The organism is Klebsiella sp. X13 (assembly GCF_003323835.1).
Lineage (GTDB): Bacteria > Pseudomonadota > Gammaproteobacteria > Enterobacterales > Enterobacteriaceae > Klebsiella > Klebsiella ornithinolytica.
Window position 1 is genome coordinate 459,049 of record NZ_CP030874.1, and the last position, 110,647, is coordinate 569,695.

Here is a 110,647-nt window from a genome sequence, read left to right on the forward strand (position 1 = left end):
AAACCCGCGTAAAAACTGCTGCTCAGCAGAAAATGGAAAAAGACGCGACTGAAAACGATGCTAAAGGCAAAGCCTATCGCGATACCTTCGCAAAAGAGAAGGGCGTAAAAACCTCTAAATCTGGCCTGCTGTACAAAGTTGAGAAAGAAGGGACCGGCGACGCACCGAAAGACAGTGACACTGTTGTCGTGAACTACAAAGGTACGCTGATTGACGGTAAAGAGTTCGATAACTCCTACACCCGCGGTGAGCCGCTCTCCTTCCGTCTGGACGGCGTTATCCCGGGCTGGACCGAAGGCCTGAAAAATATCAAGAAAGGCGGCAAAATCAAGCTGGTCATCCCACCGGATCTGGCTTACGGCAAAACTGGCGTCCCGGGTATTCCGGCTAACTCCACGCTGGTCTTCGACGTAGAACTGCTGGATATCAAACCGGCACCGAAAGCCGATGCCAAGCCTGAAGCGGCGGCGGATGCCAAAGCTGACGCACAAAGCGCAGACGCGAAGAAGTAATCTGGTCTAAGCCGCCGCCGTTAAAGGCGGCGGCTTTTTTATTTGGGGCAGATATAATTAAAACTGGAAAGTGCCTCAAGCGCTGTATTACTTTAGTTAGCTTAATAATGATGATGAGCCTGCCCTGACAAGCTACACCTCATCTTTCAAGCTGCCTCTGCATTGGCTGCATCCGCTTATTCCGGTTACGCACTGGAGTCAGCCCTGAGACGTGATAAGAGACATGTTTGCCTCTTACCTCGCCAGCTTACGGCTGGTCAAATTCGTTGTGACGAATGTCTCGGACGTGCACCCCTCAGCGCACCTTGAACGGTTTTGTGTAAAAAATGACAGGCTCCTGAAAAGGAGTGCTTTTTTTCATGTCCAGGTCGCTTTTAACCAACGAAACCAGTGAGCTTGACCTGCTGGATCAACGTCCTTTCGACCAGACCGACTTCGATATCCTCAAATCCTATGAAGCGGTTGTGGACGGGTTAGCGATGCTCATTGGTTCCCATTGTGAGATCGTGCTGCATTCTTTACAGGATCTGAAATGCTCCGCCATCCGCATCGCCAACGGTGAGCATACCGGGCGCCAAATCGGCTCGCCGATAACCGATCTTGCGCTGCGCATGCTGCATGATATGACGGGGGCCGATAGCAGCGTATCCAAGTGCTACTTTACGCGGGCTAAGAGCGGAGTCCTGATGAAGTCCGTCACGATCGCCATTCGCAACCGTGAGCATCGGGTCATCGGTCTGCTGTGCATCAACATGAACCTTGATGTGCCGTTCTCACAGATAATGAGCACCTTTATTCCGCCGGAAACGCCGGAGGTGAACTCTCAGGTTAACTTTGCCTCGTCAGTCGATGATTTGGTCGCTCAAACTCTTGAGTTCACTATCGAAGAAGTGAATGCCGATCGTAATGTTTCCAACAATGCTAAAAATCGCCAGATTGTCCTGAATCTCTACGAGAAAGGGATCTTTGATATCAAAGATGCCATCAACCAGGTTGCCGATCGGCTGAATATTTCCAAACATACGGTCTATCTCTATATTCGTCAGTTCAAGAGCGGCGATTTCCAGGGGCTGGATAAGTAATGCGTTTTGCCATTACGGTAACGGGGCCAGCCTACGGTACTCAGCAGGCCAGCAGCGCCTGGCAGTTTGCCCAGGCCGTTTTGCAAGAGGGTCATGATCTGGTCTGTGTCTTCTTCTATCGTGAAGGTGTCTACAACGCAAACCAGCTGACGGCGCCCGCCAGCGATGAATTTGATCTGGTACGCGCGTGGCAGCGGCTGCATGACGATCATGCTGTCGCGCTGCACATCTGCGTGGCGGCAGCCCTGCGTCGCGGTGTCACCGATGAACAAGAAGCTCAGCAGCTGGGGTTACCGGGTCATAATCTGCAGCCCGGATTTACGCTGAGCGGCCTGGGCGCGCTGGCGGAAGCCTCATTAACCTGCGATCGGATGGTGCAGTTCTGATGAAACGCGTTGCTTTTGTTTTTTCTTCTGCCCCGCATGGTTCTGCTTCGGGTCGGGAAGGTCTGGATGCGCTGCTGGCGACCTCCGCGCTGAGCGATGAGATCGGCGTATTCTTTGTCGGCGACGGCGTCTTTCAGCTGCTGCCCGGGCAACAACCGTCGGCGATACTTGCCCGCGATTACATCGCGACCTTTAAACTCTTGCCGCTGTACGATATTGACGCGTGCTGGATATGTGCAGCGTCTGCCCGCGAACGCGGCCTGAATGCCGGGACGGCGTGGGTGGTGGATGCCGAGTGGCTTGAGCCCGAAGCGCTGCGCGCCCGACTCGATGATTTCAACGTGATTTTACGTTTCTGAGGCCCGAATGCTCCACACACTCAGCTCGTCCCCGTGGCACACCGATCTCCGCGCGATGCTACGCCTGGTAAAGGATGGCGACGATCTCCTGCTGCTTTCTGATGGCGTGATTGCGGCCATCGCCGGCGGACCTTTCCTTGAAATCCTGCGCTCTGCCCCCATAACCATTCATGCTCTGCAAGACGATATCGATGCCCGCGGGCTGGCTGGTCAAATTGCGGACAGTGTCGTCAGGGTTGGCTATACTGATTTCGTCAGAATGTCGGTCAAACATCCTGGACAGTTGTCCTGGTAATGGCGGGATCGTTGTATATTTCTTGACACCTTTTCGGCACCGCCCTAAAATTCTGCGTCCTCATATTATATGAGGCGATTTATTACGTGTTTACGAAGCAAAAGCTAAAACCAGGAGCTATTTAATGGCAACAATTAACCAGCTGGTACGCAAACCACGCGCACGCAAAGTTGCAAAGAGCAACGTGCCTGCACTGGAAGCCTGCCCGCAGAAACGTGGCGTATGTACTCGCGTATATACTACCACTCCTAAAAAACCGAACTCCGCACTGCGTAAAGTTTGCCGTGTTCGTCTGACTAACGGTTTCGAAGTCACCTCCTACATCGGCGGTGAAGGTCACAACCTGCAGGAACACTCCGTGATCCTGATCCGTGGCGGTCGTGTTAAAGACCTTCCGGGTGTTCGTTACCACACCGTTCGTGGTGCGCTTGACTGCTCCGGCGTTAAAGACCGTAAGCAAGCTCGCTCCAAGTATGGCGTGAAGCGTCCTAAGGCTTAATGGTTCTCCGTTAAGTAAGGCCAAACGTTTTATATTAATGTCAAACTAAACTCTTTGAGTTTTGGACAATCCTGAATTAACAACGGAGTATTTCCATGCCACGTCGTCGCGTCATTGGTCAGCGTAAAATCCTTCCAGATCCTAAGTTCGGATCAGAACTGCTGGCAAAATTTGTAAACATCCTGATGGTAGATGGTAAAAAATCTACTGCAGAAGCTATCGTATACAGCGCGCTGGAGACCCTGGCTCAGCGCTCTGGTAAAAATGAACTGGAAGCTTTCGAAGTCGCTCTGGACAACGTCCGTCCGACCGTCGAAGTTAAGTCCCGCCGCGTAGGTGGTTCTACTTACCAGGTTCCAGTTGAAGTCCGTCCGGTTCGTCGTAATGCCCTGGCAATGCGTTGGATCGTAGAAGCTGCTCGTAAACGTGGTGATAAATCCATGGCTCTGCGTCTGGCGAACGAACTTTCTGACGCTGCAGACAACAAAGGTACTGCAGTTAAGAAACGTGAAGACGTTCACCGCATGGCAGAAGCCAACAAGGCGTTCGCTCACTACCGTTGGTAATCCCTTCGGAGTCATAGTCACCAGGCGGGCGCTTCAGGTAAGTCGCCCGTGCTGGATAACTTAACTGAACGCCTAAAGAAATAAACGAGGAATCAAATGGCTCGTACAACACCCATCGCACGCTACCGTAACATCGGTATCAGTGCGCACATCGACGCCGGTAAAACCACTACTACCGAACGTATTCTGTTCTACACCGGTGTAAACCACAAAATCGGTGAAGTTCATGACGGCGCAGCAACCATGGACTGGATGGAGCAGGAGCAGGAGCGTGGTATCACTATCACCTCCGCAGCGACTACTGCATTCTGGTCTGGTATGGCTAAGCAGTATGAACCGCATCGCGTTAACATCATCGACACCCCGGGGCACGTTGACTTCACTATCGAAGTAGAACGTTCCATGCGTGTGCTTGATGGTGCGGTAATGGTTTACTGCGCAGTTGGTGGTGTTCAGCCGCAGTCTGAAACCGTATGGCGTCAGGCAAACAAATATAAAGTTCCGCGCATTGCGTTCGTTAACAAAATGGACCGCATGGGTGCGAACTTCCTGAAAGTTGTTGGTCAGATCAAAACCCGTCTGGGCGCGAACCCGGTTCCGCTGCAGCTGGCAATTGGTGCTGAAGAAGGTTTCACCGGTGTTGTTGACCTGGTGAAAATGAAAGCCATCAACTGGAACGAAGAAGACGCAGGCGTAACCTTCACCTATGAAGATATCCCGGCTGACATGCAGGATCTGGCTGAAGAATGGCACCAGAACCTGATCGAGTCCGCTGCAGAAGCTTCAGAAGAGCTGATGGAGAAATACCTGGGTGGTGAAGAACTGACTGAAGAAGAGATCAAAAAAGCTCTGCGTCAGCGTGTTCTGAACAACGAAATCATCCTGGTAACCTGTGGTTCTGCGTTCAAGAACAAAGGTGTTCAGGCGATGCTGGATGCGGTAATTGATTACCTGCCATCCCCGGTTGATGTACCTGCGATCAACGGTATTCTGGACGACGGTAAAGATACCCCGGCTGAGCGTCACGCTAGCGATGAAGAGCCGTTTGCTGCTCTGGCATTTAAAATCGCTACCGACCCGTTCGTGGGTAACCTGACCTTCTTCCGCGTTTACTCCGGTGTGGTTAACTCTGGTGATACCATCCTGAACTCCGTGAAATCTGCACGTGAGCGTTTCGGTCGTATCGTACAGATGCACGCTAACAAACGTGAAGAGATCAAAGAAGTTCGCGCGGGCGACATCGCTGCTGCTATCGGTCTGAAAGACGTGACTACTGGTGACACCCTGTGTAACCCGGATCACCCGATCATTCTGGAGCGTATGGAATTCCCTGAGCCGGTAATCTCCATCGCTGTTGAACCGAAAACCAAAGCTGACCAGGAAAAAATGGGTCTGGCTCTGGGTCGTCTGGCGAAAGAAGACCCGTCATTCCGCGTATGGACTGACGAAGAATCTAACCAGACCATTATCGCCGGTATGGGTGAGCTGCACCTCGACATCATCGTTGACCGTATGAAGCGTGAATTCAACGTTGAAGCGAACGTCGGTAAACCTCAGGTTGCTTACCGCGAAGCGATTCGTGCGAAAGTTACCGATATCGAAGGTAAACATGCCAAGCAGTCTGGTGGTCGCGGTCAGTATGGTCATGTTGTTATCGACATGTACCCGCTGGAGCCGGGCTCAAATCCGAAAGGATACGAGTTCATCAACGACATCAAAGGTGGTGTAATTCCTGGCGAATACATCCCGGCCGTTGATAAAGGCATCCAGGAACAGCTGAAAGCTGGTCCGCTGGCAGGTTACCCGGTAGTTGATCTCGGCGTGCGTCTGCACTTCGGTTCTTACCATGACGTTGACTCCTCTGAACTGGCGTTTAAACTGGCCGCTTCTATTGCCTTCAAAGATGGCTTTAAGAAAGCGAAACCAGTTCTGCTTGAGCCGATCATGAAGGTTGAAGTAGAAACTCCGGAAGAGAACACTGGTGACGTCATCGGTGACCTTAGCCGTCGTCGTGGTATGCTGCGTGGTCAAGAATCCAACGTTACTGGCGTTGTGATTCACGCTGAAGTTCCGCTGTCTGAAATGTTCGGATATGCAACTCAGCTGCGTTCTCTGACCAAAGGTCGTGCTTCTTACTCCATGGAGTTCCTGAAGTATGATGACGCGCCGAACAACGTTGCTCAGGCCGTAATTGAAGCCCGTGGTAAATAAGCCGTAGGGTTAAAACCAAAATCCCGTGCTCTCTCCTGAAGGGGAGAGCGCTATAGTAAGGAATATAGCCGTGTCTAAAGAAAAATTTGAACGTACAAAACCGCACGTCAACGTCGGTACTATCGGCCACGTTGACCATGGTAAAACTACTCTGACCGCTGCAATCACTACCGTTCTGGCTAAAACCTACGGTGGTTCTGCTCGTGCATTCGACCAGATCGATAACGCGCCGGAAGAAAAAGCTCGTGGTATCACCATCAACACTTCTCACGTTGAATATGACACCCCGACTCGCCACTACGCACACGTAGACTGCCCGGGCCACGCCGACTATGTTAAAAACATGATCACCGGTGCTGCTCAGATGGATGGCGCGATCCTGGTTGTTGCTGCGACTGACGGCCCGATGCCGCAGACTCGTGAGCACATCCTGCTGGGTCGTCAGGTAGGCGTTCCGTACATCATCGTGTTCCTGAACAAATGCGACATGGTTGATGACGAAGAGCTGCTGGAACTGGTTGAAATGGAAGTCCGTGAGCTGCTGTCTCAGTACGACTTCCCGGGAGACGACACGCCGATCGTTCGTGGTTCCGCTCTGAAAGCGCTGGAAGGCGAAGCAGACTGGGAAGCGAAAATCATCGAACTGGCTGGCTACCTGGATTCTTACATCCCGGAACCAGAGCGTGCGATTGACAAGCCGTTCCTGCTGCCGATCGAAGACGTATTCTCCATCTCCGGTCGTGGTACCGTTGTTACCGGTCGTGTAGAGCGCGGTATCATCAAAGTGGGCGAAGAAGTTGAAATCGTTGGTATCAAAGAGACTGCGAAGTCTACCTGTACTGGCGTTGAAATGTTCCGCAAACTGCTGGACGAAGGCCGTGCTGGTGAGAACGTTGGTGTTCTGCTGCGTGGTATCAAACGTGAAGAAATCGAACGTGGTCAGGTACTGGCTAAGCCGGGCTCTATCAAGCCGCACACCAAGTTCGAATCTGAAGTGTACATTCTGTCCAAAGACGAAGGCGGCCGTCATACTCCGTTCTTCAAAGGCTACCGTCCGCAGTTCTACTTCCGTACAACTGACGTGACTGGCACCATCGAACTGCCGGAAGGCGTAGAGATGGTCATGCCGGGCGACAACATCAAAATGGTTGTTACCCTGATTCACCCGATCGCGATGGACGACGGTCTGCGTTTCGCAATCCGTGAAGGCGGCCGTACCGTTGGCGCGGGCGTTGTAGCTAAAGTTCTGGGCTAATTATTAGTTCTGAATGAAAAAGGGCGCTTCGGCGCCCTTTTTGCTGCTCGTCATCTGGTGTCGAGCAAAATCATGTTTGTATGAAAAAAGAACATCTCTTTGAGTATTTAATCAACGCACTATTGTAATTATAACTATTCTCATTTACACTTTTGAGCATAAATTGAACGGGAGTCGGTATGTACGTTTGTTTGTGTAATGGTGTAAACGATAAAAAAATTCGTCAGGCCGTTCGTCAATTTCATCCACAGTCTTTTCAGCAATTGCGCAAATTCATTCCTGTTGGAAATCAATGCGGTAAATGTGTCCGTGCCGCCCGTGAGATTATGGAAGATGAATTAACCCGCATGCCGGAATACCAGGAGAGCGCTTAAGAGCTCAGGCTTTTCTTTGACATCTTTATAGCCCGAACTACGCTTCAATAAGTGGAAGCGGAGGGACTATATAATGAAAGGTGATGTCAAAATCATAAGTTATCTCAATAAATTGTTGGGAAATGAGCTTGTCGCAATAAATCAGTACTTTCTTCACGCCAGAATGTTCAAGAACTGGGGCCTGATGCGCCTCAATGATGTTGAATATCATGAATCCATCGATGAAATGAAACACGCCGATAAGTACATCGAGCGCATTCTCTTCCTTGAAGGTATCCCCAATCTGCAGGATCTTGGCAAGCTGGGCATCGGTGAAGATGTCGAAGAGATGCTGCAATCTGATTTACGACTGGAACTCGAAGGCGCAAAAGATCTACGTGAGGCGATCGCTTATGCCGACAGCGTCCATGACTATGTCAGTCGCGACATGCTTATTGAAATCCTGACAGACGAAGAAGGCCATATTGACTGGCTGGAAACGGAGCTGGATCTGATTGATAAATTAGGACTGCAAAACTATCTCCAGTCACAAATCAAAGTGGCTGACTGACTAGCGTTTGCCACCCGCACCAAAAACCCGCTGCAGCCAAAAAAGGGCCAAAAGGCAGCGGGTTGTTCAATGAGCGCTGTACTTTCCCGAGAATCATCAATAGCAGCATGACTCCACCGGCGAAGACCGTCGCCATAAAAACCAGCTGCGGCAGCATTTGCCAACCGTGCCACGCGCCAAGTGCGGCCAGAAATTTGACATCGCCATAGCCAAGCCCTTCATAACCGCGAATCCCCCGATAGAGCCAATAGAGGCACGTGAAAGCCAGATAGCCGCCGATGGCGCCGCCAACGGCATACTCCAGCTGTAGCGGAGCGTAGTAAAGATAATAGAACAGCCCGCTCCAGAGCAGGGGGCAGGTCAGGCGATCGGGAAGCAGGCCGTAGCGCAGATCGTACCAGCAGAGGGCGAGCGACAGACCGCTATAGAGAAGTAATAAGAGGGGCATCATCGATAAGGTTCCCTGGCGATGGGGATATGCGCGGAGTCTGGTCGAAAAAGAGAGGGATAGCAAAGGCCCGTATTCATTATCGCGAGGGGCCATCCGCGGTATTAACTCAGTTTTCACTACTTTCTATGCCCGCTCGTCGCGGCACGCAAAAATGATTGCTGATTTTGTATGCAGCACTTGCGTCGAGCCCGAATTTGCGTATAATGCGCGGGCCTGTCAAAATTGGCAGGCTGGTTCGATATGAACCCTGATAGAGCTTTTAGCTATCAAACAATGTTCCCAATTGGGGAACTATGTAAGAACGGTTACACTCTCCCATCAATCGTAATGGGTATGAGGAGTAACCATTTCGTCTATAAATAATTGGAGCTCTGGTCTCATGCAGAACCAAAGAATCCGTATCCGTCTTAAAGCGTTTGATCATCGTCTGATCGATCAATCAACCGCGGAAATCGTCGAGACTGCCAAGCGCACTGGTGCGCAGGTCCGTGGTCCGATCCCGCTGCCGACCCGCAAAGAGCGCTTTACCGTTCTGATTTCTCCGCACGTCAACAAAGATGCGCGCGATCAGTACGAAATCCGCACTCACAAGCGTCTGGTTGACATCGTTGAGCCAACTGAGAAAACCGTTGATGCTCTGATGCGTCTGGATCTGGCTGCCGGTGTAGACGTGCAGATCAGCCTGGGTTAATCAGGTCATCGAGCGATTGAGAGGTTGAAACAATGATTGGTTTAGTCGGTAAAAAAGTGGGCATGACCCGCATCTTCACTGAAGATGGCGTATCTATCCCAGTAACCGTAATCGAAGTTGAAGCAAACCGTGTTGCTCAGGTCAAAGACCTGGCTAACGATGGTTACCGCGCAATTCAGGTTACCACCGGTGCTAAAAAAGCTAACCGTGTAACCAAGCCGGAAGCTGGTCACTTCGCTAAAGCTGGCGTAGAAGCTGGCCGTGGTCTGTGGGAATTCCGTCTTGCTGACGGCGAAGAATTCACCGTAGGTCAGAGCATTAGCGTTGAACTGTTTGCTGACGTTAAAAAAGTTGACGTAACCGGTACCTCTAAAGGTAAAGGTTTTGCTGGTACCGTTAAGCGCTGGAACTTCCGTACCCAGGACGCTACTCACGGTAACTCCTTGTCCCACCGCGTTCCGGGTTCTATCGGTCAGAACCAGACTCCGGGCAAAGTGTTCAAAGGCAAGAAAATGGCAGGTCAGCTGGGTAATGAGCGTGTCACCGTTCAGAGCCTGGACGTAGTACGTGTTGACGCTGAGCGCAACCTGCTGCTGGTTAAAGGTGCGGTCCCGGGTGCAACCGGTAGCGACCTGATCGTTAAACCAGCTGTGAAGGCGTAAGGGGATAGCAATGGAATTAGTATTGAAAGACGCGCAGAGCGCGCTGACTGTTTCCGAAACTACCTTCGGTCGTGATTTCAACGAAGCGCTGGTTCACCAGGTTGTAGTTGCTTATGCAGCTGGTGCTCGTCAGGGTACTCGTGCTCAGAAGACTCGTGCTGAAGTAACTGGTTCAGGCAAAAAGCCGTGGCGCCAGAAAGGTACCGGCCGTGCGCGTTCAGGTTCTATCAAGAGCCCGATCTGGCGTTCCGGTGGCGTAACCTTCGCTGCTCGTCCGCAGGACCACAGTCAAAAAGTTAACAAAAAGATGTACCGCGGCGCGCTGAAAAGCATTCTGTCCGAACTGGTACGTCAGGATCGTCTGATCGTTGTCGAGAAGTTCTCTGTTGAAGCGCCTAAAACTAAGCTGCTGGCACAGAAACTGAAAGACATGGCTCTGGAAGATGTGCTGATCATCACCGGTGAGCTGGACGAGAACCTGTTCCTGGCTGCGCGCAACCTGCACAAGGTTGACGTACGCGATGCAACTGGTATCGACCCGGTTAGCCTGATCGCCTTCGACAAAGTCGTAATGACTGCTGATGCTGTTAAGCAAGTTGAGGAGATGCTGGCATGATTCGTGAAGAACGTCTGCTGAAGGTGCTGCGTGCACCGCACGTTTCTGAAAAAGCGTCTGCTGCGATGGAAAAAACAAACACCATCGTTCTCAAAGTTGCTAAAGACGCGACCAAAGCAGAAATCAAAGCTGCTGTGCAGAAACTGTTTGAAGTCGAAGTCGAAGTCGTTAACACCCTGGTAGTTAAAGGGAAAGTTAAACGTCACGGACAGCGTATCGGTCGTCGTAGCGACTGGAAAAAAGCTTACGTCACCCTGAAAGAAGGCCAGAATCTGGACTTCGTTGGCGGCGCTGAGTAAGTCGGAGGAGTAATACAATGGCAGTTGTTAAATGTAAACCGACATCTCCGGGTCGTCGCCACGTTGTTAAAGTGGTTAACCCTGAGCTGCACAAGGGCAAACCTTTTGCTCCGTTGCTGGAAAAAAACAGCAAATCCGGTGGTCGTAACAACAATGGCCGTATCACCACTCGTCATATCGGTGGTGGCCACAAGCAGGCTTACCGTATTGTTGACTTCAAACGCAACAAAGATGGTATCCCGGCAGTTGTTGAGCGTCTTGAGTACGATCCGAACCGTTCCGCGAACATCGCGCTGGTTCTGTACAAAGATGGCGAACGCCGTTACATCCTGGCCCCTAAAGGCCTGAAAGCTGGCGACCAGATTCAGTCTGGCGTTGATGCTGCAATCAAAGCAGGCAACACCCTGCCGATGCGCAATATCCCGGTTGGTTCTACCGTTCATAACGTAGAAATGAAACCAGGTAAAGGCGGTCAGCTGGCTCGTTCCGCTGGTACTTACGTTCAGATCGTTGCTCGCGACGGTGCTTATGTCACCCTGCGTCTGCGTTCTGGTGAAATGCGTAAAGTCGAAGCAGACTGCCGCGCTACTCTGGGCGAAGTTGGCAATGCTGAGCATATGCTGCGCGTACTGGGTAAAGCAGGTGCTGCACGCTGGCGTGGTGTTCGTCCTACCGTTCGCGGTACTGCGATGAACCCAGTCGACCACCCACATGGTGGTGGTGAAGGTCGTAACTTTGGTAAGCACCCGGTATCCCCGTGGGGCCTGCAGACCAAAGGTAAGAAGACCCGCAGCAACAAGCGTACTGATAAATTCATCGTACGTCGCCGTAGCAAATAATTTTAGAGGATAAGCCATGCCACGTTCTCTCAAGAAAGGTCCTTTTATTGACCTGCACTTGCTGAAGAAGGTAGAGAAAGCGGTGGAAAGCGGAGACAAGAAGCCCCTGCGCACTTGGTCCCGTCGTTCAACGATCTTTCCTAACATGATCGGTTTGACCATCGCTGTCCATAATGGTCGTCAGCACGTTCCAGTTTTTGTTTCCGACGAAATGGTTGGTCACAAACTGGGTGAATTCGCACCGACTCGTACTTATCGCGGCCACGCTGCTGATAAAAAAGCGAAGAAGAAATAAGGTAGGAGGAAGAGATGGAAACTTTAGCTCAACATCGCCATGCTCGTTCTTCTGCTCAGAAGGTTCGCCTTGTAGCTGACCTGATTCGCGGTAAGAAAGTGTCGCAGGCCCTGGATATTCTGACCTACACCAACAAGAAAGCTGCTGTACTGGTCAAGAAGGTACTGGAATCTGCCATTGCTAACGCTGAACACAACGATGGCGCTGACATTGACGATCTGAAAGTTGCGAAAATTTTCGTAGACGAAGGCCCGAGCATGAAGCGCATTATGCCGCGTGCGAAAGGTCGTGCAGATCGCATCCTGAAGCGCACCAGCCACATCACTGTGGTTGTGTCCGATCGCTGAGACTCTGGAGACTAGCAATGGGTCAGAAAGTACATCCTAATGGTATTCGCCTGGGTATTGTCAAACCATGGAACTCTACCTGGTTCGCGAACACCAAAGAATTCGCTGACAACCTGGACAGCGATTTTAAAGTACGTCAGTTCCTGACTAAAGAACTGGCTAAAGCGTCCGTATCTCGTATCGTTATCGAGCGTCCGGCTAAGAGCATCCGTGTGACTATTCACACTGCTCGCCCGGGCATCGTGATCGGTAAGAAAGGCGAAGACGTAGAAAAACTGCGCAAGGTCGTAGCGGATATCGCTGGCGTTCCTGCACAGATCAATATCGCCGAAGTTCGTAAGCCAGAACTGGACGCTAAATTGGTTGCTGACAGCATCACTTCTCAGCTGGAACGTCGCGTTATGTTCCGTCGTGCGATGAAGCGTGCTGTACAGAACGCAATGCGTCTGGGCGCTAAAGGTATCAAAGTTGAAGTTAGCGGCCGTCTGGGCGGCGCGGAAATCGCACGTACCGAATGGTACCGTGAAGGTCGCGTACCGCTGCACACTCTGCGTGCTGACATCGACTACAACACCTCTGAAGCGCACACCACTTACGGTGTAATCGGCGTTAAGGTATGGATCTTCAAAGGCGAGATCCTGGGTGGTATGGCTGCTGTTGAACAACCGGAACCGGCTGCTCAACCTAAAAAGCAGCAGCGTAAAGGCCGTAAATAAGGAGCGTCGCTGATGTTACAACCAAAGCGTACAAAATTCCGTAAAGTGCACAAAGGCCGCAACCGTGGTCTGGCGCAGGGTACGGATGTTAGCTTCGGCACTTTCGGTCTGAAAGCTGTTGGCCGTGGTCGTCTGACTGCACGTCAGATCGAAGCAGCACGTCGTGCTATGACCCGTGCAGTTAAGCGTCAAGGTAAGATCTGGATCCGTGTATTCCCGGACAAACCGATCACCGAGAAGCCGCTGGAAGTTCGTATGGGTAAAGGTAAAGGTAACGTGGAGTACTGGGTTGCCTTGATTCAGCCGGGTAAAGTCCTTTATGAAATGGACGGCGTACCGGAAGAGCTGGCCCGTGAAGCCTTCGGCCTGGCAGCAGCGAAACTGCCTATCAAAACCACCTTTGTAACTAAGACGGTGATGTAATGAAAGCAAAAGAGCTGCGTGAAAAAAGCGTTGAAGAGCTGAACGCTGAGCTGCTGAACCTGCTGCGTGAGCAGTTCAACCTGCGTATGCAGGCTGCAAGTGGCCAGCTGCAACAGACTCATCTGCTGAAGCAAGTGCGTCGTGATGTTGCACGCGTTAAGACTTTACTGACTGAGAAGGCGGGTGCGTAATGACCGATAAAATCCGTACTCTGCAAGGTCGCGTAGTTAGCAATAAAATGGAGAAATCCATCGTTGTTGCTATCGAACGTTTTGTGAAACACCCGATCTACGGTAAATTCATCAAGCGTACGACCAAACTGCACGTACATGACGAGAACAACGAATGCGGTATCGGCGACGTGGTCGAAATCCACGAATGCCGTCCGCTGTCCAAGACTAAGTCCTGGACGCTGGTTCGCGTTGTAGAGAAAGCAGTTCTGTAATAGAGCCTGCATTCTCAACGGATAAACGGCTCAGCGATGAGCCGTTTATTTTTTCTACCCATATCCGATTTCCGGTGTTATAATGCCGCGCCCTCGATATGGGGATTTTTAACGGCCCGACTTTGGGTCTCAGTAGTAGTTGACATTAGCGGAGCACTAAAATGATCCAAGAACAGACTATGCTGAACGTCGCCGACAACTCCGGTGCACGTCGCGTAATGTGTATCAAGGTTCTGGGTGGCTCGCACCGTCGCTACGCAGGCGTAGGCGACATCATCAAGATCACCATCAAGGAAGCAATTCCGCGTGGTAAGGTCAAGAAAGGTGATGTGCTGAAGGCGGTAGTGGTGCGCACCAAGAAGGGTGTTCGTCGCCCGGACGGTTCTGTCATTCGCTTCGATGGTAATGCATGCGTTATTCTGAACAATAACAGCGAGCAGCCCATCGGTACGCGTATTTTTGGGCCGGTAACTCGTGAGCTTCGTACCGAGAAGTTCATGAAAATTATCTCTCTGGCACCAGAAGTACTCTAAGGAGCGAATCATGGCAGCGAAAATCCGTCGTGATGACGAAGTTATCGTGTTAACCGGTAAAGATAAAGGTAAACGCGGTAAAGTTAAGAATGTCTTGTCTTCCGGCAAGCTCATTGTTGAAGGTATCAACCTGGTTAAGAAACACCAGAAGCCGGTTCCGGCTCTGAACCAACCAGGCGGCATCGTTGAAAAAGAAGCTGCTATTCAGGTTTCTAACGTTGCAATCTTCAATGCGGCAACCGGCAAGGCTGACCGTGTAGGCTTTAGATTCGAAGACGGCAAAAAAGTCCGTTTCTTCAAGTCTAACAGCGAAACTATCAAGTAATTTGGAGTAGTACGATGGCGAAACTGCATGATTACTACAAAGACGAAGTAGTTAATAAACTCATGACTGAGTTTAACTACAATTCTGTCATGCAAGTCCCTCGGGTCGAGAAGATCACCCTGAACATGGGTGTTGGTGAAGCGATCGCTGACAAGAAACTGCTGGATAACGCAGCAGCTGATCTGACAGCAATCTCCGGTCAAAAGCCGTTGATCACCAAAGCACGCAAATCAGTTGCAGGCTTCAAAATCCGTCAGGGCTATCCGATCGGCTGTAAAGTAACTCTGCGTGGCGAACGCATGTGGGAGTTCTTTGAGCGCCTGATCACTATTGCTGTACCGCGTATCCGTGACTTCCGTGGCTTGTCCGCTAAGTCTTTCGACGGTCGTGGTAACTACAGCATGGGTGTCCGTGAGCAGATCATCTTCCCAGAAATCGACTACGATAAAGTCGACCGCGTTCGTGGTTTGGATATTACCATTACCACTACTGCGAAATCTGATGAAGAAGGCCGCGCTCTGCTGGCTGCCTTTGACTTCCCGTTCCGCAAGTAAGGTAGGGTTACTTAATGGCTAAGCAATCAATGAAAGCACGCGAAGTAAAGCGCGTGGCTTTAGCTGATAAATTCTTCGCTAAACGCGCTGAACTGAAAGCTATCATCTCTGATGTGAACGCAACCGACGAAGATCGTTGGAATGCCGTTCTCAAGCTGCAGACTCTGCCGCGTGATTCCAGCCCGTCTCGTCAGCGTAACCGCTGCCGTCAAACAGGTCGTCCGCATGGTTTCCTGCGGAAGTTCGGGTTGAGCCGTATCAAGGTCCGTGAAGCCGCAATGCGCGGTGAAATCCCGGGTCTGAAAAAGGCTAGCTGGTAATTGTCACCAATTGAATCACGGGAGTAAAGACAGATGAGCATGCAAGATCCGATCGCGGATATGCTGACCCGTATCCGTAACGGTCAGGCCGCGAATAAAGCTGCGGTCACCATGCCTTCCTCCAAGCTGAAAGTGGCAATTGCCAACGTGCTGAAGGAAGAAGGCTTTATTGAAGATTTTAAAGTTGAAGGCGACATCAAGCCGGAACTGGAACTGACTCTTAAGTATTTCCAGGGTAAAGCTGTTGTAGAAAGCATTCAGCGTGTCAGCCGCCCAGGTCTGCGCATCTATAAGCGTAAAGATGAGCTGCCAAAAGTTATGGCGGGTCTGGGTATCGCAGTTATTTCTACCTCTAAAGGTGTTATGACTGATCGTGCAGCGCGCCAAGCTGGTCTTGGTGGCGAAATTATCTGCTACGTAGCCTAATCGGAGGAAAAAATGTCTCGTGTTGCTAAAGCACCGGTCGTTATTCCTGCCGGCGTTGACGTAAAAATCAACGGTCAGGTTATTACGATCAAAGGTAAGAATGGCGAGCTGACTCGTACTCTCAACGATGCTGTTGAAGTTAAACATGCAGATAATGCACTGACCTTCGGTCCGCGTGATGGTTTCGCAGACGGTTGGGCTCAGGCTGGTACCGCGCGTGCCCTGCTTAACTCAGTAGTTATCGGTGTTACCGAAGGCTTCACTAAAAAGCTTCAGCTGGTTGGTGTAGGTTATCGTGCAGCGGTTAAAGGGGATGTAGTAAACCTGGCTTTAGGTTTCTCTCATCCTGTTGAACACAAACTGCCGGCCGGTATCACTGCAGAATGCCCGACTCAAACTGAAATCGTGCTGAAAGGCGCTGATAAGCAGGTGATCGGTCAGGTTGCAGCAGATCTGCGCGCCTACCGTCGTCCTGAGCCTTATAAAGGCAAGGGTGTTCGTTACGCCGACGAAGTCGTGCGTACCAAAGAGGCTAAGAAGAAGTAAGGTAACACTATGGATAAGAAATCTGCTCGTATCCGTCGTGCGACCCGCGCACGCCGCAAGCTCCAGGAGCTGGGTGCAACTCGCCTGGTGGTACATCGTACCCCGCGTCATATTTACGCACAGGTAATTGCACCGAACGGTTCTGAAGTTCTGGTAGCTGCTTCTACTGTAGAAAAAGCTATCGCTGAACAACTGAAGTACACCGGTAACAAAGACGCGGCTGCAGCTGTGGGTAAAGCTGTTGCTGAACGCGCTCTGGAAAAAGGCATCAAAGATGTTTCCTTTGACCGTTCCGGGTTCCAATATCATGGTCGTGTCCAGGCACTGGCAGATGCTGCCCGTGAAGCTGGCCTTCAGTTCTAAGGTAGAGGTGTAAGATGGCTCACATCGAAAAACAAGCTGGCGAACTGCAGGAAAAGCTGATCGCGGTTAACCGCGTATCTAAAACCGTTAAAGGTGGTCGTATTTTCTCCTTCACAGCTCTGACTGTAGTTGGTGATGGTAATGGCCGCGTAGGTTTTGGTTACGGTAAAGCGCGTGAAGTTCCAGCAGCGATCCAGAAAGCGATGGAAAAAGCCCGTCGCAATATGATTAACGTCGCGCTGAACCACGGCACCCTGCAACACCCGGTTAAAGGTGTTCACACGGGTTCTCGTGTATTCATGCAGCCAGCTTCCGAAGGTACCGGTATCATCGCCGGTGGTGCAATGCGCGCCGTTCTGGAAGTTGCTGGAGTTCATAACGTTCTGGCTAAAGCATATGGTTCCACCAACCCGATCAACGTGGTTCGTGCAACTATTGATGGCCTGGAAAATATGAATTCTCCAGAAATGGTCGCTGCCAAGCGTGGTAAATCCGTTGAAGAAATTCTGGGGAAATAAACCATGGCAAAGACTATTAAAATTACTCAAACCCGCAGTGCAATCGGTCGTCTGCCGAAACACAAGGCAACGCTGCTTGGCCTGGGTCTGCGTCGTATTGGTCACACCGTAGAACGCGAGGATACTCCTGCTGTTCGTGGTATGGTCAACGCGGTTTCCTTTATGGTTAAAGTTGAGGAGTAAGAGATGCGTTTAAATACTCTGTCTCCGGCCGAAGGCTCCAAAAAGGCGGGTAAACGCCTTGGTCGTGGTATCGGTTCTGGCCTCGGTAAAACCGGTGGTCGTGGTCACAAAGGTCAGAACTCTCGTTCTGGCGGTGGCGTACGTCGCGGTTTCGAGGGTGGTCAGATGCCTCTGTACCGTCGTCTGCCGAAATTCGGCTTCACTTCTCGTAAAGCGATGATCACTGCAGAAGTTCGTCTGTCTGATCTGGCTCACGTAGAAGGCGATGTAGTCGACCTGAACACGCTGAAAGCAGCTAACATTATCGGTATTCAGATTGAGTTCGCGAAAGTGATCCTGTCTGGTGAGGTAGCTCGTCCGGTAACTGTTCGTGGCCTGCGTGTGACTAAAGGTGCTCGTGCTGCTATCGAAGCTGCTGGCGGTAAAATTGAGGAATAAGTAGCAGATGGCTAAGCAACCGGGATTAGATTTTCAAAGTGCCAAAGGTGGACTTGGCGAACTGAAACGCAGACTTTTGTTTGTTATCGGTGCGCTGATTGTGTTCCGTATTGGTTCTTTTATTCCGATCCCTGGTATTGATGCCGCTGTACTTGCCAAACTGCTTGAGCAACAGCGAGGCACCATCATTGAAATGTTCAACATGTTCTCTGGTGGTGCTCTCAGCCGTGCTTCTATCTTTGCTTTGGGTATCATGCCGTATATTTCGGCATCGATTATTGTCCAACTGTTGACGGTTGTTTATCAGCCGCTGGCAGAAATAAAGAAAGAAGGGGAGTCTGGTCGTCGTAAGATCAGCCAGTACACCCGCTACGGTACTCTGGTGCTGGCGATATTCCAGTCGATCGGTATTGCTACCGGTCTGCCGAATATGCCTGGTATGCAGGGCCTGGTGATGAATCCAGGCTTTGCATTCTATTTCACCGCTGTTGTAAGTCTGGTCACAGGGACGATGTTCCTGATGTGGCTCGGCGAACAGATTACTGAACGTGGTATCGGTAACGGTATTTCGATCATTATCTTCGCTGGTATTGTTGCGGGTCTCCCGCCAGCCATCGCCCATACTATCGAGCAAGCGCGTCAAGGCGACCTGCACTTCCTCCTGTTGCTGTTGGTTGCAGTATTAGTATTTGCCGTGACCTTCTTTGTTGTATTCGTAGAACGTGGTCAACGCCGCATTGTGGTGAACTACGCGAAGCGTCAACAAGGTCGTCGTGTCTATGCTGCACAGAGCACACATTTACCGCTGAAAGTGAATATGGCAGGGGTTATCCCGGCAATCTTCGCTTCCAGTATTATTCTGTTCCCTGCGACCATCGCGTCATGGTTCGGGGGCGGAACCGGTTGGAACTGGCTGACAACAATTTCGCTGTATTTGCAGCCTGGGCAACCGCTTTATGTGTTACTCTATGCGTCTGCAATCATATTCTTCTGTTTCTTCTACACGGCGTTGGTTTTCAACCCGCGTGAAACAGCAGATAACCTGAAGAAGTCCGGTGCATTTGTACCAGGAATTCGTCCGGGAGAGCAAACGGCGAAGTATATTGATAAAGTGATGACTCGCCTGACCCTAGTTGGTGCGTTATACATTACCTTTATCTGCCTGATCCCGGAGTTCATGCGTGATGCAATGAAAGTGCCGTTCTACTTCGGTGGAACCTCGCTGCTTATTGTTGTCGTTGTGATTATGGACTTTATGGCTCAAGTGCAAACTCTGATGATGTCAAGTCAGTACGAGTCTGCATTGAAGAAGGCGAACCTGAAAGGCTACGGCCGCTAACAGGGCGCCCGAGAAGTTACGGAGAGTAAAAATGAAAGTTCGTGCTTCCGTCAAGAAATTATGCCGTAACTGCAAAATCGTTAAGCGTGATGGCGTCATCCGCGTGATTTGCAGTGCCGAGCCAAAGCATAAACAGCGCCAAGGCTGATTTTTTCGCATATTTTTCTTGCAAAGTTGGATTGAGCTGGCTAGATTAGCCAGCCAATCTTTTGTATGTCTGTGCGTTTCCATTTGAGTATCCTGAAAACGGGCTTTTCAGCATGGTGCGTACATATTAAATAGTAGGAGTGCATAGTGGCCCGTATAGCAGGCATTAACATTCCTGATCAGAAACATACCGTAATCGCATTAACTGCTATTTTCGGTATCGGCAAGACCCGCTCTAAAGCCATCTGTGCTGACACGGGTATCGCTGAAAATGTTAAGATCAGTGAGCTGTCTGAAGAACAAATTGAATCCCTGCGTGAAGCAGTAGGTAAATTTGTCGTTGAAGGTGATCTGCGCCGTGAAATCACCCTGAGCATCAAGCGTCTGATGGACCTTGGTTGCTATCGTGGTTTACGCCATCGTCGTGGTCTTCCGGTTCGCGGTCAGCGTACTAAGACCAACGCACGTACCCGTAAGGGTCCGCGTAAACCGATCAAGAAATAATCGGGGTGATTGAATAATGGCAAAGGCACCAGTTCGTGCACGTAAGCGTGTAAGAAAACAAGTCTCTGATGGCGTGGCTCATGTCCATGCTTCTTTTAACAACACCATCGTTACCATTACCGATCGTCAGGGTAACGCACTGGGTTGGGCAACAGCCGGTGGTTCCGGTTTCCGTGGTTCTCGCAAATCCACTCCGTTTGCAGCTCAGGTTGCAGCAGAGCGTTGCGCTGAAGCCGTAAAAGAATACGGCATCAAGAATCTGGAAGTTATGGTCAAAGGTCCGGGTCCGGGTCGCGAATCTACCATTCGTGCACTGAACGCCGCTGGTTTCCGCATCACTAATATTACTGATGTGACTCCGATCCCTCATAACGGTTGTCGTCCGCCGAAAAAACGTCGCGTATAACGCGCTCGTTTCTAGGATTGTTGGAGAAAGAAAATGGCAAGATATTTGGGTCCTAAGCTCAAGCTGAGCCGTCGTGAGGGCACCGACTTATTCCTTAAGTCTGGCGTTCGCGCGATCGATACCAAGTGTAAAATTGAACAAGCTCCTGGCCAGCACGGTGCGCGTAAGCCGCGTCTGTCTGACTATGGTGTGCAGTTGCGTGAAAAGCAAAAAGTTCGCCGTATGTACGGTGTGCTGGAGCGTCAGTTCCGTAACTACTATAAAGAAGCAGCACGTCTGAAAGGCAACACCGGTGAAAACCTGTTAGCTCTGCTGGAAGGTCGTCTGGACAACGTTGTATACCGTATGGGCTTCGGCGCGACTCGTGCTGAATCACGTCAGCTGGTTAGCCACAAAGCTATCATGGTAAACGGTCGTGTTGTTAACATTGCTTCTTATCAGGTTAAAGCGAACGACGTTGTTAGCATTCGTGAGAAAGCGAAAAAGCAATCTCGCGTGAAAGCCGCTCTGGAGCTGGCTGAGCAGCGTGAAAAGCCAACCTGGCTGGAAGTTGATGCTGGCAAGATGGAAGGTACGTTCAAGCGTCAGCCGGAACGTTCTGATCTGTCTGCGGACATTAACGAACACCTGATCGTCGAGCTTTACTCCAAGTAAAGCTTAGTACCAAAGAGAGGACACAATGCAGGGTTCTGTGACAGAGTTTCTAAAACCGCGCCTGGTCGATATCGAGCAAGTGAGTTCGACGCACGCCAAGGTGACCCTTGAGCCTTTAGAGCGTGGCTTTGGCCATACTCTGGGTAACGCACTGCGCCGTATTCTGCTCTCATCGATGCCGGGTTGCGCGGTGACCGAGGTTGAGATTGATGGTGTACTGCACGAGTACAGCACCAAAGAAGGCGTTCAGGAAGATATCCTTGAAATCCTGCTCAACCTGAAAGGGCTTGCGGTGAGAGTTCAGGGTAAAGATGAAGTCATCCTTACTTTGAATAAATCTGGCATTGGCCCTGTGACCGCAGCCGACATTACCCATGACGGTGATGTCGAAATCGTCAAGCCGCAACATGTGATCTGCCACCTGACCGATGAGAACGCTGCTATTAGCATGCGTATCAAAGTTCAGCGCGGTCGCGGTTATGTGCCGGCTTCTGCCCGAATTCATTCGGAAGAAGATGAGCGCCCAATCGGCCGTCTGCTGGTCGACGCATGCTACAGCCCGGTAGAGCGTATTGCCTACAATGTTGAAGCAGCGCGTGTAGAACAGCGTACCGACCTGGACAAGCTGGTCATCGAAATGGAAACCAACGGCACAATCGATCCTGAAGAGGCGATTCGTCGTGCGGCAACCATCCTGGCAGAACAACTGGAAGCTTTCGTTGACTTACGTGATGTACGTCAGCCGGAAGTGAAAGAAGAGAAACCAGAATTCGATCCGATCCTGCTGCGCCCTGTTGACGATCTCGAATTGACTGTCCGCTCTGCTAACTGCCTCAAGGCAGAAGCTATCCACTATATCGGTGATCTGGTACAGCGTACCGAGGTTGAGTTGCTGAAAACGCCGAACCTGGGTAAAAAATCTCTTACCGAGATTAAAGACGTGCTGGCTTCACGTGGTCTGTCTCTGGGCATGCGCCTGGAAAACTGGCCACCGGCAAGCATTGCTGACGAGTAACCGGATCACAGGTTAAGGTTTTACTGAGAAGGATAAGGTCATGCGCCATCGTAAGAGTGGTCGTCAACTGAACCGCAACAGCAGCCATCGCCAGGCTATGTTCCGTAACATGGCTGGTTCGCTGGTTCGTCATGAAATCATCAAGACGACCCTGCCGAAAGCGAAAGAACTGCGTCGCGTAGTTGAGCCGCTGATTACTCTTGCCAAGACTGATAGCGTTGCTAATCGTCGTCTGGCATTCGCCCGTACTCGTGATAACGAGATCGTGGCAAAACTGTTTAACGAGCTGGGCCCGCGTTTCGCGAGCCGCGCCGGTGGTTACACTCGCATTCTGAAGTGTGGCTTCCGTGCAGGCGACAACGCGCCGATGGCATACATCGAGCTGGTTGATCGTGCTGAGCTGAAAGCAGAAGCTGCTGCAGAGTAATCTGTAGTAACGTAAAAAAACCCGCCTCGGCGGGTTTTTTTATATCCTCGCTACGGCTGCTTCACTACAATATCTGTATTCTTTTTGTTCATCCCCGGAGCCGAATGATGTGGTTGCTGGATCAGTGGGCAGAACGCCATATCCTTGACGCACAAACCAAAGGCGAGTTTGATGATCTTCCTGGTCGTGGAGAGCCACTGACTTTGGACGATGACCTGCATGTGCCACCTGAACTACGCGCGGGCTACCGCTTACTCAAAAATGCCGGCTGTCTGCCTCCTGAACTTGAGCAACGACGAGAAGCCGTTGCGCTGGTCGATTTATTAAAAGCGGCCCGTCCGGACGATCCGCACTATGCAGAGCTCAGCCGCCGACTTGCGTTACTGGAACTGAAGTTACGCCAGGCAGGATTGAATACTGATTTTTTACGCGGTGAATATGCTGACAGGCTTCAGAATAAAATTGATGAGGAGTAGGTATGTACCGTATTGGTGAACTCGCAAAGCTGGCTGATGTCACACCCGATACCATTCGCTACTATGAAAAACAGCAGATGATGGCTCACGATGTACGTACAGAAGGTGGATTTCGCCTCTATACCGAGAACGACCTTCAGCGCCTGCGTTTCATCCGCTATGCCCGTCAGCTCGGGTTTACCCTTGAAGCGATCCGCGAATTATTGTCGATCCGTGTCGATCCGGAGCATCATACCTGTCAGGAGTCAAAAGGCATTGTTCAGGCACGCCTGAGCGAAGTCGACGCACGAATTAAAGAGCTACAAACAATGCGCCGTTCATTGCAACGACTCAATGAGGCCTGCTGCGGCACAGCTCATAGCAGCGTGTATTGTTCTATTCTCGAGGCCCTTGAGCAAGGAGCCAGTAGTGCTACGGTGGAACGTTGATTTTTTCATCGCGCGGATCTACACTCGCGCCGATCTCATTCACATTCAGGAGCTATTATGAGCCGCTATCAACATACGAAAGGGCAAATAAAAGACAATGCCATTGAGGCGTTGCTACATGACCCGTTATTCAGACAGAGAGTAGAGAAAAACCGGAAGGGGAAAGGTAGCTACCAACGTAAAGATAAACATGTGGGGCGGAATGACCGGGAGGCCAGTGGCAAAAGAGTGAATCACTTTTTTACCACTGGCCTTCTGCTTTCTGTTGCCTGATTACGAACGGTTATTCTGTTCTTTCAGCAGATCGCGAATCTCACTCAACAAGACTTCTTCTTTCGTTGGTGCCGGTGGCGCAGCAGGAGCTTCTGCCTTTTTGCGATTCAGGTTATTCATCAGCTTGATTGCCATAAAAATGGCAAAGGCCACGATCACGAAATCAAACACGTTCTGGATAAACACCCCATAATGCATTACAACAGCCGGGACATCGCCCTGTGCATCGCGTAACGTGACGGCGAACGATTTAAAATCAATTCCACCAATCAGCAGGCCAAGTGGCGGCATAATAATATCGGCAACCAGTGACGATACAATTTTACCAAATGCCGCACCAATGATGACACCCACTGCTAAATCAACAACATTCCCGCGCATCGCGAAGTCGCGAAACTCTTTTAAAATACTCATTTTATTCTCCATAAACCCGCTAACAGAAGTAAGTTTATCAAATGTATTTCCATTTGCCATTGCTGTTGAATAATTGCTAAAAAATATTATCCCCTGATATATAAAGGATAATCAAAAAGGGCGCCATACAGGCGCCCGTGCAATTAGAGGAAGAAAGGACTGGGTTGGAAAAGACGCTCGACGTCGGATATAAATTTTTTGTCGGTCAGAAACATAATGACGTGATCGCCCTGTTCAATACGCAGGTTATTATTCGCGATCATTACGTCATTGCCACGGACGACAGCACCGATGATCGTGCCCGGCGGTAGCTTGATCTCATCGATCGCGCGACCTACTACACGGGAGGTACTTTCATCGCCGTGAGCCACAGCTTCAATGGCCTCCGCGACACCGCGGCGCAGGGAGGAGACGCCAACAATATCAGCCTTACGGACATGGCTCAGCAGGGCGGAGATCGTGGCTTGCTGCGGCGATATAGCAATATCGATCACGCTACCCTGCACCAGATCGACGTAGGCTTTCCGCTGGATCAACACCATGACTTTTTTAGCGCCCATCCGTTTGGCCAGCATTGCGGACATGATATTAGCTTCATCGTCGTTGGTGACGGCAATAAAGAGATCCACTTGATCGATGTGTTCTTCCGCCAGCAGCTCCTGATCCGAGGCATCGCCATAGAAGACGATCGTATTCTGTAGTTTCTCCGCAAGCTCGGCGGCGCGTTGCTGATCGCGTTCGATCAGCTTAACGCTGTAATCTTTCTCAAGACGACGAGCAAGACCTGCGCCGATATTCCCCCCGCCAACCAGCATGATGCGCTTATAGGGTTTTTCCAGGCGCTGTAGCTCACTCATGACGGCACGAATATGCTGCGATGCGGCAATGAAGAATACTTCATCGCCGGCTTCAACGATTGTCGAACCCTGCGGGCGAATGGGCCTGTCGTGGCGGAAAATGGCCGCTACGCGAGTATCGATATGCGGCATATGTTCGCGCATTGTCGAGAGCGCATTCCCCACCAGTGGACCGCCGTAGTAGGCTTTTACCACCGCGAGGCTGACTTTACCTTCGGCAAAGTTTACGACCTGCAGTGCTCCCGGGTATTCAATAAGTCGGTAGATGTTGTCGATAACTAACTGTTCAGGGGCGATCAGATGATCGATAGGCACCGCTTCCGAGTGGAACAGTTTTTCGGCATCCCGTACATAATCCGGAGAACGGATACGCGCAATACGATTAGGCGTATTGAACAGTGAATAGGCAACCTGGCAGGCGACCATATTGGTTTCATCTGAACTGGTTACGGCAACCAGCATGTCGGCATCATCGGCGCCTGCTTCACGCAGCACGCGTGGATGGGAACCGTGCCCCTGAACAACGCGAAGGTCGAATTTATCCTGCAGGCTGCGCAGGCGGTCACCATTGGTGTCGACCAGGGTGATATCGTTGTTCTCTCCCACGAGGTTTTCCGCGAGAGTTCCGCCTACCTGACCGGCGCCCAGAATAATAATCTTCATCAGCAGTGATCCATTATTTCCGATGTTTGATCAGCTTAGCGTAAAAGAACCCGTCACCCTCTTCTGCGCCGGGCAAATTTTGCACGCCCGGCTGCTCAGGCGTGCCGGTGAGGCTGAGCTCTGCATCTGGCGTACGCTTCAGGAATGCAGCAATTTGCTGGCTATTCTCTTCCGGAAGAATTGAGCAGGTCGCGTAGACCAGTGTTCCGCCAGGTTTCAGGTGAGGCCAGATGGCGTCAAGAATCTCCGCCTGCAGCTGGGCCAGCTCGGCAATGTCGCGATCGCGGCGTAGCCATTTAATATCCGGATGACGACGAATGACGCCGGTTGCTGAACAGGGGGCATCGAGCAGAATGCGATCGAACTGTTCGTCTTCGCACCACTGAGCGGGATAGCGGCCATCACCCTGCTTCACCTGCGCTTTCATGCCGAGTCGCTTCAGGTTGTCATAGACACGCGACAGGCGCTGCTCATCAATATCAACCGCCAGGACGCTGGCCTGCGGCGCAACTTCCAGAATATGCGTCGTTTTACCGCCGGGTGCAGCACACAGGTCGAGGATTCTCTCGCCGTTTTCCGGGGTCAGGTAGCGCATACAGCCCTGGGCTGAAGCATCCTGGACGGTAACCCAGCCCTGGTCGAATCCTGGTAATGCCTGAACGGGGGCCGGCGTGGCCAGACGCACCGCATCCGGATAATCAGGGTGGGTAAACCCGTGCAGTCCGGCCTCTTCCAGCAGCGCAAGCCACTCATCGCGTGAATGATGACTGCGGTTTACGCGCAGCCACATGGGCGGGCGTTGGTTATTTGCATCGACAATAGCCTGCCATTGCTGCGGCCATGATTTTTGCAGACGCTTGAGCAGCCATGCCGGATGAAGAAAACGACTCTCACTTTGGGCAAATTCGGCCAACAAAGCTTCCTGCTGGCGCTGAAACTGGCGTAAAACGCCGTTGATAAGTCCCTTCAACTGCGGGCGTTTGATGGCTACCGCGCCTTCCACCGTTTCTGCCAGCGCAGCATGGGCTGGAATGCGGGTATAGAGCAGCTGATAAAACCCCACCATAATTAAATAGTGAACGGTTCGCTGTTTGCCCGTCATCGGGCGAGCCATCAGTTTGTTAACCAGCCAGTCCAGCTGGCTGAGGGTACGCAGGACACCAAAGCACAGCTCTTGCAGCAGCGCTTTGTCCTTTTCCCCGACCTTTTGCTGTAATGGCGGCAGAACGTTACTTAATGACTGACCTTGCTCAACAACCTGCTCAACGGCTTTCGCCGCCAGACTGCGTAAATTTAGATTTTTTTTCATAACCGCAAAATAAAAATGCCCGGTAAACCCGGGCCTTAGAAATGACTACCGTCAGGAGAGACGGTTACCGGGGATAAACCATTCCCGGCGAGAATTTAGCAAGTCCTGGGCGCTCATTGCTTTTTTACCTGCCGGCTGCAATGACTCGAGGTTCAGGATGCCATTGCCGGTTGCCACCTGAATGCCTTGCTTGCCAGCGGCCACGATCGTACCAGGTTCAGCACCGCTGGTTTCAGCAATGACGGATGCCTGCCACACTTTCACCGGTTGCTCATCAATTTCCAGCCAGCTCATGGGCCACGGGTTGAAGGCGCGAATACAACGTTCGAGCTGCGCAGCGGAAAGAGACCAGTCAATGCGCGCTTCTTCTTTACTGAGCTTCTCAGCGTAGGTCATCAATGCCTCATCCTGGACTTCCGGCTGAGTTGAGCCGTCTGCGAGCTGAGTTAACGTTTCCAGTAACCCTTGTGGGCCGAGCTCTGCCAGCTTGTCATACAGACTGGCGCTGGTATCTTGCGCAGCGATCGGGCAGGAGAGTTTATGCAGCATGTCTCCTGTATCCAGACCGACATCCATCTGCATGATGGTCACACCGGTTTCGGCATCACCCGCCCAGAGTGAGCGCTGTATAGGCGCCGCTCCGCGCCAGCGCGGCAGAAGAGAACCGTGGACGTTAATACAGCCAAGGCGCGGCATATCCAGAACCGCTTTTGGCAGAATCAGTCCATACGCGACGACGACCATGACATCGGCATTAAGCGAGGAGACCAGCTGCTGGTTTTCCTGTGGACGCAGGGATGCCGGCTGGAATACCGGCAAATTGTTAGCTTCAGCCAGCACTTTTACCGGGCTCGGCATGAGCTTTTTACCGCGGCCAGCGGGGCGATCGGGCTGGGTAAATACGCCAACGATCTGGTGCCCAGACGACAGCAGCGCATCGAGATGACGCGCTGCAAAATCGGGGGTTCCCGCAAAGATAATACGTAGTGATTGTGACACGTTAGTCCTTGTCCTCAGGCACGCGTACGCAAACGGTCCAGTTTTTCAACTTTCTGGCGAATACGCTGTTGTTTTAGCGGCGACAGATAATCGATAAACAGTTTGCCTACCAGGTGATCCATTTCATGCTGGATACAGATAGCCAGCAGGCCGTCAGCATTCAGTTCAAACGACTTGCCTTCGCGATCCAATGCACGAATCTTCACGGTTTCGGCACGTGGCACCAGTGCACGCTGTTCCGGGATAGACAAGCAACCTTCTTCGATGCCCGTTTCACCGTCTTTTTCCAACAGCTCCGGGTTGATTAACACCAGCTGCTCTTCACGGTTTTCTGAGACATCGATAACGATAATGCGCTGATGAATATCCACCTGGGTAGCGGCCAGACCAATACCTTCTTCCGCGTACATCGTCTCGAACATATCATCGACGATACGTTGAATTTCCGCATTAACTTCTTTTACCGGTTCAGCGACTTTGCGAAGGCGCTCGTCCGGGATATGTAACACTTGCAAAACTGCCATAAAGATCCAGAGTCGTATTCAGGAGTTGATAAGATTATTAGCTCTATTCTAGACAAAACCCCCTGTAATTGACAGTCTCGCTGTCCAATCGCAAAGATTGTTAAAGCCACTTATGGCAGGGGACAGGGATGGTACCTACGGAGATCTGGCTGCGTCTGATGAAGGTGAACGGCCTTTATGGTGACGGGATGGTGATGGCTGCCAGAATACTGCATGCAGCCCCGGTGCCAGATAGCGAAGTATTGTACGTCTGCGGGCTTAGCGCAGCGCAAGCGAAGCAATTTCTATCCGTTAGCCAACGAGAGCTTGAGTCTACCCTATTGTGGCTGGAGCAACCCGGGCGCCACCTGCTGCTGGCCGATAGTCCTTATTATCCACCCCGACTGCGCGCCATCGCTGACTATCCCGGCGCGCTTTTCGTTTGTGGGGATTTAGCTGTGTTAAGCAGTTTACAGCTGGCCGTTGTCGGCAGCCGCTCCCACTCCTGGTACGGTGCCCGGTGGGGGAAACAGTTCAGTGAAGACCTGGCGCATCTTGGTATCACCATTACCAGCGGCCTGGCGATCGGCATTGACGGCGTCGCTCACCGCGGCGCACTTGAGGCGCGCGGGAAGACAATCGGCGTACTTGGCAATGGGTTAGGCGCAATCTACCCACGTCGTCATCATGCATTAGCCGGAAAGATAGTGGAAAGCGGAGGAGCATTGCTGTCTGAGTTTCCCCTTTCAACCTCCCCGTGGCCGGGAAATTTCCCTCGTCGGAATCGAATTATCAGCGGACTCAGTATTGGCGTGCTGGTGATTGAGGCCGCTCTGAAAAGCGGCTCGCTGGTGACGGTTCGCTGTGCGCTGGAACAAGGAAGAGAGGTTTTTGCATTACCCGGGCCGGTAGGTAATCCGGGTTCCGAAGGCCCACACTGGCTGATTAAACAAGGCGCCATCCCCGTGACATCAGCGCAAGATATCATCGACCATTGCCAGCAGGAGCTGCGATGGCTCCAGGATGTGCCTGACAAGATAAATAATTGCATGGATCCGCCTCCCGTAGCATTGCCATTTCCAGAGCTCCTGGCTAACGTAGGAGATGAGGTAACACCTGTTGACGTTGTCGCTGAACGTGCCGGCCAATCTGTGCCAGTGACCGTAGCTCAGCTACTTGAACTGGAGTTAGCAGGCTGGATCGCAGCTGTACCCGGCGGCTATGTCCGATTAAGGAGGGCAAGCCATGTTCGACGTACTCATGTATTTGTTTGAGACTTACATCCAAAACGAAGCAGAAATGCGCGTGGACCAGGATAAACTGACCCGGGATCTCACCGATGCAGGATTCGATCGGGAAGATATCTACAACGCGTTGATGTGGCTCGAGAAACTGGCTGACTATCAGGAGGGGCTCGTTGCTCCCATGCAGCTTGCTTCTGACCCGCTCTCTTTGCGGATTTATACCGAAGAAGAGTGTCTGCGTCTGGATGCCAGTTGCCGGGGATTTTTATTATTCCTCGAGCAGATTCAGGTGTTGAACCTCGAAACGCGGGAAATGGTGATAGAGCGTGTGCTGGCTCTGGATACAGCAGAATTTGATCTGGAAGACCTGAAATGGGTGATCCTGATGGTACTGTTTAATATTCCGGGCTGCGAAAATGCCTATCAACAAATGGAAGAATTACTCTTCGAAGTAAATGAAGGTATGCTGCACTAATCTTATTGCGGCAACATCGAGTTGTTATGACCAAATCAGCACTGTTTTCGGTGCGTAAAAATGAGCCCTGCCCACAGTGCGGGGCTGAACTGGTAATCCGCTCCGGGAAACACGGGCCGTTTCTCGGCTGCTCGCACTATCCGGACTGTGACTATGTCCGTCCGCTGAAAAATCAGGCGGACGGACATATCGTAAAGGTACTGGAGGGGCAGGAGTGTCCGTCTTGCGGTGCCGTTATGGTGTTGCGCCAGGGGCGCTTCGGTATGTTTATTGGTTGCAGCCGTTATCCGGAATGTGAGCATACTGAAACTATTGATAAGCCTGACGAAACAGCAATTTCCTGCCCGCAGTGTGGGCAAGGGCAGCTGGTTCAGCGCCGTTCTCGTTTCGGCAAAACCTTTCATTCCTGCGATCGTTACCCCGATTGCCAGTTCGTTATCAACTTCAAACCGGTAGCGGGTGAATGCCCTGAATGCCACTATCCGCTATTAATCGAAAAGAAAACGGCGCAGGGCGTCAGACGCTTTTGTGCCAGTAAACAATGTGGAAAGCCGATCCCGGCGGAACAAATCAGTGAATAAGAACCTGCACTCAGAAACCGTCGCCCATGCCGTGACGGTACTGCATAACGAACATGTCATCGCCTATCCAACAGAAGCCGTTTTTGGCGTAGGTTGCGATCCTGACAGCGAAGCGGCGGTCATGCGCCTGCTGGCGCTTAAACAACGCCCCGTTGAGAAGGGGCTCATCCTGATCGCGGCCAGCTACGAACAGCTGATACCTTATATTGATGATTCGCAGCTTAATGATACACAGCGAGCGGCGATCTTCTCCTGCTGGCCGGGGCCGGTCACTTTTGTCTTTCCGGCTCGTGCCACAACGCCACGCTGGCTGACCGGGCGCTTCGATTCCCTGGCGGTACGCGTCAGCGATCATCCGCTGGTGGTCGAATTGTGTGAGGCCTATGGCAAACCGCTGGTTTCAACTAGCGCGAATTTATCCGGTCAGCCGCCTTGCCGCACCACGGCTGAAGTTCTGGCTCAGTTTGGCGCCAGTTTCCCGGTTGTCGATGGTGCAACGGGGGGGCGTCAGAATCCGTCTGAAATTCGCGATGCCCTGACGGGCGAACTCTTTCGCCAGGGGTAATTTATGCAAACCTACGCTGTCTTCGGAAATCCGATCGCCCACAGTAAGTCCCCCTCTATTCACCAGCGCTTTGCGCAACAGCTGCAGATTGCACATCCGTATGGGCGGGTTCTGGCGCCGCTGGACGATTTTATCCATACCCTGGATACCTTCTTCGCCGAAGGGGGAAAGGGCGCTAACGTTACCGTTCCATTCAAGGAAGAAGCGTTTGCCCGAGCGGATGAACTGACTGAGCGCGCGGCTCTGGCGGGGGCGGTGAATACCCTAAAGAGGCTGGATGATGGGCGTTTGTTGGGGGACAACACCGACGGGATTGGACTGCTGAGCGATCTGGAGCGGCTGGAGTTCATTAAACCGGGCTATCGGGTATTGCTTATTGGGGCCGGCGGCGCATCGCGGGGTGTCTTGTTACCCCTGCTATCACTGGATTGCGCTGTCACTATCGTCAACCGGACTTATTCCCGCGCGCAGGAGCTGGCGACGCTCTTTGCGCATACCGGTAGTGTATGCGCGCTTGAGATGGAATCGCTGGCTGGGCATGAGTTCGATCTCATTATTAATGCAACTTCCAGCGGTATCAGCGGTGATGTGCCGGCAGTTCCCGCGTCCTTAATCGATACGCACGTCTATTGTTATGACATGTTTTATCAGAAGGGCTGCACACCGTTTTTACACTGGTGCCAGAGTCATGGTGCGAAAATGTGTGCCGATGGGCTGGGTATGCTGGTGGCGCAGGCCGCCCACGCATTTCTGCTCTGGCATGGAGTCCTGCCAGAGATTACGCCGGTTATTCAGGCTTTGCATAAGGAACTGAATACGTGAATCAGGCGATTCAGTTTCCTGACAGAGAAGAGTGGGAGACCGACCGGCAGTGTGTCACCTTTCCCGCGCTGGTTAATGGTATGCAGCTCACCTGTGCAATCAGAGGCGCAACGTTACAGCAGCGCTTCGGCGGTGATACTCCTGAGCAGTGGCTGGCCGCGTTTTGTCTCCATCGCTGGGATCTGGAAGAAGAAGCTGAAGCATTGATCCGCGACCAGCAGGAAGATGATCAGGGCTGGGTGTGGGTCTCCTGATCCAGATAATCGTTTTTCCATTTCACATAGTTGTTTGCTGAATAGAGCAGACCTGCCCGCTCCGCCTCCGTCAGGGGGCGGATTTGTTTCACCGGGTTGCCAAAATAGAGATAGCCGCTTTCCAGCCGTTTGTTTTGCGGGACCAGGCTACCGGCGCCAATCATCACATCGTCTTCTACCACAACGCCATCCAGTAAAATCGAACCCATGCCAACCAGCACCCGATTGCCAATAGTACAACCGTGCAGCATGACCTTGTGACCGACGGTGACCTCTTCGCCAATGATCAGCGGATTCCCCTCAGGGTTAGAGGAGGATTTGTGGGTGACATGCAGCACGCTACCGTCCTGAATGTTAGTGCGGGCACCGATTGCCACGTAGTTAACATCTCCGCGAATAGCGACCAGCGGCCAGATGCTGACATCATCGGCCATTCGGACATCGCCGATCGCTACGCTGGTGGCATCGATCATCACTCGCTGGCCGGTTTGTGGGAATAAATCTTTATAAGGACGTAAATTAGCGGACATGGTTACCTCAATAAACCTGGGTTGTACGAAGACTTTGGTGGCTTTTGCTGCCACCTGCAACCCCTTATTGTGGTGAAAATTGAGCAATCTGAACAATAACGCCGCGAAAAGGGCGAAAAAACATCACTTGGAAAAAAAGATCGATAAAAGACTTGTGCAATAAAATGGGATCCCTATAATGCGCTCCCACTGACACGGCACATGTGAACGAGTTCACAGAGTAAGCCGGGTCGGCAGAGAAAAAATTCTGAAATTCAGGGTTGACTCTGAAAGAGGAAAGCGTAATATACGCCACCTCGCGACAGAGCGCTCAGCGCCGTCGCACTGCTCTTTAACAATTTATCAGACAATCTGTGTGGGCACTCAAAGTGACATGGATTCTTAACGTCCTCGGACGAAAAATGAATACCAAGTCTCTGAGTGAACACGTAATTCATTACGAAGTTTAATTCACGAGCATCAAACTTAAATTGAAGAGTTTGATCATGGCTCAGATTGAACGCTGGCGGCAGGCCTAACACATGCAAGTCGAGCGGTAGCACAGAGAGCTTGCTCTCGGGTGACGAGCGGCGGACGGGTGAGTAATGTCTGGGAAACTGCCTGATGGAGGGGGATAACTACTGGAAACGGTAGCTAATACCGCATAACGTCGCAAGACCAAAGTGGGGGACCTTCGGGCCTCATGCCATCAGATGTGCCCAGATGGGATTAGCTAGTAGGTGGGGTAATGGCTCACCTAGGCGACGATCCCTAGCTGGTCTGAGAGGATGACCAGCCACACTGGAACTGAGACACGGTCCAGACTCCTACGGGAGGCAGCAGTGGGGAATATTGCACAATGGGCGCAAGCCTGATGCAGCCATGCCGCGTGTATGAAGAAGGCCTTCGGGTTGTAAAGTACTTTCAGCGAGGAGGAAGGCATTAAGGTTAATAACCTTAGTGATTGACGTTACTCGCAGAAGAAGCACCGGCTAACTCCGTGCCAGCAGCCGCGGTAATACGGAGGGTGCAAGCGTTAATCGGAATTACTGGGCGTAAAGCGCACGCAGGCGGTCTGTTAAGTCAGATGTGAAATCCCCGGGCTCAACCTGGGAACTGCATTTGAAACTGGCAGGCTTGAGTCTTGTAGAGGGGGGTAGAATTCCAGGTGTAGCGGTGAAATGCGTAGAGATCTGGAGGAATACCGGTGGCGAAGGCGGCCCCCTGGACAAAGACTGACGCTCAGGTGCGAAAGCGTGGGGAGCAAACAGGATTAGATACCCTGGTAGTCCACGCTGTAAACGATGTCGACTTGGAGGTTGTTCCCTTGAGGAGTGGCTTCCGGAGCTAACGCGTTAAGTCGACCGCCTGGGGAGTACGGCCGCAAGGTTAAAACTCAAATGAATTGACGGGGGCCCGCACAAGCGGTGGAGCATGTGGTTTAATTCGATGCAACGCGAAGAACCTTACCTACTCTTGACATCCAGAGAACTTAGCAGAGATGCTTTGGTGCCTTCGGGAACTCTGAGACAGGTGCTGCATGGCTGTCGTCAGCTCGTGTTGTGAAATGTTGGGTTAAGTCCCGCAACGAGCGCAACCCTTATCCTTTGTTGCCAGCGATTCGGTCGGGAACTCAAAGGAGACTGCCAGTGATAAACTGGAGGAAGGTGGGGATGACGTCAAGTCATCATGGCCCTTACGAGTAGGGCTACACACGTGCTACAATGGCATATACAAAGAGAAGCGACCTCGCGAGAGCAAGCGGACCTCATAAAGTATGTCGTAGTCCGGATTGGAGTCTGCAACTCGACTCCATGAAGTCGGAATCGCTAGTAATCGTAGATCAGAATGCTACGGTGAATACGTTCCCGGGCCTTGTACACACCGCCCGTCACACCATGGGAGTGGGTTGCAAAAGAAGTAGGTAGCTTAACCTTCGGGAGGGCGCTTACCACTTTGTGATTCATGACTGGGGTGAAGTCGTAACAAGGTAACCGTAGGGGAACCTGCGGTTGGATCACCTCCTTACCTGAAAGAACCTGCCTTTGTAGTGTCCACACAGATTGTCTGATGAATGATAAATTTCAAAATGTACTGAGAAGTGCATTGTGAAATTTTGCTCTTTAAAAATCTGGATCAAGCTGAAAATTGAAACGACACACTGTTTCCTTTCTCCGTAATAAGAAAGGAAAAGCGGTGTGTTCGAGTCTCTCAAATTTTCGCAACGCGGACTGTTTTACGAAACAGCTTCGGGTTGTGAGGTTAAGCGACTAAGCGTACACGGTGGATGCCCTGGCAGTCAGAGGCGATGAAGGACGTGCTAATCTGCGATAAGCGTCGGTAAGGTGATATGAACCGTTATAACCGGCGATTTCCGAATGGGGAAACCCAGTGTGTTTCGACACACTATCGTTAAGTGAATACATAGCTTAACGAAGCGAACCGGGGGAACTGAAACATCTAAGTACCCCGAGGAAAAGAAATCAACCGAGATTCCCCCAGTAGCGGCGAGCGAACGGGGAGGAGCCCAGAGTCTGAATCAGCGCGTGTGTTAGTGGAACGGTCTGGAAAGTCCGGCGGTACAGGGTGATAGCCCCGTACACTAAAATGCACACGTTGTGAACTCGAAGAGTAGGGCGGGACACGTGGTATCCTGTCTGAATATGGGGGGACCATCCTCCAAGGCTAAATACTCCTGACTGACCGATAGTGAACCAGTACCGTGAGGGAAAGGCGAAAAGAACCCCGGCGAGGGGAGTGAAAAAGAACCTGAAACCGTGTACGTACAAGCAGTGGGAGCCTACTTGTTAGGTGACTGCGTACCTTTTGTATAATGGGTCAGCGACTTATATTCTGTAGCAAGGTTAACCGTATAGGGGAGCCGCAGGGAAACCGAGTCTTAACTGGGCGTTAAGTTGCAGGGTATAGACCCGAAACCCGGTGATCTAGCCATGGGCAGGTTGAAGGTTGGGTAACACTAACTGGAGGACCGAACCGACTAATGTTGAAAAATTAGCGGATGACTTGTGGCTGGGGGTGAAAGGCCAATCAAACCGGGAGATAGCTGGTTCTCCCCGAAAGCTATTTAGGTAGCGCCTCGTGAATTCATCTTCGGGGGTAGAGCACTGTTTCGGCTAGGGGGTCATCCCGACTTACCAACCCGATGCAAACTACGAATACCGAAGAATGTTATCACGGGAGACACACGGCGGGTGCTAACGTCCGTCGTGAAGAGGGAAACAACCCAGACCGCCAGCTAAGGTCCCAAAGTCATGGTTAAGTGGGAAACGATGTGGGAAGGCACAGACAGCCAGGATGTTGGCTTAGAAGCAGCCATCATTTAAAGAAAGCGTAATAGCTCACTGGTCGAGTCGGCCTGCGCGGAAGATGTAACGGGGCTAAACCATGCACCGAAGCTGCGGCAGCGACACTATGTGTTGTTGGGTAGGGGAGCGTTCTGTAAGCCGTTGAAGGTGGCCTGTGAGGGTTGCTGGAGGTATCAGAAGTGCGAATGCTGACATAAGTAACGATAAAGCGGGTGAAAAGCCCGCTCGCCGGAAGACCAAGGGTTCCTGTCCAACGTTAATCGGGGCAGGGTGAGTCGACCCCTAAGGCGAGGCCGAAAGGCGTAGTCGATGGGAAACAGGTTAATATTCCTGTACTCGGTGTTACTGCGAAGGGGGGACGGAGAAGGCTATGTTAGCCGGGCGACGGTTGTCCCGGTTTAAGCATGTAGGCGGGAAGTTTAGGTAAATCCGGACTTCTGTTAACGCTGAGGTGTGATGACGAGGCACTACGGTGCTGAAGTAACAAATGCCCTGCTTCCAGGAAAAGCCTCTAAGCATCAGGTAACAACGAATCGTACCCCAAACCGACACAGGTGGTCAGGTAGAGAATACCAAGGCGCTTGAGAGAACTCGGGTGAAGGAACTAGGCAAAATGGTGCCGTAACTTCGGGAGAAGGCACGCTGATGGTAGGTGAAGCGACTTGCTCGTGGAGCTGAAATCAGTCGAAGATACCAGCTGGCTGCAACTGTTTATTAAAAACACAGCACTGTGCAAACACGAAAGTGGACGTATACGGTGTGACGCCTGCCCGGTGCCGGAAGGTTAATTGATGGGGTTATCCGTAAGGAGAAGCTCTTGATCGAAGCCCCGGTAAACGGCGGCCGTAACTATAACGGTCCTAAGGTAGCGAAATTCCTTGTCGGGTAAGTTCCGACCTGCACGAATGGCGTAATGATGGCCAGGCTGTCTCCACCCGAGACTCAGTGAAATTGAACTCGCTGTGAAGATGCAGTGTACCCGCGGCAAGACGGAAAGACCCCGTGAACCTTTACTATAGCTTGACACTGAACATTGAGCCTTGATGTGTAGGATAGGTGGGAGGTTTTGAAGTGTGGACGCCAGTCTGCATGGAGCCAACCTTGAAATACCACCCTTTAATGTTTGATGTTCTAACGTAGACCCGTGATCCGGGTTGCGGACAGTGTCTGGTGGGTAGTTTGACTGGGGCGGTCTCCTCCCAAAGAGTAACGGAGGAGCACGAAGGTTAGCTAATCCTGGTCGGACATCAGGAGGTTAGTGCAATGGCATAAGCTAGCTTGACTGCGAGCGTGACGGCGCGAGCAGGTGCGAAAGCAGGTCATAGTGATCCGGTGGTTCTGAATGGAAGGGCCATCGCTCAACGGATAAAAGGTACTCCGGGGATAACAGGCTGATACCGCCCAAGAGTTCATATCGACGGCGGTGTTTGGCACCTCGATGTCGGCTCATCACATCCTGGGGCTGAAGTAGGTCCCAAGGGTATGGCTGTTCGCCATTTAAAGTGGTACGCGAGCTGGGTTTAGAACGTCGTGAGACAGTTCGGTCCCTATCTGCCGTGGGCGCTGGAGAATTGAGGGGGGCTGCTCCTAGTACGAGAGGACCGGAGTGGACGCATCACTGGTGTTCGGGTTGTCATGCCAATGGCATTGCCCGGTAGCTAAATGCGGAAAAGATAAGTGCTGAAAGCATCTAAGCACGAAACTTGCCCCGAGATGAGTTCTCCCTGACTCCTTGAGAGTCCTGAAGGAACGTTGAAGACGACGACGTTGATAGGTCGGGTGTGTAAGCGTAGCGATACGTTGAGCTAACCGATACTAATGAACCGTGAGGCTTAACCTTACAACGCCGAAGCTGTTTTGGCGAAGAGACGAAATGTTCAGCTTGATTACAGATTAAATCATCACGCAGAAATGCGGGGTGAAAACAGAATTTGCCTGGCGGCGATAGCGCGGTGGTCCCACCTGACCCCATGCCGAACTCAGAAGTGAAACGCCGTAGCGCCGATGGTAGTGTGGGGTCTCCCCATGTGAGAGTAGGGAACTGCCAGGCATCAAATTTAGCGTGCTGATATGGCTCAGTTGGTAGAGCGCACCCTTGGTAAGGGTGAGGTCCCCAGTTCGACTCTGGGTATCAGCACCAGTTATTAGGTTAAAGTTTGGCACTTAGAAAGAATTTGCCTGGCGACGAGAGCGCGGTGGTCCCACCTGACCCCATGCCGAACTCAGAAGTGAAACGCCGTAGCGCCGATGGTAGTGTGGGGTCTCCCCATGTGAGAGTAGGGAATTGCCAGGCATCAAATAAAGCAAAAGGCTCAGTCGAAAGACTGGGCCTTTTTGCTTTTCTGATTTTCAGCACCGTGCGTACACCCTGTAAAGCAGCCGGATATCTCCCGGCCAGGCCCGTATGGTCGCCACAAATATTCTGATAAACGAACGATTATTAAACTAAAAAGGGCCCAGTCTTCGACTGGGCCCTTTGTTTTAGCTGCCGTTTATTGTGCAGCATACTGCTAAGATGAAAATTTAGCGGGTCAGGGCCACAATACCCAGCGTCAGGCCTGCAACGGCTGCAGCACCGCCTGCAATGGCGCCTGCTGTCTCCCAGTTATCCTGAGTGGTCCCTTTCATACAGGTATTAGTATGGACTAATCGCCCCTGAGAATCATAGACCGGTACGCAGGGAGAGTCATGGGCACAGCCGGCGAGCAGTGTCGTCAGCAGCGTCACTAAAATAAATTTTTTCATGGTAGGCCTCTGAATAATCCGTCGGGTTGTACCGGTGTCGATATATGACGGAATAGCCTATTTTACCATCGGTAATATCAAGGCCAGCGGCCGAAATAATATCAATTTATGTTCAGCGTAAATATCGTGGAGATCGCGATGGAATGATGAGGAAAATATGCAGAATAAAATAACGAAAGAGAAGTGAGAGCCATATTATTCGTCGGCCGAGAATATAACAAATTGATTTTTAACATATCCATCTATTTGCCGCCTGGCGAAAAAAGTGTGAAGCGACCGCTGCGCGTGAACGGAGTGCTTACTTATGCTGGCAATATTTTCTACCCCGCTTGCTGGCCGTGACTTAACATCAGGGCCAAATGCCGCCCCCCTGGAATACAGCCACAGAAGCCACCACAACAGGATGCCAGAACCAACCTGAATCTCCTTTAACGGCAGGCCATCAGCGCGCTCCTGGTGCATCAGAGAGGGTTTTGTCGCAACCTGAGGAGCCAGTCTGTTCCAGGCGCGTATCGCACCGGAGATGCGACGTGCCCTCAAGCCCGTTTGGTGGTATGCGTACTGGCGGGTCCGGATATTGATACCGGGACGTGGATTGTCGGCACGGTGTCAGTGCGCGATGAGTCGGGTTACCCGATCGATAAGCGCAAAGTTAAAACTGGTAGCCCTGGCGGGTTCAATAATGATCAGCAGGCAGGAACAGGAGTCTTATTCCCCCGGCTGATATATTGAGTTGTGATAGCGCTTAATGCTCAACAGGCGAGAGATGTGCAGCGGCTTCTGCTTTCGCTTCATCGACTATTATGTTCGGGTATACGGTCTGGCAGGTGTGATTTGATAAAACGGCTGCCCGGATTTGATATCACGCTCTTCGACAAAGTGGCATTGCAGAGTCAGGCTGCTGATCAGTGGTCTGCACTTCAGCGATGCGAAATACCGATGTCCGCCTGGCAGCCGGAGAAATTCAATACGTCAGATAATAAAAAGGCGCTTCCCCATGCCGAAGAGCGCCTTTTATAACAAGCAATTAACTGATTAGTATCAGTTCATGCCGTATTTTTTCAGTTTCTTACGCAGAGTACCGCGGTTGATGCCCATCATCAGGGCCGCACGGGTCTGGTTACCACGGGTGTATTGCATCACCATGTCCAACAGGGGCTGTTCAACTTCAGCCAGTACTAGCTCATACAGGTCATTCACATCCTGACCATTCAGTTGAGCAAAATAGTTCTTCAGTGCCTGTTTAACCGAGTCACGCAGGGGTTTTTGAGTTACCTGATCCTGAGAGTTAACGGTAGAAACGGTCAGTACGTCAGAATTTACGCGTTGTTCGAACATAGTTCTGTCAGCTCTTTATTTCTGTTTACGCAAAATTTTCGAAGTATGCCTCCAACGCCTCCAGCTGATCGCTGGCATCCTCTATGGCGTTGAATGTGCGCCGAAACTGGTCATTTGGGGCGTGCTCCTGTAGATACCAGGAGACGTGTTTACGTGCAATTCGGTACCCTTTTGCCTGGCCATAAAAGTCATGCAATTCCCGAACATGCGCGCAAAGCAAACGCTTAACCTCTGCCAATGGCAGCGGGGGCAGCAGCTCCCCAGTGTCCAGATAATGCTGGATTTCCCGAAAGATCCAGGGTCTTCCCTGAGCTGCGCGGCCTATCATAAGGGCATCAGCCCCCGTATAGTCGAGCACAGCTCTGGCTTTAAGCGGGTCAGTAATGTCACCATTCGCGATAATCGGAATGGAAACTTTCTGCTTAACTGCCCGAATACTGTCGTATTCAGCGTCTCCGTTAAACAAACAGGCGCGGGTGCGTCCGTGAATAGTCAGAGCCTGAATGCCACACTCTTCAGCCAGTTGGGCAATTTCTACACAGTTACGGTGTTCCGGCTCCCAACCGGTGCGAATCTTGAGTGTCACGGGAACGTCCACTGCCTTGACGACCGCCGTCAGGATTAACTTCACCTGATCGGGATACTGCAAGAGGGCTGAACCTGCGAGCTTGCGATTCACCTTTTTCGCCGGGCACCCCATATTAATATCAATAATCTGGGCACCGCTTTCCACGTTAATACGGGCGGCTGCGGCCATCTCTTCCGGTACGCTACCGGCGATTTGCACGGTACGAATACCGGGCTCATCCACGTGCACCATCCGTAAACGGGATTTGTCGCTCTCCCAAACCTGCGGGTTGGAGGACATCATCTCGGAAACGGTTAAACCTGCTCCCATCTCGTAGCACAGCGTCCTGAATGGTCTGTCAGTAATGCCAGCCATAGGCGCTGCGATCAGGCGATTTCTGAGCTGATAGTGTCCGATGCGCATGAGTTAAGAAATGACCATACTGTGACTGCAAGGCGGCGTATATTACGCATTTTTTGCACGAGATGAAAGGCCAAACTTTGAGCAATCCTCTGTCACAGATCAATGAATCCCACATCGGGAGAAAAGGGATGGATAAATTATCCTATTAATCATCATCTTAATCGATGGTGGATAATTTGTGTCCATTTATAAAATCGCAAAACTTCTCGATTTTTCTTAGAAAAATGGGACTGTTAACGGCATAAAACGCTGTTTTTGTAGTCAAAAAAGCGCATCGTAATGCGATCTGGCTCCCATTTCTTGACGTCATTCAGCGGTTACTGGAAACAAAAAAGCGGCCCGCAGGCCGCTTTCCAGAGTTACTTTCTGCGGCCGGTGATCCGGCACCACTCTTCTTTCTCCACCACCGGGTCGAGGGCAAAGCGTTCGGTATAGGCTTCGCAGACGCTTTCCGCCTGGCTGGCGAGAATACCAGAAAGGCCCAGCAAACCGCCTGAAACGGGCAGCACGCTGATTAACGGGGCCAGCTCACGTAATGGCCCTGCCAGGATGTTGGCGACCACCACATCGGCGCTGAGCGCTTCTGGCTGGTCCTGCGGTAAATAGAGCTCCAGACGATCGGAGACACCGTTACGCTCGGCGTTATCACGGCTGGCCTGAATTGCCTGTGGGTCGATATCAATACCGATCGCTTTTGCGGCACCCAGCTTCAGCGCCGCAATCGCCAGAATGCCCGAACCACAGCCAAAATCGATAATCGTTTTGCCCGTCAGATCCAGTCCGTCCAGCCATTGCAGGCAGAGCGAGGTGGTCGGGTGCGTGCCGGTACCAAACGCCAGGCCCGGGTCGAGCATCACGTTGACCGCGTTTGCATCCGGTACTTCACGCCAGCTTGGGCAAATCCACAGCCGCTCGCCGAAACGCATTGGGTGGAAATTATCCATCCATTCACGTTCCCAGTCTTTATCTTCCAGCTGCTCGATTTTATGTGTGAAATCGGCGCCCAGCAGCGGATGCTGCTCGAGGATAGCCACCACGTCATGCATATCGCTTTCAGCGTCGAACAGGCCGATAACGTCGGTGTCTCCCCACAGGCGAGTTTCACCCGGCAGCGGCTCGAATACCGGCGTATCGTGTGTATCCTGGAAGGTGATGGAGACCGCACCGGCCTCCATTAGCGCGTCGCTGAGGTCTTCAGCATGTGCGCCGGTGGTATTCAGTTTCAGTTGGATCCATGGCATAGCAAAACTCTTTATTTGTCAGTAGTCATAACAGGGGCGGGTGGAACGGGCTGACCAAAACGGTTGCCCACCACAAAAGCCAGCAAACTTAGCAGTAGCGAGGGCACGATAGGATGAAAGCCCAGGTACTGAATTTTCAGGGTGGCGAGCACGGCATACAGCACGCCGCCGACGATCATCGCGCTCAGGGCTCCTGCCGCGTTGGCACGCTCCCAGTACAGGCCCAGAACCAGTGGCCACAGGAAGACCGCTTCCAGCCCGCCAAACGCGAGCAGGTTCAGCCAGATGATCATCTCAGGCGGACGCCATGCGGCCAGCAACAGCAGCGCGCCGAGGATCAGCGTGATCATCGCCGACATCCGCTTCAGGCGTTTCTCGTTATTCAGCTGTTCCGGGTGCAGGTTCAGGTATAAATCCTTAATGATCGTAGCGGAACTCTGCAATAACTGCGCGTTGATTGTCGACATGATCGCCGCCATTGGCGCGGCAAGGAAGATCCCGGCGGCAAACGGCGGCAGTACTTTCACCATCAACGTAGGGATGACCAGATCCGGGATGGTCAGATCCGGGATCACCGCGCGACCCAGCGCACCGGCGAGATGCATGCCAAACATCAGGATAGCGACCACGATGGTGCCGAGAATAATCCCGCGGTGCACCGCCTTGCTGTCTTTATAGGAGATACAGCGCACCGCCGTGTGCGGCAGGCCGATAACGCCAAAGCAGACCAGAACCCAGAAAGAGGTCATAAACGTCGGTGACAGAATATCGTCCGCTCCCTGGGGAGACACCAGCTTTGGATCGATATGTTCCAGGGTCTGCACTGCCATGCTCAGACCACCCGCAGCATGAACGATACCGACGAGCAGTACGATGGTGCCTATCAGCATCACCAGCCCCTGCATCGCATCATTCAATACGCTGGCGCGGAAGCCGCCGAAAGCGGTGTAGAGCGCGATACTGATACCGAAAATCAGCAAACCGGTTTCGTAAGGGATGCCTGCGGCGGTTTCCAGCAGCCGTGCGCCGCCGATAAACTGCACGGTCATCGCACCGATAAACGCAACCAGCAGACTGAGGCTCGCCAGCCATACCAGCAGACGGCTCTGATAGCGGGCGAACAGCATATCGTTGAGCGTTACCGCGTTATACCGGCGGGCCAGAATAGCGAATTTTTTCCCCAGTACCCCGAGCGACAGCCACACGGCAGGCAGCTGGATCATCGCCAGCAGCACCCATCCGAGCCCGTATTTATATGCCGCGCCCGGGCCGCCAATGAACGAACTGGCGCTGATATAGGTGGCCGTCAGGGTCATGGCCAGCACGAAGCCGCCCATCGAACGGCTGCCGAGAAAATACTCGTTGAGGAATGCCCCGGTCGAACGCTTGCGCATCGCATAAATCGACAGGCCAAACACCACCAGCAGGTAGGCAATAAGCGGCAGGATCACTTCAGGCTGCATCATCATCCTCCAGCGGAATATCGCGGTAGATAAACTTCACCATCGCCCAGCACAGCAGAATGAAAATCAGGGGGATCAGCAGACAAGCCATTTCAAACCAGCGCGGCAGGCCGGTAAAGCCCTGCTGAGAACCTGGAATGTAAGCACTTGCTAACCATGCTGCAAGATAGAGGAGGGTAAGCCACAACGCCCAGCGGGCTTCTTTGTGGGCCTGAACAAAACGCGCGTCCATAAGGCTCCCGGGGTCAATTTAAAGCGGGGATTGTACCTTAAGGGGCTGGCAAGAGGAGAGAAAAAGAAAAAAGGCCGGATAATCCGGCCTTTTGCTGCGAATACAGGATTATTTTTCCTGTAAGCCGAGTTTTTTCTCCAGATAGTGGATGTTGGTTCCACCATGCTGGAAATGCTCGTCATTCATAATGCGAATCTGCAGATCGACGTTGGTTTTGATGCCGTCGATGATCAGCTCCTGCAGCGCATTTTTCATGCGAGAAATCGCGACATCACGGTTTTCGCCGTAACAAATCAGCTTACCAATCATTGAGTCATAGTACGGAGGTACGGTGTAGCCTGCGTAGATATGAGACTCCCAACGTACGCCGAAACCGCCTGGCGCGTGGAAGCGGGTAATTTTACCCGGACTCGGCAGGAAGGTGTTCGGGTCTTCGGCGTTGATACGGCATTCCACCGCATGGCCACGAACCTGGACTTCTTCTTGCTTGATGGACAGCGGCTGGCCAGCCGCGATACGCAGCTGTTCCTTGATCAGGTCAACGCCGGTAATCATTTCGGTGACCGGATGTTCAACCTGAATACGGGTGTTCATTTCAATGAAGTAGAACTCACCGTTTTCAAACAGGAACTCAAAGGTGCCTGCGCCGCGATAGCCGATGTCGACACACGCTTTAGAGCAGCGTTCGCCGATGTAGCGACGCAGTTCCGGGGTAATGCCCGGCGCCGGCGCTTCTTCGACCACTTTCTGGTGACGACGCTGCATGGAGCAGTCGCGTTCCGCCAGATAGATAGCGTTGCCCTGGCCGTCAGCCAGTACCTGGATCTCGATGTGACGCGGATTTTCCAGGTATTTTTCCATATATACCATGTCGTTGCTGAATGCAGCTTTTGCTTCAGCTTTGGTCATGGAGATGGACTGGGCCAGTTCAGCATCGCTGCGTACAACGCGCATACCGCGTCCGCCGCCGCCGCCGGAGGCTTTGATGATAACCGGATAGCCGATGCGTTTTGCATGAGCGCGGTTCGCATCCATATCGTCGCCCAGCGGGCCGTCAGACCCCGGAACGGTCGGTACGCCCGCTTTCTTCATCGCGGTGATCGCAGACACTTTATCGCCCATCAGACGAATGGTGTCGGCTTTCGGGCCGATGAAGATGAAGCCTGAACGTTCAACCTGCTCAGCAAAGTTGGCGTTTTCGGACAGGAAGCCATAACCCGGATGGATGGCCACCGCGCCGGTAATTTCCGCTGCGCTGATGATTGCCGGGATATTCAGATAGCTTTTTACGGACGGAGCCGGGCCAATACAGACCGTCTCATCCGCTAACAGTACGTGTTTTAGATCGCGATCCGCAGTGGAGTGCACAGCGACGGTCTTGATGCCCAGTTCTTTACAGGCACGCAGGATACGCAGTGCAATCTCGCCTCGGTTAGCGATAACAATTTTATCCAGCATGTTCGCCTCGTTACTCGATGACTACCAGCGGCTCATCAAATTCTACCGGTTGGCCGCTTTCGATCAGAATGGCTTTCACCACGCCGGATTTATCGGCTTCGATCTGGTTCATCATTTTCATCGCTTCTACGATGCACAGGGTGTCGCCCACGTTAACTTTCTGACCGACTTCCACGAACGCTTTTGCGTCCGGGCTCGGGGTGCGGTAGAAAGTACCGACCATCGGGGAACGTACGATGTGACCGCTGATTTCTGCTTTCGCCGGCGCGTCTGCCTGAGCGGCAGCGGCCGGTGCTGCTGCAACCGGTGCCTGAGCCTGCATCATCGGCGCGGCATAAGCCTGCTGCATGACCGGGTAGCCCGCATTTGGCGCGGCACGGCTGATGCGTACAGACTCTTCGCCTTCAGAAATTTCCAGTTCGGAGATGCCTGATTCTTCAACCAGCTCGATCAGCTTTTTAATCTTACGAATATCCATGAGTGGGTTCCGTACTCTTTGTTTAGTGTGATTGTGACAGGCGTTTTACCGCCGTCTGTAAAGCGTATGAATAGCCGTCCGCACCGAGTCCGCAGATGACGCCCGAGGCGATATCCGACAGATAGGAGTGGTGACGGAACGGTTCGCGTGCATGTACGTTGCTCAGGTGAATCTCGATAAACGGGATACTGACCGCAAGCAATGCATCGCGGATAGCCACGCTGGTGTGCGTAAACGCGGCCGGATTAATCAGGATATAGTCCACAGTGTCTTTAGCCTGATGAATTCGGTCGATTAGCGCGAACTCCGCATTGGACTGCAGGTGATCCAGCGCCACGTTCAGAGCCGAAGCTTCTGATTCCAGACGGTTAACAATCTCAGAAAGCTTAAGGGTGCCATACTTCTCAGGCTCACGGGTGCCGAGCATGTTAAGGTTGGGTCCGTTTAAAAGCAAAATGCGAAACTTGTCAGCCATTGTGTGGCTATCTCCTGCCATTCTCGGGTAAAAAACAAAATATACCTTCGAAGCGCGCTTGTCACCTTTTCAGGGCTCGAAAACCCCGTCAGGAAAACCAAAGTCGCACATTATAACGATTTCGTAGCATTTGGCAGCTAAATACTGGTCTTATCAGGGAAGATTATCAACCGCTATCGTTCAAAGCATCGCGGTTGATAAAAGATCTGCGGGAAACTGCACATATCCGATGATTATCGCCACCACTGACGGAACTTCTTGTAACGCCATGCTAAAAGCAACGCGGCCAGCACGGCATAAATCACCGGCTGCGGGGATAAAATCTTCACCGACCACAGGTAGTGAATGGGAGCAAGGATTGCCACCAGATAGACGAAGTTGTGCAAAGTTTGCCATCGGCGACCCAGTTTTCTCTGCAGCGCTTGTGTTGAAGTGGCGGCCAGCGCCAGCAAAATCAACCAGCTGATAAAACCCAAAGTCAGGTAAGGTCTGCTGACTAACTCCGAACCCAGCAGCGCCAGATTGTTGATACCTAACTCCAGCAGCGTGTAGCTGGTGAGATGCAGCGTTGCCCAGGCAAAGCACCACAACCCGAGTAAACGCCGGGTACGAATCAACAAAGGTTGTTTAGCGTAGCGCGCGAGCGGTGAGACGAGCAAGGTCGCAAGCAAAAATTTAAGAGCCATCCTACCGGTAAAATGCTGGATATCTTTTGCCGGATCGGCGCTAAAGTAGCCCTGTTGTCCGGCCCAGAAGAGCCAGATAAAGGGCAAGAGGCCGGCCAGATGGAGGGCCACCTTCAGCCAGGTAATCTGTTTTACGCTCAGACGCACTAGTAATACTCCCGCAGATTCAGTCCCCGATAGAGCGATGCCACCTCGTCAGCATAGCCGTTAAATAACAGCGTCGGCTGGCGCTTAACATCAAGTACGCCGCCAGAGCCGATAACACGCTCTGTAGCCTGCGACCAGCGCGGATGATCGACGTGCGGATTGACGTTAGCGTAGAAGCCATATTCTTGCGGCCCGGCGAGATTCCAGGTGGTGGGGGGCTGCTCGCGCGTCAGCTCGATACTGACGATGGATTTAATACCTTTAAAACCGTATTTCCATGGGACGGTCAGCCGGACAGGGGCGCCATTTTGCGGCGGCAGCGCTTTACCGTAAACGCCGACACTCAGCAGCGTCAGAGGGTGCATGGCTTCATCCAGCCGCAGACCCTCTACATAAGGATAAGCCAGTCCCCCGCCGATAAAGCGATCTTTTTGCCCCGGCATTTGATCCGGTGCGTAGAGGGTTTTAAATGCGACAAAACGGGCGTTGCTGGTGGGTTCAACCAACGCCAGCAGTTTATGTAGCGGGAAGCCGACCCAGGGCACCACCATTGACCAGGCTTCCACGCAGCGCATCCGGTAAATACGCTCTTCTAGCGGAAAGCGCCGGGTCAGATCGTCATGATCAAGCGTCAGCGGTTTGGCCACCTCTCCGCCAATCGTGAGGGTCCAGGGATCGGTACGCAGGCTGCCGGCATTGGCCGCGGGGTCTGCTTTATCAAGACCAAATTCATAGAAGTTGTTATAGCCGGTGACTTTATCTTCCGGCGTCAGCGTGAGCGAGCTTTGCCACTCCGCGGGTTTATTGAACGTCAGGGCTTTACCTGCCGGGGCCGGCGGGCGGTCGTGACCTTTAAACCAGTCCAGGAGATCGGCCCGCGCCGTGGGGGAAAGAGAAAGGGCCGTTGCGGTGATCCCGAGTGACTTCAGCACCTGGCGGCGCTGCAGCATAAATACGGATTCTGCCGTGACATCGGCTTCCGTGAGTTTTTTAGGTTTCATGACATCCTCCGACATGCTTTTTTCTAAGCATGACGGAGGCGGCGATTTATCGCGAATATGTCACGAAAAATTGCAGATTAGGCGATCTTCACCAGCGTCCGCCCCTGGATCTGATTGTTCATGATCTTAGCGGCGAATGCCGGGGCCTCTGCGAGGGTAATTTCCGTGGCGCTCGCTGAATAGAAGGATTCCGGCAGGTCACGCACCAGACGTTGCCAGGCTTCAGCGCGACGCGCGGGCGGCGTCATGACGGAATCGACGCCCTGCAGGCGAACATTGCGCAGAATAAACGGCATTACCGTCGTCGGCAGCGCAAAGCCTCCGGCCAGACCACAGGCGGCGACGCAGCCGCCATAGTTCATCTGCGCCAGCACTTTCGCCAGCACCTTGTCCCCGACGGTATCGATCGCGCCAGCCCACAGCTGTTTTTCCAGCGGACGGGTTTCGGCAAACTCTTCGCGACCGAGAATGCGCTGCGCGCCGAGGCTTTTCAGATATTCATGGGTGCTTTCGCGGCCAGAGACTGCGACGACCGAATAGCCGAGCTGATGCAGCAGCGCAATGGCGGTACTGCCGACGCCGCCGCTGGCGCCGGTGACAATGATTTCACCATCCTGCGGACGGATACCGGCATCTTCCAACGCCATGACGCACAGCATTGCGGTGAAGCCGGCGGTACCGATCGCCATCGCTTTACGGCCATCAAGACCTTCCGGCATTGCGACCAGCCAGTCGCCTTTCACGCGCGCACGCTCGGCCAGACCACCCCAGTGGTTTTCACCGACGCCCCAGCCGGTCAGCAGCACTTTCTGGCCGCTGTGGAAGCGCGGATCTTCGCTTGAGTGAACGCTACCGGCGAAATCGATGCCAGGAATCATCGGAAAGTTGCGGATGATTTTTCCCTTGCCGGTGATCGCCAGCGCATCTTTATAGTTAAGGCTCGACCAGTGAATATCGACGGTGACATCGCCCGGCGGCAGCTGGTCGGCGTCGATGGTTTGCACCGAAGAGATTGTTTTACCATCCTGCTGTTCTAATATTAAAGCCTGCATATGCGGGTCCTTATTTGTACAAAGATTGGAAAAATTTTTCTGCAGACTATACTCGCTATCGACATTATTACGCCGATATAACGCAATAAATTGCCAGAAACGCCAGCTTTGATAGTATGCCTCGCGCTTTAGAAAGTTAGTGCTTACTTTAGGTAAAGCGCCAGTACACGAGCCTGAAAATCTATCGGGCGGTCATTCACTCGCGGAGTTAACACAGGGATGCGATTAACGACGAAGTTCTCAGCATTTGTCACGCTGCTTACCAGCCTGACCATCTTTGTCACGCTCATCGGTGCTTCGCTGAGTTTTTATAACGGTATCCAGCTGAAGATGGAGAATCGCGTCCAGGCCGTGGCGACGATGCTGGATAACCGCCTGATCTCATCCTCGTTCGATAAGCTCGAACCGCAAATGGATGAGCTGATGACGCCGGTGGAGATTGTGCAGGTCGATTTTCTGCTTAACGGCAAGCCGGTGTACGGTCACTCGCGTAGCGACAGCTATCGTCCGCCGGGGAGTAAGAATCAGTATCGTGAAATAACGGTACCGTCGTTAAAACATCCCGGTATGACGATTCACGTGGTCTACCTCGACCCGATGGTGAATTATTTCCGCTCGCTGCACATCACCGGGCCCTTATCGATAGCTATCGGTCTGATGGTTCTGGTTATCTTTTTCTCCGTACGCTGGATTCGCCGTCAGCTTGCAGGCCAGGAGCTGCTGGAGGTGCGCGCTGCGCGAATCCTCAGTGGCGAACGCGGGCCGCAGGTTCGAGGGTCGGTACATGAGTGGCCGGCCAGCACCAGCAGCGCGCTGGATATGCTGCTTTCCGAACTGCAGTTTGCCAGCGATCAGCGTAGTCGTATGGATACGCTGATTCGTTCTTATGCTGCACAAGACTCGAAAACCGGGCTGAATAATCGTCTGTTCTTTGATAATCAGCTGGCAACTCTGCTGGAAGATCAGGAAAAAGTGGGTTCGCACGGTATCGTGATGATGATTCGCCTGCCGGAGTTCGATCTGCTACGTGATAACTGGGGACGAGCCGCTGCCGAAGAACACTACTTCACGCTCATCAACCTGCTGTCGACTTTTATTATGCGCTATCCCGGGGCGCTGCTGGCGCGCTACCACCGCAGTGATTTTGCCGTACTCCTTCCTCACCGTACCTTAAAAGAGGCCGATAGCATCGCCGGGTTGCTGTTAAAAGCGGTGGATGCGCTGCCGCCGACGCGGATTCTTGACCGCGATGACATGATGCACATCGGTCTTTGCGCTTTCCGCAGCGGGCAGACAACGGCCCAGGTGATGGAACGCGCCGAGGCTGCGACGCGCAATGCGGTGCTACAGGGCAGCAATAGCTGGGCCGTCTACGATGACTCGTTACCGGAGAAAGGACGCGGTAACGTCCGCTGGCGTACGCTGATTGAACAAATGCTCAGCCGCGGCGGGCCGCGACTGTACCAGAAGCCGGCCGTTACCCGCGATGGACGCGTCCATCATCGTGAACTGATGTCGCGGTTGTATGACGGAAAGGAAGAGGTGATCGCGGCAGAATATATGCCAATGGTGCAACAATTTGGTCTGGCGGAAGAGTACGACCGCCTGCAGATCACGCGGTTACTGCCATTTTTAAGTTTTTGGCCGGAGGAAAACCTCGCGCTGCAGGTGACGGTGGAGTCATTGATCCGGCCGAGATTTCAGCGCTGGCTGCGTGATACCTTGATGCAGAGTGAAAAATCGCAACGTCGACGGATTATTTTTGAACTTGCAGAGGCAGATGTTTGTCAATATATCGGCCGCTTACAACCGGTAATGCGCCTGGTCAATGCTCTGGGTATTCGTGTCGCCGTCGTGCAGGCCGGATTAACGCTGGTTGGAACCAGTTGGATCAAGCAGTTGGATGTCGAAGTGATTAAGCTGCACCAGGGGCTGTCGCGCAATATCGAAAAGCGCAGTGAGAACCAGCTGCTGGTTCAGAGCCTGGTGGAGGCCTGTAAGGGCATGCCGGTCCAGGTTTTTGCAACCGGCGTTCGCAGTCGCAGTGAGTGGCAGGTGCTGTCTCAGTGCGGTGTCACGGGTGGTCAGGGGGAATTTTTTGCCGCCTCACAGCCACTTGACACAAATGTGAAAAAATATTCGCAAAGATACTCGGTTTGATCTGCCGTTTAGCGTGATTTCACGTAGAATAACGCGCGCCATAGTGAAGGGGGTGTGCTTGTCTACCTGCCGGATTATCGCAATGTAAATGCCAGTAAATGACCTTTGACGGGTTACAGATTCAGGCGCGGAGCGCTGTTGATGATTTCGCCACTGAATGGACCCGGTAAATTTGTAACGAAGGAAATGCGCTGCACTAATTTTCACCGTAGCAGATGATTTTTGCGCCTTGTCGCTGCTGCGTGTGGTTGGTAAAGTAAGCGGATTTTGTTTTCCGCCCCAGCTTTCAGGATTATCCCTTAGTATGTTAAAAAAATTTCGTGGCATGTTTTCCAATGACCTGTCCATTGACCTGGGTACTGCGAATACCCTGATTTATGTAAAAGGACAAGGCATCGTATTGAATGAGCCTTCCGTTGTGGCCATTCGTCAGGATCGTGCCGGCTCGCCGAAAAGCGTCGCTGCAGTTGGTCATGAAGCGAAGCAGATGCTCGGGCGTACACCGGGCAACATCGCGGCGATTCGCCCGATGAAAGACGGCGTTATCGCCGACTTCTTCGTCACCGAAAAAATGCTCCAACACTTTATCAAACAGGTGCATAGCAATAGCTTCATGCGTCCAAGCCCGCGTGTTCTGGTGTGCGTACCGGTCGGTGCAACCCAGGTTGAGCGTCGTGCGATTCGTGAATCTGCTCAGGGCGCTGGCGCTCGTGAAGTCTTCCTGATTGAAGAGCCGATGGCGGCTGCGATTGGCGCGGGCTTACCGGTTTCTGAAGCGACCGGTTCTATGGTGGTGGATATTGGTGGCGGTACCACAGAAGTGGCGGTTATCTCCCTGAACGGCGTGGTTTACTCCTCTTCCGTTCGTATTGGTGGTGACCGTTTCGATGAAGCCGTGATTAATTATGTGCGTCGTAACTACGGATCTCTGATCGGTGAAGCGACGGCTGAACGTATCAAGCATGAAATCGGTTCGGCGTATCCGGGCGATGAAGTGCGTGAAATCGAAGTTCGCGGCCGTAACCTGGCAGAAGGCGTGCCGCGCGGCTTTACCCTGAACTCGAACGAAATTCTCGAAGCGCTGCAGGAACCGCTGACCGGTATTGTCAGCGCGGTCATGGTCGCGCTGGAACAGTGTCCGCCGGAGCTGGCTTCCGATATCTCCGAGCGTGGTATGGTTCTGACTGGCGGTGGCGCCCTGCTGCGCAACCTCGACCGTCTGTTGATGGAAGAGACAGGTATTCCTGTCGTAGTTGCAGAAGATCCACTGACTTGCGTCGCACGTGGCGGCGGTAAAGCGCTGGAAATGATCGACATGCACGGCGGCGACTTGTTCAGCGAAGAGTAGTCAGCCGAAGGTCCAGGGTAGCCTCAAAAGCTACCCTTGGTCTTAACTGACACGAGAATACGCATAGCCTATGAAGCCAATTTTTAGCCGTGGCCCGTCGCTACAGATTCGCCTTATCCTGGCGGTTTTGGTGGCGCTTGGCGTGATTATCGCCGACAGCCGCCTGGGTACGTTCAGTCAGATTAGAACGTACATGGACACTGCCGTCAGCCCTTTCTACTTTATCTCAAATGGTCCCCGGGAATTGCTGGATAGCGTATCGCAAACGCTGGCAACCCGCGATCAGCTCGAACTGGAAAACCGCGCGCTGCGTCAGGAACTGCTGCTGAAGAACAGCGATTTGCTGATGCTGGGTCAGTACAAACAGGAGAACGCGCGTCTGCGCGAGCTGCTGGGCTCGCCGCTGCGCCAGGATGAGCAAAAAATGGTGACTCAGGTCATCTCTACGGTTAACGATCCTTATAGCGATCAGGTTGTCATCGATAAGGGCAGCGTTAACGGCGTTTACGAAGGCCAGCCGGTGATCAGCGACAAAGGCGTTGTGGGTCAGGTCGTCGCGGTGGCGAAGTTAACCAGCCGCGTGCTGCTCATCTGCGACGCGACGCATGCGTTGCCGATTCAGGTTCTGCGCAATGATATTCGCGTGATTGCGGCAGGTAACGGATGCACTGACGATTTGCAGCTGGAGCACCTGCCGGCGAACACCGATATTCGCGTCGGCGATGTGCTGGTGACCTCCGGTCTCGGTGGCCGCTTCCCTGAGGGCTATCCGGTTGGCGTGGTCTCCTCGGTGAAGCTCGACACGCAGCGTGCGTATACGGTCATTCAGGCGCGCCCAACGGCGGGTCTGCAGCGTCTGCGCTATCTCCTGCTGCTGTGGGGAGCCGATCGTAACGGGGCCAACCCGATGACGCCGGAAGAGGTGCACCGCGTCGCCAATGAGCGTCTGATGCAGATGATGCCGCAGGTTCTGCCGGCACCGGATGCCATGGGGCCGCAAATGCCTGCGCCGGCAACCGGCATAACGCCGCCTTCGCAACCTCTGCCTGCAGGGGGGCAATAGTGGCAAGTTATCGAAGCCAGGGACGCTGGGTTATCTGGCTCTCGTTTCTTATCGCACTATTGCTGCAGGTCATGCCCTGGCCGGCGGATCTGACCGTCTTCCGGCCAAACTGGGTGTTCCTGATCCTGCTTTACTGGATCCTCGCCTTACCGCATCGGGTTAACGTAGGCACCGGTTTCGTCATGGGGGCTATCCTCGATCTTATCAGTGGGTCGACACTGGGCGTTCGCGCGCTATCGTTAAGTATCATCGCTTATCTGGTGGCGCTGAAATATCAGCTGTTTCGCAACCTGGCGCTCTGGCAGCAGGCGCTGGTGGTGATGATGCTATCCCTTGCTGTGGATATCGTTGTTTTCTGGGCAGAGTTTTTAGTGATCAACGTCTCTTTCCGTCCGGAAGTGTTCTGGAGTAGTGTAGTAAACGGCGTGCTCTGGCCATGGTTATTCCTGCTGATGCGGAAAGTCCGTCAGCAATTTGCGGTGCAATAAGGTTGATATGACGACTCTGTATCTCGCTTCAGGCTCTCCGCGTCGGCAGGAACTGCTGACGCAGCTGGGGCTATCTTTTGAACGTCTGGTTCCCGGTATTGAAGAACGACGCTTGCCGCAGGAGAGCGCCGGGCACTATGTTGCGCGTCTGGCGCGTGAAAAAGCGCAGGCGGGGGTCGCACTGGCGTCGCGCGATCTGCCGGTGCTGGGGGCGGATACCATTGTTATCCTGAACGGCGAAGTGCTGGAAAAACCGCGCGATGCCGCTCACGCCGCCGAGATGCTGCGCATGCTCTCCGGTAAGACGCATCAGGTCATGACGGCCGTGGCGCTGGCGGATAAGCAGCTGACGCTGGATTGCCTGGTGGTGACGGAAGTCACCTTCCGCCTGCTTTCAGAACAGGATATTGCCAGCTATGTGGCCAGCGGAGAACCTCTGGACAAAGCAGGTGCATACGGTATTCAAGGGTTGGGTGGCTGTTTCGTCAGGAAGATTAATGGCAGCTATCACGCCGTGGTCGGCTTACCGCTGGTAGAAACGTATGAGTTGCTGAGTAACTTTAACTCACTGCGTGAAGAAAAGGGATAAAGATGACGGCAGAACTATTAGTTAACGTAACGCCATCGGAGACGCGCGTTGCGTACATTGATGGCGGTATTCTTCAGGAAATTCATATTGAGCGTGAAGCGCGGCGCGGAATCGTAGGCAATATCTACAAAGGTCGTGTCAGTCGTGTACTGCCGGGGATGCAGGCGGCTTTTGTAGATATTGGTCTGGACAAGGCCGCATTTCTGCATGCGTCAGATATTATGCCGCATACCGAATGCGTCGCCGGGGAAGAACAAAAGCAGTTTACGGTGCGCGATATTTCCGAACTGGTTCGTCAGGGCCAGGACCTGATGGTTCAGGTGGTGAAAGATCCGCTCGGCACGAAAGGCGCCCGCCTGACGACGGACATTACGCTGCCTTCCCGCTATCTGGTCTTTATGCCGGGAGCTTCTCACGTCGGCGTGTCACAGCGTATCGAGAGTGAAGCTGAACGCGAGCGGTTAAAGAAGGTGGTGGCCGAGTACTGCGATGAGCAGGGCGGTTTTATCATCCGTACCGCCGCGGAAGGGGTGCATGAACAGGAGTTAGCAGCCGATGCGGCTTACCTCAAGCGCGTATGGACTAAGGTCATGGAGCGCAAAAAACGGCAGCAGACCCGTTATCAGCTGTACGGTGAACTGGCGCTGGCTCAGCGCGTGCTGCGCGATTTTGCCGATGAGCATCTGGACCGTATTCGCGTCGACTCCCGCCTGACGTATGAATCGCTGGTGGAGTTTACCGCCGAATATATGCCGGAAATGACCAGCAAGCTGGAGCATTACAGCGGCCGTCAGCCGATTTTCGATCTCTTTGACGTGGAGAACGAAATTCAGCGCGCGCTGGAGCGTAAGGTGGAGCTGAAATCCGGCGGCTATCTGGTTATCGATCAAACCGAAGCGATGACCACCGTGGATATCAATACCGGGGCATTTGTCGGTCATCGCAATCTCGACGATACCATTTTTAATACCAATATTGAGGCGACTCAGGCGATTGCCCGCCAGCTGCGTCTGCGCAATTTGGGGGGGATTATCATTATTGATTTCATTGATATGAATAATGAAGATCACCGCCGCCGGGTGTTGCATTCACTGGAACAGGCGTTGAGTAAAGACCGGGTCAAAACCAGTATTAACGGCTTCTCCCAGCTTGGTCTGGTAGAAATGACCCGTAAGCGGACTCGTGAAAGCGTTGAGCACGTGCTGTGTAAGGATTGCCCTACCTGCCACGGACGCGGTACGGTGAAATCGGTGGAAACGGTGTGCTATGAAATCATGCGTGAGATTGTACGTGTGCATCATGCCTACGATTCCGATCGTTTCTTGGTCTATGCTTCTCCTGCGGTTGCGGAAACCCTGAAAGGGGAAGAGTCGCACGCGCTGGCGGAAGTCGAAATCTTTGTCGGCAAACAGGTCAAAGTACAAATTGAACCGCTCTATAATCAAGAGCAGTTCGATGTCGTTATGATGTAATCATCTGGTTTGCCTCTGTTCTGGCGCCCGGGAGCATGGCTAAACGACGCCTTATCCCGGAAGTCAACGCCGCCGACGCGGAGGCAAAGAGACAGATGACGTGTAAAAGTCTGACAAGGAGAGAGGCGTGAGGCGACTGCCCGGGATATTATTGCTCACCGCGGCAACATTGACAGTTGTCGTCGCACTGCTGGTGAGCGGCCTGCGTCTCGTTCTGCCGCAGCTGGACGCATGGCGCCCGCAGCTGCTGGAGAAAATCTCTGCGATTTCAGGCTCGCCGGTCAATGCTTCACAGCTCACGGCCCGCTGGGAAAATTTTGGTCCGACGCTTGACGTGCGCGATGTCTCCGCGGGTCTGAAAGACGGCGGTCAGCTCTCTGTTAAACGGGTCACTCTGGCGCTGGATGTCTGGCAAAGTCTGCTGCACATGCGCTGGCAGTTCCGCGACCTCACCTTTTGGCAGTTGAAAATCCATACCAATTCGCCCATCCAGACCAATGATGGCGGCGATAGCCTGAAAACCGACCATATCGGCGATCTTTTCCTGCGCCAGTTCGACCACTTTATTCTCCGCGATAGCCATTTGAGTTTCGTGACCATTTCCGGACAACGCGCGGAATTAGCTGTTCCGCAGCTCACCTGGCTGAACACCAATAACCGCCATCGTGCAGAAGGGCAACTGAGTCTCTCCAGTCTGAACGGCCAGCATGGGGTGATGCAGGTACGCATGGATCTGCGTGATGAAAATGGCCTGCTGAATAAAGGGCGCGTATGGCTGCAGGCGGACGATATTGACGTGAAGCCGTGGCTGGGGCGCTGGATGCAGGACAATATTGCATTGCAAAATGCGCGCTTTAGCCTCGAAGGCTGGATGACCATCGACAAAGGCGATATCGCCAGCGGCGACGTCTGGTTGAAGAAGGGCGGCGCCAGCTGGCAGGGGGACGGTCAGCCTCATCGATTGACGGTGGATAATCTGACGGCCCATATCTTCCGCGAGAAGCAGGGCTGGGGCTTCGACATCCCGGATACCCGTATCTCGATCGATGGCAAAGCCTGGCCGCGCGGCGCGCTGGCGATGGCGTGGATCCCGGCCCAGGATGTTGGCGGCGATAACCACGCGCGCAGCGATGAGCTGCGTGTCCGCGCCAGTAATCTCGATCTCACTGGCCTGACCGGGCTGCAACCGATCGCCGATAAGCTGGCTCCTGAGCTGGGCGAGGTCTGGCGCACCACGCAACCTGCCGGCAAAATCGATCTGCTGGCGCTGGATATCCCGCTGCAGGCGGCGGAGAAGTCCCGTTTTCAGGCAAGCTGGAGCGACCTCTCCTGGAAGCAGTGGAAGCTGCTGCCAGGGGCTGAGCATTTCTCCGGTAGCGTTGCCGGAAGCGTGGAAAACGGCTCGCTGCAGGCCAGTATGAGCGAGGCTAAAATGCCTTATGCCACGGTCTTCCGCGCCCCGCTGGAAATCGCCAAAGGCGATGCCACCCTTAGCTGGGTGAAGAATGACAAAGGATTTATGCTCGACGGGCGCAACATTGACGTGCAGGCGACCGGTGTACGTGCGCGGGGAGGATTCCGCTATTTACAGCCGCAGGATGATGAGCCGTGGCTGGGAATTCTGGCGGGGATCAGCACCAATGACGGCGGTCAGGCATGGCGCTATTTCCCGGAAAACCTGATGGGCAAAGAGCTGGTGGATTATCTCAGCGGCGCGATAAAAGGCGGGCAGTCAACCAACGCGACCCTGGTTTACGGCGGTAATCCGCACCTGTTCCCCTATCTGCATAACGAAGGCCAGTTCCAGGTTTCTGTGCCATTAACCAACGCCACTTTTGCCTTTCAACCGGACTGGCCGGCATTAACCGGGCTGGATATCAACCTCGACTTTATCAATAACGGTTTGTGGATGAAGGCTGATAAGGTCATGCTGGGTAACGTCACCGCCAGCAACCTTGATGCGGTTATCCCTGATTATTCGCGGGAAAAACTGCTTATTGATGCCGATATCAACGGTCCGGGGAAAGATGTCGGCCCCTATTTTAAAGAGACGCCGCTGAAAGAGACGCTGGGTTCGGCACTGGATGAGCTCCAGCTGGATGGGAATGTGAGCGCTCGCTTACATCTTGATATTCCGCTGGATGGCGAGCTGACCACCGCCAAAGGCGATGTCAATCTGGTGAATAACAGCCTGTTTATCAAACCGATTGATACGACGCTGAAGGATCTGACCGGTAAGTTCAGCTTTACAAATGGCGATCTGAAAAGCGAGACCCTGAAAGCCAGCTGGTTTAATCAGCCGCTGAATCTCGATTTTTCCACCACCGAGGGAGCTAAGGCCTTCCTGGTCAACGTTGGAATGAACGCCAGCTGGCAGCCGTCGCATACCGGTCTGCTGCCAAAAGCGGTCAATGATGCCGTGAGCGGTAGCGTGCCGTGGGACGGTAAGGTGGCCATTGAGCTGCCGTACCATGGGAATGCGAGCTATAAGGTTGATATCAACGGCGATCTGAAAAACGTAAGCAGCGACTTACCTTCTCCGGTCGATAAAAAAGCGGGGGAGCCGCTGCCGGTGAAAATTAATGTTGCTGGCGGGTTAAACAGCTTCGAGCTGACCGGCGCGATTGGTGCGAAAAATCATTTCAACAGCCGCTGGTTGCTGAGCCGTAAGCTGACGCTGGATCGGGCGATTTTAACCTCTGATAGCAAAGCCATTTCTCCACTGCCGGATCAGGCCGGCGTTGAGCTGAATATGCCGCCGATGGATGGCGCGGAGTGGCTGGCGCTTTTCCAGGGCGGCGCAGTCAATGAGGTCAGCAGCAATGTTCTCTTCCCGGAACGTATAACGTTGCGTACGCCGTCGCTGACATTTGCTGGCCAAAGCTGGAACAACGTGAGCCTGGTGAGCCAACCGGATGCCGGTGGCTCGAAGGTTGAAGCCCAGGGGCGCGAAATTAACGCCTCTTTGACAATGCGGCAAAATGCTCCCTGGCAGGCCGCTATTCGCTACCTGTATTACAACCCGGCCGCCGCTCAGAAGAGCGGTGAGACGTCCGGCGGGGCGAGCCCGCTTGCCAGTAAGCGCCTTGATTTTCGCGGTTGGCCGGATCTTCAGCTGCGCTGCGCAGAGTGCTGGCTATGGGGGCAAAAATACGGGCGCATCGACGGTGATTTCTCAATTAAAGGCGATACCCTGACGCTGGCTAACGGGCTGGTGGATACCGGTTTTGGCCGTCTGACTTCCGACGGCGTATGGGTCAACGCCCCGGGCGGCGTGCGGACGTCGCTGAAAGGCAAACTCCATGGGAATAAAACGGATGCCTTTGCCAGCTTCTTCGGTATTTCAACGCCGGTGAAAGGGTCGTCGTTCGATGTCGATTACGATTTGCACTGGCGCGCACCGCCGTGGCAGCCGGATGTGGCATCGCTCAATGGGGTGCTGAAAAGCCATCTCGGGAAAGGCGAATTTACCGACATCAGCACCGGTCATGCCGGGCAGCTGTTGCGTCTGCTGAGCGTCGATGCGCTGTTGCGGAAGCTGCGTTTCGACTTTAGCGATACCTTCAGCGAAGGCTTCTATTTTGATTCGATCAACAGCACGGCATGGATTAAAGATGGTGTGCTGAATACGGATGATACGCTGGTGGATGGCCTCGAGGCGGATATCGCTATGAAAGGCTCGGTCGATCTGGTACGCCGCCGACTGGATATGCAGGCCGTCGTGGCCCCGGAAATTTCGGCCACCGTCGGTGTTGCGACAGCGTTTGTGATTAACCCGATAGTCGGCGCCGCGGTATTTGCCGCCAGTAAAGTGCTGGGGCCGCTGTGGAACAAAGTATCTATCCTGCGCTATCGCATCACTGGCCCTATCGATCAGCCGCAGATCAATGAAGTTCTGCGCCAGGCGCGCAGCGACAAAAAGCAATGATTTGACGATTGCGGGGAATTACCGCACTCTCAATGGATAGCGTTTTTTATTTCCGCCTGACCGGCGGCAACAAACGAGTAGCATAACGATGAGTCTGAACCTGGTAAGTGAACAATTACTGTCAGCAAATGGCCTGAATCATCAGGATCTTTTTGCCATTCTTGGCCAGTTGGCCGAGCGCCGTCTGGATTACGGCGATCTCTATTTTCAGTCGAGCTATCACGAATCCTGGGTTCTGGAAGACAGCATCATTAAAGATGGTTCGTACAACATTGACCAGGGCGTCGGCGTTCGTGCGGTCAGCGGCGAGAAAACGGGTTTTGCTTATGCCGATCAAATCAGCCGGCTGGCGCTGGAACAGAGCGCGCAGGCGGCGCGTACCATTGTGCGCGACAGCGGCGACGGCAAAGTGCGTACCCTGGGGGCGGTAGAATACAGCGCGCTGTATACCAGTATCGATCCGCTGCAAAGTATGAGCCGCGAAGAGAAACTGGATATCCTGCGCCGCGTCGATAAAGCGGCTCGCGCCGCTGATAAACGCGTGCAGGAAGTGTCCGCCAGCCTGAGCGGCGTATATGAATTGATTCTGGTCGCGGCGACCGATGGGACCTTAGCGGCGGACGTTCGTCCGCTGGTGCGTCTGTCGGTCAGCGTATTGGTGGAAGACGACGGTAAACGTGAACGCGGCTCCAGCGGCGGCGGCGGTCGTTTTGGCTATGACTATTTCCTGGCTGCCGAAGACGGTGAAGTTCGTGCCGATGCCTGGGCGAAAGAAGCGGTGCGGATGGCGCTGGTGAATTTATCTGCCGTTGCCGCCCCGGCGGGCATGCTGCCGGTGGTGCTGGGTGCCGGCTGGCCTGGCGTGTTGCTGCATGAAGCGGTAGGACACGGTCTGGAAGGCGATTTCAATCGTCGCGGTACTTCGGTGTTCAGCGGCCATATGGGTGAACTGGTGGCTTCCGAACTGTGCACCGTGGTGGATGATGGTACCATTGCCAATCGCCGCGGCTCGTTGGCCGTTGATGACGAAGGGACGCCGGGCCAATACAACGTGCTGATTGAGAACGGTATCCTGAAAGGCTATATGCAGGACAAACTCAACGCGCGTTTGATGGGCGTTGCGCCGACCGGTAACGGCCGCCGCGAGTCATACGCCCATCTGCCCATGCCGCGGATGACCAACACCTACATGCTGGCAGGTAAATCGACGCCGCAGGAAATTATTGAATCGGTTGATTACGGTATCTATGCCCCGAACTTTGGCGGCGGTCAGGTCGATATCACCTCAGGTAAGTTTGTGTTCTCCACTTCAGAAGCCTACCTGATCGAAAAAGGGAAGGTCACGAAAGCAGTGAAGGGGGCGACCCTGATTGGTTCCGGGATTGAAGCGATGCAGCAGATTTCCATGGTCGGTAACGATCTGAAGCTGGATAGCGGTGTCGGCGTGTGCGGTAAAGAGGGCCAGAGCGTGCCGGTAGGCGTGGGTCAACCGACGCTGAAAGTCGATAATCTTACCGTTGGCGGAACCGCCTGAGTATTCTGAATGCGCTTCCGCATCTTGCGGAGGCGCAGCTTGCACCGGCCATCGTTGCTGTGTGTGTCGTGTCGCTAGCGAGCAATTCCCCGGCCGTGCATCCCCTGGTAAATTTTTGCCACCTCGACGAAATACTCCGTCAGTGAATTAATACAGACCTGAACCTTCAGCGGTAGCTTGTCTTTCTCGGTATACACCGCATACACCGGACGAGGATCGGACTGGTAGCTTGGCAGCAGGATCTCCAGCTCTCCGTGGTTGATCTCTTCGATCGCCCACATCAGCGGAACGTAAGCCACGCCGACGCCTGCGGTCAACCAGCGTACCAGCGTCATGGGGTCGTTGGTGACAAAGCGGCCCTGCGGAATCAGTTTGGTTGAGATCCCTTCCGGGGCGATAATTTCAAATTCATTATCAGGGCGCACGCTGTACTCAAGCCACGAATGGCTGGCGAGATCGGCGGGTTTTTCCGGGATCCCCGCCTGCTGCAGGTAGCTTTTCGCTGCGCAGAGCACCATCGGCATCGAGCCAAGCCGGCGGGAGAAGAGACTGGAATCCTGCAATGCCCCGACACGGATCACCACATCGAGCCCGTCAGCAATCAGGTCCGGCGCCGGAATTCCGGTAACCAGGTTGACGGATAAACCCGGGTACTCTTTCAGCATTCCAGCGGTAATGTGGGCCAGGACATTCTGTGCCATAGTTGAAGAGCAGCCGACGCGCAGCGTACCGATGGGCGTATTGTTAAACGCGTACAGTTGCTCATGGACGTCCTGCGCTTCGAACAGCATTCGTCGGCAGCCCTGGTAATAGATCTTGCCGGCTTCTGTTAAGCCAAGGCTGCGGGTGCTGCGGTTGAGCAGCTTCACCTGGAGTTCATCTTCCAGTCTGGAGACAGTCTGGCTGATGGATGAAACGCTCATCTGGAGCTGGTGTGCCGTGGCGGTAAATGAACCAAGTTCAACCACTTTGGCAAAAACGGACATGCGTTTTAATCGTTCCATTGTTCACTCTGACTTAAAAGTGATTTAGATCACATAATATAGATCATGCTGCAATTGTTACGTTACTATATTGTTAGCTACATAATAAACGCTTCACGCATATCACCTGTACGCTTCTTATCAAGGTCATCATGAGTCTGTTTCCTGTCATCGTGATTTTCGGCTTGTCGTTTCCGCCGATCTTCTTTGAGCTGCTAATATCGCTGGCCATTTTCTGGCTGGTACACCGGCTGCTGGTTCCCACCGGCATCTATGATTTTGTCTGGCACCCTGCACTGTTTAATACCGCGTTATATTGCTGCCTTTTTTATCTGATATCGCGTTTGTTCGTTTGAGGTCGATGTGAAAACACTAACAAGAAATATCTTCCGTACCGCAATCACTGTGATACTGGTTATCCTGGCATTTGTCGCGATTTTTCGCGCCTGGGTCTATTACACCGCGTCTCCCTGGACGCGCGACGCGCGATTCAGCGCCGACATCGTGGCTATCGCACCCGATGTATCCGGGCTGATTTCCCAGGTAAATATCAAGGATAACCAGCTGGTTAAGAAAGACCAGGTTTTGTTTGTGATTGACCAGCCGCGTTATCAGAAAGCCCTCGAAGAAGCTCAGGCCGACGTTTCCTATTACCAGACTCTGGCGCAGGAAAAACGTGTTGAAGCCGGCCGCCGTAACAGGCTGGGCGTACAGGCGATGTCTCGTGAAGAGATAGACCAGGCCAATAACGTCTTACAAACGGTAGAGCATCAGCTGGCGAAAGCCGTGGCCAGCCGGGATCTGGCAAAGCTCGATCTTGAACGCACGGTTGTCCGCGCGCCGGCCGATGGTTGGGTGACCAACCTCAACGTTTACAACGGTGAATTTATTACCCGTGGCTCGACAGCCGTGGCGCTGGTTAAGCAAAACACCTTTTACGTGGTGGCCTACCTTGAAGAGACCAAACTGGAAGGGGTACGTCAGGGATACCGTGCGGAAATTACCCCGCTGGGAAGCAGCCGCTCGATTAAAGGTACGGTGGATAGCATCGCCGCCGGGGTGACCAACGCCAGCAGCAGCAGCGACGCCAAAGGGATGGCTTCCGTGGATTCTAACCTTGAATGGGTTCGTCTGGCGCAGCGCGTGCCGGTCCGCATTCGACTCGACAAGCAGCAGGGCAATCTGTGGCCAGCGGGGACAACCGCGACGGTGGTGATTACCGGTAAAGAAGACCGCGATACAACCCAGGTGAACTTCTTCCAGAAACTGGCGATGCGCCTGCGTGAGTTTGGTTAATCGCCATGGGGATCTTCACCATTTCTCCCCGGCACCTGCGCTTCGCGATTAAATTAGCGTGTGCGGTGGTGCTGGCACTCTTTGTCGGCTTCCATTTTCAACTGGAAACGCCGCGCTGGGCGGTACTCACGGCGGCCATTGTCACCGCGGGTCCCGCGTTTGCCGCCGGCGGAGAACCTTATTCTGGCGCGATCCGCTATCGCGGGATGCTGCGTATTGTCGGGACGTTTATCGGCTGTATTGCCGCGCTGGCGATAATCATTCTGATGATTCGCGCGCCGCTGCTGATGATGCTGGTGTGCTGTCTGTGGGCGGGTTTCTGCACCTGGATCTCCTCGCTGGTTCGCGTCGAAAACTCCTATGCTTGGGGGCTGGCAGGCTATACCGCGCTGATCATTATTATCACCATTCATACCGATCCGATGCTGGCGCCGCAGTTTGCCGTTGAGCGTTGCAGCGAGATTGTGGTGGGGATTGTCAGCGCCATTATGGCGGACCTGTTATTTTCCCCGCGCTCGATTAAGAAAGAGATCGATCTTGAGCTGGATAACCTGCTGATCGAACAGTACCGCCTGATGCAACTTTGTGTGGCGCATGGCGACAGCGAAGTGGTTGATAAAGCATGGGGTTCGCTGGTGCGTCGGACCAGTGCGCTGGAAGGAATGCGCAGCAACCTGATTATGGAGTCCTCGCGCTGGGCCAGGGTCAATCAGCGCCTGAAGGCCATTAATACTCTTTCTTTAACGCTGATTACTCAGGCCTGCGAAACGTACCTGATCCAGAATTCGCGCCCGGAAATCGTGACCAATGATTACCGCGAGCTGTTTGCCGAGCCGGTTGAAACCGTGCAGGACGTCCATCGACAGTTGAAAAGAATGCGCCGTTTTCTGACCTGGAAGGGGGAGCACAATACGCCGGTCACTATTTACAGCTGGGTTGGCGCCGCGACACGCTATCTGCTGTTGAAGCGCGGCGTGGTCGGCAATACCAGGATCAGCCGGGTTGAAGATGAAGTGCTGCAGGGTGAGGTGGTGATAAAGGCAGGGTCCGCCGAGCGTCATCATGCGATGGTCAACTTCTGGCGCACCTCCATTTCCTGCATTCTTGGGACGCTGTTCTGGCTGTGGACCGGCTGGACGTCCGGTAGCGGGGCGATGGTGATGATTGCGGTGGTGACGTCGCTCGCCATGCGCCTGCCCAACCCACGAATGGTGGCAATAGATTTTCTCTACGGTACGCTGGCGGCCTTACCGCTGGGGGCGTTGTTCTTCCTGGTGATTATGCCCGCCACGCAGCAGAGTATGCTGCTGCTGTGTATCAGCCTGGCGGCGATGGCGTTCTTTATTGGTATTGAGGTACAAAAACGGCGGCTGGGATCGCTGGGGGCGCTGGCGAGTACCATCAACATTCTGGTACTGGATAACCCTATGCAGTTTCAGTTCAGCCAGTTTCTTGATAGCGCGCTGGGCCAGATCGTCGGCTGTTTTCTGGCGCTGATGGTGATTCTGCTGGTGCGGGATAATTCACAAGCGCGTACCGGACGTGTGCTGCTGAATCAGTTTGTTTCGGCCGCGGTGTCATCCCTGACGACCAATACCTCTCGCCGTAAAGAGAACCATTTGCCGGCGCTTTATCAGCAGCTGTTCCTCTTGCTGAATAAGTTCCCCGGCGATATCGCCCGTTTCCGCCTGGCGCTGACCCTGATTATTGCCCATCAGCGTCTGCGGGATGCGCCTGTGCCGGTGAACGACGATCTGTCGGCATTTCACCGCCAGCTGCGCCGCACTGCGGACCATGTGATTTCCGCAGGCAGCGATGATAAACGACGTCGCTATTTTGCTCGTTTGTTAGAAGAGCTGGACGTTTATCAGGAAAAACTGCAGGTCTGGGAGGCGCCACCGCAGGTGACGGAACCGGTCCGACGGCTGGTGGATATGTTGCGTAAGTACCAGCATGTATTGACCAATAGCTAACTACCTGAACCGACGCTGAAGCGTCGGTTTTTTTATCACTATACTTAATCGTCGGGGATATTCGCGTTTCGTTCAGGGAAGCAGGGAGAGAAAACCCGGCGCGTGGAGGCATAGGCAGTATTGGCAGGTGGCAATAGCGCGATGTTGACAGGGTGTGGGCGATGACTATCTATACATTTGATTTTGATGATATAGCCGATCAGCAGGATTTCTATCGTGAATTTTCTCGGAGCTTCTCGCTCAACCGCGAGCAGGTGAACAATCTGGACTCATTGTGGGAAGCCGTTACCAGCGGTCTGCTGCCGCTGCCGCTGGAGATTGAGTTTATTCACTTAAGCGATAAGCAGCGTCGGCGCTTTGGCGCCTTGATATTGCTGTTTGATGAAGCGGAAGAAGAGCTGGAAGGGGAGCTTCGGTTTAACGCCAGGCAGGCATAAAAAAGCCCCCGACAAGCGGGGGCAAGTCGTCGGATAAGACGACGAGGGTTTATTTGTACAACTCAGCTGTAGCGTGCCAGCTATCGCCGGTACGGGCTTCAATAATACGGTAGCTGCTTGCACCTTCTTTTTCGGCTTTAGCCGCCAGTTCATGGCGCATATCCATCGGGGCGCTGCCTACCTGAGAAACAGAGATGGTGCCCATCGACTGCAGGTTTTGAGCTTGTTCCGCGTTGACCTGATGTACGGCGGCGCTAGCGCCGAAGGAGAGAACGGAAGCCAGGCCCAGGGATGCGATGATCATTGAACGTTTCATAATCTTTACTCCAACCATTTGTTGCAGCGGCGGGAGGCTTTATATGGGCCTGGGCCGCTGTGAATTATTCGTATTTAGTTCGTAACCGACAATCATTACGTCTTATTTATAAAGCTCTGCCGTAGCGTGCCAGTGGTCACCGGTACGGGCTTCGATGATGCGATAAGAAGACGCACCTTCTTCCTGAGCTTTTTTGTTCAGCATCTCATGCATATCCATCGGGGAAGAACTCACCGCGCCGACGGAAATGGTACCGATTGACTGACGGCCTTGCGCCTGATCGCTGTTGATAGAGTCAGCGGCGAAAGCGCCAAAGGACAGAACAGACAGGATGCTTAGTGCAGCTACAGTTGTTTTGATTTTCATGATGTTCACCTCGTCGAATCTTATTATTGAGGGCTCTTCGTTTCGTGACCCTCATCACAAAATCAAGTATACACTAATCACCAAAAATATTAATACCACGCTAATGGTTGTATGAGTAAATAATTACAAAGAATTGTCGTTTTTATAACGTATAAGAATTAGAAATGTCATTTACTCGCCATAGAAGTCTGATATAGCGATTAAAATCATATAGATAGGGTATTTTGATATTTTGTGCGCTTCTGGCCCGTTCATTCGGTAAAAGTATGTATAGAGGCCGAAAACCACACTAAATGTTAAAGAAATGCAATATTTTTGAAAAGACCCTCTGGTGGGAACCAGAGGGGAGGCTCTCAGAGTTCCTGTTCAAACAGGACGAGAATGGCGTCGTACAGATCTTTGACGGTGAAGCCTCTGGCCGGGGTCGTAAAGATAGTGTCATCGCCGGCAATGCTGCCGAGAATCCCTTCCGCCTTCCCGAGAGAGTCCAGCAGGCGAGCAATCAGCTGCGCAGCGCCCGGGCTGGTATGGATAACCACGACCGCATCGTTATAGTCGATATCCAACACGAGGTTTTTCAGCGGGCTGGAGGTCGTAGGAACGCCAAGTTCGGCAGGCAGGCAATAGACCATCTCCATTTTGGCGTTACGGGTACGAACCGCGCCAAATTTTGTCAACATGCGGGAGACTTTCGATTGGTTGATATTATCGAAACCTTCTTCCTGCAGCGCCTGGACGATTTCACCTTGAGAGCTGAACTTTTCTTCTTTAAGCAGCAGTTTAAACGCTTTAACCAGTTCTTCTTGTTTTGCCGAACTTCGCATAAGTCACCCAAATTATGGTGGTAAAAACAACATCATTATGCATAGTAATGAATTTTTATGCAAATAATCCGCAGGGGGATAAAGTAAATAATGTTATGAAGGGGGCATATTTTAGCAAATAACCCTGCTAAGGAACATGCCTTCATCACAGCGCGTAAATCGCTGTAAAAGTAAACTAAATGTTATGAGAATGATGTTGTTTTGCCGAGTGAGCTGGGTGTATTGTAACCAATAGTCGATCCGGTACTACGTTTTGCTGGATGGTCAGTCTCAGGGATGAAAATGCGAAGCGGATGCATCGCTGCGCACCAGAACGCATTCTTCAACCATACTTATTGTAATTGTTCATCTTGTGAATTAAGGTCCAGGCGACGGAGTAACGAAAGACTATATTAACCATAATAAGGAGTTTAGGATGAAAGTTGCAGTCCTCGGCGCCGCTGGTGGAATCGGCCAGGCGCTTGCCCTACTACTTAAGACCCAACTGCCTTCAGGTTCAGAACTCTCGTTGTACGACATTGCTCCGGTCACGCCGGGCGTGGCGGTTGATCTTAGCCATATTCCTACCGATGTAAAAATCAAAGGTTTCTCCGGTGAAGACGCAACTCCGGCGCTTGTTGGGGCTGATGTGGTGCTGATTTCCGCCGGCGTAGCCCGTAAACCAGGCATGGATCGCTCCGATTTATTTAACGTTAACGCTGGTATCGTGAAGAACCTGGTACAGCAGATAGCGAAAACCTGCCCGCAGGCCTGCATCGGTATCATTACTAACCCGGTGAACACCACGGTGGCCATCGCGGCAGAGGTGCTGAAAAAAGCCGGCGTTTACGATAAGAACAAACTGTTTGGCGTGACCACGCTGGACATCATCCGTTCAAATACCTTTGTGGCTGAGCTGAAAGGTAAATCCGCATCCGACGTTGAAGTGCCGGTTATTGGCGGCCACTCCGGCGTGACCATCCTGCCGCTATTGTCACAGATTGCTGGCGTGAGCTTCAGCGAGCAAGAAGTTGCCGATCTGACAAAACGCATCCAGAACGCCGGCACCGAAGTTGTTGAAGCGAAAGCCGGTGGCGGTTCTGCCACGCTTTCTATGGGGCAGGCGGCCGCCCGCTTTGGTCTTTCCTTAGTGCGTGCGATGCAGGGCGAGAAAGGCGTGGTCGAATGCGCTTATGTTGAAGGTGATGGCCAGTACGCGCGTTTCTTCTCGCAACCGTTACTGCTGGGCAAAAACGGCATCGAAGAGCGTCAGTCGTTCGGTAAGCTGAGCGCATTTGAGCAACAGGCGCTGGAAGGCATGCTCGATACGCTGAAGAAAGATATCGCCCTGGGCGAAGATTTTGTTAACAAGTAATTGTTCTGATTTGCCAATGATATAAACGAGCGGGCAGCCTTGCCCGCTCGCTGTTTTTAACGCCCCTGCCGCTTCCCGCGCTGTTGATTGTTATCAAAATGTGATCGCCTCTGCAACTTCGGCAATCCCTTCCTGATTCTTGATTTTTTGGTCACGCTACGACCGAATTTCCACCCGGCTCTTAAGGCGGGGCTGGTTTTGACTGGCTTATATTGATTTCACCTTGCCGCCATCACCGGGAAAAAAATGACCTCCTTAATGCTTAAGCGCAGTGATTACTTCACGAGTGCCGCCCATCCGGTGGCGGTGGAGCACCGCTGCCCGCAGGATATCTTCCCCCTGCATCGCCATGATTTTGACGAAATCGTTATTGTCTGGCGCGGCAACGGATTACACATCTGGAACGGGCTGCCGTACCGCATTACCTACGGTGACGTGCTGTATGTGACCCAGCAGGATAGCCATTACTACCAGTCGGTCGATAACCTCGAGCTGGGCAACATCCTGTTTTGCCGCGACCGCCTGCGCCTGGGCACCGACTGGCACAATCTGCTGCCCGGCACGGAAACCCACCAGCAAAGCCGTAGCTGGCGATTAACCCGGGAGTCGCTGGCAGTGATCCGCCAGCACGTCGAGCGCCTGGCCAGCGAGTGCGGCAGGCGGGACCCCGTTTCTTTACGCCTGAGCGAGTCGATATTTCTCGAACTGGTACTTTTGCTGATGCGCCACCGCTACGCACCGGACAAGCTGACTTCTCATGCCCGTCAGGATATCGATCTGGTCATCGCCAGCCTCGGCTCGCGGCTGAATGAGAGATTTGAGCTGGAATCCCTCTGCGCGCAGCACCAGCTTTCTCCGCGTTCGGTACGCGACGCTTTCAAACAGATAACCGGTATGACCATCAGCCGCTACCAGATGCAGCGCCGCCTGTGCCGCGCCATCACGCTGCTCGGCACCAGCGACCTCTCCATTGCAGAAGTGGCGGAGGTAAGCGGTTTTAGCGACAGCAACTATTTCTCGGTCATCTTTCAGAAAAGCTTTAACCAGTCTCCCAGCCATTGTCGACGAGCGCTTCAGGCGCGGGGGCTGGGACGTGGACATTTTCCTTTCTCAGACGATTTATCCTCATCAGGAGACAACCTATGAATATACCCGCCACGCTTAATACCGCGCTATTTGGTATCGGGCTCAATACCTACTGGCCGCAGTTCAGCGGCCTCGAACAGCGCCTGCTGGGCTACCTGCAGGAGATTGAAGAGCAGCTCTCTACGCCGTCGCTGACTGTGCTGAACGGCGGGCTGGTGGATTCGCTGGAGAAAAGCGATGCGCTGGCCCTGCGCCTCAGGCAGTTTTCGCCGGACGTCATCGTGATCGCCATCAGCACCTATGCCCTGAGCTCCACCGTGCTGCCGCTGGTGCAGCAGTTCAGCGTGCCGGTGCTGATCCTGGCCCTCCAGCCGGAGCGGACGTTGCCGTACAGCGTGATTCGCGATCTGCCCGATCGCGGGGCGCGCACCGGCGAGTGGCTGGCGCATTGCCAGGCGTGCAGCGCGCCGGAACTGGCGAACGTCTTTAATCGCGCCGGGATCCACTGGGAAATGATCGTCGGAGCATTGCACAACGATCCCCACGTCTGGCGGGAAACCTGCGCCTGGCTGACGGCGCTGACGCTGAAAAAGCAGCTGGCGCAGACGCAGATTGGCGTGCTCGGCCACTACTACAACGGCATGTACGACGTCTATTCCAACATGACGAACCTCTCAGCGAAGCTGGGCGTTCGCTTCCAGCCGCTGGAGATGTGCGAGCTGCTGAGCTGGCGCGAGCAGGTTTCCGACAGGCAAATAGAAGAGAAACGGCGGGAAATAAGGGAAAAGCTGGTCATCGATGACAGCTGCGATGAGCGGGAGTTGCTGCGGGCAACGCATACCGCCGTCGCTCTCGACGACCTGGTCCGGGAAAACAAACTGCACGCGCTGGCGTACTACTACGAAGGCACGCCGGGCAGCGCCCATGAAAATATCGTCACCTCGCTGATTCTGGGCAACACGCTGCTTACCGGGCGGGATATTCCGGTTGCCGGGGAGTACGAAGTTAAAAACGTTATCGCGATGAAAATTCTCTCCTTACTCGGGGCCGGAGGCTCGTTTGCCGAACCTTACGGCATTGATTTCGATGATGATGTCGTGCTGTGGGGGCATGACGGCCCGGCTCATCCGGCGATGGCTGAAGGTGAAGTGCGCCTGGTGCCTTTGCCGGTTTATCACGGTAAGCCCGGCAAAGGGATCTCGATCCAGATGAGTGTACGCAACGGGCCGGTCACCTTCCTGTCGGTGGTGGAGGACGTCAACAACCGGGTGATTTTGCAGTACGCCGAAGGAGAATCGCTGGCGGGAGAAATACTGGATATCGGCAACACCAACAGCCGCTACCGCTTCGCCTGCGGCGCCCGGGCCTTCACCGAAAGCTGGTCGCGCGGCGGGGCGGCTCATCACTGCGCCATCGGTATCGGGCACCACGGTACGACGCTTGAAAAGCTCGCCAGTCTGCTCGGCGTGACGGCTACCCGCATTGTATAACCGCAAAGGAGAACCTTTATGAGTGCAAAAATTGGTATTTTCGCCATCGGTCTTGAAGCGTACTGGCCGCAGTTTTCGGGCATGAAAGAGCGGCTGATGGAGCATCATCAGCGGCTGCTGGAGAAATTCTCGCCGCGCGACGTCGTTGCCGCAGGCATGGTGGACAATCCGGCAAGAGCGCGGGAGGCGGGGCTGCGCTTTCAGGCGGAAGATGTGGATATTATTTTCTGCCACCTGACAACCTACGCCTCGTCCGAGGCCCTGCTGCCGGTAGTGCGCGCGCTGGGCAACGTGACGCTGGTGCTGCTGAACGTCCAGTCGGTTCCCGCGTTGGATCTGGATAGAACCTTGACTATCGACGACTGGCTGGGCAAAGGTTGTACCTGCGCCGGGCTGCCCGAAATGACCGCCGTGCTGCGCCGTTTCGAGCATCCTTTTGCGGTGGTTTCCGGCTACCTTGAAGGAGATACGATCCTTGATGAGAAGATTAGCCAGTGGTGCGACGCGGCCAACGCCTGCCGTCGCCTGAAGTCAGGGAACATCGGCATTCTTGGCCGTCCGTATCCGGGGATGATGGATCTCAACGTCGATGAGACGCAGATTTTCCGCACCTTCGGCAGCTACGTGAAGCATCTGAACTGGGAGGATATCGCGGCCAATATTGCCCACGGCTTTAACCAGGACGACATCGAGCGGGCGGATCGGGAGGTGAAAGAGGTTTTCCGCCTGCCGGAGGATCTGGATGAGCAGCATCTGACCTCAATGATTGAGGTCTATCTGGCCACCCGCAGGCTGGTGGATGAGCACCGGCTGATTGCGCTGTCGAACCACTTCGAGGTGCAGCCCAGCGGCTATATGCACCAGATTATCTCCGCATCGAATCCGGTCTTCTCCATGCTGACCCGGCAAGGGATCGCCTGCCCGGTTGAGGCCGACGTCAAAACGGCGATCGCGCTGACGCTGATGAAATCCCTGGCCGGCAGCGCAACGCTGACCGAGCTGTATTCGATGGATTTCAATCAGGATCTTTGCATCGTCGGGCACAGCGGGGCGGGCGATCCGGACATCGCCGATGAAAAATCCCTGCTCAAAATGAGCGCCGTCTTCCACGGTAAACCAGGCAGCGGTTTTCTGACCCAGTTCACTCCGGCCACCGGGCCGGTAACCCTGGCTTCCGTTACTCAGGGGGCCGACGGTCAGTACATGCTGGTGCTGGCCGAGGGCGAGCTGGTGGAAGGCAAAACGCTGCAGCTTGGGGATACGAACGCCCTGTTCCGCTTCCGCAAAGGGCTGCGCGCTTTTGTGGATGACTGGTCCGCCTGCGGCCCGACCCATCACTGCGCGATGGGACGGGGATACCACGCCCAGGCGTTTCATAAACTTGGGCAGCTGTTGAAGATCCCTGTCCACGAGGTGTGATCTTCAGGCGCACGATCGTCCTGATCCAATTGCTGTCGCGCGCCGTACGACCTGTGGGAAGCCCGCTTTCTCCCATTTAATCCTTACTTTTTTGTGATACCCGCTATCGCCTGGCCTCCCTTTGCCGAAATTTGGCCCGGGGAGCCTGACTATTCTCTTGTGAGGTTAATATGAACACGTTATCGACCCCTCCCACGGCCGTCGCCCACGGCAGACGCTACAGCTTTCTGGTCGCCATCGGGGCAAGCATCGGCGGCCTGCTGTATGGCTACGACACGGGCATTATTGCCAGCGCCTTGCTCTTTCTGCGCGAGGATTTCGCCATCGCGGACAACGCCTTTATGCAGTCGGTGGTCACCTCCGCCACGCTTCTCGGCGCGATATTTGGCGCGCTGCTGACCGGCCCGCTCTCGGATCGTCTGGGGCGGCGCAGAACCGTCATCGTCATCTCAATACTGTTTGCTTTATTCGCTCTCGGCTGCGCTTTAGCGACCTCCCTCAATATGCTGATTGTCATGCGTTTCCTGCTTGGCCTGGGCGTCGGAGGCTCCTCGCAAATTGTTCCGATGTATATCGCCGAGCTGGCGCCTGCCCATCGGCGCGGCGCTCAGGGCGTGCTGTTCCAGATGATGATCTGCGTCGGCACGCTGCTGGCCTACGCCGTGGGCTATCTGCTTGGGCCGTCCGGCGCCTGGGAGTGGATGCTCGGGCTGGCGGTTATCCCGGCGGTGATTTTTATCGTGATGATGCTGTATCTGCCGGAAAGCCCGCGCTGGCTGGTGGGCAAGCAGCAGCCTAAACGGGCGGAGGAAATCCTCGTCCGCGTAGGGCGCACCGGGCACGAAGCCGCTCAGGAAGTCAAGGAGATAGGGCGGCTGCATCAGGACCAGCAGTCGAGCTGGAGAGAGCTGTTCCAGCCCTGGGTGCGGCCCGCGCTGGTCGCCGGTCTGGGCATCGCTATTTTCTCTCAGGCTACCGGCATCAGCGCCATCATCTATTACGCCCCTTCCTTGCTGGTGATGGCGCAGTTTGGCAAGTCGGTGGCGATCCTCGGCTCAGTCGGGATCGGCGTGGTGCTCACGGTATTCACCCTGTTAGGCATTTGGCTGCTGGACGTGCTCGGGCGGCGGCGCCTGATGCTGATTGGCCTGCCCGGCGCGGTGGTGGTGCTGGCGGTGATGTCGATGCTGTTGCCATGGTCCGCCCACGCGCAGGAGCTGCTGAGTGACGGCCATAAAATTATCGTGCTGGCCTGCCTGCTGGGATATTTCGCCTTCAACGGCGGCAGCCTGTCGGTTGTGACCTGGCTGTACTGCGCCGAAATCTTCCCCCTTGGCGTGCGGGGCAAAGGCACGGCTTTGTGCTCGTTTGCGCTGTGGGTGGTCAACTTCCTCGTCACCCTGCTGCTCTATTTCACGGCCGATGCGCTTGGCATCGGCCTGGTGTTCGGCGCGCTGGCCGCGGTCAACGCGCTCGCCTGGGTCTTCGTGTGGCGCTACGCCCCGGAGACGCGGGGGAGAACGCTGGAGGATATCGAACAGAGCCTGCTTAACGGGCAGTTCAACGCGCGCAATGCCGTTTCTTCGGGCGTTTTGCTCAATAAAATCAACTCAGACTGAGAGGTCGTTATGGCATTTGAAACAGATATTCCGGACAGCCAGCGTGCGCTGTTCCTGATGGCGAAAGAAACCCTTGAGCTACAGACTACCGCCGTGCCGCAGCCGCAGGCCGGGGAAGTGCTGCTGAAAATCGGCTCGGTCGGCGTGTGCGGTTCGGATAAGCATTTTTACTTCGACGGCCGCTGCGGCAGCGAAATGATTACCGCGCCGATGATTATGGGACACGAGTTTGGCGGGGCGATTGTGGCGGTGGGGCAGGGAATTTCGCCGCACCGCGTCGGGCAGCGCGTATCGGTGGATCCGCTGGTACCCTGCGGCCGCTGCCGGCACTGTGTGCAGGGCAATTATAATATCTGTCCGACGCAGAAGTTTTTCGGCGTACCGGGTACCTATGGCGCCATGCAGCAGTATCTGTGCGTCCCGTCAGGCAACGCGCACGCTATCAGCGACGCCATTAGCGACGGCGCGGCGGCGATGGTTGAAACGATTTCAGTCGCTCTGGCAGGGGCGCAAAAAGGACGGATTGGTCTGGGGTCCCGCGTGTTAATCACCGGCGGCGGCCCGGTGGGGTTATTCGCCGTTCAGGTCGCTAAAACGCTGGGCGCCACGGAAGTGGTACTGGTTGAGCCTCAGGAGGGGCGGCGCAAAATTGCCCATGAGCTGGGGGCTGAAACGCTGAGTACTCTGGCCGATAACGACCGGCAGTATGACGTGCTGCTTGAATGCACGGGCGTACAGTCCGTGCGCCACGACGCCTGTCTGAGCGTACTTTCCGGCGGGCGGGCAATCATAATCGGCGTGGGTGAACAGGTGGGCGGCTTTCCCATGTCGGCAGTGATAGAACGTGAAGTCACCATTCACGGGGTGATGCGCTATAAGTTCACCTGGCCTGCGGTTATCGCGGCTCTGGAGGAGCAGAGGCTGAACGCCGATATTTTGATCAGCCGACGTTTGCCGCTGGCGCGCGCCCAGGAAGCATGGACGCTCCCGATGACGAATGAAATTAAGACGATGATCGACGTTAACGCCTGATTGACGTTAACGTCACTGTCAAAAGCTAAAGCCCGGTCTCGGGCTTTAGTTGGTTGCCGGATATTCCTGAACGGCGATATGCAGCGTGATTTTTTTGTCATCGCGCATGATAACCACCGGAATTTCTGAGCCTGGGCGGATTTCCGCGACCTGGTCCATGGTTTCGAGAGCAGAAACCGCCGGTTTGTCATTCACCGAAATGATCACGTCGTTGGCGCGGATACCGGCCTGGGCCGCCGGACCATCCGGAGCAACGTCATTAACCACAATCCCCTGCAGCTGATCGATGCCGCCGCCCTGAGCATGCAGCGGCGCAATCTCGCGGCCGCTGATACCGATATAACCGCGGATCACGCGGCCATCGCGGATCAGCTTATCCATAATCTTGGTTGCCAGCTGGAAGGGAATCGCAAAGCCGATCCCTTCCGGCGTTTCGCCATCGTTGCTTTTATCAAATGACAGCGTGTTGATGCCCATCAGTTCGCCCAGCGAGTTCACCAGCGCACCGCCGGAGTTGCCGTGGTTGATTGAGGCGTCGGTTTGCAGGAAATTTTGCCGTCCGGTCGGGTTCAGGCCGATACGACCGGTAGCGCTGATAATCCCTTGCGTAATCGTCTGACCGAGGTTGTAAGGGTTACCAATCGCGAGGACAACATCGCCGATATGCGGCACCCGTTTCGGGTTGATAGGAATGACCGGCAGGCCGGCATTGGCGTTAATTTTTAATACCGCCAGGTCAGTCAGGGTATCAGAACCAACCAACAACGCTTCAAAAACGCGACCATCCTGCAGGGCGACAATAATCTGATCCGCGTCATTGATGACGTGTTTGTTGGTCAGGATGTAGCCACGCTGGTCCATGATAACGCCGGAGCCCAGAGTCAGCTGATTATGGCTGGTACCGTTCAGCGCGCGGTTATAGACGTTGACCACCGCAGGGGCAGCGCGGCGAACGGCAGAATTATAGCTGGCGGGCGACTCGTCCGCGCTATCGTACTGGGTCGTCGTCGACAGTTGCCATTGACGCAGCGAAGGCATTACGGCCAACAGCAGGCCTCCGACGATCAAACCAATGAGTACAGAACGTAAAAACTTTCCAGGCATGATACCGGTATCGTTGATGGATGGACATGCGCAGCATAGCACGAGTTATCCGGACATCGTACTGCGGGCGATGTCCGGAAAGGCGTGTTATCGCAGCAGCAGATAGATGCTTTCGTTACCGCGAATGACGTTCAGGGCGATGACAGCCGGCTTGCTCTCCAGCACTTTACGTAGTTCGGCAATAGAGCGCACGCGCTCGCGGTTAAGGCCGATAATAATATCGTCCTTATGCAGGCCAACCTGCGCCGCCGGGCTTCCTTTATCGACGTTGTCGACGGCGACGCCTTTGGTGCCGTCTTTCAACTGACCGTCGCTCAGCGATGCCCCCTGAAGCGCAGGGATGATGAGATCGGCGCTGGCGGTAGACGAGGTGCTCTTATCCAGAGTGACTTCGACATCCAGCGGTTTCCCGTCGCGCAGCAGGCCCAGCTTCACTTTGGTGCCCGGCTCGGTCGTGGCAATTCGCGAACGCAGCTCGGCAAAGCTGCTCAGCGGTTTACCGTTCATGCTGACAATCACGTCGCCGGACTTAATCCCGGCTTTCGCTGAACCTGAATTTGGTAAGACTTCGCTGACGAAGGCCCCGCGCTGAGCGTCGATATTCATCGCTTTAGCAATATCCGCGCTCATTTCCATGCCTTTAATTCCCAGCAGGCCGCGTTTGATTTCACCAAACTGGATCAGCTGTTGAGCGAGGGTTTTCGCCATATTACTCGGAATGGCAAAGCCTATGCCGACGCTGCCACCGCCTGGCGCCAGAATCGCGGTGTTGATACCAATCAGCTCGCCGTTCAGGTTCAGCAGCGCGCCGCCGGAGTTACCCCGGTTGATAGAGGCATCGGTCTGGATAAAGTTCTCCAGTCCTTCAAGGTTGAGACCGCTGCGACCGAGTGCGGAAATAATGCCGGATGTGGCGGTCTGCCCGAGGCCAAACGGATTACCGACGGCCACGGCGAAATCGCCAACGCGAAGTTTATCGGAATCGGCGATCGCGATTTGCGTCAGATGGCTGGGGTTTTGTAATTGCAGCAGGGCGATATCGCTCTGATCGTCGCTGCCGACCAGCTTCGCATCAAATTCGCGGCCATCGTTAAGCTGAACGCTGATTTTCTGTGCCTGGCTGATCACGTGATTATTGGTTAAGACATAGCCTTTGGCGGCATCGATGATGACCCCGGAGCCCAGACCTTCAAAAGGCTGAGCCTGCTCCTGCGGCGCATTGTCGCCAAAGAACTTTTTCAACTCTTCCGGCATGTTTTGCGCCGGGGCGGCGGTCCCTTCAACCTGTACGCTCACGACCGCGGGCAGCACTTTTTCCAGCATCGGCGCAAGGCTTGGCAAAGCTCCCTGGCCGGGTACCTGCGTGGGTAACGATGCCGTCGCCGTAGGTAAAACCGACAACGATAACCCGATGCTTAACGCTAACGCACTCAACAGCAAAGTCTGTTTCTTCATTAGATGCTGGCTCTCGTAACCTGAGGTGTATGGAAAAACGTCCCGAATGGCCTGATGTTATTGAATTTTCAACCGGCTAACAATGCGGTCAATGATTAAATAATAGCTGGGATGTGGGGTTGAGGCGGGCGCAGAGAGTGCGCCCGGATAATATTTTTGCTGGCAGGGATAAATCAGTCGCGTTTTGCGCCACCGCGCAGCAGGCCGGATGCGCCTTCAGAATAATCGCGCGGCATCTGGACCGGTGCCTGATCGTTACCGGCTTCTGATTCTGCCAGACGATTGCGGAACGGGTTTGCATCCGCCATGGTATCCGGCAGCAGACTGCTGGAGCTTTTAGCCATGTGCTGATACAGCTGGCGGTAATCATCGGCCATGTTATCCAGCAGTTCAGCGCTGCGGGCAAAATGACTGACCAGCTCTTCACGATACTCTTCAAGCTCTGTTTTATTCTTTTCCAGTTCGAACTGCAGCGCCTGCTGTTGACGTAATTTGCGGTTGCCAAAACGCATGGCGACGGCACCGATGATGATACCGACAACTAGCCCAATTAGCGCATATTCCCAGGTCATGTACATCTCCCGTTGTTTTGTGGTTCCGTAGGGTGGCTGTAAGGCTCTCCGCCTGCGCCCGATAGTGCCACTATAACCGCTAATTCCACAGAAGTGGAATCCTGGCGTATCATCGCGTAGTGTAGAACGGCCTTTTTTTCGTCAATCGTGAGCTTCAGCATTACGGTTTTCAAGGAATAACAATTAGATCATGCAAAGCCTGTCCCCAACATCGCGTTACCTTTTAGCTCTCAAAGAGGGCAGCCATCAACCTGACGACGTCCAGCAGGAAGCGGTAAGCCGCCTCGATACTATCTATCATGAACTGCAGAATAAACCCGTTCCGGCGCCGCAAAGCAGCGGCCTGCGGGCAAAATTCGGCAAACTGCTGGGTAAGCGTGAACCTACCGTCGAGACGGCTGCCGTACGTGGCCTCTATATGTGGGGGGGCGTCGGGCGAGGGAAAACCTGGCTGATGGACCTGTTTTATCATAGCCTGCCCGGCGATCGTAAGCAGCGCCTGCACTTCCATCGCTTTATGCTGCGCGTCCATGAAGAGCTGGTGGCCCTGCAGGGACACAGCGACCCGCTGGAAATCCTCGCCGATCGCTTCAAGGCGGAAACCGACGTTCTCTGTTTTGATGAGTTTTTTGTCTCCGATATTACTGATGCCATGCTGCTGGGCGGTCTGATGAAAGCCCTGTTTGCGCGTGGCATCACGCTGGTGGCTACCTCGAACATTCCGCCAGATGAGCTCTATCGCAACGGCCTGCAGCGCGCCCGTTTCCTGCCCGCGATCGAGGCGATTAAACAGCATTGCGACATTATGAATGTGGACGCGGGCATTGATTACCGCCTGCGCACGCTGACGCAGGCCCATCTTTGGCTGTCGCCGCTCGATGCGCAGACGCAGCAGCAGATGGATAAACTGTGGCTGGCCTTAGCGGGGGCGAAACGCGAGCAGACGCCGACGCTGGAAATTAACCATCGACCGCTCCCGACATTAGGCGTCGAAAACCAGACGCTGGCGGCCTCGTTTGCTACCCTATGCGTGGACGCGCGCAGTCAGCACGATTACATCGCGCTTTCGCGCCTGTTCCATACCGTCATGTTGTTTGATGTACCGGTGATGACGACGCAGCTGGAGAGTGAAGCCCGGCGGTTTATCGCCCTGGTGGATGAGTTCTACGAGCGGCACGTTAAGCTGGTTGTCAGCGCCGCGGTGCCGCTGTATGACATTTATCAGGGAGAACGGCTGAAGTTTGAGTTTCAGCGCTGCTTATCGCGCCTGCAGGAAATGCAAAGCGAAGAGTATTTGAAACGCCCGCATATGCCTTAACTGGCGGGCGTTCCCCCGCGCATCGTGTTGCCATGACATAAGGATATCGCGCGGCAACGCGCCGCCGAAAAAAGCAGGTTCAAATCACATAAAGGGGTCGATCTTTGGCCCCGACTTCTCTATAATCTTGCGACCCCACGTTACAAGAAGGTTTTTTTCCCAAAACTTTCTATAGTGCCGGCATAGGCTATTCGAAGGGGTAGGTTTGCTGGACAATGTCGTGTGAACCTCAACTGACTAAACGTTTGGGTGTTCACCAACGTGTAACTTATTATTTGGGTAAGCTTTTAATGAAAACTTTTACAGCTAAACCAGAAACCGTAAAGCGCGACTGGTATGTTGTTGACGCGACCGGTAAAACTCTGGGCCGTCTGGCTTCTGAACTGGCTCGTCGCCTGCGCGGTAAGCATAAAGCGGAATACACTCCGCACGTCGATACTGGTGATTACATCATCGTTCTGAACGCAGAAAAAGTTGCTGTAACCGGCAACAAGCGTGAAGACAAAATGTACTACCATCACACCGGCCACATCGGTGGTATCAAAGAAGCGACCTTTGAAGAGATGATTGCTCGCCGTCCTGAGCGTGTGATTGAAATCGCGGTTAAAGGCATGTTGCCAAAAGGCCCGCTGGGTCGTGCTATGTACCGTAAACTGAAAGTTTACGCGGGTAACGAGCACAACCACGCGGCACAGCAACCGCAAGTTCTTGACATCTAATCGGGATTATAGGCAATGGCTGAAAATCAATATTACGGCACTGGTCGCCGCAAAAGTTCCGCAGCTCGCGTTTTCATCAAACCAGGCAGCGGCAAAATCGTTATCAACCAGCGTTCTCTGGAACAGTACTTCGGTCGTGAAACTGCCCGCATGGTAGTTCGTCAGCCGCTGGAACTGGTCGACATGGTTGAGAAACTGGATCTGTACATCACCGTTAAAGGTGGTGGTATCTCTGGTCAGGCTGGTGCGATCCGTCACGGTATCACCCGCGCTCTGATGGAGTATGATGAGTCCCTGCGTGGCGAACTGCGTAAAGCTGGCTTCGTTACCCGTGATGCTCGTCAGGTTGAACGTAAGAAAGTCGGTCTGCGTAAAGCACGTCGTCGTCCTCAGTTCTCCAAACGTTAATTGTTTTCTGCTTACGCAGAACAATTTGCGAAAAAACCCGCTTCGGCGGGTTTTTTTATGCATAAACCTGCGGTTATCCACAAGCAAATCGCCTGTTCTTACCACTTTTTCAGCATTTCCAGAATCCCCTCACCACAATGCCTTCAAGATCTGGTAAACTATCATCCAATTTTCTGCCCAAATGCTGGTGATTGTTCGTTTTTTGTTTTTTTCGCATAAACAATAATGACTTCACGCGAATGGGGTTTTTACATCTGGCTGGCCACGCGTGGCTGGTAGCAGTACAAAAATTCTGAATATACCTGGAGGTTTTCATGGCTGTCGCTGCCAACAAACGTTCGGTAATGACGCTGTTTTCTGGTCCTACTGACATCTATAGCCACCAAGTCCGCATCGTGCTGGCAGAAAAAGGTGTTAGTTTTGAGATAGAGCACGTGGAGAAGGACAACCCACCTCAGGATCTGATTGACCTCAACCCGAATCAAAGCGTACCTACGCTGGTGGATCGTGAGCTCACTCTGTGGGAATCCCGCATCATTATGGAATATCTGGATGAACGTTTCCCGCATCCACCGTTAATGCCGGTCTATCCGGTCGCGCGTGGAGAAAGTCGTCTGTACATGCAGCGTATCGAGAAAGACTGGTATTCGTTGATGAACACCATTCAGACCGGTACCGCAGCGCAAGCGGATACCGCACGTAAACAGCTGCGTGAAGAGCTGCAGGCGATTGCGCCTGTCTTCACTCAGAAACCTTACTTCCTGAGCGATGAGTTCAGCCTCGTTGATTGCTATCTGGCGCCGCTGCTGTGGCGTTTGCCGGTTCTCGGTGTTGAAGTTATTGGTGCCGGCGCGAAAGAGCTCAAGGGCTATATGACTCGCGTCTTTGAACGTGATTCCTTCCTCGCTTCTTTAACTGAAGCCGAGCGTGAAATGCGTCTCGGTCGGGGCTAACCGATGGATGTATCGCAGCTAACGCCGCGTCGCCCGTACCTGCTGCGGGCGTTTTATGAGTGGCTGCTGGATAACCAGCTGACTCCACACCTGGTTGTGGATGTGACACTGCCAAACGTACAGGTGCCGATGGAGTATGCGCGCGACGGACAAATCGTTCTGAATATTGCTCCCCGCGCCGTGGGTAATCTGGAACTGGCTAATGACGAAGTCCGCTTCAACGCGCGCTTCGGCGGTGTCCCGCGTAATGTTTCCGTGCCTATGGCTGCCGTTCTGGCTATCTATGCTCGTGAAAACGGTGCGGGTACCATGTTCGAACCTGAAGCGGCTTATGATGAAGACGTCACCACCCTGAATGATGACGATGCATCGGTAAGCAATGAAAGCGAGACGGTCATGTCGGTGATCGACGGCGATAAGCCGGATCACCATGATGATGACCCGGATGATACGCCTCCGCCGCCGCGCGGTGGGCGTCCGGCGCTGCGCGTCGTGAAGTAATCCAGCAGGTCGTGGATTTCAGATTGCAGGCCCTTCGGGGCCTGTTCTGTTATCTACGCCGCCAGCATGGCATTCTTGTGTTAAGATGGTCCGGTCGTCACTTGCTGTCACACATCACACATGGTCCCTATGAGCGCATTTGATCCCCAGACAGAAGAAGCATCCACCCCAATCGGTAACAGCCTGCACCGCCGTCCTCTGGCGCGCAAAAAGCTGTCGGAAATGGTGGAAGAAGAGCTTGAGAATATGATTCGCCGCCGTGAATTTGCCGAAGGCGAGCAGCTACCTTCTGAACGTGAGCTGATGACGTTTTTCAACGTCGGACGACCTTCTGTGCGCGAAGCTCTGGCCGCCTTAAAGCGTAAAGGACTGGTGCAGATTAACAACGGTGAACGCGCCCGCGTCTCACGGCCTTCTGCCGACACCATCATTGGCGAACTTTCGGGGATGGCGAAGGATTTTCTCTCTCACCCCGGCGGGATTGCGCATTTTGAACAGCTGCGTCTGTTTTTCGAGTCCAGCCTGGTTCGCTATGCTGCGGAACACGCCAGCGACGAGCAGGTTGCAAAGCTGGAGCAGGCGCTGAAGATCAACAGCCAGTCGCTTGATGATAACGCGCTGTTTATCCGTTCAGACGTTGAATTCCACCGCGTACTGGCGGAAATTCCCGGGAATCCTATCTTCCTGGCTATCCATGTCGCCCTGCTGGACTGGCTCATCGCCGCACGCCCTACCGTCCCGGAGCACGAGCTTCACGAACATAATAACGTGAGCTATCAACAACATATCGACATTGTTGATGCGATCCGCCGCCATGACCCTGACGAGGCCGATCGCGCCTTGCAGACCCACCTCAATAGCGTTTCCGCCACCTGGCACGCCTTCGGCCAGAAAAAACAATCACGTAAGTAACAAGAGCGATCGTCTGGATCCTCGTTTAGTGAAGCCGATCGCATAATAAGCGTTCCCTATGAGGCCGTCGCTTAATTCATCTGGTATAACAGGTATAAAGGTACATAGTTAATCATAACAAATAGCATACGAGGTGAGATATGGCGGTTAATTTACGTGGAGTCATGGCAGCGCTGCTTACGCCGTTTGACGGGCAACAAAAGCTGGATAAAGAGAGCCTGCGTCGGCTGGTGCGTTTCAATTTGAGCCAGGGAATCGACGGGTTGTACGTTGGCGGTTCGACCGGGGAAGCTTTTGTGCAAAGCAGCGCAGAACGCCAGCAAGTGCTGGAGATCGTCGCTGAAGAAGCGAAGGGAAAAATGACGCTGATTGCCCATGTTGGCTGCGTCAGTACGCTGGAGAGCCAGCAACTTGCCGAAGCTGCGCACAGCTATGGCTACGATGCGGTGTCCGCCGTCACGCCGTTCTACTATCCCTTCAGCTTTGAAGAGCACTGCGCTCACTACCAGGCCATTATTGATTCAGCTAATGGCTTACCGATGGTGGTCTACAACATCCCGGCGCTGAGCGGCGTGAAACTCTCCCTGGATCAGATCAATACGCTGGTGACGCTGCCGGGCGTGGGGGCATTGAAGCAGACATCAGGCGATCTTTTCCAGATGGAGCAGATCCGCCGGGCGCATCCGGATCTGGTGCTTTACAACGGCTATGACGAGATTTTTGCTTCTGGCTTGCTGGCCGGTGCCGATGGCGGGATCGGTAGTACCTATAACATTATGGGCTGGCGCTATCAGGGGATCGTGAAAGCGCTGCGGTCGGGCGATATAGCGGAAGCGCAGAGGCTGCAGTGTGAATGCAACAAGGCAATCGATCTGCTGATCAAAACCGGCGTATTCCGGGGGCTGAAAACCGTGCTGCACTACATGGACGTGGTTGCTGAGCCGCTATGTCGCAAACCGTTCGCTCCGGTTGCTGAGCAGTTCCTGCCGGAGCTGAAAGCGCTGGCGCAGCAGCTGCAGCAGGAGAAAGCGCAGCTGGGTTGAGGCTAACGGCTTCCCCGCCGCGTGTGCGAGCGGGGCATTCCCGGATGGAGGCGCTATGCGCCCGGTCCGGGTCATAACACGAGCTATATCGGATGCAGTGATAGCGACATCTGGTATGGCAAACCAAGCGTGGGTCTGACCCATCGCGGGAGAGTAAAATGATCGCAACGACCCAGAACATCCCGTGGTATCGCCATCTCAACCGGGCGCAGTGGCGGGCTTTCTCCGCCGCCTGGCTGGGATATTTGCTTGATGGTTTTGATTTTGTCCTGATTGCCCTGGTGTTGACAGAAATCCAGGCAGACTTTGGTTTGACGACCGTAGAGGCAGCGAGTCTGATCTCAGCCGCCTTCATTTCTCGCTGGTTTGGCGGCCTGATGTTGGGCGCAATGGGCGATCGTTACGGACGGCGGCTGGCGATGGTCACCAGTATTATTCTGTTTTCCCTCGGAACGCTGGCCTGCGGCTTTGCTCCCGGTTTTACCACCATGTTTATCGCGCGTCTGGTGATTGGCATGGGGATGGCGGGGGAGTATGGATCCAGTGCGACCTATGTTATTGAAAGCTGGCCAAAGCAGCTGCGCAACAAGGCCAGTGGTTTTCTGATTTCCGGCTTTTCCGTCGGGGCGGTGATTGCCGCGCAAATCTATAGTCTGGTGGTACCGGTCTGGGGATGGCGTGCGCTCTTTTTCATTGGCATCGTGCCGATTATTTTTGCGCTGTGGCTGCGGAAAAACATCCCGGAAGCCGAAGACTGGAAAGAGAAACATCAGGGTAAAGCGCCGGTGCGGACCATGGTGGATATCCTCTATTGTGGCAAACACCGGGCGATCAATATTTTCCTGACCATTGTGGCGGCGACGGCGCTGTGGTTCTGTTTCGCCGGCGAGCTCAACAATGCCGGAATCGTGGTCGCACTGGGGCTGCTTTGTGCCACGATCTTTATCAGCTTTATGGTGCAAAGCAGCGGTAAGCGCTGGCCAACCGGCGTGACGCTGATGGTTGTCGTCCTGTTCGCCTTTCTCTATTCATGGCCTATCCAGGCGCTTTTGCCCACCTATCTTAAAACGGAGCTCGCTTACGATCATACGACCGTGGCCAGGGTGCTGTTCTTCAGCGGTTTTGGTGCTGCGGTCGGCTGTTGCGTCGGCGGTTTTCTCGGCGACTGGCTGGGAACGCGCAAAGCCTATGTTTGTAGCCTGCTGGCCTCCCAGCTGTTGATTATTCCCGTCTTTGCTATCGGCGGCACCAACGTGTGGGTGCTGGGGCTGTTACTGTTCTTCCAGCAGATGCTGGGTCAGGGGATCTCCGGGATCTTACCTAAATTGATCGGCGGCTATTTCGATACCGATCAGCGTGCTGCGGGTCTGGGTTTTACCTATAACGTCGGTGCCTTAGGTGGGGCGATCGCGCCGGTGCTCGGTGCGCTGATCGCGCAGCGAATGGATCTGGGCACGACGCTGGGATCGCTCTCTTTCGGCCTGACCTTTGTGGTGATCCTGCTTATCGGACTGGATATGCCCTCGCGTGTTCAGCGCTGGATCCGCCCGGAAGCGGTGCGAACGCACGATGCGATTGATGGCAGGCCCCTGAGCGGGGCGGTGATGCCCGGCGCCAACAAACGTGGATTAGTGAAAACCAGGTAACCCGTGCCCGGCGCCAGCGCCGGGCAACGAGATAAATCAGGGAGTTATTATGTCTTTGCTTGAACAACTGGGTCGTCGCATCAGCGCCCACGGCGGATTAATTGTCTCATGTCAGCCGGTCCCCGGTAGCCCGCTGGATACGCCGGCGATTGTCGCAGCGATGGCGCTGGCAGCCGAACAGGCTGGCGCGGTGGCATTGCGTATCGAAGGTGTTGAGAATCTGCGGGCGACCCGCGCCCGGGTGACAGTACCCATTATCGGTATTCTCAAACGTGACCTCGATGATTCACCGGTACGCATTACCCCATTTTTAGAGGATGTTGATGCTCTGGCGCAGGCGGGGGCGGATATTATTGCTTTCGATGGTACCCGTCGGACGCGCCCGGTGGCGGTGGAAGCACTGCTGGCCCGTATCCATCAGCAGTACAAGCTGGCAATGGCCGACTGTTCATCCGTTGAAGATGGCATCTTCTGTCAGCAGCTCGGTACGGAAATTATCGGCACCACGCTGTCGGGTTATACCACGGCGCACACGCCGGAAGAGCCTGATTTGGCGCTGGTACAGGCGCTACACGCAGCGGGATGTCGGGTGATTGCCGAAGGGCGCTACAACACGCCAGCGCAGGCGGCAGAGGCCATGCGTCATGGCGCCTGGGCGGTGACCGTAGGCTCCGCCATTACGCGGCTGGAACACATTTGCGAGTGGTACAACACGGCGCTGAAAAAGGCGGTGCAATGACGACGCTGGCGATTGATATTGGCGGCACCAAGCTAGCCGCCGCACTGATAGACAGCCGATTGACCCTCCTGGAGCGGCGTGAAGTCCCCACGCCAGCCAGTCAGACGCCGGCGGCATTAGCTGCCGCGCTGGCGGCGCTGGTGGCCCCCCTCTCGGCGCGCGCGGATCGTTTTGCTATCGCCTCCACCGGCATCATTCAGGACGGCATTCTGACCGCCATCAATCCAGCGAACCTGGGCGGACTGGCACATTTTCCTCTGCAGGCGTGTTTATCCGACCTCACGGCGTTGCCCGGTATTGCCCTCAATGATGCTCAGGCAGCGGCGTGGGCGGAATATCATGCGCTGCCGGAGAAAGTCAGCGAGATGCTCTTTTTGACCGTTTCAACCGGCGTTGGCGGGGGGATCGTCAGCCAGGGCAGGCTGCAGACCGGTCGCGGAGGCCTGGCCGGCCATTGCGGTCATACGCTGGCGGATCCTGCCGGGCCGCTCTGCGGCTGCGGTCGGAAAGGCTGTGTCGAAGCTATCGCTTCCGGGCGCGGTATCGCGGCGGCGGCCGGCGGTGAGCTTTGCGGGCTGGATGCAAAAGCGATATTTGCTCTGGCGAGGGAGGGACACCCGCAGGCGCAGATATTAATTCAGCGCTCGGCACGCACGCTGGCGCGACTGATTGCCGACCTGAAGGCCGTGACGGACTGCGCCTGCGTTGTGATCGGCGGCAGTATCGGTCTTGCAGACGGCTACCTGAAGCTGGTTGAGACGTACTTGTCACAAGAACCCGCGCTTTATCATGTTCCGCTGCGGGAAGCTTACTATCGGCATGATGCGGGCCTGTCAGGAGCGGCATTATGGGCACAGGGAGGAAAGATATGATTCTGGGTCATCTACAGCAGCCTTCGCATGCCGGTCTTCCGGCGGTTCTGGTCCGGGCTATCGCCCTGGCGCAGGCCCACGATTTACACACTATCGCTCCCGGAAGCTATGAGCTTCAGGGCGACAATGTATTGATGAACGTCATGGCGTTTCATACCGGTGTGCCGGAAGAGAAAAAAGCCGAACTGCATAGCCAGTTTATTGATATCCAGATTTTACTGGCGGGGGAAGAGCGGATCTTTTATGGCGTCGCCGGGTCGGCCTGTGAGTGCGAAGAAGCGCATCCTGACGAGGATTATCAGCTTTGCCGTCGGATACGCGGGGAACAGGTACTGACATTGCATCCGGATATGTTTGCGGTTTTCATGCCCGATGAACCGCACAAACCCGGTTGCCAGGTCGGGGGCAGCGCCGGGATTAAAAAAGTGGTCATTAAGGTCCGCGCCGCCCTGCTGGCATGATAAAAAAAGCCCGCGGGCTTGCGCCAGCGGGCTCTGTCAGAGACCCGGACAGACAGTTTGTCCGGGTTTGTTGATTACACTTCCAGGTAGTTCAGGATCCCGTCAGCCGCTTTACGACCTTCGGCAATCGCCGTCACCACCAGATCGGAACCGCGCACGATATCGCCGCCGGCAAAGATTTTCGGGTTACTGGTCTGGAACGCGTTTTCATGGCCTTCCGGCGCAATAATACGGCCCTGAGAATCCAGCTCAACATCGTGCTTCGCCAGCCATTCCATGCTGTGTGGGCGGAAACCAAACGCCATCACCACCGCATCTGCCGGGACCACGTGCTCGGAGCCTGCGACGATCTCCGCACGACGACGCCCTTTGGCATCAGGCTGGCCCATCTCGGTACGCGCCATTTTCACGCCGCACACTTTGCCGTTAGCATTCACTTCTACGCCCAGAGGCTGAACGTTGAACTGGAACTCGACGCCCTCTTCACGCGCGTTTTTCACTTCGCGTTTGGAGCCCGGCATGTTTTCTTCGTCACGGCGGTAGGCGCAAATAACGTGAGTCGCGCCCTGACGTACGGAAGTACGCACGCAGTCCATCGCGGTGTCGCCACCGCCGAGAACCACCACCCGTTTGCCTTCCATATTGACGTAAGGCTCGCTGGCGGTTTCGCCAAAGCCCATGGTCTGTTTGGTGTTGGCAATCAGGAACGGCAGCGCATCAAAGACACCATTTGCGTCTTCGTTTTCCAGTCCGCCGCGCATGGACTGATAGGTCCCCACGCCGAGGAACACGGCATCATACTCTTTCAGTAACGCGTCGAGCTGAACATCACGACCCACTTCGGTATTGAGTTTGAACTCAATACCCATGCCGGTGAAAATTTCACGGCGACGGGTCATTACCTCTTTTTCCAGCTTAAAAGCGGGGATGCCGAAGGTCAGCAGGCCACCGATTTCCGGATGGCGATCGAATACTACCGCTTTGACGCCGTTGCGGGTCAGGACATCTGCGCAGGCCAGTCCTGCCGGACCGGCACCGACGATCGCCACCGTTTTACCGGTGGGCTTCACGCCGGAGAGATCCGGGCGCCAGCCCATCTCGAACGCTTTATCGTTGATGTAGCGTTCGATGTTACCGATAGTCACCGCGCCAAACTCGTCGTTCAGCGTACAGGAGCCTTCGCACAGACGGTCCTGCGGGCAGACGCGCCCGCAGACTTCCGGCAAGGTGTTGGTCTGATGCGACAGCTCTGCCGCTTCAAAAATACGCCCCTCATTGGCGAGCTTCAGCCAGTTCGGGATGTAGTTATGGACCGGACATTTCCATTCGCAGTACGGGTTGCCGCAGGACAGGCAGCGATCTGCCTGGGCTTTGGCCTGTCCTTCTGAAAACGGCTCATAAATTTCAACAAATTCAATTTTACGGATCTTCAGCGGTTTCTTTGGCGGATCAACGCGCTGTAAGTCGATAAACTGGTATACGTTCTGGCTCATCTGAATTCCTTACTGCGCCTGCACACGCAGCTCTGCTGCGCTACGACTACGGTGACCCAACAGTGCCTTAACATCGCTGGACTTTGGTTTAACCAGCGCGAATTTCGCGGCAAAAGCCGGCCAGTTGGCCAGGATCTCTTCGCCTCGAGACGAACCGGTAAGCTGCACGTGTTCGGTAATCAGACCACGCAGGTGCTCTTCATGGATAGCGAGAGAGTCAACGCCCAACACTTCCACCAGTTCCGGGTTCACACGTTTACGGAAATCACCGTCTTCATCCAGGACGTAAGCAAAGCCGCCGGTCATCCCTGCGCCAAAGTTGACGCCGGTTTTACCCAGTACGCAGACGATGCCGCCGGTCATGTATTCGCAGCCGTTATCGCCGATGCCTTCTACCACGGTGATGGCACCGGAGTTACGCACCGCAAAGCGTTCGCCTGCACGGCCCGCAGCGTACAGACGACCGCCGGTCGCGCCATACAGACAGGTATTACCGATGATGCTCGCTTCGTGACTGCGGAAGGCGGAGCCCACCGGAGGACGGATTGACAGCAGACCGCCTGCCATCCCTTTACCCACGTAGTCGTTCGCGTCACCGGTCAGATGCAGTTCCACGCCGCCGGCGTTCCACACGCCGAAGCTCTGGCCTGCGGTACCGCTGAAGTGCGCGGTAATCGGATCTGCTGCCAGCCCCTGATCGCCATGGGTCTGGGCGATATAGCCAGACAACGACGCGCCAACGGAGCGATCGGTATTACGGATATCGAACCAGAAGGTTTTGCTCTGCTTGCTGTCCACGAACGGTTTAGCCTGCTGTAGCAGCTGCGCGTTCAGCACGCCGTTATCAAACGGCGGGTTGCTTTCGGTGCAGTACAGCGCTTTACCCGGATGCGGCTCGGCGGTTTCCAGCAGTTTGCTGAGATCCAGCTTCTGCTGCTTCGCGGTAAAGCCATCCAGCACTTTCAGCAGGTCGGTACGGCCAATCAGGTCCACCAGACGCTTCACGCCAAGCTCAGCCATCAGCTCGCGGGTTTCGCGGGCGATGAATTCAAAGTAGTTGGTCACTTTGAACGGCAGGCCGTGATAGTGATTCTTACGCAGTTTGTCATCCTGAGTTGCTACGCCGGTTGCGCAGTTGTTCAGGTGGCAGATACGCAGATATTTACAGCCGAGCGCGACCATCGGGCCAGTGCCGAAGCCGAAGCTTTCTGCGCCAAGAATTGCCGCCTTGATGATATCGAGGCCGGTTTTCAGGCCGCCATCCACCTGCAGACGGATCTTGTGACGCAGACCGTTCGCCACCAGCGCCTGTTGGGTTTCCACCAGACCCAGCTCCCACGGACAACCCGCGTATTTCACGGAGGAGAGCGGGCTGGCACCCGTACCACCGTCGTAACCGGCGATGGTGATAAGATCGGCATAGGCTTTGGCCACGCCGGTGGCGATGGTGCCGACGCCCGGTTCGGAAACCAGCTTCACGGAAATCATCGCTTTCGGGTTGACCTGTTTCAGGTCGAAAATCAGCTGCGCCAGATCCTCGATAGAGTAAATATCGTGGTGCGGCGGCGGTGAAATCAGGGTTACACCCGGGACCGAATAGCGCAGTTTGGCAATGTACGGGGTGACTTTGTCCCCCGGCAGCTGCCCGCCTTCGCCCGGCTTCGCGCCCTGAGCGACTTTAATCTGAATAACGTCGGCGTTGACCAGGTAAGCCGGTGTGACGCCGAAGCGGCCAGAAGCGACCTGTTTAATACGCGACACTTTGTTGGTGCCATAGCGCGCCGGATCTTCGCCGCCTTCGCCGGAGTTAGAGAAGCCGCCGATGCTGTTCATGGCTTCCGCCAGCGACTCATGAGCTTCCGGGCTTAACGCACCGATAGACATGGCGGCGGTATCGAAGCGTTTGAACAGCTCTTTGGCCGATTCGACGTGGTCGATGCTGATGGCGTCATCGCCAGGGTTCAGCGCCAGCAGATCGCGCAGCGTGGCGGCCGGGCGTTCATTCACCAGGTTCGCATACTGCTGATAGTCGTGGTATTCACCGCTCTGAACCGCTTGTTGCAGCGTGCGGACGACGTCCGGGTTGTAGGCGTGATATTCACCGCCGTGAACGTATTTCAGCAGACCGCCCTGATCCAGCGGCTTACGGACCAGCCAGGCGCGTTTGGACAGATTCAGCAGATCCTGCTGGAAGTCATCGAAGCCCGCGCCGCCGATGCGGCTGACAACGCCGAGGAAGCACAGATCGGAAACCTCACGATGCAGGCCAACCGCTTCGAACAGCTTCGAGCAGCGGTAGGAGGCGATGGTCGAAATGCCCATCTTAGACATGATCTTGTACAGGCCTTTGTTGATGCCGTTACGGTAGTTCAGCATCACGGTACGATAATCTTTCTCAATGGCCTTGTTATCAACCAGTTTCGCCAGCGTCTCATAGGCCAGGTACGGATAGATAGCCGTGGCGCCGAAGCCCAGCAGCACCGCGAAATGGTGCGGGTCACGGGCGCTGGCGGTCTCAACGATAATGTTGGCATCGCAGCGCAGGCTCTTATCCACCAGGCGGGTTTGAATCGCGCCTACCGCCATCGGTGCCGGAACCGGCAGACGATCTTTGGCGATATTACGATCGGAGAGCACCAGCAGAACGGTACCGTTACGGACCATCTGTTCCGCTTTATCGCACAGCGCCTTCACCGTTTCGGCCAGCGAGGTTTCTGCGGCGTTAAAGGTGATATCCAGGGTATCGGCGCGATAGTGCTCCTCTTCCATGGTGGTGAGCTGTTTGAAATCGGAGTACAGCAGGATCGGTGATTTGAAGCTCAGGCGGTGAGCCTGGCCTTCCGCTTCGCAGAAGACGTTCATTTCACGGCCGATGCTGGTGGCCAGCGACATCACGTGAGCTTCACGCAGCGGGTCGATCGGCGGGTTAGTCACCTGCGCGAACTGCTGACGGAAGTAGTCGTAAATGATACGCGGCTGGCTGGAGAGCACGGCAAACGGGGTATCGTCGCCCATTGAACCGACCGCTTCCTGGCCGTTTTCACCCAGTACACGCAGGACGGAGTCCAGCTCTTCTGCGCTGTACTTAAACTGTTTCTGGAAGCTGGCGAGCGTGTCGTCATCCAGCTGGCGGCTGCCGACGTCTTCGTCCGGTAGATCTTCAAACGGCACCAGGCGGCGGACGTTTTTCTCCATCCACTCTTTGTAAGGGTGGCGACTTTTCAGGTCATCATCGGTTTCCGCGGAGTGCAGAATACGTCCGCCGCGGGTATCGATAACCATCAGTTCGCCCGGGCCTACGCGGCCTTTTTCGACCACTTCGTCAGGCTGGTAATCCCAAATCCCGACTTCTGAAGCGCAGGTAATCAGTTTGTCTTTGGTGATGACGTAGCGCGCCGGGCGCAGACCGTTACGATCGAGGTTACAGGCGGCGTAGCGACCGTCGGACATCACGATGCCCGCCGGGCCATCCCATGGCTCCATATGCATGGAGTTAAAATCAAAGAAGGCGCGCAGCTCCGGATCCATATCCGGGTTGTTCTGCCAGGCTGGCGGTACGAGCAGACGCATGGCGCGCACGATATCCATCCCGCCGGCCAGCAGCAGCTCAAGCATGTTATCCATCGAGCTGGAGTCGGAGCCGGTTTCGTTCACGAACGGCGCCGCATCGTGCAGGTCCGGAATTAACGGCGTCTGGAACTTGTAGGTACGCGCGCGCGCCCACTGGCGGTTGCCGGTGATGGTGTTGATTTCGCCGTTGTGCGCCAGGTAGCGGAACGGCTGTGCCAGCGGCCAGCGCGGCACGGTGTTGGTGGAGAAGCGCTGGTGGAACAGGCAGATTGCCGACTCCAGACGCAGGTCCGCGAGGTCCAGATAGAAGCGCGGCAGGTCAGCCGGCATACACAGACCTTTGTAAATGTTCACCAGATTCGACAGGCTGCAAACGTAGAAATCTTTATCTTCCTGCAGACGCTTTTCAATGCGGCGACGGGCGATGAACAAACGACGTTCCATATCGCGCGGGCGCCAGCCTGCCGGGGCGTTAACAAAAATTTGTTCAATACGAGGCAGCGAGGAGAGGGCGATTTCACCGAGAACCCCTTCGTTGGTCGGCACTTCGCGCCAGCCGACGATAGACAGGGTTTCACGTTGTAGTTCTTCTTCAACGATGCGGCGTGCCGTAGCCGCCAGTTCAGGATCTTTATTAAGGAATAACATCCCGACGGCGTAATTTTTGGCTAAACGCCAGCCGCGCTCTTCCGCAACGATACGGAAGAAACGGTCAGGTTTTTGCAGCAGCAAGCCACAACCGTCGCCGGTTTTACCATCGGCAAGAATCGCGCCGCGGTGCTGCATTCGGGCCAGTGCGTGTATAGCGGTACGCACTACCTTGTGGCTAGGTTCGCCTTCTATGTGGGCGATCAGGCCGAAACCACAGTTATCCCTCTCAAGGGATTTATCGTACAACATATCAGTGAACCTCCCCAGGCTCTACGGGACACCCTCCGATACCGATTGCGCACGGGCACAGAAAGAGCATGGCGACGGGGTTTGCACCTCGCATTCGCCCTCTTTAAATCCTTTTCGCATCGGTACGCAAGTTTGAGGACTTGCTGTAAGAGGGAATCTCAATTACTGCATAAATATGATGAGCAGAGTGCTCATCCAGAAAGCTTCCAGCGGATTCCCAACTTATCGGGAATCGACACTTACGTCAAATGGCAATCTTATTTATACAAAAATGTGCTATACATGGTTTAACATTATGATAAATAAGATAATAACTGTGTTTTAAGCGGCGCTGAAACGTAGCGGAAAGCATAATCTAGTGTGATCTGTCTCACTATATCGATAGCGTAACATTATCGATCTGTGCTGAACTGCCTATTTATCGCAGAGTATTTATCTGCCTGTTACCTCTAGAGCGGTAAATAACACTGTTTTTTGCCCTGATGAAGATAATGGCAAACCTGAGGTTAAGTATAAGGAAAAGTCATCACAGAGTGAGTGAATGAAATTGCAGTTATCTTGAGTGTTTATGCAATGAGATGAGCGGCCGCGCTGACGATTGATCCAGGTCATCGCCGTCGGTGGCTAAAAATGGCAGGCTTGGCCCCTTTCTTCAGGCCGGTCTATCAGATTATGCAGTTACAAAAATTAGTCAATATGTTTGGTGGGGATCTTTCGCGGCGCTATGGCGAAAAGGTTCATAAACTGACGCTGCATGGCGGGTTTAGCTGCCCGAATCGCGATGGCACTATCGGCCGCGGAGGCTGCACGTTCTGCAACGTCGCCTCTTTTGCTGACGAAGAGCAGCAGCACCACTCTATTGCTGAACAGCTGGCACATCAGGCGCAGCGGGTTAATCGCGCCAGGCGCTATCTCGCTTATTTTCAGGCTTACACCAGCACCTTTGCCGAAGTTCAGGTACTGCGCTCGATGTATCAGCAGGCGGTGAGTCAGGCCAATATCGTCGGGCTGTGCGTGGGTACTCGTCCTGACTGCGTCCCGGAGGCGGTGCTGGAACTGCTCGGCGGCTATCGGGAACAGGGCTACGAAGTATGGCTGGAACTCGGCTTACAGACGGCGCATGACAAAACGCTGCAGCGGATTAATCGTGGGCATGATTTTGCCTGTTATCAGCGTACGACCCGGCTGGCGCGCGAGCGCGGGCTGAAGGTCTGCGCGCATTTGATCGTCGGGCTACCGGGCGAGGCGCAGAGCCATTGCCTGCAAACGCTGGAGCAGGTTGTGAATACCGGTGTGGATGGCATCAAACTGCATCCGCTGCATATCGTCACCGGCAGTACGATGGCCAAAGCCTGGCAGGCGGGACGGTTGCAGGCGATTGCGCTGGATGAGTATACGGTCACTGCCGGGGAGATGATTCGCCACACGCCACCCGAGGTGATCTATCACCGCATTTCCGCCAGCGCCCGGCGGCCGACGCTGCTGGCGCCCCTGTGGTGTGAGAACCGCTGGACCGGGATGGTTGAACTTGACCGCTATCTCAACCAACACGGCGTGCAGGGCTCGGCGCTGGGACGAGCCTGGGTGCCGCGCGCAGCTTTAGAGTAAGGGCGCCCGCATTTTTTGCACAACTTACAGCGTATTGCTCAGAATTGGGTATTATTGTGCGGAGTTGTCGCGAAGGAATCCCTTATGAAGCAAATCCGTATGCTGGCGCAGTACTATGTCGACCTGATGATGAAGCTGGGTCTGGTGCGTTTTTCCATGCTGTTGGCCCTCGCCCTGGTGGTGCTGGCGATTGTGGTACAGATGGCCGTCACGATGGTTCTGCATGGCCAGGTTGAGAGCATCGACGTTATCCGCTCTATCTTCTTTGGTCTGCTGATCACCCCCTGGGCAGTTTATTTTTTGTCGGTGGTGGTGGAGCAACTGGAAGAGTCGCGGCAGCGTCTCTCCCGGCTGGTGGAAAAACTGGAGGAGATGCGCGAGCGCGACCTGCAGCTTAACGTGCAGCTCAAAGATAATATCGCGCAGCTCAATCAGGAGATTGGCGAGCGTGAAAAGGCGGAAGCCGAGCGCGAGACGACGCTGGAACAGCTGAAGATTGAGATGAAAGAGCGCGAAGAGACGCAAATTCAGCTGGAACAGCAATCCTCCTTCCTCCGTTCTTTCCTTGATGCCTCGCCGGACCTGGTATTCTATCGCAATGAAGACAAAGAGTTTTCTGGCTGTAACCGGGCGATGGAGCTCCTGACCGGGAAAAGCGAAAAGCAGCTTATCCACCTGAAACCTCAGGATGTCTATAACGAAGAAGCGGCGGTTAAAGTGCTGGAGACTGACGAAAAGGTCTTCCGCCATAATGTGTCGCTGACCTACGAGCAGTGGCTGGATTATCCGGACGGGCGTAAAGCCTGCTTTGAAATCCGCAAGGTCCCTTACTATGACCGCGTCGGCAAGCGCCGTGGACTGATGGGCTTTGGCCGCGATATTACCGAACGTAAGCGCTACCAGGATGCGCTGGAGCGCGCCAGCCGCGATAAGACCACCTTTATCTCAACCATCAGCCACGAGCTGCGTACGCCGCTCAACGGTATCGTCGGGCTGAGCCGTATCCTGCTGGATACCGAGCTGACCGGTGAGCAGGAAAAATACCTCAAAACCATCCATGTCTCTGCCGTTACGCTGGGGAATATTTTCAACGATATTATCGACATGGATAAAATGGAGCGGCGCAAAGTCCAGCTGGATAATCAGCAGGTCGACTTCACCGGTTTCCTGGCCGATCTGGAAAACCTCTCCGGCCTGCAGGCGCAACAGAAAGGGCTGCGCTTCGTCCTGGAACCGACGCTGCCGCTGCCGCATAAAGTGGTGACCGACGGGACGCGTCTGCGGCAGATTCTGTGGAACCTCATCAGTAACGCCGTGAAATTCACCCCGCAAGGTGGAAACGTCACCGTTCGCGTTCGCTACGATGAAGGCGATATCCTGCATTTTGAAGTGGAAGACTCCGGCATCGGCATTCCCGAAGCCGAGCAGGATAAGATCTTCGCGATGTATTATCAGGTGAAAGACAGCCACGGCGGCAAGCCTGCGACGGGCACCGGGATCGGTCTTGCCGTATCGCGTCGTCTGGCTCGCAATATGGGCGGCGACATTAACGTCTCCAGCCAGCCGGGCCAGGGGGCCACGTTTACGCTGACCGTGCATGCGCCGGCGGTGGCGGAAGAAGTGGAAGATATGCTGACGGAAGATGAGATGCCCCTGCCGGCGCTGAACGTGCTGCTGGTCGAGGATATCGAGCTCAACGTGATTGTGGCGCGCTCGGTGCTGGAGAAGCTGGGTAACAGCGTCGATGTGGCGATGACCGGTAAGGCCGCGCTGGAGATGTTTGAACCGGGCGAGTACGACCTGGTGCTGCTGGATATCCAGCTGCCGGATATGACGGGCCTGGATATTTCTCGTCATCTTAAGCAGCACTTTGCCGCCGACGAGCTACCGCCGCTGGTTGCCCTGACCGCCAACGTCCTGAAGAATAAAAAAGAGTATCTTGATGCCGGAATGGACGACGTCCTGAGTAAACCGCTATCGGTGCCGGCGCTGACGGCAATGATTAAAAAATTCTGGGATTCGCCGGAAGAGGATGAGTGCGAAATGCCGACCGTGGATGTGAGTAAATCGGCATCCGTGCTGGATATTCCGATGCTTGAGCAGTATATCGAGCTGGTGGGGCCAAAGCTTATCAACGATGGTCTTGCGGTTTTTGAGAAGATGATGCCGGGCTATATGGCGGTACTGGAGTCTAATCTGACCGCTCGCGACCAGAAAGGGATCGTCGATGAAGGGCATAAAATTAAAGGCGCGGCGGGCTCGATTGGCCTGCGGCATATCCAACAGCTGGGACAGCAGATTCAGACTCCGGACCTGCCGGCGTGGTCGGATAACGTTGGTGAATGGGTTGAAGAGATGAAATCCGAGTGGCAGAACGATGTAGCGGTGCTGAAAGCATGGGTTGCGGCGGCACATAAAAAATGACCCCGGATAAACCGGGGTGCGCGAATACTGCGCCAACACCAGGGAACTGGTCGTTGCGCCAGAATTTTTAGAGATATTTTTACGTAGCGCAACCTGAGGATTTGGTTTGCTCGCTCATTAAGATAGCAAACCTTAAATTATTTGTTACGTGAATCAGTAAAATATGTGAAGCAATGCGTGTAAATCAAAATTTTTGACTGGTTTCAGCAAGTTGCACTAAGGAGCTGGCAGTATGAAAAAGATTGGCGTGGTATTGAGCGGCTGTGGCGTCTATGACGGAACGGAGATCCATGAAGCGGTCATTACCCTGTTGGCGATCGCCCGTAGCGGCGCACAGGCCATCTGTTTCGCCGCGGATAAAGCGCAAACGGACGTGATCAACCACCTGACCGGTGAGCCGATGGCCGAAAGCCGCAACGTTCTGGTGGAGGCCGCGCGTATTGCCCGTGGCGATATCCAGCCTCTGGCTGCGGCCCGGGCTGAAGATCTGGATGCGCTGATTGTCCCTGGCGGGTTTGGCGCGGCGAAGAACCTCAGCAATTTTGCCTCGCAAGGGGCTGAATGCCAGGTCGATAGCGACCTGAAAGCGTTGACGCTGGCGATGCACGAGGCGGGTAAACCGCTGGGCTTTATGTGTATCGCCCCGGCGCTGCTGCCAAAAATTTTCCCGATCCCGCTGCGGATAACCATCGGCACCGATCTTGATACTGCTGAGGTGGTGGAAGAGATGGGCGCAGAACACGTTCCTTGCCCGGTCGATGATATCGTCGTCGATGAAGAACATAAGGTGGTGACGACCCCGGCCTGGATGCTGGCGCAGAACATTGCGGAAGCGGCAAGCGGGATTGAGAAGCTGGTGGCTCGCGTGCTGGTTCTGACTGCATGAGCGTGCGTTCGGCCCCGTTGCGAATGATTAAACGCCTTTTATTGCGCATTCTGCTGATTGCGGCAGCCTTTTGGGGAGGCGGCATCGCGCTCTTTAGCATACTGCCGGTGCCGTTTTCAGCCGTTATGCTCGAGCGACAAATCGGCGCATGGCTGAGCGGTGATTTTCATTATGTCGCCCACTCCGACTGGGTCGGGATGGACGAGATCTCGCCGTGGATGGGGCTGGCGGCAATCGCTGCGGAGGATCAAAAATTCCCTGAACACTGGGGTTTTGATGTCTCAGCGATAGAGAAAGCGCTGGCACACAATGAACGTCAGGAAAACCGCGTGCGCGGCGCCTCCACGCTTTCGCAGCAAACGGCTAAGAACCTGTTCTTGTGGGATGGCCGTAGCTGGTTGCGCAAAGGGCTGGAGGCAGGGTTAACGGTAGGGATTGAGACGGTGTGGAGTAAAAAACGGATTCTGACCGTCTACCTGAATATCGCTGAATTTGGGGAAGGAACGTTCGGCGTCGAAGCGGCGTCCCGGCGCTACTTTCACAAGCCTGCGAGCAAGTTAACGGCTTCTGAAGCGGCGCTCCTGGCTGCGGTATTGCCCAACCCGATTCGCTTTCGCGCCGATGCGCCGTCCGGCTATGTTCGCAGTCGGCAGGCGTGGATCCTGCGTCAGATGCGTCAGCTAGGCGGAGAAGGATTTATGCAGGCGAATAAGCTGAAGTGAGGTCGCGGCAGAAACAATAGCCCCGGTCAGCGTCGTGCAGCCGGGGAAGAGGCGGGAATGTTTAGTCTTCGTCAAAACCGGCGTTGAACAGCGCGATAACCGCTGCCAGCGCCTCGACTTCCTGCGGACCGTTGGCTTCAATCTCGATTTGCCGACCTTTGGCCGAGTCGAGCATCAGCAGGGCAATTACGCTATTGGCCTCCGCTTCCGTCCCCTCGTCGTTGCGCAGCAGGACTTCCGCATCATAATTCTGCATCAGCTCAAACAGCTTCATCGCCGGGCGGGCATGCATCCCCAGTTTATTGGTGATTTCAACGATCTGCTTTACGGTCATGATTTGCGTTTTTCCAGCGTCCGATGACGAGACTGCACGTTCTTACCGCGTGAGCGGAAGTAATCAGCCAGCTGTTCGGCAATGTAGACCGAACGGTGTTTACCGCCGGTACAACCAATCGCCACCGTCAGATAGCTGCGATTATTGGTCTCCAGCATCGGTAACCATAGCTCAAGATAGCTGCGGGTCTGGTAAATAAAATTGTGAACTTCCGTGTGCCGGTCAAGGAAGGCGGCCACCGGCTTATCCAGACCGGTCATTGGACGCAGTTTCGGATCCCAGTGTGGGTTTGGCAGGAAGCGTACGTCAAAGACGTAATCGGCATCAATCGGGATACCGTGCTTAAAGCCAAAGGATTCAAAGACCATGGTCAGCTCACGTTCACGCTTGCCGAGCAGACGGGTACGTAGCATTTCCGCCAGCTCGTGTACCGACATCTCTGAAGTGTCGACGATCAGGTCGGCGCGGGAACGCAGCGGCTCCAGCAGCGCGCTCTCTTCGTCAATCGCGCTTTCCAGCGACAGATTTTTGCTCGATAGCGGATGCAGACGACGGGTGTCGCTGTAGCGGCGGATCAGCGTATTGCGGTCAGCATCAAGGAACAGCAGCTGAGGGGAAAATGCCTCAGGCAGGTTTTTCATCGCCTGTTCAAAGATCTCTGGCGATTCCGGCATGTTACGCACGTCAATGCTGACGGCGGCAGAGATGTTTCTGTCGGCCAGCGATCTCGCCAGCTCAGGCAACAGCACTACCGGCAGGTTATCTACGCAGTAGAAGCCCATATCTTCCAGCGCCCGCAGAGCGACGGATTTCCCCGAGCCTGAGCGGCCGCTGACGATCATCAGTACCATGTACCGTTTCTCCTCAGTACGATAAAGGGTAGGGGGCGACGGCCGTTATACGTCATCGTTGCTTCCTGCTTCGGTGATGATCTCATACAGCTCTTCATCGCTTTGCGCTGCGCGCAGGCGACGGCAAATCGTTTTATCCGCCAGTCGTTTTGCAACCAGAGACAGCGTATGCAGATGGGTTTTGGTCTGGTCAGCCGGGACCAGAAGCGCAAACAGCAGATCGACCGGCTGATTGTCGATGGCATCAAATGCGATCGGAGTCTCCAGCTGGACAAACACGCCAACGGCGCGCAGCGTATCCTCTTCAAGTTTACCGTGCGGAATGGCAATCCCGTTGCCAATCCCGGTACTGCCCATTTTCTCGCGGGTAAGGATCGCCTCAAACACCACCTGCGGCGGCAAACCTAACTGTTTTGCTGCCAGTTCACTGATGATTTCCAGCGCGCGCTTTTTGCTCTGGCAGTGAACCTGGCTACGGGTACATTCCTGGTTAAGGACGTTGCTCAGTTGTAGAGCCGAATCGTTGTTCATCATAATTTCACCTGAGCGCGCCCCTTGCCTGCTACCGATGAAGGCTGGCAGCAGGCAAGGGCGGTGCCCGGACAATTAGTGTTGTTTTAGTTTATCTTTATGTTTTGTTAACTGTCTTGCCAGCTTATCGATGAGTCCATCGATAGCGGCATACATATCCTGCCCTTCCGCACTGGCATGGATTTCGCCACCGTTGACATGCAGATTGGCATCCGCAATTTGCGTCACCTTCTCTACTTTTAACACAATATAGACCTGATTGATCCTGTCGAAAAACTGCTCCAGCTTGCTGAACTTCGCATTAACGAATTCGCGCAGTGCAGGGGTGATCTCGACGTTGTGTCCTGTAATGTTGAGCTGCATAGTGTCTTCCTTATCGGTTGTATCAAACCAGTTGTTTACGCTGGTTAGATGGCGGAATGGATAAAGACTCTCGGTACTTAGCGACGGTACGACGTGCCACCATGATACCCTGTTCGGACAGGATGGTGGTCAGCTTACTGTCACTCAACGGCTTCGCGGGATTCTCCGCGGCGATTAACTTCTTCACCAGCGCACGAATGGCCGTCGACGATGCCTCGCCGCCGCCTTCCGTATTCACGTGGCTGGAAAAGAAATATTTCAGCTCAAAAATACCGCGCGGACTGTGCAGATATTTTTGGGTGGTAACGCGTGAAATGGTGGATTCATGCATTTCGACGGCCTGAGCGATATCCGCCAGCACCATCGGTTTCATGAACTCTTCACCCTGATCGAAGAAGGCCTGCTGCTGTTCGACGATGCAGCGGCTGACGCGCAACAGCGTATCATTGCGGCTTTCCAGACTCTTGATCAGCCAGCGAGCTTCCTGCAGGTTGCTGCGGATAAACTGGCTGTCTGCATCATTGCGCGCGCTATTGCCCATGGCCGCGTAATGCTGATTAATCTTCAGACGTGGGATGCTGTCGGAGTTAAGCTCCACGACCCAGCGGCCGCTGACTTTACGTACCAGCACGTCGGGAATGACGTATTCCGGCTCGCTGGTCTGAATCGACTGACCGGGGCGCGGATCGAGGGACTGGATGAGATTAACGGCTTCTTTCAGCACCTCTTCTTTCAGTCGGGTGACGCGCATCAGGGAGCGGAAATCATGGTTGGCGAGCAGATCGAGATGATCGCTGATGATCAGCCGGGCTTCTTCCAGCCACGGCGTCTCTTTAGCATATTGGGAAAGCTGAACCAGCAGACAGTCGCGCAGATCTTTTGCCGCGACGCCGACCGGGTCAAAGCGCTGGATACGCTTTAGCACCGCTTCCACTTCTTCGAGACCAATGTCGTCATCGTCGATACTCTCGACAATATCTTCCAGCCGAATAGTGAGATAGCCGGTGTCATCAACGGCATCGACAATCGAGGTGGCAATGGCGCGGTCGGTGTCGGTAAACGGCGTCAGTTCAACCTGCCACATCAGGTAATCCTGCAGGCTTTGGGTCGTTTCGCCTTGATAGACAGGCAGCTCGTCGTCCTGGTAATCAACGCCGTTTCCGGACGGGGTGCCGGCGGTGTAGATTTCATCCCAGCTGGCGTCGAGCGGCAGCTCTTCCGGCATATCTTTTTGTTCAAGAGCGTCGACGGTGTCCAGCGATTCGCGGTCCTCGACCTCTTTGGTTTCTACCTCATCGTGAAGATCGGTTTGCTCAAGCAGCGGATTACTCTCCAGCGCCTGCTGGAGTTCTTGCTGGAGTTCTAACGTGGACAGCTGCAGCAGGCGAATAGCCTGTTGCAGTTGTGGCGTCATGGCAAGCTGTTGGCTTAGCCTTAATTGCAAACCTTGCTTCATATTCAGGGCTAATATCTCCGGCTAAAACGTCTGTAACCTCTACCCTATCAGAGTCTGAAGTCTTCCCCAAGATACACGCGCTTAACCTGCTCGTCTTCAAGGATTTGCTGCGGGGTGCCGTGGGCGATCAGGTGGCCCTGGCTGACGATATAGGCGCGTTCGCAGACGGCCAGCGTCTCCCTGACGTTATGGTCGGTGATCAGCACGCCAAGACCGCTGTCGCGCAGATGTTCGATGATGCGTTTGATATCAATAACGGAAATGGGGTCAACGCCGGCAAAAGGCTCATCCAGCAGAATGAATTTCGGATTAGCGGCCAGCGCGCGGGCGATTTCAACGCGGCGGCGTTCACCGCCGGAAAGCGCCTGTCCCAGGCTGTCGCGCAGATGCTCGATGTGAAATTCTTCCATCAGCTCTTTCGCGCGGTCTTCACGCTGCTCGCTGCTGAGATCGTCGCGAATCTGCAAAACCGCCATTAAATTATCGTACACGCTCAGGCGGCGGAAAATGGAAGCTTCCTGCGGCAGATAGCCGATCCCCCGACGCGCGCGGGCATGCAGCGGCAGCAGGCTGATATCTTCATCGTCGATAATAATGTTGCCAGCGTCGCGCGGCACAATGCCGACCACCATGTAGAAGGTCGTGGTTTTACCGGCGCCGTTTGGCCCGAGGAGGCCAACGATCTCGCCAGAGTTCACGGTCAGACTGACATCTTCCACCACGCGGCGGCCTTTATACGCCTTGGCGAGATTCTTTGCGGTTAATGTTGCCATAACGAATTAGTTACCCTTCTTTTGCTGGTTGGTGCTTTTGTCTTGCAGCTGCGAAGGAACCAGAACCGTCGTCACGCGTCCGCCTTTATTGCTGAACGCCTGCATTTTCTGCTCTTTCACCAGATAGGTAATTTTGTCGCCCTGGATGTTGCTATCGATCTGTTCCAGATGCGCATTACCGGTCAGGACGACGAAATCATTCTGCAATTCATAGTGCATTTTTTGCGCGCGGCCTTTCACCGGCTTGCCGTTGTCCTGCATCTGGAAGAAGGTTGCCGGATTACCGTAACCGTCGATCACTTCTTTACCTTTTTCACCGCCAGGACGGGTCACCACCACCTTATCGGCGTTGATTTTAATGGTCCCCTGGGTGACGACGACATTACCGGTGAAGGTGACGACATTGCCCTGCATATCCAGTGACTGCTGATCGGATTCGATGTGAATCGGTTGATCGGTATCGCCGGTTTTTGCCAGTGCCGGCAGGCTGGCGGCCAGTAAGGCGCTGGCGAGCGCAATCTTAAGGCTGAGTTTGTTTGTTCTGAATTTCATAAGAGGTTCTAACCTTTTCAATCAGCTCGGCAGTTTTGCTGCGTAAATTTCCGCGCATTTTCAGGCCGCTGGAATTAAATGTCGTCCCGTACAACGTCACCATGTCATCAGAGGTAACATCTTGCGTCACCAGGTTTATCTGGGCGTTATCCGTCGTAATTTTGCGCAATTGAGAGTCCGCGCTCAGCGCGTCCACCTCTACGTTTCCGTAAAGATACAGCATGCGGTCTTTAGTCAGTTTGGCTTTATCCGCTTTGATAGACCAGGTGGGTACCTTGTTGGTATCAAATGTGGTCATCACCGGTTTGGTGAACCACGAGACTTCCTGGGCGGAAAAATACTCCACGTGCTCAGCGATTAAGCGGTAGTTAAGCGCCCCTTCCGGGCTGTAAACAACGGTGTCGGTATGTTCACTGGTATAGGTCGGGTCATCAGGATTGATCTCTTGCTGAGTGGTATCGTCCGTACCCGCCAGATTCAGGCCGATCAGAATAAGCGCGACCAGCGATAGTAAAATGATAACCCAACGTCTGGTTTTACTCATATTGATTGCCCTTTGGCCTCATCCAGCTTGCCCTGCGCCAATAGTAACAAATCGCAGACTTCGCGTACCGCTCCGCGTCCACCGTTGATGCGGGTAACATAATCTGCGCGCGGTAGCAGCAGCGGGTGCGCATCCGCCACTGCCACGCTTAAACCGACCTCGGCCATCACCGGCCAGTCGATCAGATCATCGCCGATGTAGGCAACTTCGTCCGGGCGAACGGCCAGCTTGCGCAATAATTCGCGAAATGCCAGCAGTTTATCGGACTGCCCCTGATACAGGTGCGTAATGCCCAGCGTCTGACAACGATCTTCTACCAGTTTAGCTTTTCGTCCGGTAATAATCGCGACTTCAATACCTGAGGTCAGCGCGCAGCGAATTCCGTAACCGTCGCGAACGTTAAACGCCTTCAGCTCTTCACCGCTGTTGCCCATGTAGATCAGGCCATCGGACAGCACGCCGTCTACGTCGAGGATCAATAAACGGATCTTCGCCGCCCGATCGATAAATTCAGGGCTTACTGGCCCGTAGCAGGTTTCCTGCAGAGCATCAGCATTATTCATTATTTTATCCTTACTTACACTACGCCTGCGCGCAGGAGATCGTGCATATGTACCACACCCAACAGGCGGTCGCCATCGGCAACTAACACACAGGTGATATGGCGAGATTGCATCAGGTTCAGCGCATCGACGGCAAGAATACCGGGGCGAATGCGAATGCCGCCCGGTGTCATGACATCGGCAATACTGGCATTACGCATATCGACCCCGGTATCAAACACCCGGCGCAGGTCGCCATCGGTGAAAATACCGATGATGTTCATGTCATCATCACAGACAGCCGTCATGCCTAAATTTTTACGTGTGATTTCCAGCAGCGCATCGCGCAAGGTGGCCTGCACATTGACGTGCGGGATTTCATCACCCGTATGCATAATATCATTGACCCGCAACAGCAGCTTACGACCCAGTGCGCCGCCAGGGTGCGACAGCGCAAAATCTTCAGCGGTAAAGCCGCGCGCTTCCAGCAGGGCAACCGCCAGCGCATCGCCCATAACCAGCGCGGCGGTGGTGCTGGAGGTCGGGGCCAGCCCTAACGGGCAGGCTTCTTTCAGTACCTTCACGCAAAGATGGATGTCCGCGGCGCGCGCCATGCTGCTTTCCGGACGGCTGGTCATGCAGATAAGAGGCACCTGCAGGCGTTTAAGTACCGGAATCAGCGCCAGGATCTCGTTCGACTCGCCGGAATTCGAGAGCGCGATAACCACATCCTTCGGCGTCACCATGCCTAAATCGCCGTGGGCCGCTTCGCCGGGGTGCACAAAAAACGACGGCGTACCGGTGCTGGCAAACGTCGCCGCCATTTTACGCCCGATATGGCCGGATTTGCCCATCCCCATCACCACGACTTTGCCCGCGCAGCGGAAGATCTTCTCGCAGGCATGAGTGAAATCTTCATTAATGTACTGATCGAGTTGAGCCAGACCTTCACGTTCAATTTCCAGAACTTCACGTCCTACCCGTTGAAAGTCAAAATCCGTTGGCAAATCTATTTGCGACATAGTGTTATCCCGATTCATTCAACGAAGAGCGGTGCTGCCCAGTACAGCATCGCCAACCAAACCACAAAACCGCCGACCAGCAGCGCACCCACCAGGCGACCGGGTTGCCATTTGCGACGCCAGCATAGCAGGACGAATATCACGCTGACGAACAGCATCACGGCATAGTCGCGCGTAAAGGCCTCCGGTGCGAATGCTCCCGGGGCGATCAGTGCCGGTAATCCGAGAACCAGGGCGATATTCAGGATATTCGCGCCGATAATATTCCCGATAGCGATATCGTCTTCCCCTTTTCGCGCCCCGGCAATCGTCGTTGCCAGTTCCGGCAGGCTGGTGCCGATCGCCACCACCGTTAAGCCGACGGTGAGCTCGCTGATAGCGAAGTAGTTTGCCAGCACGGTAGCATTATCCACGACCATTCGGGTTGCCATGGGCATCACAATCATGGCTACACCCAGCCAGAGCAGGGCCACGGGAAGCGAACCTTCCCGCGGAAGCTCCGCCATCTGTTCCCGGGTCAGGCTATCGCTGCCCTGACGTTCCGCCAGCCGGGCGATTTTAATCGTAAACAGCAGCCACAGCAGGGCGAGCGCCAGTAAGAAAAGACCGTCCATACGGGACAGTTGCCCATCGTACAGCACAAAGCTTGCCAGCAAACTGACCAGCAACATTAGCGGTAACTCGCGGCGCAGGATATCAGAATGCACGGTAAATGGACGCAACAAGGCAGCGAGGCCGAGTATTAATAATATATTGGTAATATTGGATCCGAGCGCCGTGCCGATCGCCAGATCGGTCTGTCCGTGCAGAGACGCAGCGGCGGAAACGATGATCTCCGGCAGGCTGGTGCCGATACTTACCACCGTCATCCCGATAATGAGCGGGGGGATCCCTATCATGCGGCAAAGTATTGAAGCGGCGTAGACCAGACGATCGGCGCTGTAGACTACCAGCAGTAAACCAATTATTAACAGAGCCGTCGCTAAGAGCATCTAAAGTCCTTTCTTCAGGTATAATCGTTGATTCGCTGTAGCGGTCCATCTGCAGCGTAACGAATTCTTAATTTTGACTTTATGTTTGTCAAAAGTAAAACAAATGCCAGCTTTCGCTAACCCAGGCAGGTAAGATTCTGTAAAAATGTTGGGTTTGTGGCGAAGGTACGCGCCATGCTTAGCCCGAGGGATGTTTAGTAAGGATGATTTTATGAGCCAAACTCTGGCGAATTTGGTCGAAGTACGCGGTATCCGCTTCTCTCGCGGCGATCGCGTCATCTTTGACGATATCTCGCTGTCAGTGCCGCGCGGTAAGATCACGGCGATTATGGGACCATCGGGGATCGGTAAAACGACGCTGCTGCGCCTGATCGGTGGGCAGATCCCGCCGGATAAAGGTGAGATCCTGTTCGATGGTGAAAACGTGCCGCAGATGTCACGCTCGCGCCTGTATACCGTGCGTAAGCGCATGAGCATGCTGTTCCAGTCCGGAGCACTGTTCACCGATATGAACGTGTTCAATAACGTAGCCTACCCGCTACGTGAACATACGCGTTTGCCGGAGGCGTTACTGCATACGACCGTCATGATGAAGCTTGAAGCGGTCGGGCTGCGCGGAGCGGCGAAATTAATGCCTTCTGAACTCTCAGGCGGGATGGCGCGCCGCGCCGCCCTGGCCAGGGCTATTGCGCTGGAGCCGGACCTGATTATGTTCGACGAACCGTTTGTCGGACAGGATCCCATCACCATGGGCGTGCTGGTTAAGCTGATCTCAGAACTCAACAGCACGCTGGGCGTGACCTGTATCGTGGTGTCACATGACGTGCCAGAAGTGCTGAGCATTGCTGATTACGCGTATATCGTGGCGGACAAAAAAATCGTGGCTCACGGCAGCGCGCAGTCGCTGCGTGAAAACGGCGACCCGCGGGTTCGCCAGTTCATTGATGGTATTGCCGATGGTCCGGTACCGTTCCGCTATCCGGCCGGGGACTATCAGCATGATTTATTAGGCAAGGGAGCGAGCAACTGATGCTGCTAAATGTGCTGGCATCACTCGGACACCGGGGAATTAAAACGACCGCGGCTTTCGGGCGTGCCGGATTAATGCTTTTCAATGCGGTAGTGGGCAAGCCGGAATTTCGTAAGCATGCGCCGCTGTTGGTCCGTCAGCTCTACAACGTTGGCGTGCTATCGATGCTGATTATCATCGTGTCGGGGCTGTTTATCGGCATGGTGCTGGGGCTGCAGGGCTATCTGGTGCTCACCACCTATAGTGCGGAAACCAGTTTAGGCATGCTGGTGGCGTTATCCCTGCTGCGCGAACTGGGGCCGGTGGTTGCTGCGCTGCTGTTTGCCGGGCGTGCGGGTTCCGCGCTGACCGCGGAAATTGGCCTGATGCGTGCGACCGAACAGCTCTCCAGCATGGAAATGATGGCGGTCGATCCGCTGCGGCGCGTGATTTCCCCTCGCTTCTGGGCAGGGGTTATCTCGCTGCCGCTGTTGACCATTATTTTTGTCGCCGTGGGCATCTGGGGCGGCTCGCTGGTGGGCGTAAGCTGGAAGGGGATCGACAGTGGCTTCTTCTGGTCTGCGATGCAAAATGCCGTTGACTGGCGAATGGACCTGGTTAACTGCCTGATTAAGAGTCTGGTGTTTGCCATTACGGTGACATGGGTTGCGTTATTTAATGGTTATGACGCTATCCCCACTTCCGCCGGGATTAGCCGGGCAACGACGCGTACCGTGGTGCATTCGTCGCTGGCGGTTCTGGGGCTGGATTTTGTGCTGACTGCGCTGATGTTTGGGAATTGAGTTCATGCAAACGAAAAAAAGTGAAATCTGGGTAGGTGTGTTCTTACTGGTTGCGTTGCTGGCTGCGCTGTTTGTCTGTCTCAAAGCCGCCAACGTGACCTCTTTACGTACCGAACCGACGTACCGTATCTATGCGACCTTTGACAATATTGGTGGGCTGAAGGCGCGTTCTCCGGTCCGCATTGGCGGTGTGGTCGTGGGCCGGGTTGCGGATAT

Annotated in this window: 124 protein-coding genes, 1 tRNA gene and 4 rRNA genes (2 of these 129 running past the window's edge); 90 read left to right on the forward strand and 39 right to left on the reverse strand. The window is 54.3% G+C overall.

What is annotated here, in order from left to right; all coding sequences use genetic code 11:
- The 11 genes from fkpA to bfr form a co-directional block, all read left to right on the forward strand.
- Positions 1-512, forward strand: the 3' portion of a protein-coding gene (fkpA, locus tag DSD31_RS02135) for an FKBP-type peptidyl-prolyl cis-trans isomerase (protein ID WP_015585625.1). The gene continues 319 nt to the left of window position 1, outside the view; only the last 512 of its 831 coding nucleotides appear in the window; its start codon lies beyond the left edge, outside the window; its stop codon occupies positions 510-512.
- A 359-nt stretch (positions 513-871) separates the two neighbouring features.
- Complete coding sequence (locus DSD31_RS02140; protein ID WP_004868391.1) at positions 872-1,594, forward strand: helix-turn-helix transcriptional regulator; 723 nt, start codon at positions 872-874, stop codon at positions 1,592-1,594.
- Complete coding sequence (tusD, locus tag DSD31_RS02145; RefSeq protein WP_015585626.1) at positions 1,594-1,980, forward strand: sulfurtransferase complex subunit TusD; 387 nt, start codon at positions 1,594-1,596, stop codon at positions 1,978-1,980. Before DSD31_RS02140 ends, tusD begins: the two co-directional genes overlap by 1 nt.
- Positions 1,980-2,339 (forward strand): sulfurtransferase complex subunit TusC, encoded by a 360-nt coding sequence (tusC, locus tag DSD31_RS02150; protein WP_113990811.1) that lies wholly within the window; start codon positions 1,980-1,982, stop codon positions 2,337-2,339. Before tusD ends, tusC begins: the two co-directional genes overlap by 1 nt.
- A 7-nt stretch (positions 2,340-2,346) precedes the next feature.
- Entirely contained in the window at positions 2,347-2,634 is a 288-nt protein-coding gene (tusB, locus tag DSD31_RS02155) for a sulfurtransferase complex subunit TusB (RefSeq protein ID WP_004868385.1), read from the forward strand.
- A gap of 124 nt (positions 2,635-2,758) precedes the next feature.
- Entirely contained in the window at positions 2,759-3,133 is a 375-nt protein-coding gene (gene rpsL / locus DSD31_RS02160) for a 30S ribosomal protein S12 (RefSeq protein ID WP_002920115.1), read from the forward strand.
- A gap of 95 nt (positions 3,134-3,228) precedes the next feature.
- The gene (gene rpsG / locus DSD31_RS02165) at positions 3,229-3,699 is read left to right on the forward strand and encodes a 30S ribosomal protein S7 (protein WP_004106370.1); all 471 of its coding nucleotides are present in this window, start codon (positions 3,229-3,231) and stop codon (positions 3,697-3,699) included.
- A 96-nt stretch (positions 3,700-3,795) separates the two neighbouring features.
- On the forward strand, positions 3,796-5,910 hold the full coding sequence (fusA, locus tag DSD31_RS02170) for an elongation factor G (RefSeq protein ID WP_004868382.1): 2,115 nt from the start codon (positions 3,796-3,798) through the stop codon (positions 5,908-5,910).
- Positions 5,911-5,980: 70 nt separating this feature from the next.
- Complete coding sequence (gene tuf / locus DSD31_RS02175) at positions 5,981-7,165, forward strand: elongation factor Tu (protein WP_004118409.1); 1,185 nt, start codon at positions 5,981-5,983, stop codon at positions 7,163-7,165.
- Between the two features lie 179 nt (positions 7,166-7,344).
- Positions 7,345-7,539, forward strand: coding sequence for a bacterioferritin-associated ferredoxin (bfd, locus tag DSD31_RS02185; protein ID WP_004868381.1), 195 nt, complete (start codon positions 7,345-7,347; stop codon positions 7,537-7,539).
- 73 nt (positions 7,540-7,612) lie between these two features.
- The gene (gene bfr, locus DSD31_RS02190; RefSeq protein WP_015585627.1) at positions 7,613-8,089 is read left to right on the forward strand and encodes a bacterioferritin; all 477 of its coding nucleotides are present in this window, start codon (positions 7,613-7,615) and stop codon (positions 8,087-8,089) included.
- Here the strand turns inward: bfr and DSD31_RS02195 are convergent.
- Positions 8,073-8,540, reverse strand: a complete 468-nt coding sequence (locus DSD31_RS02195) for a prepilin peptidase (RefSeq protein WP_048024774.1) — start codon at positions 8,538-8,540, stop codon at positions 8,073-8,075. The two genes, bfr and DSD31_RS02195, sit on opposite strands and share 17 nt — an antisense overlap.
- Before the next feature lie 379 nt (positions 8,541-8,919).
- On the opposite strand from DSD31_RS02195, the gene rpsJ reads away from it, so the two are divergent.
- From rpsJ to DSD31_RS02350, 31 genes are all read left to right on the forward strand, one after another.
- Entirely contained in the window at positions 8,920-9,231 is a 312-nt protein-coding gene (gene rpsJ / locus DSD31_RS02200) for a 30S ribosomal protein S10 (RefSeq protein WP_001181005.1), read from the forward strand.
- 32 nt (positions 9,232-9,263) lie between these two features.
- Positions 9,264-9,893 carry a 50S ribosomal protein L3 gene (gene rplC / locus DSD31_RS02205; protein ID WP_004868374.1) on the forward strand — a complete coding sequence of 210 codons (630 nt, stop codon included), beginning with the start codon at positions 9,264-9,266 and terminating at the stop codon, positions 9,891-9,893.
- A 10-nt stretch (positions 9,894-9,903) separates the two neighbouring features.
- The gene (rplD, locus tag DSD31_RS02210; RefSeq protein ID WP_000424395.1) at positions 9,904-10,509 is read left to right on the forward strand and encodes a 50S ribosomal protein L4; all 606 of its coding nucleotides are present in this window, start codon (positions 9,904-9,906) and stop codon (positions 10,507-10,509) included.
- Entirely contained in the window at positions 10,506-10,808 is a 303-nt protein-coding gene (rplW, locus tag DSD31_RS02215; RefSeq protein ID WP_004868363.1) for a 50S ribosomal protein L23, read from the forward strand. Before rplD ends, rplW begins: the two co-directional genes overlap by 4 nt.
- Before the next feature lie 17 nt (positions 10,809-10,825).
- Complete coding sequence (rplB, locus tag DSD31_RS02220; protein WP_002919786.1) at positions 10,826-11,647, forward strand: 50S ribosomal protein L2; 822 nt, start codon at positions 10,826-10,828, stop codon at positions 11,645-11,647.
- A gap of 16 nt (positions 11,648-11,663) precedes the next feature.
- Positions 11,664-11,942: a 30S ribosomal protein S19 gene (rpsS, locus tag DSD31_RS02225; RefSeq protein ID WP_001138115.1), complete on the forward strand. Its 279-nt coding sequence runs from the start codon at positions 11,664-11,666 to the stop codon at positions 11,940-11,942.
- 14 nt (positions 11,943-11,956) lie between these two features.
- Positions 11,957-12,289, forward strand: coding sequence for a 50S ribosomal protein L22 (gene rplV / locus DSD31_RS02230; protein ID WP_002919773.1), 333 nt, complete (start codon positions 11,957-11,959; stop codon positions 12,287-12,289).
- Between the two features lie 17 nt (positions 12,290-12,306).
- Positions 12,307-13,005 (forward strand): 30S ribosomal protein S3, encoded by a 699-nt coding sequence (gene rpsC / locus DSD31_RS02235; protein WP_002919766.1) that lies wholly within the window; start codon positions 12,307-12,309, stop codon positions 13,003-13,005.
- A 12-nt stretch (positions 13,006-13,017) separates the two neighbouring features.
- Positions 13,018-13,428: a 50S ribosomal protein L16 gene (gene rplP, locus DSD31_RS02240; RefSeq protein ID WP_002919759.1), complete on the forward strand. Its 411-nt coding sequence runs from the start codon at positions 13,018-13,020 to the stop codon at positions 13,426-13,428.
- Positions 13,428-13,619: a 50S ribosomal protein L29 gene (rpmC, locus tag DSD31_RS02245; protein WP_004868359.1), complete on the forward strand. Its 192-nt coding sequence runs from the start codon at positions 13,428-13,430 to the stop codon at positions 13,617-13,619. The genes rplP and rpmC overlap by 1 nt, the downstream gene beginning before the upstream one ends.
- Positions 13,619-13,873 carry a 30S ribosomal protein S17 gene (gene rpsQ / locus DSD31_RS02250; protein WP_004868357.1) on the forward strand — a complete coding sequence of 85 codons (255 nt, stop codon included), beginning with the start codon at positions 13,619-13,621 and terminating at the stop codon, positions 13,871-13,873. Before rpmC ends, rpsQ begins: the two co-directional genes overlap by 1 nt.
- Before the next feature lie 161 nt (positions 13,874-14,034).
- Positions 14,035-14,406: a 50S ribosomal protein L14 gene (gene rplN, locus DSD31_RS02255; RefSeq protein WP_002919748.1), complete on the forward strand. Its 372-nt coding sequence runs from the start codon at positions 14,035-14,037 to the stop codon at positions 14,404-14,406.
- 10 nt (positions 14,407-14,416) lie between these two features.
- Complete coding sequence (rplX, locus tag DSD31_RS02260; RefSeq protein WP_004106345.1) at positions 14,417-14,731, forward strand: 50S ribosomal protein L24; 315 nt, start codon at positions 14,417-14,419, stop codon at positions 14,729-14,731.
- 14 nt (positions 14,732-14,745) lie between these two features.
- Entirely contained in the window at positions 14,746-15,285 is a 540-nt protein-coding gene (gene rplE, locus DSD31_RS02265; protein WP_001096206.1) for a 50S ribosomal protein L5, read from the forward strand.
- Positions 15,286-15,299: 14 nt separating this feature from the next.
- Entirely contained in the window at positions 15,300-15,605 is a 306-nt protein-coding gene (gene rpsN, locus DSD31_RS02270) for a 30S ribosomal protein S14 (RefSeq protein WP_002919667.1), read from the forward strand.
- Positions 15,606-15,638: 33 nt separating this feature from the next.
- On the forward strand, positions 15,639-16,031 hold the full coding sequence (gene rpsH / locus DSD31_RS02275; protein ID WP_004106343.1) for a 30S ribosomal protein S8: 393 nt from the start codon (positions 15,639-15,641) through the stop codon (positions 16,029-16,031).
- 12 nt (positions 16,032-16,043) lie between these two features.
- Complete coding sequence (gene rplF / locus DSD31_RS02280; RefSeq protein WP_004868354.1) at positions 16,044-16,577, forward strand: 50S ribosomal protein L6; 534 nt, start codon at positions 16,044-16,046, stop codon at positions 16,575-16,577.
- A gap of 9 nt (positions 16,578-16,586) precedes the next feature.
- Positions 16,587-16,940: a 50S ribosomal protein L18 gene (gene rplR, locus DSD31_RS02285; RefSeq protein WP_000358960.1), complete on the forward strand. Its 354-nt coding sequence runs from the start codon at positions 16,587-16,589 to the stop codon at positions 16,938-16,940.
- A 14-nt stretch (positions 16,941-16,954) separates the two neighbouring features.
- A complete protein-coding gene (gene rpsE, locus DSD31_RS02290) occupies positions 16,955-17,458 on the forward strand; it encodes a 30S ribosomal protein S5 (RefSeq protein WP_004106339.1) in 504 nt (167 codons plus the stop codon).
- 3 nt (positions 17,459-17,461) lie between these two features.
- Positions 17,462-17,641 carry a 50S ribosomal protein L30 gene (rpmD, locus tag DSD31_RS02295; protein WP_001140434.1) on the forward strand — a complete coding sequence of 60 codons (180 nt, stop codon included), beginning with the start codon at positions 17,462-17,464 and terminating at the stop codon, positions 17,639-17,641.
- A 3-nt stretch (positions 17,642-17,644) separates the two neighbouring features.
- Complete coding sequence (gene rplO / locus DSD31_RS02300) at positions 17,645-18,079, forward strand: 50S ribosomal protein L15 (RefSeq protein ID WP_004868352.1); 435 nt, start codon at positions 17,645-17,647, stop codon at positions 18,077-18,079.
- Between the two features lie 7 nt (positions 18,080-18,086).
- Positions 18,087-19,418 (forward strand): preprotein translocase subunit SecY, encoded by a 1,332-nt coding sequence (gene secY / locus DSD31_RS02305; protein ID WP_004868351.1) that lies wholly within the window; start codon positions 18,087-18,089, stop codon positions 19,416-19,418.
- Positions 19,419-19,449: 31 nt separating this feature from the next.
- Positions 19,450-19,566 (forward strand): 50S ribosomal protein L36, encoded by a 117-nt coding sequence (rpmJ, locus tag DSD31_RS02310; protein WP_000868187.1) that lies wholly within the window; start codon positions 19,450-19,452, stop codon positions 19,564-19,566.
- Positions 19,567-19,712: 146 nt separating this feature from the next.
- The gene (rpsM, locus tag DSD31_RS02315) at positions 19,713-20,069 is read left to right on the forward strand and encodes a 30S ribosomal protein S13 (protein ID WP_004868349.1); all 357 of its coding nucleotides are present in this window, start codon (positions 19,713-19,715) and stop codon (positions 20,067-20,069) included.
- A gap of 16 nt (positions 20,070-20,085) precedes the next feature.
- A complete protein-coding gene (gene rpsK, locus DSD31_RS02320; RefSeq protein WP_004138423.1) occupies positions 20,086-20,475 on the forward strand; it encodes a 30S ribosomal protein S11 in 390 nt (129 codons plus the stop codon).
- Between the two features lie 33 nt (positions 20,476-20,508).
- Positions 20,509-21,129 (forward strand): 30S ribosomal protein S4, encoded by a 621-nt coding sequence (gene rpsD / locus DSD31_RS02325; RefSeq protein WP_004868345.1) that lies wholly within the window; start codon positions 20,509-20,511, stop codon positions 21,127-21,129.
- A 25-nt stretch (positions 21,130-21,154) separates the two neighbouring features.
- Positions 21,155-22,144 (forward strand): DNA-directed RNA polymerase subunit alpha, encoded by a 990-nt coding sequence (locus DSD31_RS02330; protein WP_002919219.1) that lies wholly within the window; start codon positions 21,155-21,157, stop codon positions 22,142-22,144.
- A gap of 40 nt (positions 22,145-22,184) precedes the next feature.
- Positions 22,185-22,571, forward strand: a complete 387-nt coding sequence (rplQ, locus tag DSD31_RS02335; protein WP_004868344.1) for a 50S ribosomal protein L17 — start codon at positions 22,185-22,187, stop codon at positions 22,569-22,571.
- 107 nt (positions 22,572-22,678) lie between these two features.
- The gene (locus DSD31_RS02340; RefSeq protein WP_004868343.1) at positions 22,679-23,047 is read left to right on the forward strand and encodes a DnaJ family domain-containing protein; all 369 of its coding nucleotides are present in this window, start codon (positions 22,679-22,681) and stop codon (positions 23,045-23,047) included.
- Positions 23,048-23,049: 2 nt separating this feature from the next.
- Positions 23,050-23,475, forward strand: a complete 426-nt coding sequence (gene zntR / locus DSD31_RS02345; protein WP_015585629.1) for a Zn(2+)-responsive transcriptional regulator — start codon at positions 23,050-23,052, stop codon at positions 23,473-23,475.
- A gap of 57 nt (positions 23,476-23,532) precedes the next feature.
- A complete protein-coding gene (locus tag DSD31_RS02350; RefSeq protein ID WP_004868338.1) occupies positions 23,533-23,748 on the forward strand; it encodes an alternative ribosome-rescue factor A in 216 nt (71 codons plus the stop codon).
- Here DSD31_RS02350 and mscL read toward each other — a convergent pair whose 3' ends face one another.
- The 5 genes from mscL to def form a co-directional block, all read right to left on the reverse strand.
- Complete coding sequence (gene mscL, locus DSD31_RS02355; RefSeq protein ID WP_004868336.1) at positions 23,749-24,162, reverse strand: large-conductance mechanosensitive channel protein MscL; 414 nt, start codon at positions 24,160-24,162, stop codon at positions 23,749-23,751.
- Positions 24,163-24,305: 143 nt separating this feature from the next.
- Positions 24,306-25,682: a Trk system potassium transporter TrkA gene (gene trkA / locus DSD31_RS02360; protein WP_004868333.1), complete on the reverse strand. Its 1,377-nt coding sequence runs from the start codon at positions 25,680-25,682 to the stop codon at positions 24,306-24,308.
- A gap of 13 nt (positions 25,683-25,695) precedes the next feature.
- Positions 25,696-26,991: a 16S rRNA (cytosine(967)-C(5))-methyltransferase RsmB gene (gene rsmB / locus DSD31_RS02365; protein ID WP_004868331.1), complete on the reverse strand. Its 1,296-nt coding sequence runs from the start codon at positions 26,989-26,991 to the stop codon at positions 25,696-25,698.
- 51 nt (positions 26,992-27,042) lie between these two features.
- A complete protein-coding gene (fmt, locus tag DSD31_RS02370) occupies positions 27,043-27,990 on the reverse strand; it encodes a methionyl-tRNA formyltransferase (protein WP_113990812.1) in 948 nt (315 codons plus the stop codon).
- Positions 27,991-28,004: 14 nt separating this feature from the next.
- Entirely contained in the window at positions 28,005-28,514 is a 510-nt protein-coding gene (gene def, locus DSD31_RS02375; protein ID WP_113990813.1) for a peptide deformylase, read from the reverse strand.
- Between the two features lie 128 nt (positions 28,515-28,642).
- Between def and dprA the strand changes: the two genes are divergently transcribed.
- From dprA to DSD31_RS02405, 6 genes are read left to right on the forward strand one after another with little or no spacing between them, the layout of a single operon-like run.
- Positions 28,643-29,767: a DNA-protecting protein DprA gene (gene dprA, locus DSD31_RS02380; RefSeq protein ID WP_104896775.1), complete on the forward strand. Its 1,125-nt coding sequence runs from the start codon at positions 28,643-28,645 to the stop codon at positions 29,765-29,767.
- Entirely contained in the window at positions 29,739-30,212 is a 474-nt protein-coding gene (gene smg, locus DSD31_RS02385) for a DUF494 family protein Smg (RefSeq protein WP_004868322.1), read from the forward strand. Before dprA ends, smg begins: the two co-directional genes overlap by 29 nt.
- Positions 30,213-30,238: 26 nt before the next feature.
- Positions 30,239-30,793 carry a DNA topoisomerase family protein gene (locus DSD31_RS02390; protein WP_004868321.1) on the forward strand — a complete coding sequence of 185 codons (555 nt, stop codon included), beginning with the start codon at positions 30,239-30,241 and terminating at the stop codon, positions 30,791-30,793.
- Entirely contained in the window at positions 30,786-31,358 is a 573-nt protein-coding gene (tsaC, locus tag DSD31_RS02395) for an L-threonylcarbamoyladenylate synthase type 1 TsaC (protein ID WP_004868318.1), read from the forward strand. Before DSD31_RS02390 ends, tsaC begins: the two co-directional genes overlap by 8 nt.
- Before the next feature lie 3 nt (positions 31,359-31,361).
- The gene (gene aroE / locus DSD31_RS02400) at positions 31,362-32,180 is read left to right on the forward strand and encodes a shikimate dehydrogenase (RefSeq protein WP_004868316.1); all 819 of its coding nucleotides are present in this window, start codon (positions 31,362-31,364) and stop codon (positions 32,178-32,180) included.
- Positions 32,177-32,434, forward strand: a complete 258-nt coding sequence (locus DSD31_RS02405) for a DUF1488 family protein (RefSeq protein ID WP_004868313.1) — start codon at positions 32,177-32,179, stop codon at positions 32,432-32,434. Before aroE ends, DSD31_RS02405 begins: the two co-directional genes overlap by 4 nt.
- Here DSD31_RS02405 and DSD31_RS02410 read toward each other — a convergent pair.
- Positions 32,410-32,964: a gamma carbonic anhydrase family protein gene (locus DSD31_RS02410; protein WP_004868312.1), complete on the reverse strand. Its 555-nt coding sequence runs from the start codon at positions 32,962-32,964 to the stop codon at positions 32,410-32,412. The two genes, DSD31_RS02405 and DSD31_RS02410, sit on opposite strands and share 25 nt — an antisense overlap.
- A 467-nt stretch (positions 32,965-33,431) precedes the next feature.
- Between DSD31_RS02410 and DSD31_RS02415 the strand changes: the two genes are divergently transcribed.
- From DSD31_RS02415 to rrf (DSD31_RS02435), 5 genes are all read left to right on the forward strand, one after another.
- Positions 33,432-34,971: ribosomal RNA gene (locus DSD31_RS02415) — 16S ribosomal RNA — on the forward strand.
- 232 nt (positions 34,972-35,203) lie between these two features.
- A 23S ribosomal RNA gene (locus DSD31_RS02420) occupies positions 35,204-38,109 on the forward strand.
- A 94-nt stretch (positions 38,110-38,203) separates the two neighbouring features.
- Positions 38,204-38,319 (forward strand): 5S ribosomal RNA (rrf, locus tag DSD31_RS02425).
- A gap of 14 nt (positions 38,320-38,333) precedes the next feature.
- Positions 38,334-38,409, forward strand: a tRNA-Thr gene (locus DSD31_RS02430).
- 37 nt (positions 38,410-38,446) lie between these two features.
- Positions 38,447-38,562 (forward strand): 5S ribosomal RNA (gene rrf, locus DSD31_RS02435).
- Together the 16S, 23S and 5S rRNA genes with 1 tRNA gene alongside form the textbook arrangement of a ribosomal RNA operon.
- Before the next feature lie 230 nt (positions 38,563-38,792).
- On the opposite strand, the gene DSD31_RS02440 is transcribed toward rrf (DSD31_RS02435), so the two are convergent.
- Positions 38,793-39,014: a lipoprotein gene (locus tag DSD31_RS02440; RefSeq protein ID WP_004868310.1), complete on the reverse strand. Its 222-nt coding sequence runs from the start codon at positions 39,012-39,014 to the stop codon at positions 38,793-38,795.
- 834 nt (positions 39,015-39,848) lie between these two features.
- Between DSD31_RS02440 and DSD31_RS02450 the strand changes: the two genes are divergently transcribed.
- A complete protein-coding gene (locus DSD31_RS02450) occupies positions 39,849-40,034 on the forward strand; it encodes a hypothetical protein (RefSeq protein ID WP_071359802.1) in 186 nt (61 codons plus the stop codon).
- Between the two features lie 21 nt (positions 40,035-40,055).
- Here the strand turns inward: DSD31_RS02450 and fis are convergent, their stop codons facing one another.
- From fis to acuI, 11 genes are all read right to left on the reverse strand, one after another.
- Positions 40,056-40,352 carry a DNA-binding transcriptional regulator Fis gene (gene fis / locus DSD31_RS02455; RefSeq protein WP_000462905.1) on the reverse strand — a complete coding sequence of 99 codons (297 nt, stop codon included), beginning with the start codon at positions 40,350-40,352 and terminating at the stop codon, positions 40,056-40,058.
- 25 nt (positions 40,353-40,377) lie between these two features.
- Positions 40,378-41,343 (reverse strand): tRNA dihydrouridine synthase DusB, encoded by a 966-nt coding sequence (gene dusB / locus DSD31_RS02460; RefSeq protein ID WP_004868308.1) that lies wholly within the window; start codon positions 41,341-41,343, stop codon positions 40,378-40,380.
- A 359-nt stretch (positions 41,344-41,702) separates the two neighbouring features.
- Entirely contained in the window at positions 41,703-42,584 is an 882-nt protein-coding gene (gene prmA, locus DSD31_RS02465) for a 50S ribosomal protein L11 methyltransferase (protein ID WP_113990814.1), read from the reverse strand.
- Between the two features lie 11 nt (positions 42,585-42,595).
- Positions 42,596-44,047 carry a sodium/pantothenate symporter gene (gene panF / locus DSD31_RS02470; RefSeq protein ID WP_015585636.1) on the reverse strand — a complete coding sequence of 484 codons (1,452 nt, stop codon included), beginning with the start codon at positions 44,045-44,047 and terminating at the stop codon, positions 42,596-42,598.
- A complete protein-coding gene (locus DSD31_RS02475) occupies positions 44,037-44,279 on the reverse strand; it encodes a YhdT family protein (protein WP_004868304.1) in 243 nt (80 codons plus the stop codon). The genes panF and DSD31_RS02475 overlap by 11 nt, the downstream gene beginning before the upstream one ends.
- Positions 44,280-44,387: 108 nt before the next feature.
- A complete protein-coding gene (gene accC / locus DSD31_RS02480) occupies positions 44,388-45,737 on the reverse strand; it encodes an acetyl-CoA carboxylase biotin carboxylase subunit (protein WP_004868303.1) in 1,350 nt (449 codons plus the stop codon).
- Between the two features lie 10 nt (positions 45,738-45,747).
- Positions 45,748-46,215 (reverse strand): acetyl-CoA carboxylase biotin carboxyl carrier protein, encoded by a 468-nt coding sequence (gene accB, locus DSD31_RS02485; protein WP_004868302.1) that lies wholly within the window; start codon positions 46,213-46,215, stop codon positions 45,748-45,750.
- Positions 46,216-46,237: 22 nt separating this feature from the next.
- Positions 46,238-46,690, reverse strand: a complete 453-nt coding sequence (gene aroQ, locus DSD31_RS02495) for a type II 3-dehydroquinate dehydratase (protein ID WP_004868300.1) — start codon at positions 46,688-46,690, stop codon at positions 46,238-46,240.
- A gap of 233 nt (positions 46,691-46,923) precedes the next feature.
- Positions 46,924-47,523, reverse strand: coding sequence for a protein-methionine-sulfoxide reductase heme-binding subunit MsrQ (gene msrQ, locus DSD31_RS02500; protein WP_097357712.1), 600 nt, complete (start codon positions 47,521-47,523; stop codon positions 46,924-46,926).
- Positions 47,523-48,524 (reverse strand): protein-methionine-sulfoxide reductase catalytic subunit MsrP, encoded by a 1,002-nt coding sequence (msrP, locus tag DSD31_RS02505; protein ID WP_004868291.1) that lies wholly within the window; start codon positions 48,522-48,524, stop codon positions 47,523-47,525. Before msrP ends, msrQ begins: the two co-directional genes overlap by 1 nt.
- A 77-nt stretch (positions 48,525-48,601) precedes the next feature.
- Positions 48,602-49,576, reverse strand: coding sequence for an acrylyl-CoA reductase (NADPH) (gene acuI / locus DSD31_RS02510; RefSeq protein ID WP_004868287.1), 975 nt, complete (start codon positions 49,574-49,576; stop codon positions 48,602-48,604).
- Positions 49,577-49,795: 219 nt separating this feature from the next.
- On the opposite strand from acuI, the gene csrD reads away from it, so the two are divergent.
- From csrD to tldD, 8 genes are all read left to right on the forward strand, one after another.
- On the forward strand, positions 49,796-51,736 hold the full coding sequence (csrD, locus tag DSD31_RS02515; protein WP_015585638.1) for an RNase E specificity factor CsrD: 1,941 nt from the start codon (positions 49,796-49,798) through the stop codon (positions 51,734-51,736).
- Between the two features lie 304 nt (positions 51,737-52,040).
- A complete protein-coding gene (mreB, locus tag DSD31_RS02525; protein ID WP_002918653.1) occupies positions 52,041-53,084 on the forward strand; it encodes a rod shape-determining protein MreB in 1,044 nt (347 codons plus the stop codon).
- Positions 53,085-53,154: 70 nt separating this feature from the next.
- Positions 53,155-54,147, forward strand: a complete 993-nt coding sequence (gene mreC / locus DSD31_RS02530; protein ID WP_004868280.1) for a rod shape-determining protein MreC — start codon at positions 53,155-53,157, stop codon at positions 54,145-54,147.
- Complete coding sequence (mreD, locus tag DSD31_RS02535; RefSeq protein WP_004868276.1) at positions 54,147-54,635, forward strand: rod shape-determining protein MreD; 489 nt, start codon at positions 54,147-54,149, stop codon at positions 54,633-54,635. Before mreC ends, mreD begins: the two co-directional genes overlap by 1 nt.
- 7 nt (positions 54,636-54,642) lie before the next feature.
- Positions 54,643-55,224, forward strand: a complete 582-nt coding sequence (locus DSD31_RS02540) for a Maf family protein (protein ID WP_004868273.1) — start codon at positions 54,643-54,645, stop codon at positions 55,222-55,224.
- A gap of 2 nt (positions 55,225-55,226) precedes the next feature.
- Positions 55,227-56,696 (forward strand): ribonuclease G, encoded by a 1,470-nt coding sequence (rng, locus tag DSD31_RS02545; RefSeq protein WP_004868271.1) that lies wholly within the window; start codon positions 55,227-55,229, stop codon positions 56,694-56,696.
- Between the two features lie 127 nt (positions 56,697-56,823).
- Complete coding sequence (gene yhdP / locus DSD31_RS02550) at positions 56,824-60,624, forward strand: AsmA2 domain-containing protein YhdP (protein ID WP_113990815.1); 3,801 nt, start codon at positions 56,824-56,826, stop codon at positions 60,622-60,624.
- A gap of 88 nt (positions 60,625-60,712) precedes the next feature.
- A complete protein-coding gene (gene tldD / locus DSD31_RS02555; protein WP_032690544.1) occupies positions 60,713-62,158 on the forward strand; it encodes a metalloprotease TldD in 1,446 nt (481 codons plus the stop codon).
- Between the two features lie 74 nt (positions 62,159-62,232).
- On the opposite strand, the gene aaeR is transcribed toward tldD, so the two are convergent.
- Positions 62,233-63,162 carry an HTH-type transcriptional activator AaeR gene (aaeR, locus tag DSD31_RS02560; protein ID WP_113990816.1) on the reverse strand — a complete coding sequence of 310 codons (930 nt, stop codon included), beginning with the start codon at positions 63,160-63,162 and terminating at the stop codon, positions 62,233-62,235.
- A 131-nt stretch (positions 63,163-63,293) separates the two neighbouring features.
- Between aaeR and aaeX the strand changes: the two genes are divergently transcribed.
- The 4 genes from aaeX (at position 63,294) to DSD31_RS02580 (ending at position 66,847) form a co-directional block, all read left to right on the forward strand.
- Positions 63,294-63,497: a p-hydroxybenzoic acid efflux pump operon protein AaeX gene (aaeX, locus tag DSD31_RS02565; protein ID WP_004868260.1), complete on the forward strand. Its 204-nt coding sequence runs from the start codon at positions 63,294-63,296 to the stop codon at positions 63,495-63,497.
- A 7-nt stretch (positions 63,498-63,504) separates the two neighbouring features.
- Complete coding sequence (gene aaeA / locus DSD31_RS02570) at positions 63,505-64,437, forward strand: p-hydroxybenzoic acid efflux pump subunit AaeA (protein ID WP_004868258.1); 933 nt, start codon at positions 63,505-63,507, stop codon at positions 64,435-64,437.
- A gap of 5 nt (positions 64,438-64,442) precedes the next feature.
- Positions 64,443-66,410, forward strand: coding sequence for a p-hydroxybenzoic acid efflux pump subunit AaeB (gene aaeB / locus DSD31_RS02575; RefSeq protein ID WP_032718296.1), 1,968 nt, complete (start codon positions 64,443-64,445; stop codon positions 66,408-66,410).
- A 161-nt stretch (positions 66,411-66,571) separates the two neighbouring features.
- The gene (locus DSD31_RS02580) at positions 66,572-66,847 is read left to right on the forward strand and encodes a barstar family protein (protein ID WP_004868252.1); all 276 of its coding nucleotides are present in this window, start codon (positions 66,572-66,574) and stop codon (positions 66,845-66,847) included.
- A 49-nt stretch (positions 66,848-66,896) separates the two neighbouring features.
- Here DSD31_RS02580 and yhcN-B read toward each other — a convergent pair whose 3' ends face one another.
- The 3 genes from yhcN-B to argR form a co-directional block, all read right to left on the reverse strand.
- On the reverse strand, positions 66,897-67,163 hold the full coding sequence (gene yhcN-B, locus DSD31_RS02585; RefSeq protein WP_004868249.1) for a DUF1471 family stress response protein YhcN-B: 267 nt from the start codon (positions 67,161-67,163) through the stop codon (positions 66,897-66,899).
- 102 nt (positions 67,164-67,265) lie between these two features.
- Entirely contained in the window at positions 67,266-67,529 is a 264-nt protein-coding gene (yhcN, locus tag DSD31_RS02590; RefSeq protein WP_004868247.1) for a peroxide/acid stress response protein YhcN, read from the reverse strand.
- 353 nt (positions 67,530-67,882) lie between these two features.
- Positions 67,883-68,353, reverse strand: coding sequence for a transcriptional regulator ArgR (gene argR, locus DSD31_RS02595; protein ID WP_004868245.1), 471 nt, complete (start codon positions 68,351-68,353; stop codon positions 67,883-67,885).
- 415 nt (positions 68,354-68,768) lie between these two features.
- Here argR and mdh point away from each other — a divergent pair, with 415 nt between their 5' ends.
- From mdh to DSD31_RS02625, 6 genes are all read left to right on the forward strand, one after another.
- On the forward strand, positions 68,769-69,707 hold the full coding sequence (gene mdh, locus DSD31_RS02600) for a malate dehydrogenase (protein ID WP_004868243.1): 939 nt from the start codon (positions 68,769-68,771) through the stop codon (positions 69,705-69,707).
- Positions 69,708-69,953: 246 nt separating this feature from the next.
- Positions 69,954-70,853, forward strand: a complete 900-nt coding sequence (locus DSD31_RS02605; RefSeq protein ID WP_015585642.1) for a helix-turn-helix domain-containing protein — start codon at positions 69,954-69,956, stop codon at positions 70,851-70,853.
- Positions 70,850-72,283: an L-fucose/L-arabinose isomerase family protein gene (locus DSD31_RS02610; protein ID WP_044346968.1), complete on the forward strand. Its 1,434-nt coding sequence runs from the start codon at positions 70,850-70,852 to the stop codon at positions 72,281-72,283. Before DSD31_RS02605 ends, DSD31_RS02610 begins: the two co-directional genes overlap by 4 nt.
- Before the next feature lie 18 nt (positions 72,284-72,301).
- Positions 72,302-73,702: a sugar isomerase gene (locus tag DSD31_RS02615; RefSeq protein ID WP_113990817.1), complete on the forward strand. Its 1,401-nt coding sequence runs from the start codon at positions 72,302-72,304 to the stop codon at positions 73,700-73,702.
- 170 nt (positions 73,703-73,872) lie between these two features.
- Positions 73,873-75,321 (forward strand): sugar porter family MFS transporter, encoded by a 1,449-nt coding sequence (locus DSD31_RS02620; RefSeq protein ID WP_064367926.1) that lies wholly within the window; start codon positions 73,873-73,875, stop codon positions 75,319-75,321.
- A 9-nt stretch (positions 75,322-75,330) separates the two neighbouring features.
- The gene (locus DSD31_RS02625; RefSeq protein WP_071359797.1) at positions 75,331-76,353 is read left to right on the forward strand and encodes an alcohol dehydrogenase catalytic domain-containing protein; all 1,023 of its coding nucleotides are present in this window, start codon (positions 75,331-75,333) and stop codon (positions 76,351-76,353) included.
- 45 nt (positions 76,354-76,398) lie between these two features.
- Here the strand turns inward: DSD31_RS02625 and degS are convergent, their stop codons facing one another.
- From degS to zapG, 3 genes are all read right to left on the reverse strand, one after another.
- Complete coding sequence (gene degS / locus DSD31_RS02630; RefSeq protein WP_004868231.1) at positions 76,399-77,457, reverse strand: outer membrane-stress sensor serine endopeptidase DegS; 1,059 nt, start codon at positions 77,455-77,457, stop codon at positions 76,399-76,401.
- An 87-nt stretch (positions 77,458-77,544) separates the two neighbouring features.
- Positions 77,545-78,912: a serine endoprotease DegQ gene (degQ, locus tag DSD31_RS02635; RefSeq protein ID WP_004868228.1), complete on the reverse strand. Its 1,368-nt coding sequence runs from the start codon at positions 78,910-78,912 to the stop codon at positions 77,545-77,547.
- A gap of 173 nt (positions 78,913-79,085) precedes the next feature.
- Positions 79,086-79,484 carry a Z-ring associated protein ZapG gene (gene zapG / locus DSD31_RS02640; protein ID WP_004868227.1) on the reverse strand — a complete coding sequence of 133 codons (399 nt, stop codon included), beginning with the start codon at positions 79,482-79,484 and terminating at the stop codon, positions 79,086-79,088.
- A gap of 190 nt (positions 79,485-79,674) precedes the next feature.
- Between zapG and zapE the strand changes: the two genes are divergently transcribed.
- From zapE to nanQ, 11 genes are all read left to right on the forward strand, one after another.
- A complete protein-coding gene (gene zapE / locus DSD31_RS02645) occupies positions 79,675-80,802 on the forward strand; it encodes a cell division protein ZapE (RefSeq protein WP_044346960.1) in 1,128 nt (375 codons plus the stop codon).
- 290 nt (positions 80,803-81,092) lie between these two features.
- A complete protein-coding gene (gene rplM, locus DSD31_RS02650) occupies positions 81,093-81,521 on the forward strand; it encodes a 50S ribosomal protein L13 (protein ID WP_004868222.1) in 429 nt (142 codons plus the stop codon).
- 15 nt (positions 81,522-81,536) lie between these two features.
- Positions 81,537-81,929 carry a 30S ribosomal protein S9 gene (gene rpsI / locus DSD31_RS02655; RefSeq protein ID WP_003025138.1) on the forward strand — a complete coding sequence of 131 codons (393 nt, stop codon included), beginning with the start codon at positions 81,537-81,539 and terminating at the stop codon, positions 81,927-81,929.
- Positions 81,930-82,243: 314 nt separating this feature from the next.
- On the forward strand, positions 82,244-82,882 hold the full coding sequence (gene sspA / locus DSD31_RS02665) for a stringent starvation protein SspA (protein WP_004868218.1): 639 nt from the start codon (positions 82,244-82,246) through the stop codon (positions 82,880-82,882).
- Between the two features lie 3 nt (positions 82,883-82,885).
- Positions 82,886-83,383, forward strand: coding sequence for a ClpXP protease specificity-enhancing factor (sspB, locus tag DSD31_RS02670; RefSeq protein WP_004868216.1), 498 nt, complete (start codon positions 82,886-82,888; stop codon positions 83,381-83,383).
- A gap of 120 nt (positions 83,384-83,503) precedes the next feature.
- Complete coding sequence (nanR, locus tag DSD31_RS02675) at positions 83,504-84,295, forward strand: transcriptional regulator NanR (RefSeq protein ID WP_015585646.1); 792 nt, start codon at positions 83,504-83,506, stop codon at positions 84,293-84,295.
- Positions 84,296-84,435: 140 nt separating this feature from the next.
- Entirely contained in the window at positions 84,436-85,338 is a 903-nt protein-coding gene (gene nanA, locus DSD31_RS02680) for an N-acetylneuraminate lyase (RefSeq protein WP_004868212.1), read from the forward strand.
- Positions 85,339-85,496: 158 nt separating this feature from the next.
- The gene (locus DSD31_RS02685) at positions 85,497-86,984 is read left to right on the forward strand and encodes an MFS transporter (RefSeq protein WP_113990818.1); all 1,488 of its coding nucleotides are present in this window, start codon (positions 85,497-85,499) and stop codon (positions 86,982-86,984) included.
- A 49-nt stretch (positions 86,985-87,033) separates the two neighbouring features.
- Positions 87,034-87,723, forward strand: coding sequence for an N-acetylmannosamine-6-phosphate 2-epimerase (locus DSD31_RS02690; protein WP_054828878.1), 690 nt, complete (start codon positions 87,034-87,036; stop codon positions 87,721-87,723).
- The gene (gene nanK, locus DSD31_RS02695) at positions 87,720-88,595 is read left to right on the forward strand and encodes an N-acetylmannosamine kinase (protein WP_004868203.1); all 876 of its coding nucleotides are present in this window, start codon (positions 87,720-87,722) and stop codon (positions 88,593-88,595) included. The genes DSD31_RS02690 and nanK overlap by 4 nt, the downstream gene beginning before the upstream one ends.
- Positions 88,592-89,056, forward strand: a complete 465-nt coding sequence (nanQ, locus tag DSD31_RS02700; RefSeq protein ID WP_086815765.1) for an N-acetylneuraminate anomerase — start codon at positions 88,592-88,594, stop codon at positions 89,054-89,056. The genes nanK and nanQ overlap by 4 nt, the downstream gene beginning before the upstream one ends.
- A gap of 74 nt (positions 89,057-89,130) precedes the next feature.
- On the opposite strand, the gene DSD31_RS02705 is transcribed toward nanQ, so the two are convergent.
- Positions 89,131-90,549, reverse strand: coding sequence for a glutamate synthase small subunit (locus DSD31_RS02705; protein WP_015585651.1), 1,419 nt, complete (start codon positions 90,547-90,549; stop codon positions 89,131-89,133).
- 9 nt (positions 90,550-90,558) lie between these two features.
- Positions 90,559-95,019, reverse strand: a complete 4,461-nt coding sequence (gltB, locus tag DSD31_RS02710) for a glutamate synthase large subunit (protein WP_113990819.1) — start codon at positions 95,017-95,019, stop codon at positions 90,559-90,561.
- Positions 95,020-95,691: 672 nt separating this feature from the next.
- Here gltB and mnmL point away from each other — a divergent pair.
- The 4 genes from mnmL (at position 95,692) to mtgA (ending at position 100,659) form a co-directional block, all read left to right on the forward strand.
- The gene (gene mnmL, locus DSD31_RS02725; protein WP_103072934.1) at positions 95,692-96,627 is read left to right on the forward strand and encodes a tRNA modification radical SAM protein MnmL/YtqA; all 936 of its coding nucleotides are present in this window, start codon (positions 95,692-95,694) and stop codon (positions 96,625-96,627) included.
- A gap of 84 nt (positions 96,628-96,711) precedes the next feature.
- Positions 96,712-99,051: an aerobic respiration two-component sensor histidine kinase ArcB gene (gene arcB, locus DSD31_RS02730; RefSeq protein WP_015585653.1), complete on the forward strand. Its 2,340-nt coding sequence runs from the start codon at positions 96,712-96,714 to the stop codon at positions 99,049-99,051.
- 232 nt (positions 99,052-99,283) lie between these two features.
- The gene (gene elbB / locus DSD31_RS02735) at positions 99,284-99,937 is read left to right on the forward strand and encodes an isoprenoid biosynthesis glyoxalase ElbB (protein WP_004868182.1); all 654 of its coding nucleotides are present in this window, start codon (positions 99,284-99,286) and stop codon (positions 99,935-99,937) included.
- The gene (gene mtgA / locus DSD31_RS02740; protein ID WP_004868178.1) at positions 99,934-100,659 is read left to right on the forward strand and encodes a monofunctional biosynthetic peptidoglycan transglycosylase; all 726 of its coding nucleotides are present in this window, start codon (positions 99,934-99,936) and stop codon (positions 100,657-100,659) included. The genes elbB and mtgA overlap by 4 nt, the downstream gene beginning before the upstream one ends.
- A 61-nt stretch (positions 100,660-100,720) precedes the next feature.
- On the opposite strand, the gene npr is transcribed toward mtgA, so the two are convergent.
- The 11 genes from npr to DSD31_RS02795 form a co-directional block, all read right to left on the reverse strand.
- Complete coding sequence (npr, locus tag DSD31_RS02745) at positions 100,721-100,993, reverse strand: PTS phosphocarrier protein NPr (protein WP_004868176.1); 273 nt, start codon at positions 100,991-100,993, stop codon at positions 100,721-100,723.
- Positions 100,990-101,844, reverse strand: a complete 855-nt coding sequence (gene rapZ / locus DSD31_RS02750) for an RNase adapter RapZ (RefSeq protein WP_004868172.1) — start codon at positions 101,842-101,844, stop codon at positions 100,990-100,992. The genes npr and rapZ overlap by 4 nt, the downstream gene beginning before the upstream one ends.
- A gap of 45 nt (positions 101,845-101,889) precedes the next feature.
- The gene (ptsN, locus tag DSD31_RS02755) at positions 101,890-102,378 is read right to left on the reverse strand and encodes a PTS IIA-like nitrogen regulatory protein PtsN (protein ID WP_015585655.1); all 489 of its coding nucleotides are present in this window, start codon (positions 102,376-102,378) and stop codon (positions 101,890-101,892) included.
- 72 nt (positions 102,379-102,450) lie between these two features.
- The gene (gene hpf / locus DSD31_RS02760) at positions 102,451-102,738 is read right to left on the reverse strand and encodes a ribosome hibernation promoting factor (protein WP_004868168.1); all 288 of its coding nucleotides are present in this window, start codon (positions 102,736-102,738) and stop codon (positions 102,451-102,453) included.
- Positions 102,739-102,760: 22 nt separating this feature from the next.
- Positions 102,761-104,194: an RNA polymerase factor sigma-54 gene (rpoN, locus tag DSD31_RS02765; protein WP_004868164.1), complete on the reverse strand. Its 1,434-nt coding sequence runs from the start codon at positions 104,192-104,194 to the stop codon at positions 102,761-102,763.
- Between the two features lie 47 nt (positions 104,195-104,241).
- On the reverse strand, positions 104,242-104,967 hold the full coding sequence (gene lptB, locus DSD31_RS02770; protein WP_004206203.1) for an LPS export ABC transporter ATP-binding protein: 726 nt from the start codon (positions 104,965-104,967) through the stop codon (positions 104,242-104,244).
- A 6-nt stretch (positions 104,968-104,973) separates the two neighbouring features.
- On the reverse strand, positions 104,974-105,519 hold the full coding sequence (gene lptA / locus DSD31_RS02775; protein WP_004868159.1) for a lipopolysaccharide ABC transporter substrate-binding protein LptA: 546 nt from the start codon (positions 105,517-105,519) through the stop codon (positions 104,974-104,976).
- Complete coding sequence (lptC, locus tag DSD31_RS02780) at positions 105,488-106,063, reverse strand: LPS export ABC transporter periplasmic protein LptC (protein WP_004868154.1); 576 nt, start codon at positions 106,061-106,063, stop codon at positions 105,488-105,490. Before lptC ends, lptA begins: the two co-directional genes overlap by 32 nt.
- Positions 106,060-106,626 carry a 3-deoxy-manno-octulosonate-8-phosphatase KdsC gene (gene kdsC / locus DSD31_RS02785; RefSeq protein WP_004868149.1) on the reverse strand — a complete coding sequence of 189 codons (567 nt, stop codon included), beginning with the start codon at positions 106,624-106,626 and terminating at the stop codon, positions 106,060-106,062. The genes lptC and kdsC overlap by 4 nt, the downstream gene beginning before the upstream one ends.
- 14 nt (positions 106,627-106,640) lie before the next feature.
- Positions 106,641-107,645, reverse strand: coding sequence for an arabinose-5-phosphate isomerase KdsD (gene kdsD / locus DSD31_RS02790; protein WP_369973985.1), 1,005 nt, complete (start codon positions 107,643-107,645; stop codon positions 106,641-106,643).
- Positions 107,642-108,619: a calcium/sodium antiporter gene (locus tag DSD31_RS02795; protein ID WP_004868144.1), complete on the reverse strand. Its 978-nt coding sequence runs from the start codon at positions 108,617-108,619 to the stop codon at positions 107,642-107,644. Before DSD31_RS02795 ends, kdsD begins: the two co-directional genes overlap by 4 nt.
- A 211-nt stretch (positions 108,620-108,830) precedes the next feature.
- Here DSD31_RS02795 and mlaF point away from each other — a divergent pair, with 211 nt between their 5' ends.
- The 3 genes in view from mlaF to mlaD are tightly spaced (at most 4 nt apart) and all read left to right on the forward strand, a layout consistent with a single transcriptional unit that may run on beyond the window.
- Positions 108,831-109,649, forward strand: coding sequence for a phospholipid ABC transporter ATP-binding protein MlaF (mlaF, locus tag DSD31_RS02800; RefSeq protein WP_004868142.1), 819 nt, complete (start codon positions 108,831-108,833; stop codon positions 109,647-109,649).
- Entirely contained in the window at positions 109,649-110,431 is a 783-nt protein-coding gene (mlaE, locus tag DSD31_RS02805) for a lipid asymmetry maintenance ABC transporter permease subunit MlaE (protein ID WP_004868139.1), read from the forward strand. Before mlaF ends, mlaE begins: the two co-directional genes overlap by 1 nt.
- A 4-nt stretch (positions 110,432-110,435) precedes the next feature.
- Positions 110,436-110,647, forward strand: partial view of an outer membrane lipid asymmetry maintenance protein MlaD gene (mlaD, locus tag DSD31_RS02810; RefSeq protein WP_004868136.1) — the start only. The gene runs 340 nt beyond the window's last position; the window shows 212 of its 552 coding nt (coding positions 1-212); the start codon lies at positions 110,436-110,438; its stop codon lies beyond the right edge, outside the window.

What these genes read in the sequence shown, in the direction of transcription:
- accB (WP_004868302.1), bottom strand. Translation starts at nt 46,215, where the DNA reads ATGGATATTCGTAAGATTAAAAAGCTGATCGAGCTGGTTGAAGAATCA.
- rplP (WP_002919759.1), top strand. Translation starts at nt 13,018, where the DNA reads ATGTTACAACCAAAGCGTACAAAATTCCGTAAAGTGCACAAAGGCCGC.
- rplQ (WP_004868344.1), top strand. Translation starts at nt 22,185, where the DNA reads ATGCGCCATCGTAAGAGTGGTCGTCAACTGAACCGCAACAGCAGCCAT.
- hpf (WP_004868168.1), bottom strand. Translation starts at nt 102,738, where the DNA reads ATGCAGCTCAACATTACAGGACACAACGTCGAGATCACCCCTGCACTG.
- nanR (WP_015585646.1), top strand. Translation starts at nt 83,504, where the DNA reads ATGGTCCCTATGAGCGCATTTGATCCCCAGACAGAAGAAGCATCCACC.
- mtgA (WP_004868178.1), top strand. Translation starts at nt 99,934, where the DNA reads ATGAGCGTGCGTTCGGCCCCGTTGCGAATGATTAAACGCCTTTTATTG.
- DSD31_RS02610 (WP_044346968.1), top strand. Translation starts at nt 70,850, where the DNA reads ATGAATATACCCGCCACGCTTAATACCGCGCTATTTGGTATCGGGCTC.
- DSD31_RS02350 (WP_004868338.1), top strand. Translation starts at nt 23,533, where the DNA reads ATGAGCCGCTATCAACATACGAAAGGGCAAATAAAAGACAATGCCATT.
- tusD (WP_015585626.1), top strand. Translation starts at nt 1,594, where the DNA reads ATGCGTTTTGCCATTACGGTAACGGGGCCAGCCTACGGTACTCAGCAG.
- rplD (WP_000424395.1), top strand. Translation starts at nt 9,904, where the DNA reads ATGGAATTAGTATTGAAAGACGCGCAGAGCGCGCTGACTGTTTCCGAA.
- rplV (WP_002919773.1), top strand. Translation starts at nt 11,957, where the DNA reads ATGGAAACTTTAGCTCAACATCGCCATGCTCGTTCTTCTGCTCAGAAG.
- argR (WP_004868245.1), bottom strand. Translation starts at nt 68,353, where the DNA reads ATGCGAAGTTCGGCAAAACAAGAAGAACTGGTTAAAGCGTTTAAACTG.
- kdsC (WP_004868149.1), bottom strand. Translation starts at nt 106,626, where the DNA reads ATGAATAATGCTGATGCTCTGCAGGAAACCTGCTACGGGCCAGTAAGC.
- rpmJ (WP_000868187.1), top strand. Translation starts at nt 19,450, where the DNA reads ATGAAAGTTCGTGCTTCCGTCAAGAAATTATGCCGTAACTGCAAAATC.
- prmA (WP_113990814.1), bottom strand. Translation starts at nt 42,584, where the DNA reads ATGCCATGGATCCAACTGAAACTGAATACCACCGGCGCACATGCTGAA.
- rplC (WP_004868374.1), top strand. Translation starts at nt 9,264, where the DNA reads ATGATTGGTTTAGTCGGTAAAAAAGTGGGCATGACCCGCATCTTCACT.
- trkA (WP_004868333.1), bottom strand. Translation starts at nt 25,682, where the DNA reads ATGAAGATTATTATTCTGGGCGCCGGTCAGGTAGGCGGAACTCTCGCG.
- yhcN (WP_004868247.1), bottom strand. Translation starts at nt 67,529, where the DNA reads ATGAAAATCAAAACAACTGTAGCTGCACTAAGCATCCTGTCTGTTCTG.
- rplN (WP_002919748.1), top strand. Translation starts at nt 14,035, where the DNA reads ATGATCCAAGAACAGACTATGCTGAACGTCGCCGACAACTCCGGTGCA.
- rplE (WP_001096206.1), top strand. Translation starts at nt 14,746, where the DNA reads ATGGCGAAACTGCATGATTACTACAAAGACGAAGTAGTTAATAAACTC.
- aroE (WP_004868316.1), top strand. Translation starts at nt 31,362, where the DNA reads ATGCAAACCTACGCTGTCTTCGGAAATCCGATCGCCCACAGTAAGTCC.
- rpsE (WP_004106339.1), top strand. Translation starts at nt 16,955, where the DNA reads ATGGCTCACATCGAAAAACAAGCTGGCGAACTGCAGGAAAAGCTGATC.
- degQ (WP_004868228.1), bottom strand. Translation starts at nt 78,912, where the DNA reads ATGAAGAAACAGACTTTGCTGTTGAGTGCGTTAGCGTTAAGCATCGGG.
- tusC (WP_113990811.1), top strand. Translation starts at nt 1,980, where the DNA reads ATGAAACGCGTTGCTTTTGTTTTTTCTTCTGCCCCGCATGGTTCTGCT.
- mnmL (WP_103072934.1), top strand. Translation starts at nt 95,692, where the DNA reads ATGCAGTTACAAAAATTAGTCAATATGTTTGGTGGGGATCTTTCGCGG.
- DSD31_RS02580 (WP_004868252.1), top strand. Translation starts at nt 66,572, where the DNA reads ATGACTATCTATACATTTGATTTTGATGATATAGCCGATCAGCAGGAT.
- rpsC (WP_002919766.1), top strand. Translation starts at nt 12,307, where the DNA reads ATGGGTCAGAAAGTACATCCTAATGGTATTCGCCTGGGTATTGTCAAA.
- smg (WP_004868322.1), top strand. Translation starts at nt 29,739, where the DNA reads ATGTTCGACGTACTCATGTATTTGTTTGAGACTTACATCCAAAACGAA.
- rpoN (WP_004868164.1), bottom strand. Translation starts at nt 104,194, where the DNA reads ATGAAGCAAGGTTTGCAATTAAGGCTAAGCCAACAGCTTGCCATGACG.
- zntR (WP_015585629.1), top strand. Translation starts at nt 23,050, where the DNA reads ATGTACCGTATTGGTGAACTCGCAAAGCTGGCTGATGTCACACCCGAT.
- rng (WP_004868271.1), top strand. Translation starts at nt 55,227, where the DNA reads ATGACGGCAGAACTATTAGTTAACGTAACGCCATCGGAGACGCGCGTT.
- sspB (WP_004868216.1), top strand. Translation starts at nt 82,886, where the DNA reads ATGGATGTATCGCAGCTAACGCCGCGTCGCCCGTACCTGCTGCGGGCG.
- mlaF (WP_004868142.1), top strand. Translation starts at nt 108,831, where the DNA reads ATGAGCCAAACTCTGGCGAATTTGGTCGAAGTACGCGGTATCCGCTTC.
- lptB (WP_004206203.1), bottom strand. Translation starts at nt 104,967, where the DNA reads ATGGCAACATTAACCGCAAAGAATCTCGCCAAGGCGTATAAAGGCCGC.
- panF (WP_015585636.1), bottom strand. Translation starts at nt 44,047, where the DNA reads ATGCAGCCTGAAGTGATCCTGCCGCTTATTGCCTACCTGCTGGTGGTG.
- DSD31_RS02685 (WP_113990818.1), top strand. Translation starts at nt 85,497, where the DNA reads ATGATCGCAACGACCCAGAACATCCCGTGGTATCGCCATCTCAACCGG.
- DSD31_RS02410 (WP_004868312.1), bottom strand. Translation starts at nt 32,964, where the DNA reads ATGTCCGCTAATTTACGTCCTTATAAAGATTTATTCCCACAAACCGGC.
- rpsG (WP_004106370.1), top strand. Translation starts at nt 3,229, where the DNA reads ATGCCACGTCGTCGCGTCATTGGTCAGCGTAAAATCCTTCCAGATCCT.
- gltB (WP_113990819.1), bottom strand. Translation starts at nt 95,019, where the DNA reads ATGTTGTACGATAAATCCCTTGAGAGGGATAACTGTGGTTTCGGCCTG.
- nanQ (WP_086815765.1), top strand. Translation starts at nt 88,592, where the DNA reads ATGATTCTGGGTCATCTACAGCAGCCTTCGCATGCCGGTCTTCCGGCG.
- tldD (WP_032690544.1), top strand. Translation starts at nt 60,713, where the DNA reads ATGAGTCTGAACCTGGTAAGTGAACAATTACTGTCAGCAAATGGCCTG.
- rpsI (WP_003025138.1), top strand. Translation starts at nt 81,537, where the DNA reads ATGGCTGAAAATCAATATTACGGCACTGGTCGCCGCAAAAGTTCCGCA.
- DSD31_RS02690 (WP_054828878.1), top strand. Translation starts at nt 87,034, where the DNA reads ATGTCTTTGCTTGAACAACTGGGTCGTCGCATCAGCGCCCACGGCGGA.
- DSD31_RS02340 (WP_004868343.1), top strand. Translation starts at nt 22,679, where the DNA reads ATGTGGTTGCTGGATCAGTGGGCAGAACGCCATATCCTTGACGCACAA.
- nanA (WP_004868212.1), top strand. Translation starts at nt 84,436, where the DNA reads ATGGCGGTTAATTTACGTGGAGTCATGGCAGCGCTGCTTACGCCGTTT.
- kdsD (WP_369973985.1), bottom strand. Translation starts at nt 107,645, where the DNA reads ATGAATCGGGATAACACTATGTCGCAAATAGATTTGCCAACGGATTTT.
- mdh (WP_004868243.1), top strand. Translation starts at nt 68,769, where the DNA reads ATGAAAGTTGCAGTCCTCGGCGCCGCTGGTGGAATCGGCCAGGCGCTT.
- rpmD (WP_001140434.1), top strand. Translation starts at nt 17,462, where the DNA reads ATGGCAAAGACTATTAAAATTACTCAAACCCGCAGTGCAATCGGTCGT.
- mlaE (WP_004868139.1), top strand. Translation starts at nt 109,649, where the DNA reads ATGCTGCTAAATGTGCTGGCATCACTCGGACACCGGGGAATTAAAACG.
- DSD31_RS02475 (WP_004868304.1), bottom strand. Translation starts at nt 44,279, where the DNA reads ATGGACGCGCGTTTTGTTCAGGCCCACAAAGAAGCCCGCTGGGCGTTG.
- rpsD (WP_004868345.1), top strand. Translation starts at nt 20,509, where the DNA reads ATGGCAAGATATTTGGGTCCTAAGCTCAAGCTGAGCCGTCGTGAGGGC.
- DSD31_RS02620 (WP_064367926.1), top strand. Translation starts at nt 73,873, where the DNA reads ATGAACACGTTATCGACCCCTCCCACGGCCGTCGCCCACGGCAGACGC.
- accC (WP_004868303.1), bottom strand. Translation starts at nt 45,737, where the DNA reads ATGCTGGATAAAATTGTTATCGCTAACCGAGGCGAGATTGCACTGCGT.
- lptC (WP_004868154.1), bottom strand. Translation starts at nt 106,063, where the DNA reads ATGAGTAAAACCAGACGTTGGGTTATCATTTTACTATCGCTGGTCGCG.
- DSD31_RS02195 (WP_048024774.1), bottom strand. Translation starts at nt 8,540, where the DNA reads ATGATGCCCCTCTTATTACTTCTCTATAGCGGTCTGTCGCTCGCCCTC.
- acuI (WP_004868287.1), bottom strand. Translation starts at nt 49,576, where the DNA reads ATGCAGGCTTTAATATTAGAACAGCAGGATGGTAAAACAATCTCTTCG.
- bfr (WP_015585627.1), top strand. Translation starts at nt 7,613, where the DNA reads ATGAAAGGTGATGTCAAAATCATAAGTTATCTCAATAAATTGTTGGGA.
- DSD31_RS02540 (WP_004868273.1), top strand. Translation starts at nt 54,643, where the DNA reads ATGACGACTCTGTATCTCGCTTCAGGCTCTCCGCGTCGGCAGGAACTG.
- elbB (WP_004868182.1), top strand. Translation starts at nt 99,284, where the DNA reads ATGAAAAAGATTGGCGTGGTATTGAGCGGCTGTGGCGTCTATGACGGA.
- rplX (WP_004106345.1), top strand. Translation starts at nt 14,417, where the DNA reads ATGGCAGCGAAAATCCGTCGTGATGACGAAGTTATCGTGTTAACCGGT.
- DSD31_RS02615 (WP_113990817.1), top strand. Translation starts at nt 72,302, where the DNA reads ATGAGTGCAAAAATTGGTATTTTCGCCATCGGTCTTGAAGCGTACTGG.
- DSD31_RS02795 (WP_004868144.1), bottom strand. Translation starts at nt 108,619, where the DNA reads ATGCTCTTAGCGACGGCTCTGTTAATAATTGGTTTACTGCTGGTAGTC.
- aaeR (WP_113990816.1), bottom strand. Translation starts at nt 63,162, where the DNA reads ATGGAACGATTAAAACGCATGTCCGTTTTTGCCAAAGTGGTTGAACTT.
- rapZ (WP_004868172.1), bottom strand. Translation starts at nt 101,844, where the DNA reads ATGGTACTGATGATCGTCAGCGGCCGCTCAGGCTCGGGGAAATCCGTC.
- lptA (WP_004868159.1), bottom strand. Translation starts at nt 105,519, where the DNA reads ATGAAATTCAGAACAAACAAACTCAGCCTTAAGATTGCGCTCGCCAGC.
- rplW (WP_004868363.1), top strand. Translation starts at nt 10,506, where the DNA reads ATGATTCGTGAAGAACGTCTGCTGAAGGTGCTGCGTGCACCGCACGTT.
- mscL (WP_004868336.1), bottom strand. Translation starts at nt 24,162, where the DNA reads ATGAGTATTTTAAAAGAGTTTCGCGACTTCGCGATGCGCGGGAATGTT.
- DSD31_RS02390 (WP_004868321.1), top strand. Translation starts at nt 30,239, where the DNA reads ATGACCAAATCAGCACTGTTTTCGGTGCGTAAAAATGAGCCCTGCCCA.
- rpsK (WP_004138423.1), top strand. Translation starts at nt 20,086, where the DNA reads ATGGCAAAGGCACCAGTTCGTGCACGTAAGCGTGTAAGAAAACAAGTC.
- rpsS (WP_001138115.1), top strand. Translation starts at nt 11,664, where the DNA reads ATGCCACGTTCTCTCAAGAAAGGTCCTTTTATTGACCTGCACTTGCTG.
- rpsH (WP_004106343.1), top strand. Translation starts at nt 15,639, where the DNA reads ATGAGCATGCAAGATCCGATCGCGGATATGCTGACCCGTATCCGTAAC.
- arcB (WP_015585653.1), top strand. Translation starts at nt 96,712, where the DNA reads ATGAAGCAAATCCGTATGCTGGCGCAGTACTATGTCGACCTGATGATG.
- msrP (WP_004868291.1), bottom strand. Translation starts at nt 48,524, where the DNA reads ATGAAACCTAAAAAACTCACGGAAGCCGATGTCACGGCAGAATCCGTA.
- yhcN-B (WP_004868249.1), bottom strand. Translation starts at nt 67,163, where the DNA reads ATGAAACGTTCAATGATCATCGCATCCCTGGGCCTGGCTTCCGTTCTC.
- rpmC (WP_004868359.1), top strand. Translation starts at nt 13,428, where the DNA reads ATGAAAGCAAAAGAGCTGCGTGAAAAAAGCGTTGAAGAGCTGAACGCT.
- rplF (WP_004868354.1), top strand. Translation starts at nt 16,044, where the DNA reads ATGTCTCGTGTTGCTAAAGCACCGGTCGTTATTCCTGCCGGCGTTGAC.
- mreB (WP_002918653.1), top strand. Translation starts at nt 52,041, where the DNA reads ATGTTAAAAAAATTTCGTGGCATGTTTTCCAATGACCTGTCCATTGAC.
- aaeX (WP_004868260.1), top strand. Translation starts at nt 63,294, where the DNA reads ATGAGTCTGTTTCCTGTCATCGTGATTTTCGGCTTGTCGTTTCCGCCG.
- DSD31_RS02330 (WP_002919219.1), top strand. Translation starts at nt 21,155, where the DNA reads ATGCAGGGTTCTGTGACAGAGTTTCTAAAACCGCGCCTGGTCGATATC.
- npr (WP_004868176.1), bottom strand. Translation starts at nt 100,993, where the DNA reads ATGACCGTAAAGCAGATCGTTGAAATCACCAATAAACTGGGGATGCAT.
- degS (WP_004868231.1), bottom strand. Translation starts at nt 77,457, where the DNA reads ATGCCTGGAAAGTTTTTACGTTCTGTACTCATTGGTTTGATCGTCGGA.
- sspA (WP_004868218.1), top strand. Translation starts at nt 82,244, where the DNA reads ATGGCTGTCGCTGCCAACAAACGTTCGGTAATGACGCTGTTTTCTGGT.
- DSD31_RS02140 (WP_004868391.1), top strand. Translation starts at nt 872, where the DNA reads ATGTCCAGGTCGCTTTTAACCAACGAAACCAGTGAGCTTGACCTGCTG.
- nanK (WP_004868203.1), top strand. Translation starts at nt 87,720, where the DNA reads ATGACGACGCTGGCGATTGATATTGGCGGCACCAAGCTAGCCGCCGCA.
- rplB (WP_002919786.1), top strand. Translation starts at nt 10,826, where the DNA reads ATGGCAGTTGTTAAATGTAAACCGACATCTCCGGGTCGTCGCCACGTT.
- fis (WP_000462905.1), bottom strand. Translation starts at nt 40,352, where the DNA reads ATGTTCGAACAACGCGTAAATTCTGACGTACTGACCGTTTCTACCGTT.
- rplO (WP_004868352.1), top strand. Translation starts at nt 17,645, where the DNA reads ATGCGTTTAAATACTCTGTCTCCGGCCGAAGGCTCCAAAAAGGCGGGT.
- DSD31_RS02625 (WP_071359797.1), top strand. Translation starts at nt 75,331, where the DNA reads ATGGCATTTGAAACAGATATTCCGGACAGCCAGCGTGCGCTGTTCCTG.
- csrD (WP_015585638.1), top strand. Translation starts at nt 49,796, where the DNA reads ATGCGATTAACGACGAAGTTCTCAGCATTTGTCACGCTGCTTACCAGC.
- aaeB (WP_032718296.1), top strand. Translation starts at nt 64,443, where the DNA reads ATGGGGATCTTCACCATTTCTCCCCGGCACCTGCGCTTCGCGATTAAA.
- dusB (WP_004868308.1), bottom strand. Translation starts at nt 41,343, where the DNA reads ATGCGCATCGGACACTATCAGCTCAGAAATCGCCTGATCGCAGCGCCT.
- tusB (WP_004868385.1), top strand. Translation starts at nt 2,347, where the DNA reads ATGCTCCACACACTCAGCTCGTCCCCGTGGCACACCGATCTCCGCGCG.
- dprA (WP_104896775.1), top strand. Translation starts at nt 28,643, where the DNA reads ATGGTACCTACGGAGATCTGGCTGCGTCTGATGAAGGTGAACGGCCTT.
- rpsL (WP_002920115.1), top strand. Translation starts at nt 2,759, where the DNA reads ATGGCAACAATTAACCAGCTGGTACGCAAACCACGCGCACGCAAAGTT.
- rpsJ (WP_001181005.1), top strand. Translation starts at nt 8,920, where the DNA reads ATGCAGAACCAAAGAATCCGTATCCGTCTTAAAGCGTTTGATCATCGT.
- zapE (WP_044346960.1), top strand. Translation starts at nt 79,675, where the DNA reads ATGCAAAGCCTGTCCCCAACATCGCGTTACCTTTTAGCTCTCAAAGAG.
- DSD31_RS02440 (WP_004868310.1), bottom strand. Translation starts at nt 39,014, where the DNA reads ATGAAAAAATTTATTTTAGTGACGCTGCTGACGACACTGCTCGCCGGC.
- DSD31_RS02605 (WP_015585642.1), top strand. Translation starts at nt 69,954, where the DNA reads ATGACCTCCTTAATGCTTAAGCGCAGTGATTACTTCACGAGTGCCGCC.
- zapG (WP_004868227.1), bottom strand. Translation starts at nt 79,484, where the DNA reads ATGACCTGGGAATATGCGCTAATTGGGCTAGTTGTCGGTATCATCATC.
- aroQ (WP_004868300.1), bottom strand. Translation starts at nt 46,690, where the DNA reads ATGGCTGACAAGTTTCGCATTTTGCTTTTAAACGGACCCAACCTTAAC.
- mreC (WP_004868280.1), top strand. Translation starts at nt 53,155, where the DNA reads ATGAAGCCAATTTTTAGCCGTGGCCCGTCGCTACAGATTCGCCTTATC.
- bfd (WP_004868381.1), top strand. Translation starts at nt 7,345, where the DNA reads ATGTACGTTTGTTTGTGTAATGGTGTAAACGATAAAAAAATTCGTCAG.
- rplR (WP_000358960.1), top strand. Translation starts at nt 16,587, where the DNA reads ATGGATAAGAAATCTGCTCGTATCCGTCGTGCGACCCGCGCACGCCGC.
- rpsN (WP_002919667.1), top strand. Translation starts at nt 15,300, where the DNA reads ATGGCTAAGCAATCAATGAAAGCACGCGAAGTAAAGCGCGTGGCTTTA.
- def (WP_113990813.1), bottom strand. Translation starts at nt 28,514, where the DNA reads ATGGCAGTTTTGCAAGTGTTACATATCCCGGACGAGCGCCTTCGCAAA.
- rplM (WP_004868222.1), top strand. Translation starts at nt 81,093, where the DNA reads ATGAAAACTTTTACAGCTAAACCAGAAACCGTAAAGCGCGACTGGTAT.
- rsmB (WP_004868331.1), bottom strand. Translation starts at nt 26,991, where the DNA reads ATGAAAAAAAATCTAAATTTACGCAGTCTGGCGGCGAAAGCCGTTGAG.
- rpsQ (WP_004868357.1), top strand. Translation starts at nt 13,619, where the DNA reads ATGACCGATAAAATCCGTACTCTGCAAGGTCGCGTAGTTAGCAATAAA.
- ptsN (WP_015585655.1), bottom strand. Translation starts at nt 102,378, where the DNA reads ATGATGAACAACGATTCGGCTCTACAACTGAGCAACGTCCTTAACCAG.
- DSD31_RS02705 (WP_015585651.1), bottom strand. Translation starts at nt 90,549, where the DNA reads ATGAGCCAGAACGTATACCAGTTTATCGACTTACAGCGCGTTGATCCG.
- secY (WP_004868351.1), top strand. Translation starts at nt 18,087, where the DNA reads ATGGCTAAGCAACCGGGATTAGATTTTCAAAGTGCCAAAGGTGGACTT.
- fusA (WP_004868382.1), top strand. Translation starts at nt 3,796, where the DNA reads ATGGCTCGTACAACACCCATCGCACGCTACCGTAACATCGGTATCAGT.